Below are 115343 nucleotides of genomic sequence, written 5' to 3' on the forward strand. Positions count from 1 at the left end.
GCCAGTTGCCACCGGCATCTGAATAGATCTGCAGCGAAAATTATCGAACTGGGAACTCGGCTGCAGCAAGCGCCTGCTTGACCTCGTCGATGCGCATCTGCCCGAAGTGGAAGACACTTGCGGCCAGCACTGCGTCTGCGCCAGCGACCACGGCCGGCACAAAGTCGTCAAGTTTGCCTGCACCGCCGCTTGCGATGATCGGCACGGAGACTTCGCGGCGCACCATCTCGATCAGTGCGATGTCGTAGCCCTGCTTGGTGCCATCGGCGTCCATGGAGTTCAGCAGCAACTCGCCGGCCCCCCGACGGGTTCCTTCAATGCACCAGGCCACGGCATCAAGTCCGGTGCTGCGACGCCCGCCATGCGTGGTGACCTCAAAACCGCTGTCGGTGCTGATGCCTTCAGGGCAACGTCGGGCATCGATGCTGAGCACTACGCACTGCGCACCGAAACGCTCAGCAGCATCACTGAGCAGATCGGGGTCAGAGATGGCAGAGGTGTTCAGGCTCACCTTGTCGGCGCCAGCGCGCAGCAGGCGATCGAAGTCCTCAACGGCCCGCACTCCCCCGCCCACGGTCAAGGGGATGAATACGGATTCGGCAGTCCTTCGCACCACGTCATACATCGTCGAGCGATCTGAACTTGACGCGGTGATGTCCAGGAACACCAGTTCATCAGCGCCCTCCGCGTTGTATCGGGCGGCCAGTTCAACGGGATCACCGGCATCGCGTAGATCCAGGAAGTTGACTCCCTTGACCACCCTTCCCGCGTCCACGTCCAAGCAGGGGATGACTCGAATGGAAAGGCTCACGGCTGCGCAGGACCCCATTGGTACGGGTCGTACCGAGCCTGTGATGCAGCCAGCGCCTCGGGGAGAGTGAAGGCCTGGTCATAGAGCGCGCGACCGATGATGGCGCCTTCGATTCCGTGCGGCACCATCTCGGCCAGTTTGTGAAGATCCTCAAGGCGATGGATTCCGCCCGAGGCAATGATCGGACGACTGGTCGCGTCAGACACCTCTTTGAGCAACTGGAAGTTCGGGCCGTGCATCATGCCGTCCTTGGCAACATCAGTCACGACATATCGGTGACAGCCGGCAGCATCCAGGCGCTCGAGGGTCTCCCAGAGATCGCCACCTTCTTGAGTCCAACCTCGGGCGGCCAGGGTGTACCCACGCACATCCAGCCCGACGGCGATCTGCTCGCCGTGCTCACGAATGACCTTCTCGGTCCACTCCGGATCCTCCAGCGCGGCAGTGCCCAGGTTCACGCGGGTGCAGCCGGTAGCAAGAGCCGACTTCAGCGATGCATCATCACGGATACCACCGGACAGCTCGACCTTCACCTGATGCCGTACGTCGTGCACGACGTGGGCTATCAGGGCTGCGTTGGAGCCTCGCCCAAACGCCGCATCAAGGTCAACGAGGTGAATCCACTCGGCTCCCTGGTTGACCCAAGCACGTGCGGCATCGATCGGAGAGCCGTACTCCTTTTCGGTGCCCGCCTTGCCTTGGGTCAGGCGCACGGCTTTGCCATCGGCAACATCGACGGCGGGCAGCAGGATCAGGGGAGATTGGGCGGACACGGACGCAACCTTATTCGACAGTGTGAAATGCGTGAGATGCGGCTATTTGAGCGTGCGGACCCAATTGCTGAGCAAGTGCAGACCAGCGTCGCCTGACTTTTCCGGGTGGAACTGTGTCGCGCACAGGGGTCCGTTTTCGACAGCCGCTACGAAATCCTCACCATGGTGGCTCCATGTCACCTTGGGGGCAGCCTGCCGCTGGTTTTGGACCACCAGATCCCAGGTCCGCACTGCATAGGAGTGCACAAAATAGAAGCGCTCCCCAGCAACTCCCTCAAAGAGCGTGGAGTCCGGCGCGATCTGCACGGTGTTCCATCCCATGTGTGGCAGCACAGGTGCTTTCAGGCCCTCAACAACACCAGGCCACTCGCCCAGGCCTTGTGTCTGAATGCCGTGCTCGACTCCGCGGTCAAAGAGCACCTGCATCCCCACGCAGATGCCCAGCACTGGGCGACCTCCAGCCAGGCGCCGACCCACAAGCACGTCGCCTCGAGCTTTGCGAATGCCATCCATGCAGGCCGCGTACGCGCCAACTCCCGGCACGACCAGGCCATCAGCTGCCATTGCCGCATCGAAGTCGGCGCTGACGGTGACATCGGCCCCTACCTTCTCCAGTGCGCGATGCGCAGAACGAAGGTTTCCGGAGCCGTAATCAAGAATGTGAACAGAAGGCGAAGTCACGATGCGGTGAGCGTCCCCTTCGTGGAAGGCACACCGACCACTCGCGGATCAGCGGTGACAGCATCACGCAAGGCGCGTGCAACTGCCTTGAACTGCGCTTCGACAATGTGGTGCGCATTGCGACCCGAGAGCACCCGCACGTGCAGGGTGATCTGCGCGGTGGCCACAAGTGACTCCCAGATATGACGAGTCAGGGACGTGTCATAACTGCCGATCAACTCAACAATCTCCGGCTCTTCGTGCACGAGATAGGGACGACCTGAAAGGTCAACGACCGCCTGCACAAGGCACTCGTCAAGTGGCACCGCGGCGTCACCGAAGCGGCGCAGTCCGGCGCGATCCCCGAGCGCCTCATTAATGGCCTGGCCCAGGGCAAGCGCAGTGTCTTCGACAGTGTGGTGCGCATCGATGTGCAGATCGCCTTTGGTGTGAACTGTGAGATCCAGCAGCCCGTGCTTGGCGAGCTGCGCAAGCATGTGGTCATAGAACGGAACTCCGGTGTCAATGGAGTGCACGCCAGTGCCATCAAGGTTGAGTTCCACAAGGACAGAACTCTCCTTGGTCTTGCGCTCCACACGTGCGGTCCTGCTCATCGGGCCGCCTCCTGTTCAGTTCCGGGTGCCTGCTCTAGCGCCTGCCTGAACCTATCGTTCTCCTGCGCAGTGCCAATACTCACGCGCAGCCATCCAGCGGGTCCGGTCTGCCGGATCAGGACTCCTTGGTCGAGCAGTGACTGCCACACGCGGTCGCGATCCTTGAATACTCCGAACAGAATGAAGTTCGCATCGCTCTTGGCCACGAGATAGCCCTGTGCATCAAGCCATTGCGCCAGCGCATCGCGTTCATCGCGAAGTGTGACGACCTGAGCTTGCAAAGTAGCAGCATGCTGAAGCGCAGTGATGGCAACAATCTGCGTGACTGCCGACAAGTGATACGGAAGTCGCACAATGCGCAGCGCATCGACAATGGCCTGGCTGGCGGCTGCGTATCCGAGCCGTGCTCCGGCAAGTCCGAAGGCCTTGCTCATCGTTCTGCTGACAACCAGATTTGGATAGTCAGCCAAGAGTTCAAGTGCACTTGGTGTGCCCACGGTACGGAACTCTGCGTAGGCCTCGTCGACGATCACGATCGAACCGAGCGCCAATCCGGCATCAAGCAGCTGCACCAGATCGGCAGTGGGCAGCATCGTTCCCGTGGGATTGTTCGGCGAAGTCAACAGGACAAGCGACGGGCGAAGATCCTTCAGTTGTCGAATCGCCGCCGGGATATTGATTGAGAAGTCCGACGCACGCGCAAAGGTGACGTATCGCGTGAAGGTGTCACGTGCGTACTCCGGGTACATCGAATAGGTCGGATCAAAACTGACCGCAGTGCGACCTGGACCGCCGAAGGCCAGGAACAGTTGGTGCATGACCTCATTTGATCCATTGGCCGCCCACACCTGCTCAGGTGCCAAGCCAACACCGGATTCATCTTTCAAATAGTCAGCGAGGTGACGGCGAAGATCGAAGGCTTCGCGATCTGGGTAGCGGTGCAGATCAGGCGCGATCGCCGTTACAGCGCGACCCATTGCTTCAGCAATTTCAGCGGGCAGCGGGAAGGGGTTCTCATTGACGTTCAGCCGCACTGGAACATCAAGTTGCGGCGCACCATAGGGAACCGAGCCCACGAGATCCTCGCGAACCGGTATCTGGAATTCGCTCACGAGGACTCGAGATCAGCAAAACGTGCATGAATGGCAGCGCCATGACTTGGCAGGTCTTCAGCATCAGCCAGTGCCACCACGTGCGGAGCAACTTCGCGTAGCGCGGCCTCGTCGTACTCAATCACGTGGATGCCTCGCAGGAATGACTGCACTGAGAGCCCAGACGAGTGACGAGCCGCACCGGCCGTGGGCAGCACGTGATTGGAGCCGGCGGCGTAGTCACCCAGAGTGACCGGCGCCCAAGGGCCGACAAAGATCGCACCCGCGTTGGTCACCCGCATCGCCCATTCACGCGCATCGACGGTTTGAATCTCAAGGTGCTCTGCGGCGTATTCGTTTACCAGCGCCAGTCCGGCCTCAAGGTCATCGACCAGCACGATGGCGCTCTGCGGTCCGGCCAGAGCTTCGGCGATGCGCTCCTGGTGCTTGGCCAGTGGCACTTGTCGCGTCACTTCGCCCTGCACGGCCTCAGCAAGCGCCGAGGAAGGGGTGACGAGCACTGCAGCCGCCAGCACATCGTGCTCGGCCTGACTGATCAGATCGGCCGCGAGGTGCACGGGGTCAGCAGAGTCATCGGCCAGGATCGCGACCTCGGTGGGCCCGGCTTCACTGTCGATGCCGATGACTCCCTGCAGCGCCCTCTTGGCAGCGGTCACGTAGATGTTGCCTGGGCCGGTGACCAAATCGACGGGCGCGCAGCGCTGACCGTCGGGCAGATCCACGCCATACGCGAGCATGGCCACTGCTTGAGCGCCACCGACTGCGTAGACCTCTTCAATGCCCAGTAGCGAGCACGCCGCCAGGACGGTGGGGTGCGGCCATCCCCCGTGGTCAAGCTGCGGTGGTGAAACCACTGCCAGTGATCGCACTCCAGCAACCTGAGCAGGCACAACATTCATGACAACGCTGCTCGGGTAGACCGCTCGACCGCCAGGCACGTACAGCCCCACACGCGCCACCGGAAGCCAGCGTTCGGTAACGGTGCCACCAGGAGTGACGACAGTGCTGATGTCGGTTCGGCGTTGATCGTTGTGCACGATGCGCGCGCGCCGGATTGCCTCCAGCAGTGCCGCGCGCACCGCAGGCTCAAGCTCGGCCTCGGCTTGTCCCAGTTTCTCCATTGGCACGCGAAGACTTGGCGGGTTGATGCCATCGAGCTTCAGCGTCCACGCGGCGATGCCGGCAGCCCCCTGCTCGCGCACGTCGTTCAGGATTGGACGGATGCGTTCCGTTGCATCAGCGACGTCCATTGCGGCTCTTGGCAGTGTCGTACGAGGATCAACAGTCTTGCCTCGAAGATCAATGCGCCGGATCACGGTGGGAGTTTACGGCAAAAGGGCTATCTGCTCCTGAGGCCACTCAGCCAGTCGCCGAAGGCCAGCACTGTGACGATGCCGGCGGCCGCTATTGGCCACATCAGCGCAACAGCGGGCATGTGCAGCACGAGTGGGCCGTCAATCACCTGATCCTGGGTGCCGGCCAGTCCTTCGATCTGCACTCCACCAAGGCTGTGGCCCACCCACCACATGGCCAGCGATCCCACGATTGCACTTGCCAGCGCAGCCACCAGCACAGAGGCCAAATGCTCGCGACGCATGGTGGCCAGTCCGATCGTGACCAGCACGCCGGCGACCAGCGCCAGGAAGGCAAAGGTGACGTCGGAAGCCAGGAAACCGGTGGGCTGGAACTCCACGAATTGGCCGGACTCGACCACCACCTGCACACGAGGTGCCAGCCGCCACCAGATGACGCCCATGGCCATACCCACAACCACGCCGAAGATGAGTCCAGCCACGAGCACCGCCGAGGCCTTGCGCGTCTTGGACATCAGCTCAGGCAGTTCGGGCCGAGCAAGGCCTTCAAGTCGCCGTACAGGGCAGGGCTCGGCGTCACGCGCAATTTGTCATCAAGTCGCAGCACCGTTGTGCGCGCCCCGCCGGTGAGATGCAAATGAACCTCGGTGGTCCCCGGATGCACAGCGAGAATCTCTTTGAGCCGATCAACGAGCGGAGGAATGCAGCGATTGGCCTGCATGGTCAGGCGCACTGGTCCGGCATCTGCTTCGCTGAAGTCCGGAGCGGTGATCTCCATCGCAACAACACGCACGCCATCGTCGTCACTGCGGTCCACCCGCGCACGGACGATGATCACGGCATCCTCAATCAACAAGGTGCTGACCTGGTTGTAGGACTGCGGGAACACCATGACTTCAACTGAGCCTTCAAGATCTTCAAGGCTGACGATTGCCCAGGGGGAACCCTGTTTCGTGGTCTTGCGCTGCACAGTGGTGACAAGCCCTCCGAGAGTCACCGTGATGCCATCGGCACGCTCATCAAGCAGTAGAGAGGCGATCGAACGATCGGTCAGTTGCGCAAGCAGGCGTTCGGCTCCATGCAGGGGGTGATCGCTGACATAGAGGCCGAGCATGTCGCGCTCATGGGCAAGCAGCACGCGCTTGTCCCACTCCCCGATTGAAATATCTGGTGGCGTGACCAGTGAGTTGTCGTGGTTGGCATCGAGGCCTCCGAAGAGATCGAACTGCCCGACAGCTTCAGCCCGCTTGATGTCGACTGCTGAATCCACGACGAGTTCGTGCACAGAGATCAAGCCCTTGCGGGTGTGACCAAGGGAGTCAAAGGCCCCTGCCTTGATGAGTGATTCGACGACGCGCTTATTGCAGACGGCCGCTTCGACCTGTGCGATGAAATCGTGGAAATCGGCGAACCGGCCGACCTTGCGGCGCGTTGCGATGATCGAGTCGACGACATTTGCGCCGACATTGCGAATGGCCGAGAGCCCGAAGCGAATATCGGTTCCGCGTGGCGTGAAATCGAAGTCAGAGTCATTGACATCAGGTGGCAGGACCTTGATGCCCATCCGGCGACATTCATTCAGGTAGATCGCCGAGCGGTCCTTGTCGTCCTTCACGCTGGTGAGCAATGCAGCCATGTACTCAGATGGATAGTTCGCCTTGAGATAGGCCGTCCAGAAGGAGACCACTCCGTACGCAGCGGAGTGCGCCTTGTTGAAGGCGTAGTCCGAGAACGGCACGAGGATGTCCCAAAGAGTCGAGATCGCCTTGTCGCCGTATCCATTTGCGCGCATGCCATCGCGGAAGGGTTCGAACTCCTTGTCGAGGATCTCCTTCTTCTTCTTGCCCATCGCTCGTCGAAGCAGATCGGCCTTGCCAAGGGAGTAGCCGGCGAGCTTCTGGGCGATCGCCATCACCTGCTCCTGATAGACGATCAGCCCGTAGGTGTCACCGAGAATCTCGGACAGGGGTTCTTCAAGCTCAGGGTGAATGGGGACTACGGGCTTTCGACCGTTCTTTCGATCGGCGTAGTCGTTGTGCGCATTGGCGCCCATGGGACCTGGGCGATAGAGCGCACCCACGGCTGAGATGTCCTCGAAGCTGTCTGGCTGCATCGACCGCAGCAGCGCTCGCATCGGTCCACCGTCGAACTGGAACACCCCGAGGGTGTCGCCACGCCCGAGCAGTTCATAGGTGGTCTTGTCGTCAAGGGTCAGGTCTTCGAGCACCACGACCTCACCGCGGTTGCTCAGGATGTTCGCCAAACAGTCGTCCAGGACAGTGAGATTGCGAAGGCCCAGGAAGTCCATCTTCAGCAAGCCCAGGGTTTCGCAGGCACCCATATCGAACTGAGTGATGACCGAGCCATCCTGTTCGCGCCGCCAGATAGGCAGGACATCAAGGAGCGGCTCACGGCACAAGATGACGCCGGCCGCGTGCACACCCGGTTGGCGCTTGAGACCCTCAAGCCCGCGAGCAGTCTCGACAACGCGCGCTGCGTCAGCGTCTGCTTCGACCAGTGCGCGAAATTCAGCCGCCTCGGAGTAGCGATCGTTCTTGGAGTCGAACATTCCGGCGATAGAGAGGTCCTTGCCCATCACTGCTGCTGGCATCGCCTTGGTGATGCGATCGCCCAGCGCGTACGGGAAGCCGAGCACGCGAGCGCTGTCCTTGATCGCTGCCTTGGCCTTGATCGAGCCGTAGGTGATGATCTGCGCGACATGCTCCTCGCCGTAACGATTGGTGGCGTAGCGGATCATGTCCGAGCGGCGGCGATCATCGAAGTCGATATCGATGTCGGGCATGCTGATGCGCTCGGGGTTCAAGAAGCGTTCAAACAGCAGTCCGTGCCTGATCGGATCAAGATCAGTGATGCCAAGTGCGTAGGAGATCATCGAACCGGCCGCTGAACCGCGGCCCGGGCCAACGCGAATGCCATTGTCCTTCGCGTACTGCACAAGGTCAGCCACCACAAGGAAGTAGCCAGGGAAGCCCATCTGCATGATGACGCCGACTTCGTACTCAGCTTGGCTTCGGACGTTGTCGGGAACGCCCTCGGCGTAGCGTTTGTGAAGTCCGCGCTCAACTTCCTTCACAAGCCAGGACTCTTCGGATTCGCCAGCGGGCACTGGGAACTGCGGCATGAGGTTGGCACCCTCAGTGAAGGTCACATCGCAGCGCTCGGCGATGAGCAGTGTGTTCTCAAGTGCCTCAGGAAGCTCGCTCCAAACCGAGCGCATTTCGGCAGCTGACTTCAGGTAGAAGTCGCGGGCATCAAAGCGGAAGCGCTTTGGGTCATCCATCGTGGTGCGAGTGCCGATGCACAGCAGGACATCATGGGTATCAGCATCACTTGCGCGGACGTAATGCAGGTCATTGGTGGCAACGAGGGGCAGATCCAAGGACCGAGCGATGCGCATCAGATCCGTGCGGAATTTGGTCTCGATCTGCAGGCCGTGATCCATCACCTCGCAGAAGTAGTTCCCCGCACCCAGGATGTCGCGGTAGTCAGCTGCAGCGGCAAGGGCCTTGTCGTACTGGCCTGCCTGCAACCAGCGATTGACCTCACCGCTGGGACATCCGGTGGTACCGATCAGGCCCTTGCCATAGCGCTGCAACAGGTCCCGATCAAAGCGAGGCTTGTGGTAGTAGCCCTCAAGGCTTGCCAAAGAGGACAGGCGAAACAGATTGTGCATGCCCGCTGTGGTCTCTGACCACAGCGTCATATGGGTGTAGCTCTGCTTGCCTCGACCAGCTGTGGGATCTTCAGGAGTGCCTTCGTCAAAGCCGCCGCCGAAATCGAACTGGCGGCGTTCGAAGCGCCCCTGAGGGGCGTAGTAGCCCTCAAGCCCGATGATCGCCTTGATGCCGTGCTGTTTGGCCTTGGCATAGAACTCATAGGCGCCATAGAGGTTGCCGTGATCAGTCATGGCAATGGCGGGCATGCCGAGTTTGACCGCTTCACCAAGCAGATCATCCAGCCGGGCAGCGCCATCGAGCATGGAATATTCGGTGTGGACGTGGAGGTGAACGAACTGATCCTCCGAAGTCATTGACCCACTCTAACTTCGACTCAAGCGCTGTCTCGGAGCCGCGCCAAGGCGGTGGCCAGATCGCCCGGATACTCGCTGGTGACCACTATCCGCTCACCCGAAGAGGGGTGTTCGAAGCCCAAGGAGACGGCGTGCAGCCACTGCCGCTCCAGGCCCAATCGCTTTGCCAAGGTGGGATCTGCGCCGTACGTGAGGTCGCCCACGCACGGGTGGCGCATGGCCGCCATATGGACGCGGATCTGGTGAGTACGACCCGTTTCCAGATGCACCTCCACCAAGGAGGCGTGTGCGAATGCTTCAAGGGTTTGGTAATGCGTGATGCTCGCCTTGCCCCCCGCCACGACCGCAAATCTGTAGTCGTGATGCGGATGGCGATCGATGGGAGCATCAATGGTGCCGCGAAATGGGTCCAGCTGGCCTTGCACAACGGCGTGATAGATCTTGTCGACAGTGCGCTCTTTGAACTGCCGCTTCAGACTCGTGTACGCGCGCTCGCTCTTGGCCACCGCCATCACGCCAGAGGTGCCAACGTCGAGCCGGTGCACGATCCCGGTGCGCTCGGCAGCCCCTGACGTCGAGATTCGATAGCCGGCTGCAGCGAGTCCGCCCACCACCGTGGGACCTGTCCAACCTGGACTTGGATGCGCAGCAACTCCCACTGGCTTGTCGACCACAACGACGTCGTCATCGTCGTAGAGCACGCGCATCCCAGGCACGAGAGCAGGCGGTTGGTCCACGGTCGACTTCGGCTCCAAGGCATCGGGGTCCACTTGCAGCATCGAACCCACCAGAAGACGATCGCTCTTGGTCAGTGGCCTGCCGTCCTGCAGCACCAGCCCGGCATCAATTAGCGCCGCCGCCTTGGTTCGCGACAGGCCGAGCATGCGAGTCAGGGCAACGTCGACTCGCTCGCCTTCAAGTCCGTCGGGAATGGGAAGCATCCGCTGACTCATGGGCTCCCCGCTGCGGCACCGCGATAGTCGACGCCCTTCAATGCCAGCACCACCATCAGCACTGCCGAAAGGGTCAGGCTCATGTCAGCAACATTGAAGACAGGGAAATTCGGCAGTTGAATGAAATCCACGACATAGCCCTGCCCGAAACCCGGCTCGCGAGTCAGGCGGTCGATCAGGTTCCCCAGCGCTCCGCCCAGCAGTCCGCCAAGGGCGATTGCCCACAGGACACTGCCGAGTTCACGCGCGGATCGGATGATCACAATCACCACGACAAGTGCCACGATGGAGAAGACCCAGGTGAAGCCATTGCCCATGCTGAACGCGGCACCAGTGTTCTCGGTGTACGTCAGTCTCAGCAGTGAGCCGATGATCTCGATCGGGCCCTCTCCGCCCGGGAACAGTCGCGGACGCAGTTGCGCAACAGCCCAGGCCTTGGTGAGCTGATCGAGAACGACCACGCCAAGAGCAACACAGATGAGCGTGATGATTGGCCGAGTATTGCGCCGTGTGCTCACTTGAGCACTCTAGTGACTAGAGCGAAAGCCTCTCGTCCGCCTGCTTGCACACCAAGCACAGTGTTGCGCGCGGGAATGCCTGCAGTCGGTACTTGCCAATCGGCTTGCCGCACGCCTCACAGGCGCCGTAGGTGCCGGTGTCCAGACGGGCGATCGCATGCGTCACCTGGGTGAGCATGTCGCGAGCATTGTTGGCCAGGGACATTTCGTGTTCGCGCTCGAAGGTCTTGCTGCCGGCATCGGCCTGATCATCACCGGCGCCCTCACCTGAGTCGCGGATGAGGTCTGCCAGACCGGCTTCGGCGTTGTCGAGTTCGTCTTCAAGGCGCTTGACGTCAAGGATCAAAGCGGCGCGTACCTGCTTCAACTCGGCCGCGGTCCACGGGGACTCATCCTCACGGACCATTGGCTTACCGGACGGGGCCAGTTGCCGCTTGGCGGCCTTCTTGGCCGCAACCACCTTCTTCACCGGTGCCGGGACTGCGGCAACGACAGGCGCTGGTGCAGCAGCCTTCTTGGCGGGCACTGCCTTCTTGGCCACCGGCTTGGCCACCGGCTTGCTTGCTGGCTTGCTCGCTGGCTTCTTGGCGGGCACCGCCTTCTTGGCCACGGCCGCCTTCTTCACCGGCGCTGCTGCCTTGGGGGCCGGAGCAGCCTTCTTGGCAGGCGTGGCTTTCTTTGCCACGGCGGCCTTCTTCACTGGAGCAGCCTTCTTGGCAGGCGTGGCCTTCTTGGCGGGGGTGGCTTTCTTGGCCACGGCCGCCTTCTTCGCCGGCGGCTTCACCGGTGATTTCTTCGCAACCATGGCGCTCCCTATTTTGGTGATTTCGGCGGAGCCTAGAACATGCGCCTAACCGCTCCCATCTGCCGCGCCGGACGACGGGTATCCTGCCCTCTGCCTTCCATCGCTAGGAGCTCCATGTACCGCGCTGTGCCCGCGCAGATCGACTTGCCCGCGATGGAACACGAAATCCTCGATCTATGGCAGACCCAATCGACCTTCGAGCGGTCCCTTGAACAAAGCCGAGGGCGTCCGAGCTGGGTTTTCTATGAGGGACCTCCCACCGCCAATGGCACCCCGGGCACTCACCATGTTGAAGCTCGAGCCTTCAAGGACATATTCCCGCGCTACCGGACGATGAAGGGCTACCACGTCCCTCGTCAGGCGGGCTGGGACTGTCATGGGCTTCCCGTTGAGCTGGCAGTTGAGAAGGAACTCGGCTTCACTGGCAAGCAGGACATCGAGGCCTTTGGCGTTGCTGAGTTTAACGATCGCTGTCGCGAGTCAGTGCTGCGACATGTGGGTGAGTTCACCGACATGACTCGACGCATGGGCTATTGGGTGGACATGGAAAGCGCCTATTGGACGATGGACTCGTCGTATGTCCAGAGTGTCTGGTGGTCCTTGAAGCAGATCTTCGACAAGGGCCTGCTTGTGCAAGATCACCGAGTGGCTCCCTACTGCCCACGTTGCGGCACGGGCCTTTCTGACCACGAACTAGCACAGGGCTACGAAACCGTTGTCGATCCCTCGGTCTTTGTGCGCTTCCCCGTGACAGATCAGAAATTTCTCGCGAAGTATCCGCATGCCGCTCTCCTGGTATGGACGACCACGCCATGGACCCTGGTGTCCAACACCGCGGTGGCCGTAAAGCCCAGTGCGAACTATGTGGTTGCGCAGCTTGCTGACGGCGAAGTACTCGTGGTCGCCGAAGAACTCGCTGCATCGCTGTTTGGCGAGGACTTTGTCGTGCTTGAACAGATGCCTGGCACTGATCTGGAGCACATCCGCTACGAGCGACCCTTTGATCTGATCGACATCCCTGACGCGCACTACGTCATCCTCGCCGACTACGTCACTACCGACGATGGCACCGGACTCGTGCATCAGGCGCCAGCCTTTGGTGCGGACGACCTCGCCAGCTGTCGTGCATATGGCTTGCCCGTGGTGAACCCTGTAGCCGCAGATGGCCATTTCAATCTCGATGTCCCAGTTGTCGGCGGTGTGTTCTTCAAGAAGGCTGATGAAGAGCTGGTGGAGATGCTGCAGAAGAGCGGCAAGCTGTTCAAACACGTGCAGTACGAGCACCCCTATCCCCATTGCTGGAGATGCCACACCCCACTGATCTATTACGCGCAGCCGTCCTGGTACATCCGCACTACCGCAATCAAGGACGCCTTGATCGCACAGAACGAATCGACCAACTGGTTTCCCAACACCATCAAGCATGGCCGTTTCGGGGACTGGCTTGAGAACAACGTCGACTGGGCACTGTCACGCAATCGCTATTGGGGCACTCCCCTGCCGATCTGGCGTTGCCAGAACGATCACCTGCTCGCCGTGGGCTCGCTCGCCGAGCTCAGCGAGCTGGCTGGTCGCGATGTCTCTGCGACTGATCCGCACCGACCCTTCGTCGATGACATCACCCTGCCGTGTCCCACATGCTCCGCCACCGCAACGCGAGTGCCTGAGGTCATTGACTGCTGGTATGACTCCGGTGCGATGCCATTCGCTGCCGTCGGTTATCCGCAAAGTGACTTGGACTTCCAGGCCCAGTACCCCGCCGATTTCATCTGCGAGGCCATTGATCAGACGCGAGGTTGGTTCTACACGTTGATGGCAATCGGCACTCTCGTGTTCGAGGAGTCCTCATACAAGAACGTTGTCTGCTTGGGACACATCCTTGATGAGGATGGCCGAAAGATGAGCAAGCACCTTGGCAATGTCCTGGAGCCAATTGGGTTGATGAACGATCACGGCGCTGATGCAGTGCGTTGGTTCATGCTGGCCAGCGGATCTCCCTGGCAGGCACGTCGGGTTGGCCATGCGGCCATCGGCGATGTTGTGCGCAAGACGCTGCTCACCTACTGGAACACCGTTGCCTTCCAATCTCTGTACGGACGATTGGCGCAATGGGATCCCTCCACGCCAGCGCCGGCGCCCGCTGATCGCCCAGTTATCGACCGATGGCTCCTGTCGGAAGCCAATCGGCTGGCCATCGAAGTCGATGCGGCACTTGACCAGTTCGACACTCAGCGTGCCGGGCGACTGCTTGCCTCATTCGTTGACGATCTGTCGAACTGGTACGTGCGTCGATCACGCCGGCGCTTCTGGGACGGCGACCCCGCGGCCCTTGCGACCCTGCATGAAGCCCTGCGCATCACCACGTTGTGCATGGCGCCCTTCACCCCATTCATCACCGAGCGGGTATGGCAGGACCTCATGTCCAATGGCGAGGCCGGAGATTCAGTGCACCTGCAGGCCTGGCCGACACCTGATTCAACCCTCGTGGACGACGGGCTCACCAAAGACATGACCCTGGTTCGACGAATCGTCGAACTAGGACGCGCTGCTCGGGCATCAAGTGGTGTGCGCACCCGTCAGCCCCTGCGTCGTGCGCTGGTGTCGGCAGCTGGTTGGTCAGAGCTCTCAACTGAGATGATCGAACAGGTCTGCGAAGAGCTGAATATCGGCAGTACCGATGCCCTGGACTCTGACGAGGCTGGCTTCGTTGACATCTCGATGAAAGCCAACTTCCGCGCCCTTGGCCAGCGTTTCGGCAAGCAGACACCACTGGTTGCAAATGCGATCGCTGCTGCAGATGCCGCCGCAATCCAGGCCTCCCTTCGGGCTACTGGCACTGCCAATGTCGATGCCAGTGAACTTGGCTCAGTTGAGATCACCGCTGATGAAGTCATCGTCACGGAAACTCCGCGTGAAGGCTGGGCCGTGGCAAGCGAAGCAGGCGAGAGCATCGCTTTGGACTTGGTGATCACAGATGAGCTACGTCGCGCTGGATTCGCACGTGAAGTAGTGCGCGCAATTCAGGAAGCCCGCAAGAACGCAGGATTCGAGATCTCTGATCGCATCAGCATCTGGTGGACCAGTGCCGATCCCGAGGCACAGCTCATGTGGGCAGCACATGCCGAAGAAATAGCCGCCGAGGTCTTGGCCACTGCAGTGCTGCAGTCAACTGGTGGCGAGTTCGCGGTGCTGGTGCCAGAGCTTGAACTGCAACTGGCAATCACGCGCAACTAGCGCGAGAGCAGACTGATCAGCACCTGCAGCACGATCAGCAGCAGTAGGAACGAGAAATCAAGAGCCACGCCGCCAAGCCGCAAGGGTGGGATGAACCTGCGCAGCAGTCGCAATGGCGGATCCGTCAGTGAGTAGACGCCCTCGGCGATGACGAGGATCGGGCCGCGGGGCTTCCAGGAGCGCGCAAAGATCTGGAGCAGATCAAGGATGATGCGCGCAAACAAGACAAGTTGGTAAAGAAACAAAATGGTGGCAAGGATCTGCCCGACTTCACCCATCAGCTCTGGTTGAAGAAGCCGTCTTGTGCGATCTGCGCACGAGCGGCATCACCGACATCGACGTTCGCCGGAGAAAGCAAGAAGACCTTGTTGGTGATGCGCTCAATGGTGCCATGCATGCCAAAGACCAGACCAGCAGCAAAGTCGATGATCCGCTTGGCGTCAGCGTCATCAAGCTGAGTGAGATTCATGATGACCGGCACGCCCGAGCGGTAGTCCTCGCCGATGCGACGCGCATCGTTGTAGCTCTGCGGGTGCACGGTCTCGATCCGGCTGAACTCAAGCGGCGCGATCGGACGTCGATCGGCTAAGGGCGCCATGGTGGGTCGACGATCTGGGGTTGCATCGCTGCGGAAGGTGCGCACTGCACGCGTATCGGGAAGTGGCTTGACACTGCGGCTCTGGTAGCGATCGTCTTCATGCTCGTCGTAGGCCGGGCGGCGATCGCGGGTGCGCACATCGCGTCGGGCATCCTCGTACTCGTCTTCGAACCGATCATCATGATCGTCGTCCTCGACGAGGCCGAGATACACGGCCATCTTGCGCATTGCGCCAGCCATGAGCCAGGGACCTCCTAGATCGCCAAATAGTTCATTCGTCTTGCGTGAACCATCAGGCTACTTCAGAGCCGGACGGTTCCCCAGTAGCGCGCCCCCTATGCGCACCTGTGTCGCGCCCCCGGAGATTGCTGCCTCAAGATCCCCGCTCATGCCCGCTGAGACCACTTTCGCCTCAGGAGCCACGCGCAACAGTTGTTCTTGAGCACTCGCAAGCGCACCGAATGCCACGAAAGGATCAGCACCCAATGGCGCAACGGCCATGAGTCCTGCAAGCCTGAGCGAGCTCAGGCCTTGGATATGGCTGGCCAAGGGGAGCAATGCTGTGGGGTCGACTCCCCCGCGGCCGGCCGCCTCCTGAGGATCCAGCGACAGTTGGATCAAGACATCAATCGAGCGACCGGCAGCTGCAGCGGCGGCCGAAAGGGCATCAGCAAGTTCGACTCGATCAACAGACTCCACAACATCTGCCCATTGGACTATTTGCCTGACCTTCTTACGTTGGACCTGGCCGATCATGTGCCAACGCAGGGGTGACGCGCACAGCGCACGCTTCTCTCGCGCTTCCTGATCGCGACTCTCCCCCACGTCTGTGCAGCCGAGTTCTGCAAGCAATGTCAAATCCGTTGCCGGGAAGGTCTTGGTCACTGGAAGCAGGGTGACGCTCTCAGTCGGACGGCCCGCCTGTGCGCATGCATCGGCAATGCGCTGATGCACTGCAGCGAGGTTGCGTTGCAACTGTGCGCTCCGGCTGGTCATAGCGTCACGATCATGCCTTGCCTGCCTGTGGCTCCATCGGCCCTATGCGAAAAGAGCTGCGGATCGGTTGCCGTGCATCGGTCGATGGCACTTGTGGAAACGCCGTGCCTTCGCAGCTGCGCATGCACGCCCGCTCGCACATCAATGTGCCACTGACCTGATCGATCGAAGGCGCAGGCCGCAAAGAGCTCACTGCTGAGTTGAGCTTTGAGTTCACTGACGCAGTCGATCCCAACCGGGTAACAGTCCACGCAGATCGACGGACCTGTGACCGCACTGATCCGAGTAGCCCCATGTTTGCGCATAACGTCAATTGCTGCCGTCACCACTCCAAGCCCAAGACCGCGCCATCCGCAGTGCACTGCGGCCACGACTGGTGCCGATGGATCTGCCAGCACGATTGGCACGCAATCGGCAGCCAAGGCCAGCAGCCCAAGGCCAGCAACATTGGTCACCACAGCATCCGCGCCTTCGGCGATGCCGCCGTGCACTGCAAAGGCCACCCGCGCATCGTGTTGAGCGTCCAGCACACAGACGTCGGCCACTCCCAGCATTTGTCCTGCGAGCTCGCGGTTCTGCAGAACGGCGCTCACGGTGTCACCGACGGTGAGTGAGAGGTTGAGCTGGGCGAAATTGCCCGTGCTGACTCCCCCCAAACGACCAGTGGCCGCCCAGTTGACTGGACGGCCACCAGGTGTCGCCGGGCGAAAACGCCCGACGGCAACGGGATTCATAGTGATTTGGGGAAGTTTCCTACTTGAGGAAGTCGGGGATATCGAGATCATCGTCGGCATCGTCGAACACGATGGTGCGCGCCGGCTGCACTGGGCGGGCCGCTGGCGACGTCACGATTGGCACTTCACCCGTGGTTGTGGGCGCAGTCTCCGTTGATCGACGTGAAGTTGCCGAGCGGGCTGGTGGCTCGCCACCGTCGAAGCCTGCCGCGATCACGGTGACGCGAACCTCGTCACCGAGGGTGTCATCAATGACAGCACCGAAGATGATGTTGGCATCGGGGTGCGCAGCGTCGGCGACCAGACGAGCAGCCTCATTGATTTCAAACAGACCAAGATCACTGCCGCCCGAAATTGAGAGCAGCACGCCATGGGCACCATCAATACCGGCCTCAAGCAGCGGACTTGAGATGGCCTTCTCGGCTGCTTCAACAGCGCGATCCTCGCCACGTGCTGAACCAATACCCATGAGTGCTGAGCCAGCGGAGTGCATGACGCTCTTGACGTCTGCGAAGTCCAGGTTGATCAGACCAGGGGTGGTGATGAGGTCTGTGATGCCCGAGACACCTTGCAGCAGAACGTGATCGGCCTGACGGAAGGCATCGATGACGCTGATGTTGCGATCCGAGAGCGATAGCAGTCGATCATTTGGAATGACGATGAGCGTGTCGACCTCTGCACGCAGATTGTCGATGCCGACATCAGCCTGTGATTGACGACGACGACCTTCGAAACCGAAGGGACGCGTCACCACACCAATGGTGAGTGCGCCGAGTGAACGTGCGATGCCAGCCACGACAGGTGCGCCACCGGTTCCGGTTCCGCCACCTTCACCTGCAGTGACAAAGACCATGTCTGCGCCCTTGAGCACTTCTTCGATCTCTTCCTTGTGGTCTTCAGCTGCCTTCTTGCCGACATCTGGGTTGGCGCCAGCGCCGAGCCCACGAGTCAGCTCACGACCAATGTCGAGCTTGACGTCTGCGTCGCTCATCAGGAGGGCCTGCGCGTCGGTGTTGATGGCGATGAACTCCACGCCCTTGAGTCCGACCTCAATCATTCGATTGACCGCATTGACACCGCCGCCGCCAATTCCGACAACCTTGATCACCGCGAGATAGTTCTGTGGAGCCGCCACTGCGCTTCCCTTCATTCGTTGGCGGACCGACCTGTCCAGCCGACCCATGCCCGCCACCAACTCTCAACCTCAAGTTGAGGATCAACCCTGAGGTTGGCGTCGAGCGGCGGGAAGGTAGTCGCTGTTACCCCTGTTGCGCAAGTGAGGTTCCCGAATTCGATGAATTACCGGCGCAGCTTCTCCTTGAACGTGGTGGGCAACTCCGGGGCCGAGACGTCATAGATCGTGGCTTTGCGTTTGAGGAGCGCCCGAGTGACCTGAGCCTTGAGCTCGGCCTGTTCGATGCTTCCCCAGCGCACGATCGCCGAGGATTTCAAGGTCAGCGCGACATCGTCGCGCGTGGTCGCCTTCAGTGAGACAACCTTCTGTCGAATGTCATCGGGAAGGCTGGTGAGCACTCCCATCGCTGCGACCAGGCCGAGGTCCTCCGCATGCACGATAGGAAGTCCCGACGGAACCACTGCGACTGGAGTGAAGGCGACTCCTGCTGCGTCCACAACAGTGCCGTCGCTGCGCGTGGCAATTGCAGTGCGAGGGGTCACAGCAATGACGACCTCATGCGGCCAGCCACGTCGAACATCGATGTGATCGATCCAGCCGATAGTTGACAGGTGTTGGGCAATCGCATCAGTGTCCAGCTGCGCCAGCGGAACCCCGAGCGGCACGCTTGCGGTGTTGTGCACTTCGCGGGCGGCTGCTCCGTCAACGCCCACGACCGTTACTGAGTCGGCAGTCAGCAACGACGAGAACCAGATCATCCAAGCCAGAGCGAGCAATGCCAGCGCCACGAAGATGCCAATGATGACGCGCAGACGTCGACGCGGACCGCGCGCCCGGTGGCGATCAAGCTCGACAACGGGCGGCGTCATGCGCGTTCCGCCAGCAATTCAAGGACTTCTGCGCCGAGCAAGCCGATATCCCCGGCCCCCAAGGTCATGATCAAATCGCCCGAGCGCGAGCGCGACGCAAGTTCGCCAGCCACGGCAGACCAGGACGGTTCGAAATGCACTTGACCTGCTGGCAAGGGCACCTTGGAGGCCATCGTCTGGCCGCTTGCTCCAGGGATTGGCGTCTCCCCCGGTGCATAGACCTCAAGGACAACGACCTCATCGGCCAAGCCCAGAGCCGCACCGAATTCAGTCATGAAGTGGGCGGTCCGGTAGTAGTGGTGCGCCTGGAAAGCGACGATCAGTCGGCCTTCACCGACGACATCGCGAGCCGCGCGCAGCGTTGCGTCGATCTCAGTCGGGTGGTGGGCGTAGTCGTCAAAGACTCGCACGCCGTCGGCCTCGCCCTTGAAATCAAATCGGCGACGGGTTCCACTGAACTCCGCCAACCCAAGGATCAGTTGCTGGGTGTCAAAGCCCAGCCCAATGCCAGTGACCAACGCGGCCAGGGAATTCAGGGCGTTGTGCATGCCCGGGACCTGCAAGCTCACAGTCCCGATGCGCGTGCCTTCGTCATCCACGGAGTACTCCCAACCGCGGCCCACAAGTCGCGGCTCGACAAGTTGATAACGAGAGTCAGGGCTGGTGCCGTACGTGCGCACATCCACCCCCAGCGCGGCAGCGCTGCTGGCCAGGCGCCGACCTCCCTCGTCATCAATGCAGATGGTGACGAATCCTTGATTGGCATGCACATTGCAGGCGAAGTCCAAGAAGCCCTGCTCGATAGCAGCCAGATTTCCCCAATGGTTCAAATGGTCGGCCTCGACATTGGTCACGATTGCAGCCACGGCCGCCAACTGAAGGAAAGCACCATCACTTTCATCTGCTTCCACGACGAATATCTCGCCACTGCCCAGATGCGCATTGGCGCCGGTCTCATTGAGCTCGCTGCCAATGGCGAAGGATGGATCGGCGCCGCAATGCTGCAGCGCGACAGTCAGCATGGAAGTCGTCGTGGTCTTTCCGTGCGTGCCGGACACCGCCACTCCTCGACTGCCGGTCATCACTGCGACCAAAGCGTCAGCACGCGTGAGTTCAGGAATGCCACGCTCCTGAGCCGCACGCCTCTCAGCATTGCTTTCCGGAATCGCTGTGGAGAACACCAAGGTGTCGACCCCATCGAGCCAATCACCTGAGTGCCCAATGTGCACGTGAACGCCAATCGCGCGAAGCGAATCGATGCGTCGAGAATCCTTGGCGTCGCTGCCAGAGACACTCGCGCCCTGCGCAATCAGGATGCGAGCGATACCCGACATTCCGGCCCCGCCGATACCGACGATGAAGACATGTCCCAACTCGCTCACAGGGCATCTTCTCCCGTGCGGGCTCGGCGTTGATGAGCCACCCTGAGTACGGCGACGGCGAGGCGCTGTGCTGCATCGCGGACACCAACGCTTTGCGCTGCCGTGCCCATCCGCAGCAACTGATCGGGGCTGTGAATAAGCGATGTCACGGATTCCAGCAAGCGATCTGGCGTCAACTCCTCGTTGTCGATCAACAGGCCACCGCCAACCTGCACCACGGTGAGGGCGTTGACTCGCTGCTCACCATTGCCGATGGGAAGCGGGACGAAGATCGTTGGAAGGCCAATGGCCGCGACTTCCGCAACAGTCATCGCGCCTGCGCGGGTGATCGCCAGATCAGCTGCTGCATAGGCCTGATCCATGCGGTCGATATACGGCAGTGGCACGTACCCGGCTTGGGCGTCTGGAGCCTGGTTCTTCGGACCATAGCCATGCAGGACCTGCACACCCGATGCAAGCAGCCGTGGCAGCGCTTGCGCCAGGGACTCGTTGATGTGCTGAGCGCCTTGCGAACCGCCAAAGACAAGCAGCACGGGTCCGGTGGGTGACAGTCCAAATCCCGCGCGAGCAGCTTGGTCAGAATCCGCACGATCAAGGTGCACGATCGATTGACGCAACGGCAGGCTCATCGGCACACCCGGAAGGCTGCCCGGCACCGTCACATAGACCTCAGTCGCATAACGAGCCCCGACGCGATTGGCCAGGCCAGCTTTGGCGTTGGCCTCGTGGATGATCAGGTCGTATCCAAGTTTCTTGGCAGCACGATAGGTCGGCAGCGCCGCGTAGCCCCCAAACCCCACGATCACATCCGGCGTGATCTCCTGCAGATGCGCAACTGCCTGCTTGGTGGCAGCAGACACTTTGGGCACCAGCTTCAGCAGATCTGTGGAGATCCGGCGGGGCATCACTACTGCCGGCACGGTCTTCAATGCGTAACCCCTGGATGGAACAAGCGAGGTCTCCAAGCCGTGATCACCGCCGATGATCGTCACGACAACTTCCGGATCTTCGCCTACCAATGCGTCGGCCAGATTCAGGGCCGGCTCTATATGGCCGGCCGTTCCCCCCGCTGCGAGCACAACATGAATCGCCCGGCTCATCGCCTGGCCAGCGAGCGAGCGGTTGCTCGGCGTCGCAGGGTTTGTCTGGCGCCAGGCTCATTGCGGGCAAAGGCAAGCAGCATGCCGATAGCCGCGAGGGTAGGAATGAGGGAGGAGCCGCCGTACGAAACAAACGGCAAAGGCACTCCGGTGATCGGAAGCAAGCCGAGCACTGCGCCGATATTGACGATGGCCTGCACCACAATCCAGGAGCCCACGCCTGCTGAAGCCAGGCGGACGAAAGGATCCGAAGTCGTACGGGTCAGCCGGAACACAGCGAAGGCAAGCACAGCAAACAGGATCAACACGCTGAGAGTGCCGATCAGGCCCAGCTCTTCACCGATGACAGAAAAGATGAAGTCGGTATGCGCTTCAGGAAGTGCGCCCCACTTCTCTCGACTTGCGCCGAGCCCGACGCCAAGCACACCGCCGGTCCCCAGTGCGTAGTGGCCTTGAGTCAGTTGCCAGCCCACGCCAAGTGGATCGCTGCCCGGGTTCAACCACGAGGTGAACCGTTCCATTCGATATGGGGCTGCCAGAGTCAGCACCCACACGCCGAGAATGCCTGCTCCTGCGAAACTGGCGAAGAACTTCCAGTGCGCTCCAGCAGCAAACAGCATTCCGCAGGTGATCGCAGCAAGCATCAAAGTGTTGCCGAAGTCACCTTCAAGCAAGACCAGCACCATGAAGAGTCCAGCAACTGGCAAGAGCGGTATGAGCAACTGCTTGAGGTTCGCGTGGTAGTGCTCCTTGCGCGCCAATTGGTCAGCACCCCAGACAACCAAGGCGAACTTGGCGAACTCTGAAGGTTGAACGCGGAATGGCCCAAAGAGCTCAATCCAATTGCGCTGGCCAGCGACCGAAACACCGACGATGAGCACTGCTATCAGGAGCACGATGGCCACTAGGAAGATCCACCGCGCTGTCCCGCGCCAGAATTGCACTGACACTCGAGCGGTGAAGTACAAGCCGATCAAGCCGATCACACCGAACAGGGCCTGCCGTTGAGCAAGGGTGTATGAACTTCCGAAGATCCGATAGCTCTCAATGCTCGAAGCCGAGAGCACCATGACCAAGCCCAGCAGCAATAGCAGGACCGAGGATCCGCCGATCAAGTAATAGGTGCTGAGCGGATGGCCCAGCAGGTACTTCACCCGACTTTGCCTGGCTGGTCGCCTCGTGGTGGTGTCACTCATGACTGGGCCCCGCTGATTGCCAGCACAGCGTCAGCGAACAGGTCACCGCGCTGTGCATAGTCACGGAACATGTCCCAGGAGGCGCATCCGGGAGCCAGCAGGACGGTGTCGCCCTCGTGCGCAAACGAGCGCGCGGCAGCGACAGCTTCAACCATGGCATCAGTCTCTGTGCGATCGAGGATTTTCACGGGTACCTGCGGCGCGTGTCGCTTCAATGCTTCAGCAATGAGTTCGCGATCGACCCCCAGCAGCACGACTCCGCGCAATCGCGATGCAGACTCGATCACCAGTTCATCGAAATCCTGACCCTTTGCCATTCCGCCCGCGATCCACACGATTGAGCGATAGGCGTGTAGAGACGTGCTCGCAGCATGGGTATTGGTTGCCTTGGAGTCATCGATGTACGTCACACCATCAACGGTCGCCACCGTTGCAATCCGATGTCCCGCAGGAGTGAAGTACTGCAATCCTGCCCGCACTGCCACCGCTGGGACACCGAATGCGCGAGCAAGGGCTGCGGCTGCCAATGCGTTTGCGATGTTGTGCGGAGCGTTGGGCTGCACATCCGAAGTGACCGCAAGTTCTTGAGCAGCCTCACGCCGATTGTCAACGAATGCGCGATCGACCATGAGATCCTCGACAACCCCGAGCATGGATACATCGGGAATGCCAAGGGTGAAGCCAATGGCACGACAGCCCTCTATTACTTCTGCTTCCTGGACCATGCGCAGAGTCACTGCGTCATCAGCATTGAATACCGCAGCAATCTGTGTGCGCTCATAGATGCGGGCCTTCGCTGAGATATACGCCTCCAGACTGCCGAAGTGATCAATGTGATCGTCAGCAACATTCAGACACACAGCTGCGAAGGGACTGATGGAGTTGATGAATGGCAGCTGCGGGGCACCGACTTCCACCGCAATGACATCAAGTTCCTCATGCATCACCACATCGATCAGCGAGTGGCCGATATTCCCAGCGGAGGCTGTTCGCAGACCGGCTGCGGAAAGCATCGACTCCAGCATCAAAGTAGTGGTGGTCTTGCCGTTGGTGCCTGTCACGACGAGCCAAGGAGCAGCGCCTTCGGCTGCACGCAAACGCCAAGCGAGCTCAAGCTCTCCCCACACCGGCACTTCCTGCGCGAGTGCCGCTTGAATCAACGGCGCGCTCGGGCGCATTCCGGGAGACACGACCAGCAGGTCACTTGGCGGCAATTGGCCGTCGTGCCCCAGTAGCACTGTTACCCCGATGACATCCAGGACATCCGCACGCTCACGTTGCGGTTGGCCGTCTGCAGAGTCGACCAGAGTCACGCGCGCGCCAATTTGGGCAAGTGCATCGGCTGCTGCAAAGCCCGCAATCCCAATGCCAGCAACCGTTACGCGTACATCGGACCAGTCCGAGTCTCGTGTGAGCGCGTCAATCACGAACGAACCCACTCGGCATAGAAAAGGCCAATGCCTGCGCCGATACACAGCCCATGGATCACCCAGAAGCGCACGACAATTTGAATCTCGGGCCAGCCAAGCATTTCGAAGTGGTGATGCAAGGGAGCCATGCGCAGCACTCGACGCCCGGTCAATTTGAACGATCCGACCTGGGCGATCACCGATAGCGTGGTGATCAGGAACAGTCCAGCAAGCAAGGGCAGCAGGAGCTCGGTGCGGCTCAGGATCGCAAGGGCCGCGATCGCTCCACCAAGGGCGAGCGATCCGGTGTCGCCCATGAAGATGCGCGCGGGTGAGGTGTTCCACCAAAGGAATCCAAAGCTTGCACCGGCCAAGGCGGCCGCGATCACTGCAAGATCCAGGGGGCTCACCGTTGAATAGCAGGTGGCGGCTACTGAATCACTGAATGCGCAGTTCTGCCCGTATTGCCAGACGGTGATGATCACATAGGCGATGAAGGTCATGATCGATGCGCCGATTGCCAGCCCATCCAGACCGTCGGTCAGGTTGACGCCATTGGTCGTTGCGGTGACCAGAAACCAGACCCACAGCAGAAACAGGCCAAGGGGAAGGACGATCGCCGTATCGCGAACGAAGGAAATGGCCATTGACGCTGGCGATTCGCCGTCCTGAGTGAACTGAAGCGAGAGCCAGGCAAAGCTCACAGCAACAACAGCCTGACCGATCAGCTTGGTGCGAGCACGCAAACCCGTGCTGCGCTGCTTGAAGATCTTCAAGTAATCATCAGCCACACCGACAAGACCCAAGCCGACCATGAGGTACATGACGAGCATCGCTGACGGCGTGATGGGGCGCCAGGTAAGCAAGTGAGTCAGGAAATATCCGGCGACAACGCCGAAGATGATCGCCACGCCGCCCATGGAGGGGGTGCCGCGCTTGCTCTCGTGATCGGGGTAGAGCTCACCCTCAGCTGAGACACGGATGGCCTGCGAATACCCGTGCTTGGCAAGGATGCGGATGAGCAGGGGGGTTCCGATGAGCGTGACCATCGTGGCGATGGTCATGGAAATCACGACCAGTCTCATTGGGAATCCCGCTCTCCGAGTGCAGTTGCAAGCCGCTCGAGTCCAATTCCGCGCGAAGCTTTGATCAGCACGATATCGGTGGGTCGGACTTCTGCCGAAAGCAGCGCAATCGCGGCCGGCACATCGGGGACCCAATCGGCCTGGCCAAGCCAGTTGACTTCTGCCTTGGCCTCATCGAGCGTCACTTTCGTGGCAGGCCCAATACAGAGCAGACGTGAGACTTGGGCCGCAGCTGCAAGCTTGCCCACCAGCGCGTGCTCGGCGTGAGATCGATCGCCTAGTTCGAGCATCTCCCCCAAGACAGCCCATCGGCGACGATCGGTTCCCATGGCGGACAAGGTTCTCAGGGCAGCAGCCATGGACTCGGGATTGGCGTTGTATGCGTCATTGACAATCGTCACATCCTCGGTCGTGACGGTTACTTCCATTCTCCAGCGGCTGCTGATCACAGCCGCGGACAGTCGCTCGGCGATCTGCTCGATTGGCATGCCCAGCCCATAGGCGACAGCTGCGACGGCAAGAGCATTGTCGACGAAATGCTCACCCAGGATCTTCAGCGAGACTTCGACTCGGTGATCGTCCATCAGCAAAGCGAAGGAGGCGCGCGCCTGATCATCGAGCTGCACCGCTTGCGCCCGCACATCACATGCATCTGAGCGGCCGAAGTACACCACTCGAGCGGCTGTGCGAGAAGACTGCTCGCGCACGAGCGCGTCATCGCCATTGACGATGGCAACTCCGGTGGCAGGGAGTGAGGCGATGAGCTCGCCCTTGGCTCGTGCGACTTCACTTCGGCTGCCAAGCAGCCCCAGATGGGCAGAGCCGACATTGAGCAGCACGCCGATCTGCGGAGTCGCGATCTGACAGAGCAGTTCGATGTGACCCAGCCCGCGCATGCCCATCTCCAGGATGAGGAAGCGCGTGGACTCATCAGCGCGGAATATCGTCAGCGGTACGCCGACTTCAGTGTTGAGCGAGCCTTGTGGCGCAACGGTGGTGCCAAGACTCTGGAGCACTGAGGCCAGGAGATCCTTTGTTGAGGTCTTCCCACTGGAAGCAGTGATGGCGATGACCACACAATTGGTGAGTTGCTGGCGAACATGCTGAGCGAGCATCCCCATGGCAACAACGCTGTTCTCGACCACGATGCAAGGAACGCTGAGCACTCGTTCGCTGAGCACCACGGCGGCGCCTGCCGCGATCGCTGACTCAGCGAAGTCGTGACCATCAACGCGTTCGCCTGGAATCGCGACATACATTGCCCCGGCGCTGACTTCCCGCGAATCGACTACGACATTGAGAACTGCGTCTTGGGCGTGTGTGCCGTGTACTTCACCTGCGACGATCGCGGCTATCTCGCCCACGTTCAGCTTGATCATGAGCGTGCACCTTCACGAGCAGAGAGCGCTTGTGCAAGTTCAACTCGATCATCGAAGGGCAGGACGGTGCCTGCGATCTCCTGACCTTGTTCGTGACCCTTGCCGAGCACGAGTACCACGTCGCCAGGCGTCGCCAACTGCACCGCGCGCTGGATTGCCTCCTTGCGAGGCCCGACTTCAAGCACCACCGCCCCATTGACAGCAGACAAGGCGCGAGCGCCTTCAAGCACTGAAGCGCGAATCGCAGCGGGATCCTCTGATCTTGGATTGTCATCGGTGACGATCACCAGATCTGCCAGGCGCGCAGCCATGGCTCCCATCAAGGGTCTCTTCACAACGTCACGATCTCCACCCGCGCCCACGACGACGATGATGTGCCCCTCGGTGAGTTCTCGCACCGCTGTGACCACTCGCCCGATGGCGTCCGGCGTATGCGCGTAGTCAACGAAACTGGAGATATCCGTTGATCCGGCGTCACCTGCGACCGCCTGCAGCCGCCCTGGTACCTGCACCCGGCTCAAAGCATCTGCCGCCACGGCAGCCGAGATGCCGATGCGATCCAGCAGTGCAATTGCAAGCGCTGCGTTGGCGCGATTGAAGGCACCTGGCAGTGCGAGCGCCAAAGGAGTTCGCTCCCCGCTCGGTGACTGCACGAGCCATCCGCCTTCACCATTGGCCACAACAGTCCAGTCGGCGTGCTTGCCACTAATAGATACCGTTGCCATAGGAATTGTCACGAGCTTCGCAAGCCGCTCACCCCACGCGTCATCGATGCAGACAACTGCGAAGTCCGCGTGCTCTGAGGTGAAGAGCAGGCGCTTGGCGTCAAAGTAGGCATCCATCGTTCCGTGGTAGTCCAGATGGTCTTGAGTCAGATTCGCGAATCCAACTGCTGCGAAGCGCAGACCTGCGACACGGTGTTCAACCATCGCATGGCTGGACACTTCCATCGCAGCACCGGCAACGCCTCGCTCTCGCATAGATGCGAGCAGTGCATGAATTGTGCTGGACTCAGGCGTTGTGCGCAGCGACGCGATCTCTTCGGTGCCGATGCGAACGCCGGTCGTGCCGATGAATCCCGTCGACATTCCTGATGCGCGCATTCCAGCTTCAACCATGCTCGCAACCGTTGTCTTGCCGTTGGTCCCCGTGACGCCGACCAACTGCACTTGCTCGGCATTGCCTGAATAGATGGCGCGGGCGATGAATCCCAGCCACGACCGAGCCTGATCAAGCACCAGCACCGGCACTTCAGCGAAAGACTCTCCAGATGACTGCCAACTTGCCCAGCCCTCGTCGTCGGTGAGCAGGGCCACCGCACCATTGCGCAGTGCTTCTGTCGCATGCACGATGCCGTGTTCACGGTGGCCGGCCAATGCCGCAAAGAGATCACCCGAGCGAATCAATCGAGAGTCCAATTCGACTCCCCCAACGAGGACAGCGGCTGATCCGTGCAGAACAACTGCCGAGGGGACTACCTGCTGGAGAGCCCCAAGCACAACGGGTGCCGAATGGGGTCGAGGGCCTTGTTCCACGTGCTCATCCTGCAGTCAGCAGTAGTCGGGGTGCAGTCTCGCCGGTGGGCGGGATGTGGCGAACCTGAAGGGCGTAGGTCATTACCCGGCGGAACACTGGAGCAGCAAGCTGTCCGCCATATCGGCCAATCCGAGGGTTCTCCAGACTGACAGAAACAACAAGCTGTGGATTTTCAGCGGGGGCCATGCCGATGAACGATGCAACAACCTCGCCGTTGTAGCAGCCACACCGGGAGTCCACGACCTGCGCCGTACCTGTCTTCCCCCCAACGCGATATCCCGGAATCGCAGCAAGCGGCGCTGTGCCGCCCTTGCCGACCACACCCTCGAGCATCGCTCGGATCTGCTTTGCCGTGGCTGCCTTGACGACCTGGGTGGTCTTTGGTGCCGCCGCCGGCGTGACCGTGCCGTCCGGTGCAACAACTGACTGCACCAATTGCGGGGCAACACGAAGACCGTCGTTGGCGATCGTGGCAAAGACACTTGCCGCCTGCACTGAGTTCACACTCAAACCCTGCCCGAAGGCGATTGTCGGGAATGACGTAGGGGACCAATCGCGATACGCCGGCACACTTCCATCGCTCTCGCCAGGAAAGTTGATGCCCGTTGGTTCACCAATGCCGAAAGCCTTGATGTACTGGTAGAGTTTTCGACCACCGATGCGCTCGGCCGCCAAAATCGTGCCGATATTGCTCGACTTGGCAAGTATTCCAGCAAGTGTCAGGCGCCAGGTTCCGTGCGGAACGATGTCGTGGAAGAGCTTGTCTCCCCGCATCAGCTGACCTGGGATCGTGAAGGCCGAACCGGCGTTGGCCGCACCTTGGTCAACAATCGCAGCCATGGTCATGACCTTGCTCGTCGAACCGGGTTCGTAGACATCTGACAGGGCCCGATTGCCTCTCAGGGCGTCCGGAGCCGCCGCCGCAGAGTTGGCATTGAATGTCGGTGCTGTTGCCATCGCGAGAATGTGTCCGCTACGCGGATCCATCACGACCACAGTGCCACTGTCGGCTCGCGAAGCCTTGACCTGCTTGACGATCTGGTTCTGAGCTATGAGCTGAATGTCACGATCGATGGTGAGTTGCACATCAGAGCCCTGCGTCGCGGCGTTGCCCGAGACATCACTGGTGGTGATGACGCGTCCGCCGGCTCCTCGTTCATAGGTCATCGTGCCAGCCTTGCCAGCCAGCAGATCCTGCATGCCGAACTCAAGCCCACCCAGGCCCTTGCCGTCAGCCCCGACAAAGCCCACAACATTTGCGGCAAGACTGTCGCCGGGATAGATGCGACGAGAAGTCTGCTCACTGAAGATTCCTGGCAGACGCAGGGCCTCGATCTGCTTCCAGATCTTCGGCGAGAGATCCTTGGCGATGAACATGTAGCGCTTGGTGCCAGTCAGCCGATTGGCTAGCACGCTTGGCTCTACACCAAGGATGGGTCCAAGCGCAGCCCCCACCGCAACCGGATCAGTCACCAGGGTTTGATCAGCGGTTACATTGCGAGCTTCAACAGTCACAGCCAGGGGCGCGCCCTTGGTATCAAGGATGCTGCCGCGAGTGGCCGGAAGCGAAATGGTGCGCAGTCGCTGATTCAATGCATCAGAGGCCAGCTCTGGACCTTTGATCACCTGAATATCGATCAAGCGCACGGCGAATACTGAGAACGCAATGCTGGTGATAATCAGCAATGCCATACCCCGCTTGCCTGGGTGGTGCCTACCGGTGCGAGGTCCATCTGCACGAGGTCCATTTGGTGGCGTAGAAGCGCGCGAGGGACGCGGTGGCGCCAGTTGTGTCATCTGGCTTACCGCACCGGAACTGCCGAGAGATCCGAATCGCTGGACCCAACGCTGCCAACCTGCACCGGCACTTCGCGCCAAAGGGAGTCTTCACCAGCCTTCACGCCATTGGCCTTTGCAGCCGCCGCTGCATCCGCTGATGCTGGGTCGTAGTTCGGTCCAGGCACGGGGGGCTCACCGAGATCTGCGCTGGTGATCGCGTCATCGGCACCCGTGTTCGCAATCGAACTGACCGGAGTACCGGGAGCAGGCTGCGGCTTACCGAGCACCTTTCCGTCAGGCACGCTCAAGAACGCAGGGGTCCGACTTGCCACCATGCCGAGCTCACGGGCCTTGCTGGCCAATGCCTCCGGCGCGGCCATCGCTGATACTTCCTCATTCAGCACGGCTTCTTGCTCTGTCAGTGTGCTCAACTCCTGCTTCAAGGAGCTCACAGCAAAGGACCCTTGCGCGAGTTGGGTGTTGATCATGAGCATTACACCCAGGCCACCAATAAGCAGTGCGCCGATGATGAGCGCGAAGGTGCCACGACTTGCCTTGACCGGACGCAGCGGCGACACAAGTTTGAGATTGGGACGTTGTTCGCTCTCGCTACGGGCATGCGCCCCACGCGTGGCGTATTCCGTTGCTTCGGCAGCAAGCGCAGTTGCGCCCGCGACGGCTCCATGAATCATCTTTCCCGCAACTTCACGAGGCGAGCGCGCACTCATGCCGCCACCCGCTCTGCTGCGCGAACTCGAACCGAGGCTGAACGCGGATTGTCTTCCAGTTCTTCAGCCGTCGGGGTTTCCGCTCCCCGGGTGAGCAGCCGCAACTTGGGCTGGTACTCCTTTGGCACCACGGGCAAGCCATGGGGAACTTTGAGCTCGGTCTGATCGACCAATACCTGCTTGACGAATCGGTCCTCAAGGGACTGGTAGGACATCACCACAATGCGTCCGCCGACTGCAAGGGCTTCAATAGCGGCCGGAATGGCGGTGCGCAGAGCATCAAGTTCTCCGTTGACCTCAATGCGCAGGGCTTGAAAGGTCCGCTTTGCAGGGTTGCCGCCAGTGCGACGCGTGGCTGCTGGAATCGCTTCGCGTACGAGATCAGCAAGGCGCGCGGAGTTGTCGAAGGGCTCATTGGTGCGCGCAGCAACAATGCGATCAGCAATGCGCTTGGCGAATCGCTCCTCGCCGTACTGGCTGATAATGCGTGAGAGCTCGCTCGAGGAATAGGTGTTGACGACGTCGGCCGCAGTCAGACCTTGCGACTGATCCATGCGCATGTCCAAGGGCGCATCCTGTGAATAGGAGAAGCCACGATCACGTTCATCCAGCTGCATTGACGAAACGCCCAGATCAAAGAGCACACCTTGGATCTTGGACAAGCCGGACTCGGCAAGCACTGCAGGAAGCTGGTCGTACACTGCATGGACAAAGCGCACACGGTCACCGAAGTGAGCAAGACGTCGGCGTGAGTGATCCAGAGCCTGAAGATCTCTGTCCAGGCCGATGACGTGCAGTTCGGGGAACTTGGTCAGCGCAAACTCCGCGTGGCCGCCAAGCCCGAGGGTGGCATCCACCAAGATTGCGCCCGGCTCAAGAATTGCCGGGGCAAGCAAGGCCAGTACGCGCTCGCGCATCACCGGGACATGGACGCTCATGCACTGAACTCCGACACGATCGCCGCGATCGCCGTCAAGGTCGCTGCCGTCAAACCGCCAGCCACAATCAACAAGCCAAGAGCGCGCGCACCATGACGAACGGCTTGGTCGTGGACCAGGTCGTTGATGGCGTTCGTTGGCGTAGTCATGGCTTCCTTTCTCAGCAGGGCTGAGTTCGCGGGTGAAGGAGTGGTCACGAGATCAGGTCCCCGCCCGCCTCTGGCCTTGCCTGGTACCGGGGAAGTGCGCCAGGAAGAAGCCGAGCAGCGGGAGGAGGCCTCACCGCGTGAATTAGAGAATTCCCGGCACAACCTCCTCGCTGATATCGGAGTAGGCGTCCTCTTGGCTGTTGAGGTAGTTCTCCCAGGCCTGTGCGTCCCAGATTTCAACTGTGGTCCCGTTGCCTACGACCACGACTTCACGATCCAGACCTGCGTACTCCCGAAGGGCGGCAGGCACTGTGACTCGACCCTGCTTGTCTGGCACATCGTCAAAGGCACCTGAGAACAGCACGCGCAGGTAGGCGCGCACCTTGGCATCTGATCGCGAGGCTTCATTGAGGCGCTCAGCGTGGGCGGCAAACTCCGCCGCCGGCCAGACCACAATCGAGCGATCCTGGCCTTTGGCCATCACCAGTCCCCCGGCAAATCCCTCACGAAATTTGGCCGGGAGCACCAGTCGGGCTTTGTCGTCCAGGCGGGGCGCGTGGGTACCAAGAAACATTCCCCACCTCCCCTCATCTCATGAGTCACACCAGCCCCATAAGTCCCACTGGACTACCCAGCACCTCCAAGTGGCGCCACTGTACTCCACTTTCCTCCACCGTCAACCATTTGAGGCTGGCGTTTCGGGCATATCCCCCACCGCGATGCATGACCAGAACATCCGGCCCTGGGCTCCCGTACAGTGCCGACCTGCGAGGTGGGGATTTGATGAAACGCGTGCTGTTGATTCTTGGAGCAATCGGCCTGATTGCGGCCATGCTCGGCGTTGCCTTTGTCGGCTCACAGTGGCGTGCAACTCAGGAGCGGCAAGACTGGCTCGCACCCTTCTACCAACCGCCGACATTGATCCCGGCAGTTCCCGGCACCCTTATTCGCAGTGAGCCACTGGGGGTGTCAGTGCCAGGGGCAGCGAGTTACCGCGTGTTGTACTCAACTCAGCGACCAGATGGCTCACCAGCGGTGTCCAGCGGAATGGTGTTCGTCCCCACTTCCCCCGCTCCTTCCCAAGGCCGGCCAATCGTGGCTTGGGCTCACGGAACTCTTGGGCAGGGAGCACAATGCGCCCCTTCGCGATCCATGACACCGCTCGGTGACACGACGAACTGGCTGAATCAGATGATGAAACTCGGCTGGATCGTGACGGCCACGGATTACGCCGGACTTGGCACGCCTGGCCCCAATCTGTATCTCGTTGCTGAAGCGGAGGTCCGCGATGTCGTCAATTCTGTTCGTGCCGCACGCAATCTGGTCGACGCACAAGCGGGCAACCGCTACGTCGTTTGGGGGCACTCGCAAGGCGGCCATAGCGCGTTGTGGTCTGGCCATCTCGCCCCAGAGCTAGCACCGGAACTTCAACTGCTGGGTGTCGCAGCGGCCGCGCCAGCTGCGGAACTCAACCAGATCATGGGTGCCCCATGGCATACCGCCGTCGGCTGGGGCATCGGTCCGGAGGTCGTGCAGTCGTGGCCAGTGGTCAATGCCTCCCTGCCGTTGGAAGGTGTCGTCTCACAACAAGGCATTGACAACGCAGCTGAGCTTGCCCAGGAATGCGTAGCGAGCAAGACGCTCATGGTTCAACTGCTCGCCAGACTGGCGTTGGGGCAGACCTTCTTCGTTGAAGATCCAAGCCTGAATTCGAGTTGGAAGGCCATGGGTCTGGCGCAGACACCTGCTCCATTGCCAGCGTCCATGCCCGTATTTGTGGGCCAGAGCACAGCCGATCAAGTGGTGCTCGCCTGGCCTAATGCGCTCCTGCAGGAACGGTGGTGCACGGCCGGATCCAGCATCAGCACCCTGTGGATCGGTGAAGTCTCACATCAACTCACCGCCGAAACCATCGGCCCAGAGGTTGTGCGTTGGATTGCGGATCGATTTGTCAACCGAACAGCAGTGCGCACTTGTCAGATGGCACCGCCGATAAGCGCAGACCCAAACAAGCAGTGAACTACTCGTCGCCCTGACGCTTGCGCCAGCGACCCTCAACCCGGTCCATGAAGGAGGTCTTGGAGGAAGGAGCCTTGGGGGCCCCTTGAGCTGCCTCTGCAGTCTCGGCGCTCACGCGGGGGCTCTGAAATGCGGTGTACACGAGCACAGCGCCTACCAGCATCACAGCAAAACCAATGATGCCAAGCGGAGTTGCCTGCAGGGCCATGCTGGTCACAAGCAAAGCGATTCCAGCGAAAACAACCAGTACGCCAAAGGCTGCACGGCCTCGTGAGGCACGAGCCATCGAGCTTGAACGCAGGCTGGTAGCGAATTTGGGGTCGTCTTCGTAGAGCGCTCGCTCCATCTGCTCGAGTAGTCGCTGCTCATGCTCTGATAGCGGCATTGCAGGACCCCCTTCCTTCGCTTGTGACCTAAGAATAGGCGTTCCACCCAGAATTCGAAACCCAGACCAGTCCAAGAGTTGCGAGACTGTCCTGGCCCGATTTCTGGGCAAGTCCTTACGAGCCTAAGCGCGACGGTCGATTCAGGAGACCACGGCCCCAAAATCAGTCACTCAGTTGGGGCCGTGGGAGGAGCGGCGACTGGGTCGGACGCCTCCAATGCCCACTCCCGATGCTCTCGAATGGCCCAGGTCAGGGGCACCGAGCCGGTGCGCATGCCGAGCCGGGCAGTTGTGTCGTTGAATGCCATGTAGATGTGCCCCATCACCACAACGAACACTGCCAAAGCGAGCCAGTCGTGCACGAAGGTGGCACCTGTGCGAAACAGGTCGCTGAAGTGACTGCTGAAGAACATCATGAAACCTGTCGCGAACATCACGATGATCCAGCCAAGGGTGAATGCCGCATTGAGTTTCTGGCCGGCATTGAATTTGCCTACCGGGATGGCACCAAGCCTTCGCGATCTACTGCGCAGCCATTGCCAATCGGACGGCTTGAAACGGTTCAAGCGCGAGGTGTCATCGCGAAAGGCGCGCGAGAAGATTGCCAGGAGAATTGGAATCGGCAAGGCGAATCCAGCAACCTCGTGAATCACGCGCACGATCTGGCGGTTGCCGACAAGGCTCGCGAAATCTGGGATGTATAGCAGTGCGGCCGTGATCAGCAAGGGGATCGTGAGAATGGCGATCGAGCGATGCGCCCAACGCTCAGCTGAGCTGAAGCGACTGATCGTCACTTCGCCTTCGGCTCGCCTGGCATTAAACATTGGGATCCTCATCGCCACCATTGGAAGCGCCGATATATGCATCAATGTCATAACCGCGGCGTTCCCAGTAGCCAGGCTCAACTTTGTCCGTCACCACGATGGCATCCAGCCATTTGATCGATTTGTATCCGTACATCGGCACGACGTACAGCCGCACCGGAGCGCCATGCTGAGTTTCAAGAGGCGTGCCATACATCGATGTGGCGACGAGCACCTGATCCTTCATGGCTTGTTCAAGAGTGAGTGACTCGGTGTAGACGCCATCAAAGGAAGCGAAACTGATGGCAGTGGCATCGCTTTTGACTCCAGCAGCATCGAGCACATCACGAAGGAGTACGCCAGACCATGGCACGCTCTCCACTCGCCAACCGGTGACGCATTGGAAGTCCTTGGTTAATCCCGTCTGCTTCATGGCTGCCAGATCCTTCAGGCTCAGACTCAAAGGCCGCTCGACCAACCCAGTGACAGCAAGGCGATACTTCGCTCCGTCATAGCTGGGATATCCGTCGGTGACGGTGTAGATGCGAAAGCCACCAGCTGCTGGGATAACCGAGGCCAGACCGGGAACTGTTGCACTGACGACATCGCTGATGCCAGCTGAAATCCATTTGCCCGCAGCGATGCCAACTGCGCCCAGACCAACCATGCCAAGAACAATCCGCCGGCCAATCGGTGTGCCGCGCTCAGCTTTGGACGCATCAGCCATGGTCCATGGGAACACATTGTGTGCATATTCGCCACTGACGCGCTTTGCTCAGCAACGACTCAGCGACTACTCCGAGGCAGGATCAATCAGACGACCGGGGCGAACAGCCCCCGGACCAAATCGCGCGCGCAATTGATCAACGGCAACTTCAGCATCGCGGCGCCCGCGTTCAGGTTCGCCGAGCATCAACTGCTGCGCAGCGCCTTCCGATTCACTGAGCCCGTCAACGCGCACTCCCACGAGGCGTACTCGCGAATGACCTGCCCCAAGTGCAGCGAACAACTGACGGACGACTTCGTAGATTTCATGAGTGATATCAGTGGATTCGCGCAGAGTCTTGGATCGAGTGATGGTGTTGAAATCCGAGAACCGCACCTTCAGGTGCACTGAACGTGCAACACGACCTGACCTGCGCAAGCGACTGCCGACTTGATCGCTCAGCCCAAGGAGGTGGGCATTGATTGCGGATGCATCATCGAGATCTTCAACAAAGGTCTCTTCAGCACCAATACTTCGATCAGGAACATGTGCAGTGACGGATCGTGGATCACGACCCCAGGACAGTTCATGCAGATGCGAGCCGCTGGCATTGCCAAGCGCGCGCTGCAGGGTGGCCATTGGAGTATGGGCAATATCGCCGACAGTGCGCAGGCCAAGTCGAGTGAGCTGCTCTTCAGTGCGCTCCCCCACTCCCCACAGAGCGTTTACGGGCAATGGATGCAGGAACGCCAGCACCTCATCGGCCGGCACGATCATCAGACCGTCAGGTTTCGCTCGGGTCGATGCGAGTTTGGCAACAAATTTGGTGGAGGCGATACCAACCGAACAGGTGATGCCCTGTTCATCGTTGACTCGAGCCCGAATTGATTCAGCAATCTGACGCGGGCTGCCCATGCTTCGCACGCTGCCACTGATGTCCAGGAATGCCTCATCAAGACTCAAGGGCTCCACGATTGGTGTGACCGAAGCGAACAGGGCCATGATCGATGCACTCACCTCGGAGTAGTGCGAATGATGCGGGGGCAAAATCACGGCTGTTGGTGCAAGTCGACGGGCACGGCTCATCGGCATTGCTGAGTGCACCCCCATAGCGCGAGCTTCATAGGTTGCCGACAGCACAACGCCGCGATTGCCACCACCGCCAACGATCACTGGCTTGCCACGCAGGTCAGGTCGAGAGCGCAACTCCACCAGCGCGAAGAAGGCATCCATATCGACGTGCAGGATCGTGCATCCGGAGTCGTCCTGCCCGACTCCGGAGACTCCGGTTGATCGTCGGACTTGATTGCGGCTCACACGGACCATTGTGGCTGCATTGTCGAGTGGGGTTGGCCAGGCAAGGTGGCCTTCTTGCAGACAATCATTGGGCTCCTGATGCGTTGAAACTCGGACGTACGAGCACTGACTGTCGGGATCAGTCAGTCGAAAGTTCCGCTGCGTCAGTAGCGACGCGAAAGCCAGTAGGCAGGGTGGGTTGGTGCGCAACCCCAAGACAGGAGACCACTCGCTCAACAAAGCTCTCCGCCTCGCGCACCAGGTCATCGGCTTCCCGGGCGGTGACACAGGGAACTCCTGCTTCAGCCAGAGCACGCTTACGGGCACCGGCGGCGAAGAAGCCTGCCCACTCGGACAGTTCAACTGCGACCTCCGGCAGGACAAGCCAGACACTGCGCACTCGACTTCGGGCTCTACGTCGGCCGCGAGCCGCCAGCACCGCAGCCGCAGCTCGCAGGGCGGCAAGGTGGGCTGCCGCGTACCGATCAGCGGCTGTGCCAGCAACCATGGCCTCAGTCAGGCTGCGGCGGGAGGCCGAGATCAGTTCATATGTGGCGGCAGGCAAAGCAATCGCATGGGTGGAATCAACCAGTGCAGTCATCGCTATCTCCTTGATCGGGGCTGGTACCGGACCCTCGACCCGGGGCAAAGCCCCTGACTCCTCGCATCGCCGAGCCCGGGGTCGAAGCGAACCCGGCGATGCGAGTAAGTCCCCTCGGAGGCCAAGCCGCGAATCCTGAACTCCCAGAGTGTTCGAACATGTGTTCGAACAAGAGTAAGGTTAGCTCGAGGCCCTGACAGTCGTCAATCCCACCCGGAATTCGGCAATTACGGGGTTATGCCTGAGGCCAGGAGTGCCGATGCAAGCGCCGCGTCCCCTTCGATCTGGATCCCCTGCAGGTCTCGGCGGCCCCAGAGGGCAAGCAGGAGATCGTGCGCAGACCCGCGAAGAGTCACGTGCGGCGCGTCGGCCAGCTCACGATGGGAAGCCTTGAGCTGGACAGCACAATCGGCAACATCAGTGGGAATGAAGGTGAGTGCCGGCGCCCAGTCCGGCAGGCTTGCGTGCCGAAGCTTCATGTAGAGAAACACCGTGCACACCTCATCGATGCCGTCAGCTGCCAACTTGGGTTCGATCTCAAATGGCCGACCTTGAGCATTCATCGCATCCCACAGATGCACGGCTGCCTCGTGGGCCTGACGACGCGACCAGAAGGATGCCACCCTCGGCTCAGGTCCGAAGTTCCAAGTCGGCTGTTGCGGGTCAATCTCGCGCAATGTTTGGACCAGTCCACGCGCTCCGTCACTGAACCACAGTTCAAGACCTGCTCGATCCAATGGACCGACCGGAAGCTCGGCACGAGTGCCGGTGCGCACAATCTCAGTCGACCAGCGCTGCGTTCCCGAAAGGTGCTGCGTGAGATCCGCCATCGTCCAGCCCGGACAAGAAGGCACTGGCGAATTCAGGTCTGACGATTGAACGACCTCCAGGAATTGTCCGGAGTACTGCTCAATCGCCGATTGATATTGCGACATCGTCAACATGCCAGCAGCCTGTCACGTTCGTTGCCCAGGAATCGGCAAACGCAGAACTACTCGGTCGGTACCCCCAACTCGGCCAGGTCAGCGAAGCCGCCCGGTGTCAGCACGATCAACTGCGGAAATCCGGCAATCTGCATCTGCTCTGCGGCGACAGTTGCGCGCACACCAGCGCGGCAGTAGATCGCGTACGGAACTGAAGGATCCAAGCTCGCGATGTTCATGCCGAAATCGGGCTGCTGCACATCAATCAACTGAGCACCTGCCACATGTCCGGCCGCGTATTCATCAGGCGTGCGCACATCGAGCAATACAGCACCCGTGTGGATCACGCGTTGCATGAAGTCGCGCGCGGACAGCATCTCGATACCACCATCAGTCTGCTTTGCCACCTGCTCGCGCACTTGATCCATGTCCAGTGCCCGCACCGACGCAATCAGTTCCTCGAACTGCGGGGCCGGAAGCGCACCCGCTTCGCGATAGATCAGGATGCCATCGCGAAACACCATCAGCGTGGGAATGCTGCTGATCTGTGCACTGGACGAGAGTTCACGCTCTGCCTCGGTATCAACCTTGCCGAAGGTGATGTCGGCATGCAGATTGGAAGCAGCCTCAAAGACCGGCGCGAAATTGCGACAGGGGCCGCACCACTCGGCCCAGAAATCTACGATGGTGATGCCCGCGCCAATTGCCTTCTGTTCGAAGTTGTCTGCGGTCAATGCGATGGTTGGCATGGCGGACTCCACGGTCGGTATGGTCCGATCAATCTACCTAAGGACACAGCATGAGCAAGGTTTGGTTCATCACGGGCGTATCTCGAGGCTTCGGTCGCTCATGGGCCATAGCCGCCCTAGAGCGCGGCGATCGCGTTGCTGGCACAGTCCGCGACTTGACTAGTGTCGCCGACATCGCAACCAAGTACCGCGATGCGTTCCTGCCACTGCAACTTGATGTCACCGAACGCGAGCTTGATTTCGCCGCTGTCCGTCAGGCACACGAGTACTTCGAGCGACTGGATGTCGTGGTCAACAACGCCGGATTTGGACACTTCGGCTACGTCGAGGAGATCACGGAAGACGACGTTCGTTCACAGATGGAGACCAACTTCTTCGGCGCGCTGTGGATCACCCAAGCTGCCATTCCCATCATGCGCGAGCAGGGATCCGGGCACATCGTGCAAATATCCAGTGTTGGCGGCGTCGCGGCCTTTCCCGGCATCGGCATGTACAACGCATCCAAGTGGGCTTTGGAGGCTATGAGTGAAGCCCTTTCGCAGGAGGTCGCCGGCTTTGGCATCAAGGTCACCATCATTGAACCGGCCGGCTTCGACACTGACTGGAGCGGCGATTCAGCAGCACACTCCGGAGAGCTGCCGCACTATGAGTCCTTCCGTGCGGCTCGCGTTGCTGCCCGACGACAAACCCCGCCGGCCGAGGCCACTAATGCGGCGCTCTTCGCTGTAGTTGACGCCGAGCAGCCGCCGTTGCGTCTCCTGCTCTCAAGTTTCGCACTCACCATGGCGGTGAGCGCCTACGAGAAGCGTCTGGCCGAATGGCAGGCATGGGCGGACACCACACGCAGCGCTGATGGGATTTAGTCCAAGTCCTGCCCTCACGGTCTCGCCCTAGACTTCGCGACATGAGCGTGCGCATCTACACCGGACGCCACGCTGATCGCGGTGGGAGTCTTCCGCCTTGGGCTCCTTATGTTCCGTGGGCTCTTCTTGCGCTGGGCATCACCGCGCAGATCCTCTGGGTGCTGACCAGTGACGGCCTGCGCACAGCCTTGACTATCGTGTCGGTGCTGTCCTTCTTTGGGGCAAGTACCAGCCATGCACTGCAATCGCGCCGCCTGATGTGGACTGTGCAATTTCTGGGTATCTCATTGGGCCTGAGCTATCTCGTTGAGCTGCTTGGCGTGACCACTCAGTTCCCTTTTGGCTCGTATACCTATAGCGGCGCACTAGGCCCTGCACTCTTTGGAGTGCCCTTGCTCATTCCATTGGCGTGGGCGGGTATGGCCTACCCCTGCCTGCTCGCCGCCCAGCGACTCGCAGCAGATCCGCTGACCACCACCTTGATCGGCGGAGTGCTTTTTGCCGCTTGGGATCTGTTCTTGGATCCGCAGATGGTCAGCGAGGGCTACTGGACCTGGTCCAACATCGGCTGGTACTTGCCTGGCATCGAAGGCATTCCGCTGCAGAACTTCTTAGGCTGGCTCCTGACCGCCTTCCTGCTGATCTGGCTGCTTGATCGGCTGCCGCGTCGGGTATCCAAGGACGGCGCACCGGCGGCGATGCTCAGCTGGATCTACCTCTCCAATGTGCTCGCAGCGTTGGTGTTCTTCGATCGAGTTGGCGTGGCCCTGTGGGGTGGCATCATCATGGGCGCCATCATCATTCCGTGGTGGTGGCGCAGTTGGAGCCAGCCACAGTGGTGATGAAACGGATCACGACTGTTGGCACAGTGATAGCGATCGGCATAGCCGCCCACACGGTTCTCAATCTGCAAAGACTCCGCAAGCCGAACGCGCAAGTTCCGCCGGTGGACGAACTCGTAAGCGTGCTGATTCCGGCACGCGATGAAGAACGAGTCATCGCTGCGGCCCTTGCAAGCGTGCTGTCGCAAGCAGGCATTCCCAAACTGGAAGTCATCGTGCTCGACGACAATTCCACTGACGAGACCTCAGCAGTGGTCAATTCAATTGCTGACGGGCGCGTTCAACTCATGTCGAACACTGAAGACCCACCCGGCAACTGGCTTGGCAAGTCCTGGGCCTGCTCATTGCTTGCCGACAAGGCCAGCGGCTCGGTGTTGGTGTTCATGGACTCCGATGTTGAGCTCTCGCCCGATGCGATTCGAGCCAGCGTGCGAGCCTTGCGCGCGAATGACTTCGCATTGATTTCCCCATACCCTCGGCAATTGGCCGCTCACTGGCTGGGCCGATTGACTCAGCCACTTGTCACGTGGTCGTGGTGCGCGCTCTTGCCTCTGCAATGGGCAGAGCGATCCACCCGTCCCTCTCTGGCTGCCGCCAATGGTCAGTTCCTGGTGATGGATGCCCACGCCTATCGAGCAGTTGGCGGACACGCGTCAGTTGCCACGGCAGTGCTCGAGGATGTGGCCTTGATGCGCGCATTCAAGAATGCGGGCTTGCGCACCTGCACCATGGACGGCTCCGACCTTGCATCATGCGAGATGTATGAAAGCGCTGACCAAACGGTCGACGGATATGCGAAGTCACTGTGGGCCGCTTTCGGAACACCCATCGGCTCGATCGGGGTCAATGCCTTGCTGTTCGTGGCCTTCATTGCTCCTCCGCTGGCCGCAATCACCACACGGTCTGCGACCGTACGGGCAGTCGGCGCCTTGGGCTATGCGGCAGGCACGTTCAGCAGAACAGTCGTCGCGCGACGCATGGGAACGCGCGTGTGGCCAGACAGCGCACTCCACCCTGCGTCTGTCTCCGCATTCATCGCCATCAATGCCATCTCATGGCGTCGCCATCTGCAGGGATCCAACACCTGGAAGGGTCGCGCCGTCTGATGAGTCGCATCATCGTGATCGGCGCAGGGGTCGGTGGGCTTGCGGTGGCTGCCCGCCTGGCGGTCAAAGGCCACGATGTGATGATCGTCGAGCAGGGGTCTCGCATCGGCGGCAAGCTGCACACCCTTCGTCACGAGGGCTTCTCCTTCGACACTGGTCCCTCGCTGTTCACACTCCCAGCGGTGTATCGCGATCTGTTCCTGAAGACTGGTGCGGCACTCGAGGACTCCGTGGATCTTCAGGAGGTGGAGCCGGGATTCTTCTATCGCTTCGCCGACGGAAGTGAGCTGGTCCTGCCAGGGGTGGGCGTTGGCAAAGCAGCAAGCGCCATCGGTGAAGCATTTGGCGTAAGCGCAGGTGCCGAATGGCTTGCAGTGATGCAAAGGGCCAGTCAGATGTGGCAGCTCACTCGCGCCCCGCTGTTGCAATCCCCATTGGACGGCTGGCGCAGCGCCGCCCGCCTGACGCGCAAAGTCAAGGACGTACGCACAATCGGGCCCTTCACTTCATTGCAAAAGCTTGGTCGCAGCAGCTTCACTGACCCTCGCCTGGTCACCTTGCTCGATCGCTATGCCACGTACACGGGCAGCGACCCTAGAAGAGCACCGGCGGCACTTGCCACCATCCCATTCATCGAGCAGACCTTCGGCATCTGGCATATCGGTGGTGGAGTCGGCACCTTGGCCACTGTCATGGGAGAGCGGGCACATGAGCGCGGTGTTCAGATTCGCACCAATGCTCGCGTTGCTTCCATCGCCCTGCATAAGGAGGCAGTGGCCAGCGTCTCTCTGGCTGATGGCGAAGAACTGCCAGCGGACATCGTTGTTTCTGACGCAGATGCCTTGCATCTGTACTCCTCACTGCTGCCAAAGAGCTCGCTGACGTCTGGCATCACCCGCAGACTTGGCCGGCAGGACCCTTCCTTTGCCGGTTTCGTCATGTTGCTTGCCGTTCGAGGTCGCACATCTGGATTGGCTCATCACAATGTGTGGTTCGGCCCCGATCCGAATGCCGAATTTGATCAACTCTTCGCGTCGCACCCGATTCTCAACAACAGTCCGACGATCTATGCATGCGTACCTGATGACCCGCTCATGCGTCCAGATGATCATCACGAATCATGGTTCCTGCTGGTCAATGCGCCACGACACAGCACGACCGGCGAGGTCGGCACAGTCAATTGGCGGGCGCCAGGGCTCGCTGAGAAATACGGCAACCAGGTGCTGGCCGAACTCGCAGGACGTGGGACAGATCTGCGAGATCGCATTCTCTGGCAGCAGATTCAAACGCCTGCCGATCTCGAGGACGAGGTCGCGGCACCCGCCGGTGCCATCTATGGCATGGCCAGCAGCGGATCAATGTCGACGTTCAGGCGGCCAGCAAACGCCTCCCCCGTGCCCGGACTGTTTCTGGTGGGCGGCTCAGCGCACCCAGGAGGCGGTCTCCCGCTCGTGGGCATGGGCGCCGAACTCGTTGCTGAATCTATTGGTCGCGCGAAACGCTAGCTTCGATCTTCTTGATCAGGAGCCGCGGCCATGACTGCTTGACCGGGTGCGCCCGCACTTCAATCGGATCGCGCACCCAAGTGGCCAAGCGGCCATCCTTGGACAGGATGCGCAAGCGTTCTTCCGTAGTAATACGCGCAGATCCCGGGCAGACCACCAAGATGCGATCGTGCGAGCGCAGTCGCGAATGGGCATCGATCGGGATCGGCTCGCCGTCACGCACGACGAGGGAGACAACGGCGCCATGCGGCAGGCCGAGTTCACTCACGAAGATGCCTACCAAGCCGGACTCACTTTGAATGTCCATTGCCAGCACCACGGCATTCATGGCGTCAAGGGGGGCATTCTCGACTTCGAGTTCGGCGGCTTCATCGGGCAGGCTCAGTCCGAGTCTGCGAGCGATCAGCGGCAGGAACGGCGTCTGCAGAACCAAGAGTGCGAGCACCACGAGGAGGGTTTCATCGAATACTTCCTCTGAACCGCTTACGGAAAGTCCGAGCGGAATCGCTGCGAAGACGATGGGCACTGCGCCGCGCAGGCCAGCGGCGCCGACAAATATTCGCTCGTTCAATCCCCAGCCAAATGGAGTCAGCGAGATGAATGCCGCAAGTGGTCGAGCCAGCAATACCGACAAGAGTCCCGCGACAACTGCTACGCCCAGAGCTTCCGGCAGGCGATGCACATCGGCCAGTAGTCCCAGCATGACGAAAAGCCCGATCTCGGCAATCCAACCGAGCCCATCGGCAAAGCCGATGATTGAGCGGCGGTGCGGCAGCCTGGATGCTGAGCCGATGAGCACCGCAGCGACATAGACCGCCATGAAGCCCGAGGTGTGCAACTGCGCAGCAGCGCCATACGTGGCGACCAGCAATGCCATGGCGGCAATCGGGTACAAGCCCACAGACGGCAATGCCAAACGAGGCAGCAGCCAGCGCGAGGCAAGGCCACCAAGAATGCCAATGGCAGCACCGCCGATGAGCTCAACGAGGATCAACAAGGCAATGGACCACCACGGATCACTTCCAAATGCGCCACTGGCGATGACGCTCACCAGGACGACTACTGGTGCGTCATTGAATCCTGCCTCGCCTTCCAACAAGGCACGAAGGCGCGGAGACAGTCTCAGTTTTCGCAGCACGGAGAACACAGCTGCGGCATCGGTGGCAGCCAGCACGGTGGCCAACAGCAAGGCATGCTGCGTTTCCATCTTCAGCAGGAAGATCAATGGCAGCGCAACGACAGCAATACTGACGAGAACTCCGACGGAAGCCAGCGCCAGCGCCGGCCACAACACCGGTCGCAGTTCACTCATGCGAGTCGTCAATCCGCCTTGAGCCAGAATCAAGATCAAGGCGACATAGCCCAGAATCACTCCGAGCTCAGCGTCGTTGAAACTCAAGTCCGGAAAGACAGTGCCCAGGACAAGGCCCAGTCCCAAATAGAGGAGCAGACCAGGCACACCCAGGCGCCCGGCAAAGCGCACGCCAAGAATCGATACGAGAACGATTGAAGCCCCGACGAGTAACGCTGGGGCGAGAGTCTCCAGCGTCATCAGCGACTACCGAGAACCCAAGCCCAGTGACTCGTACACCCGAGCCGTAGAGGTAGACCTGTTGAGCGTGTAGAAGTGCAGACCTGGAGCACCGTGACTCAGGAGCTCAGCTGAGAGCGCTGTGGCGATCTCCACACCAAGTTCACGCACTGCGTGGTCATCGTCCTTGACCACTTCGAAGCGACCCAGCAATTCAGTTGGAAAGGCCGCGCCCGACAACTCAGCGAACCGCGAGATCTGCGCGACATTGGTGACCGGCATCAGACCTGGGATGATTGGCATAGTGCAGCCATGGGCACGCGCCCGCTCAACCAGATCAAAGTAGTCACGCGCGCGGAAAAAGAACTGTGTGATGGCAAACTCGGCGCCGGCGTCCTGCTTGGCCGCAAGCACGCGCGCATCGGCCTCGTGGTCGATCGAGGCGGGATGCCCATCGGGGAAAGCCGCCACTCCCACGGTGAAATCGCCAAGGCCCTTGATCAAGGCGACCAATTCGTCGGCATGCTCCACCCCGCCGGGGTGAGGCACCCAAGGGGCCATTGGTCCGCCAGGCGGATCTCCCCGCAGGGCCAGAATCGTGCGCACACCTGCAGCTGCGTATTCGGCAATCACATCGCGGATCTCGTCCCGCGTGGATGCAACGCAGGTGAGATGACCCACCGGCATCAAGGTGGTCTGCTCAGCAATCTCCTCAGTGATCCGGACGGTGCGATCGCGAGTTGTTCCGCCCGCGCCGTAGGTGACCGAGACGAAAGTCGGGCTCAGCCGCTCCAACTCGCGAACCGTCTGCCACAGCGCTCGCTCACCATCGTCGGTCTTGGGAGGAAAGAGCTCGAAAGAGAAGGACTGCCCACCAGTCCGGAGGATGTCAGCCAAATTGGCGCTCTTGGCTGCGTGGGTCATGGCGCTAAGCCTAAGGGGCGGCCAAGAGACAAACCTTTAGGCTCAGTCATCATGCAACCGATTCAGGATCAATATCTGGACCCTTCGCAATTTCGCGATGGCGTTCAATCGATCGTTGATGCAGTACTGACTCACGAACAATCCACTCTCATGGAGATCAGTCCTGACCTCGATTCGCTGATGATCGCGTTGACAGGGCTGATGCGGGGCGGCAAGCGATTTCGCCCGGCCTTTTGCTACTGGGGATGGCGTGCAGCTGCGCAAGAGCAGGATATTGCGGCCCTTGACGCCCAGATGCTGCGCGCTGCTACCTCACTTGAATTCCTTCAGGCCTGCGCTCTGATCCATGACGATGTGATGGATGGATCAGACACCCGTCGAGGACTTCCTGCGGCCCACCGCCGCTTCCAGGCTGAACATGAGCGCGAGCATCGAAGCGGAAGTTCGACCATGTTTGGCATCGGTGCAGCGATCCTGCTCGGCGATCTCTGTCTGGCGTGGGCAGACCAACTGCTATTCGAGTCGGGCCTGCCGGCTGAGTCGATTCTGCGATCCAAGCCGATCTTTGACGTCATGCGCACCGAACTGATGGCCGGGCAGTATCTGGATCTGCTCGAGCAGGCTCGCGCAGAGTCCTCCCTGCAACGTGCGCGAACGGTGGTGCGATTCAAATCGGCGAAGTACACCATTGAGCGACCCTTGCATCTGGGTGCCGCATTGGCAGATGCCAGTCCAGCGATCTTCAGGTCCTACACCGATTTCGGCCTTGCGCTGGGCGAGGCCTTCCAATTGCGCGACGACGTGCTGGGGGTGTTCGGCGACCCTGCAGAGACCGGCAAGCCCGCAGGGGACGATCTCCGCGAAGGTAAGCGCACCGTGATGATTGCCCTGGCATTTGAACGAGCCTCGGCACAGCAAGCCGGAGTCCTGCAAAAGCACCTAGGCAATGCTGAACTGGGCGCCGAAGAGATCGACCAGCTTCGCCAAATCCTGGTCAACACTGGTGCTCTGGATGCCACCGAGGCCCTGATCGCCGCGGGAACAAACGCAGCACTCGAATCGATTGCTCACGCAGCCATCAGTGCAGAAGGCCGAAGCGCATTCCTGGCATTGGCTGATGCAGCGACTCGACGGGACAAATAAGTTGAAGATCAATCCACTCGCGCCCATGAGAATGGTCAAGGGGGCCACGGACGAGATCGTCATCGTTGGTGCTGGCCTTGGCGGACTCAGCGCGGCTATGCATCTGGCTGGCAGTGGCCGATCCGTGACAGTGCTGGAACGCGCATTGATCCCCGGGGGGCGCGCTGGGCGGATCAGCACACCCACCGCTGATGGGAGCTACGAATTCGATACCGGACCAACGGTATTGACCATGCCTGGGTTGATTGCTGACTGCTTCAACGCTCTCGGGGAGGACATGGACACTTGGCTGACTCTGGAGCCGCTGGACACTCTCTACCGGGCCTTCTACCCAGATGGATCGGTGATGGACGTCTACTCAGACACCGATCGCATGGCACAGGAGATCACTTCCGTCATCGGTCCAGCAGAAGCAGCCGGCTACCGCAAGTACGTGGAGTTCGTCTCTGCGCTCTATCGATACGAAATGTCGGACTTCATCGATCGCAATATTGACTCCCCAGTCGATCTGCTTACCGGCAATCTGGCTCGGCTGGTCTCGATTGGCGCATTTCGTCGACTGGCGCCCAAGGTCGAGCAGTATCTCAGAGATCCACGAACGCAGCGGGTGTTCTCCTTCCAGTCCATGTACGCAGGCCTTTCGCCCTACGACGCGCTCGCTATCTATGCAGTCATCGCCTATATGGATTCTGTTGCTGGAGTGTTCGTGCCAAAGGGCGGCATGAATGCCGTGCCCCAGGCGATGGCCGCCGCTGCGGCCGCACACGGAGTCAAGTTTCGATATGGCGTTGAAGTCGCACATGTGGAGCGAGCTGGAGACCGCGCCACAGCTGTGATCACGACCGAGGGCGAGCGCATCCGGGCGGACGCCGTCGTACTCAACCCAGATGTGCCTGTTGCCTTTCGCGATTTGCTCGGTATTCAGCCATGGTCAATTCGCCGACTGAAGTACTCGCCGTCTTGCTTTCTCATGTTGGCCGGGTCATCTGCCCACTACGAATCAATCGCGCACCACAACATCCACTTTGGCCGGGCCTGGCGCGGTGTCTTTGACGACATCATCAAGGACAAGCGGCTGATGAGCGACCCGAGTCTGCTCGTGACCAATCCCACGTATTCGGATCCAACGCTTGCTCCTCCCGGCAAGGAGATCTACTACATCCTCCTTCCCACGCCGAACCTGGATGCAGACATCGACTGGAAGAGCACCGCGCCCCGGTACCGCGATGAGGTGTGCCGGATCCTGGAAGCCCGTGGATATCGAGATTTCACTGCACATATCGAGGTGGAAGACATCACAACTCCATTGGACTGGCAGCATCGAGGGATGGAACGCGGCGCTCCCTTCGCCTCGTCGCACACTTTCTTGCAGACCGGCCCTTTTCGGCCGAGCAACCTGTGGGGCCAGAACATCGTCTTCACAGGCTCTGGAACCCGGCCTGGCGTGGGTGTGCCGATGGTGCTGATCTCTGGGAAACTTGCTGCCGAGCGCATCATGGGTACCGGGATCCGAAGTCGTGACTGAGGCAGCAGCCCCGCCGTCACTTCCGACGTCGCATCTGCTGTTGCGTCATGGGCTTCCAGGTCTTCTGGGTACCACCTGCATTGCCATTGGAGCGCTCGGCGTGGGCTGGCTGCCCGGCACGACTGAGCTGCTCACTGCACCAATTGTCGATTCCATGCGTGGCTCAACGACGGGGTCGATGATCGCGCGCAGTCTGGTGCTTCTTGGACTCGCAGTCCTGCTGCAAGCCTGGCTCCTGATTGGTGCAGATCTCCTGCATGTCGGCGCCTGGCCAATCCGCCAACTGCAATGGGTGCTGGCGATGTGGGCGGCACCCCTGGTGCTTGCTCCCCCGTTGTTCAGCCGAGACGTGTACTCCTACTACGCGCAAGGGCGGCTGTTTCAAGCAGGTGCGGACCCGACAACCGTGGGCGTGGGAAGCCTGCCGGGTTGGTTCGACATTGGTGCTGATCCAATGTGGACCGAATCCCCAACGCCATACGGTCCAGCTTTTCTCTTCATCGAGCGCGCTGTCGCGAGCATCGCGCACCCCAATGCCTACCTTGCAGGCATCCTGCTGCGCTTCACAAGTCTGATCGGCCTGGCACTTCTCGCGGTGTTCTTGCCAAAACTTGCCAAGGCATACGGAGTTGATGGCGCGATGGCGCTATGGGTTGGCGTGTTGAACCCCCTGGTCATCATGCATTTCGTCTCCGGCGCACACAACGACGCCCTGATGGTCGGCTTGATCGTTTTCGCACTGTGGTTGGGCACCCGCAACCACTGCCTTGTGGCAGCTGGCCTTGTCGGCCTGGCGGTCACGGTCAAGCCCATCGGTTTGATCGCATTGCCGTTCATCGGACTGCAGTACGCAGGGCTTGGCGCAAGTTGGGCTCGCAAATTCAAATCCCTGTTCCTCACAGGATTGGCAGCAGCAGCGACGATCATCGTGATGTTTCTGGTGGTTGGCGCCGGCTATGGAGTGCTGTCGGCTGCCTTTGGAACACCCGGTGGAGTGCTCACCTGGCTGTCGCCCACAACAGCGTTGGGTCAAGCGATCGGCGCAGTCACCACAGTGCTTGGCATCACTGATGACGCCTATGGAGTAATCGGCATCGTTCGAGCAGCGGGGACAGTCCTGTCACTCGCCGTGATCGTCTGGTTGCTGGTGACGTCTGACCGCCGCACACCGTTGCGAGGCTTGGCCTTGGCATTCGGCGTCGTCGTGCTCCTCGGCGCTGTCGTGCACCCCTGGTACGTCCTGTGGGCGCTGCCCCTGTTCGCAGCATCCGGACTTAATCTGCGTGAGCGACGCATCATGATCATCGTGACGATCGTGCTGATCATTCACGGCATGATTGAAAGCAGCACCGCCGCAGACAATGTCTGGGATGTCACTGACGTCATCACCTTCGTGCTCGCCCTGGCAACCGCGGCCATCATCAGTCTTGCCAGTCCCCGCGAGCGGGCACTGGTGCTCGGAGTCAAGACACCGGCTCCATTATGAGCGGCCGCGAACTCGACGCAGCGGGCATCGTTGACCCGATGCTGCGCGCGTCTTACGAGCAATGTCGAGCGCTGAACGCCAAATACGGCAAGACGTACTACCTCGCAACCTTGTTGCTGCCCCCAGCGAAACGACCCTTTGTCCACGCGCTCTACGGCTTGGCCCGTTACGCAGACGAGATCGTTGACGACATGAGCAGCCCGCTAAGCGATGCCCAGCGACAAGCACGACTTGAGCAGTGGGCTGCTCGATTCTTTGCCGACCTGGACAAGCGCTCCTCCACAGAGCCCATCATCAGTGCCGTCATCGACACAGCAGCGCGCTGGCAGATCCCGCGCGCGCACTTCGAGGCCTTCTTCAAGTCAATGACGATGGACCTGACCATTACTGAGTACGCGACGTATGAGGACCTGCACACCTACGTCTACGGATCCGCCGCAGTAATCGGCCTGCAGGTCGTGCCGATCCTGGAACCAAGTCACGAAGCTGCCTATGAGTATGCAATCGATCTTGGCATCGCCTTTCAGCTGGCCAACTTCATTCGCGATGTCAACGAGGACCTCGATCGCGGGCGGGTGTACCTGCCTTTGAATGAGCTCGCCCAGTTCGGTGTGACGCGAGCCGATCTCGAGCAGCGCAAAGCCACACCTGAGATCAAGCAAGCCCTGGCATTTCAGATCGCTCGAGTTCGCCAGCTTGAAGAACGATCAAGAATTGGCATTGCCATGCTGCATCCTGCGGCCCGGCCATGTATTGATGCCGCCCGCGAGCTCTACTGCGGCATCGTCGATGAGATCGAGCGAATCGACTACGAGGTATTCGAAACGCGCGCTCGCGTATCCATGGCTCGTCGGCTCAAGGTGGCCGCCCCAGCATGGATGGCCGCCAGGCGCGCCCGACGCAAATTCGGCTCCGGTGCCACTGCCGTGCTCTAGTCCTTCTTGCGCCACATAGGTGGACCGGCAAGGGGAAGTCGCTGAACACCCTTGCGCCCCAACCAGATCCACATCGACAGCGTCAGCAGCACCAACGCAAAGCCGAACATCAGATCCTCAACTGGCGCGAAGAACACGCGCCCGTCGCCCAGAAATGGTGGGGCTTGGTCTTCCGGAGTGGTCGACCCGATGATCACTTCCCCTGAGTACCGCACGATGCGAAATCCGGTGAGCGCCCCGTTGGTCAGCAGCTGAAACACCACGATGATCGAGTACGAGACCCAGAACACTTTTCGCGTAACGAGTCGAGTACGCAGAATCAGCAGATCGATGATCAGCGTTGAAGCGATGGCCAGGAGACCAAGCTGGGTGTAGGTCATTGTTGTTCGTCACCTGCCGACCAACCACGCGCCGCACGCACTGCTTCGAGAGTCAGGATTGCGGCCAGCGGCACGATGATGAAGAACAACACCTCATCGATAGGAACTCCGGCGATCACCCGCCAGCCGATCACCCGATCCAGATCAAAATCCCAGTGCCCTTGCGCAATTGCGTAGGCATCCCACGCGACAAACACCACCAGTGTGGGCAGCAAGGCCAGCAGCAGGCGCAGCCCTCGACGCAGAACATGCGTCCTCAGGACGATCTCCAGCCAGGCACTGCCAAGAAGAATGCAGGCGAGCACACCTACGTAGCCCAGACGTGACATGCGCATTACTCTCGCACAGTGCCAGGTCAGCTTCGTGTCGCCTGCATTGGCGGCGAATCCACGGGAAAGACCACCTTGGCAGTAGCGCTGGCTGAAGGCGCCAAGGGCGCTTTGGTGTCAGAAGTGCTTCGCGCATTTGTCATCGAGCACGGTCGCCCTCCGATGGGACACGAACAGCAGGGACTGCTCGATGAGCAACGCTTCCAAGAGCAGCAATGCGCCGAGAGCAATCCCGAAGCTGTCATCGTCTGCGATCCCGCAACTTTGATGATCGCCATCTACTCAGAGCTCTACTTCGATGACCGGTCCCTATATGCCATCGCCTTGGAGTACGCGCGCGACTACGACGCCTTGCTGTGGTGTCGCCCAGACATCCCATGGGTTCCTGAGCCTGGCCAGCACGATGGACCGCAGTTTCGAGCGCGCGCGGATGAGCTGCTGCAGCGCTGGGTCAGCGCGCACGGAGCAGAGATTCCTGTTATCGAAATCACCGGAACCCTGGGTCGGATTGAGTGCGCTCAAACACAGTTGAAGGCTCGCCTTGGCAGCGTGTGGCAGTCCAGCGCCATCGCACCACCGACTTAGACTGGCACAAATGGATCTGCAACCCGATGCCCTCGTCGGCCAAATGGTCGATGGGCGCTACTTGGTGCAGGCCAGACTTGCCCGCGGTGGCATGGCCACGGTCTACCAAGCCCTCGATGTGCGCCTTGATCGGGTAGTCGCGCTGAAGGTGATGCATCGCCATCTCGCCGAGGATCCTGACTTTGTGGCCCGCTTTCAGCGTGAAGCCAGAGCTGCGGCCCGACTGGCTCACCCGCACGTCGTGGGCGTATTCGACCAAGGCGCAGCAGACGGGCTCGTCTATCTGGCCATGGAGTACGTGCCGGGGCGGACCCTTCGCGACATCCTTCGCGAATTCGGCCCGCTGACGCCCGAGCAGGCACTGGTCCTGCTTGACCCGATTCTTGAAGGACTCGCAGCGGCGCATGCCGCGGGCTTCGTCCATCGCGACATCAAGCCCGAAAATGTCCTTGTCTCCGATGACGGGCGTGTCAAAGTCGCAGACTTCGGTCTGGCACGAGCCGTCGCCACCTCCAATACCAGCGCCACCCAAGGGGTGCTCATTGGCACCGTCGCCTACTTGTCGCCGGAGCAGGTCGAAAGCGGCGAGGCAGATGAACGCTCTGATATCTACGCCGCCGGCATCCTGTTGTTCGAAATGGTCACCGGGCAGGTGCCACATGCGGGCGCCAGCCCATTGTCAGTGGCCTACCAGCACGTCAATCAGGATGTGCAAAGTCCTTCGGCTCTTCGATCGGACATCCCGGCCGACGTTGACGCACTTGTCATCACGGCAACCAGGCGGATGCCATCGCAGCGCTACCAGAACACTCAGGATTTCCTCGCCGACGTGCGTCGAGTGCGCGCGGTGCTGCCAAGCCCACGCCCGTTCACGGACATCCGCACCACCTTGGTCGTCGATGCCAGTACCAATGCACGCTTGAATGCCGGTGCAAAGCCACCGCAGCAGCCTGCGCCTGCCCCTGCCAGCATTGCCGTTGCAGGCACTCAAGCACCCCGACGCCGCCTGGGCCGACGCAGCTGGGCGCTCATCGGCCTGGCCATCGCCACCGCGCTTGCAGTGCTCGGTGGAGTCCTGCTCAGTTCAGCACTCGGACACAAGATCCCCACGCCCAGCATCGTTGGCCAAAGCGTCGATCAGGCCCGTGTACTTCTGGCCAAGAGCGGGCTCAGCCTTGAGGTGTCCGGCGAGGTCTTCAGCGAGAGCATTCCGGCAAGCATCGTCATCTCCAGTGATCCTGAGGCCGGCGCAGACATCAAAGAGCAGAGCGCCGTCGCGGTCACGGTGTCCAAGGGTCCCGAGCGCTACACGATTCCGGCTACCCAAGGCCAAAGTGTTGAGGCCGCAACGGCCGCACTCAGTGCTCTTCCTGTCGAAGTCGGCACTCAAGTACCTGTCTTTGACAACACTGCGCCCGCTGGCACGATCGCCGGAACCCGTCCCGCTGCAGGCAGTGAAGTCAAACGCGGTAGCTCCGTTGACCTGCTGGTGTCCAAGGGTCCGGAGCCTGTGCAGATTCCCGAGCTGATCGGAAAGAAGCAGCAGGGTGCGACGGCAGCCCTGAAATCCCTGGGCTTGGATGCCGACATCACCCGCACCTACTCAGAGTCGGTAGCCAAGGGCCGAGTGATGTCAGCCACGCCAGGCGCGGGAACGACCGTGAACTCTGGCACCAGTGTTGAACTGATCGTGTCCGACGGACCTCCACCTGTGGTGGTGCCCAAACTCATCGACATGCGTCGCCGAGACGCCATCGCCGCACTGACCCGACTCGGCCTCAAGGCCAAAGTCATCTCAGGTCAGGCGACACCCTTGAACCGCGTGTACTCGCAGAACCCAGCGGCTGGCACTGAGATACCCAAGGGCAGCACCGTGACCATCAGCGTCATCTAGCTGACACAACCTGGCTCAACGCTGCAGCAGCATGTCTGCGACGAGGAAGGCAAGCTCAAGGCTCTGAGCACGATTGAGTCGTGGATCGCAGGCAGTCTCGTAACGATCACCAAGATCGGTCTCCAGGACTCCGCCTGTGCCGCCGACGCACTCCGTCACGTCATCGCCGGTGAGCTCAATGTGAATGCCGCCAGGGTGCGAACCGAGTGCTCGGTGCACCTCGAAGAAGCCCTTGACCTCGTCGATGATGTCGTTGAAGGAACGGGTCTTGTGCCCCGAAGCCGCCTCCCGAGTATTGCCGTGCATCGGATCGCAGATCCAGACCACAGGGATGCCGGAATCCTCAACAGCCTTCACAATTGGCGCAAGAGCCTGGCGAACATTGCCTGCGCCCATGCGGGTGATCAGCGTCAATCGACCGGGCTGGCGATCGGGGTTGAGTCTTTGCACAATCGCCAAGACCTCTTCGGGCGTGGCTTTTGGCCCCACCTTGACGCCGATGGGATTGCGAATGCTCTCGGCGAACTGCACGTGGGCTCCGTCGAGTTGACGAGTGCGCTCACCGATCCACAAGAAGTGGCCGGAAACGTCGTATGGCAGGCCAGTACGCGAATCAATACGAGTCAGGGCACGTTCATAATCGATCGACAGGGCTTCGTGGGCTGCATAGAACTCCACCCGTTGGAACTCATCGGGGTTGGCTCCGCAAGCTTTCATGAAAGCCAAGGCGCGATCAATGCCAGCGGCCATGTCCTCGTAGCGCTCACCAGCTTGCGAATCCCGGACGAAGTCCTGATTCCATGAGTGCACCTGACGCAGGTCTGCATAGCCGCCTTGAGTGAAGGCGCGCACGAGATTCAATGCTGAACTGGAGGCGTTGTAGGCGCGCACAAGCCGATGCGGATCCGGACGTCGGTGAGCCGCGTCGAATTCGATGGAATTCACGGCATCGCCGAAGTAGGAGGTCAGTTCGACACCCTCTCGGATCTCAGTCGGATTGCTGCGCGGCTTGAAGTACTGCCCAGCCAGACGACCCATCTTGACCACCGGCATCGAAGCTGCGTAGGTGAGCACGACAGCCATCTGCAGAACGGTCTGAAGTCGCGCGCGAATGGAGTCTGCGGTGTTGGCCTCAAAGGTCTCAGCACAGTCCCCGCCCATGAGGACGAAGGCATTGCCCTGTGCGGCTGCTGCCAGCCGGTTCAGCAGCTGATCGCACTCACCAGCGAATACCAGAGGCGGCAGGAGGCGAAGCTCATTGACCGCGGCCTCAAGTTCAGCCGGATCAGGCCATGGCGGCTGTTGATATGCGGGCAGATCCGGCCACGGGAATACCGGCGGATGAGCGCGTTGAAGTGAAGCCGTCATGCGTGCAAGGGTATGGCAGCAGTGCAAACTGACCACTCGGGGTTCGGGGTTACACCTTTAGCCGAAGAACGCTGACGCCTCTTCATAGCGTTCAATCGGAACAGTCTTCAGCACTCCCGTGGCTTCCTGCAAAGGAATTCGCACGATGTCGGTGCCGCGCAGGGCCACCATAGTTCCCCAAGCCTGATCCTTCACCGCAGCGATGGCATTGAGGCCGAAACGGGTTGCCAGGACGCGATCGAAGGCGGTCGGCGAGCCACCGCGCTGAATGTGACCCAGCACGGTGGTGCGTGCCTCGTGCCCGGTGCGCTCCTCAATTTGCGAGGCCAGCCACTCGCCAATACCGGACAGCTTCACATGTCCGAAGGCGTCCTTGGTGGTGTCCTTGGTGACGAGATCTCCACCTACGGGCAGCGCTCCTTCGGAAACACACAGGATCGGTGCATAACTCGCGCGGAATCGCGATTCGACCCAGCCGACGACCTGATCCAGTTCGAAGGGCACTTCTGGAATCAGGATGCCGTTGGCGCCACCGCCCATACCTGAGTGCAGCGCGATCCAACCTGCATGGCGACCCATGACTTCACAGATCAGGATTCGGTGATGTGACTCAGCGGTGGTGTGCAGGCGATCAATGGCCTCGGTCGCGATCATGACGGCGGTATCGAATCCGAAGGTGAAGTCAGTGCCACTGAGATCGTTGTCGATGGTCTTGGGCACGCCCACGACATGAAAGCCATGCTCAGTCAGCACTGTTGCCACACCGAGGGTGTCTTCGCCGCCGATTGCAATCAGCGCATCAATGCCCAGCTCCTGAAGATTACGCTCAATGCGCTCGATGCCACCCTCGACCTTTATCGGGTTGGTTCGCGAGGAGCCAAGAATCGTGCCGCCGCGCGGCAAGATGCCGCGAACAGCCGGGATGTCCAAGGGCATCGTCACGTTCTCAAGTGGCCCTCGCCAACCATCGCGAAAGCCGACGAATTCATAGCCATAGTCAGCAACGCCGCGACGAACAATCCCCCGGATCACTGCGTTCAGTCCTGGGCAATCTCCGCCACCTGTGAGCACCCCTACGCGCATTGCTCAACCTTTCACCAGTCTGCCGTGCAGCGGTGAAGCGTGTAACCGCTGTCATGCAGAAAGGTACACGATGCTTCAGTCGAACGACGAGCCGTCAGTCCTCGCCCGCTGTGTCACTGGCATCCACCGGCAGTCCACGTGCAATCAGTTCCTTGGCCTTGGTGGCGTAGATGTCGACGTACTCCTGACGCGACAGGCTCATCAGTTCATGCATGATCTCGTCGGTCACCGATCGAAGAATGAAGCGGTCCTCCTCCTGCCCGTCGTACTGCGAGAAGTCCATCGGAGCGCCAATGCGCACGCCCACGCGACTGAGCCTTGGCCAGATGGTGCCTGGAGGCTGAATCTCGAAGGTATTGATCATCGCGACCGGAATGACCGGCACATTTGACTCCAAGGCCATCCGAGCCACGCCTGTGCGACCACGGAACAAGGTGCCATCAGGTGAACGAGTGCCCTCTGGGTAGATGCCAAGTAGATCGCCCTGCGTGAGAACGCGGGCACCGGTCAGCAGCGCGGCTTGGCTCGCTCGACCTCCTGAACGATCGATTGGGACCTGGCCAATGCCGTGGAAGAACCTCTTGGTGAACCAGCCCTTGATCCCGCGCCCAGTGAAGTAGTCGCTCTTGGCAAGAAAGGTGATGTGCCGAGATGTCACCAAGATGATGAACACCGAGTCCGAAAAAGACAGGTGATTGCTTGCCAGGATGGCTGGACTGTCCTTGGGGATGTTGTTCAAGCCCTCCACCCAAGGCCGAAAGAGCACACGAAGCCATGGTCCGATGACCACGTACTTCAGCACCCAGTACAACAAGGCAATGTCTCCTTACCAGCCGACGCTGATGCGCGCCGGTGGCACACTACCTGCATGCTTCCAGGAAGTAGCGTGCGACGGTGAGCACCAATTCCGGTGCTCCTCACGAGGACGCCGTCTGGAATGCGATCGTCGCCGACCTCTCCGCTGACCCCAATCTGTCGCGTCATATCTATCCCGCACCTGCAATACCCGAGCCTGCCGCCGTGGAGCCGGAGTCTGCTGACCAGGACTCTGATCAAGTCAATCTCGAGGACTCTCCTGATGATTTTGTGCCACCAGACCCGGGACCCATTCACCTGGCAAGCGATGCCTTCGCGCGCTTCGCCTGGGCGGGCGCGCTCGGCGGTCCGGCCTTCTTGATGCTGGCAAATATCTTCAACTGGGGCAGCTTCTTGTCTGGTATTGGCGTGCTCGCGGGCGTCGGCGGATTTGTTGCGCTCATCGCTCGCCACCGAGACGATCGGGATGACGATTTCACCGATGGCGCCGTCGTCTAGTTTCGCAGTGCCGCGCGCGCATCCGTCAGTCGCGAGGCTGGTCCAATTGGATCCACATGAAGTCCTCGTCCTCGGTGACCACTTCGGTTGCTGTCGCGGGGTGCAGTAGTTGCACAGCACGACACATGAAGCAGTTCGGATAGTCCGCTGGATTGACGTGGCTTTGATGGGTCGTGATCAAGGATTCACGGGCCCACTCCAGCACCTGTTGCGCTCCTGAGGCGATGCCTCCCAGATCAAAGCCCTTACTCTCGGACTCGCCTTCAGAGAACCACCACGGCGTCTTCGCGCTCATGATTGCTCCCGCCATACGCGCGGGTTTGGCACAAACCCCAAGATCAAGTCCCCGGCCCGCATGCCGCCACCTTCAAGCAAGCAGCGCTTGAGTACCGGGGGAAGCTCGAAATGTCGAGCAAATCCATCGCAGACAAGAAGCAGAGAATCCCCGCGTCGTCCAACCTGCACCTCTGCTCCCGCTCGCAAGGGCAAAGTGAGCCGATATCCGTTGGCCCGCTTGGTGATCGTCCAAGCCGGAGTGCTGATCGGCGGTAGTTGATCCAGCAGCCGCACAAGCTCGATCAACCGCGACGCAGCCCATGCAGACTTAGGACTGCCCTTCTCGCGCTCAACAAGCGTCGTCATCAGGAGCCCGTCAAAAGCTTCGCCATGAGTTGTCGTCCTCGATTTCTTTCCCCTGGGTGCGCGGTTCAGCACTACGGCAGCCGGACTCGAGCCAAACAATCGCAGCACTCCAAGACCGGCAAGCAAGGCATCGGCATCGGCGCTTCTTCCGACCAGGACGGATCGCGATCGACTGATGACTTCGCGAGCTGTCGCCAGGTGGGTCACGAGGCGATACCAGGCCGACACGGAAGCGGCCGGATCTGGAGCCGACAGCTGGTCGGCGACCGAACCGGTGAGCAGGCGATCCAGCAGCATCGGTACCGAGTCCAGCACCTGCAGGGTGCGCCCTGCTTCGCGAATCGTGCCCATGTCCCAGATCACGGCATCAACACTTGGATCGGCAAGTGCCGCTGCGACCATTGCCCCAGTGACCAGTTCATTCAGGCCCGGCAAGCCGTTGACCTCTTCAGGTGCCAGTCCTGCGGTGCCAAGGGTCTTCAGCCAGATCCCAAAGGTGGCCGTCGCATCTGCCCACACTGACGATGCACCCAAAGGAGCAGGCGAGGCTGAGGTGAACTCCGCAGTGGTGAAGCCCTGCTGCCGCAGGCCAAGTGCAATGCCAGCCGCCACAGTTGAGACCCCCGCGCCCCCGACACCGCTAACGAGTATGAGATCCATTGGTCTCCACTCGTGTCTTCAAGCCCTTGAGCGCGGTGTCGACAATGACTTGCTCGGCCTTGCGCTTCAGCATTCCCAACATCGGAATCCGAAGATCCACGGTCAACTGGTAACTGACATGCGTGGATCCGTCTGGCGCAGTTGTCAACTCGTATTCCCCATCCATGACACTCAGCACTTCAGCCTCAACAAGGGTCCACGTAACCGAATCAAGGCCATTCCACGTATATGCCAATTCGTACTTGTCCTTGATGAATCCCGCATCAAGCTCGAAGCGCGCGCGAACAGGTCGTCCGTCCAAGGACTCAAGCACCTCAACGGTCTTGATGCCCTGACTCCATTGTGGGTACGCGGGCAGGTCAGCGATGACATCCAAGATGGCGGCAGGCTCCGCGACAATGCGGATGCTGGACTCAGTGCGCTCAGCCACGATGGTCCTCCACGTCGACCTTGAGCACAAAAGGCTTCTTGCGCGCGTTGAAGTGTCCGACATTCATGCACTCGGTCTTGCCGATTCGGGCTCGCGCATGCAAGGGCTGATGCACATGACCAAAGAGGTGGTACTTGGGTTGCACGCGTTCAATGTATTGATTGATCGCCGAACTTCCGGTCTCGAATCTTCGGGCAACCACGTCGTAGTTCAACTCCGGCATCTTCGGCGGGATGTGCGTGAACAGGATGTCAACTGGTCCAAGCTTGTCCAGAGTCGCTGCGTAGACCTCCGGGTCAAGTTCGTAGGGCGTGCGCATCGGGCTGAACAAGCCGCCGCCAACAAATCCAAGGCGTAGCCCAGCCCATTCCACACTCTCCCCGTCAACGACCTGATGTCCTGGCTTCATGAAGTCCGGCCACATCATCGGAAGGTCAACATTGCCGTATGTCAACAGGGCAGGTTCGGGCATCGCAGCAAACATCTGGCTGTACTGGCGACGGATGTGCGTCTCCATCGCGGCTCGTCGATCCCTCGGATCAACAATTCCCAGCCCAGCCCATGCGGTCGCGCTGAGCTCCCGGGCCTCTTCAAAGCGTCCTGCGGTTCGCGCCTGGATGTACTCGCGCGAGTGCTGTTCGCCAAAGAGCTCGGCGTAGATCCCCTGCGAAGGATCCTCGTAGTCCAGATAAAGGATCAGGTCACCCAGGCAGACGAAAAGATCGGCACCAACACCTGCGCCCACGAGCGCAGCGGCCTGGCCATGAACGTCGGATACGACGTGGATCTGCACCACAGGAGCAGGATGCCACGCGATCAACCACCGCGCGCCGCCCCTATCGCGTACCGTGATGACCAAGGATCACGCATTGGGCGTGCATGACGACTTCAAGGAGAGCGCGTGCTTCACGAATTCACCTCTCCCGCACCGGCCGGATCACCGAGCGCCCCGAATCTGAGCACCCACGTCATTGAGAACGCACGGACCCACCCTGACCGAGTGGTGTTCCACGTGCGACGAAATGAACGCACGGTGGAGATCACTGCTGCACAGTTTCATGAAGAGGTCCGTGAGGTTGCCAAGGGATTGATCGCCCAAGGAATCCAAGCCGGTGAGCGCATCGGACTCATGTCGCGCACTCGATATGAGTGGACTCTGTTCGACTACGCCATTGGCTACGCCGGTGCGGTGAGTGTCCCGATCTACGAAACCTCTTCGGCAGAGCAGGTGCAGTGGATCCTTGAAGACTCACAGGCGGTCGCTGTCATCTTGGAATCCGACAAGAACAAGCGGCTGTATGCCTCGATCTCAGCGAACCTGCAGACCGTCACTCGCACCTGGGTGATTGACGATGACTGTGTGGCGCTGCTGGCAGCGTCAGCGGATTCGATCTCCGACACCCAAGTCGATGCCCGGCAGTCTGCGGTGGGGCTGGATGACCCAGCGACCATCCTCTACACCTCCGGCACCACCGGACGTCCCAAGGGGTGCGTGATCACCCAGGGCAACTTTGTCCGCGAGGTGGACGGAGCAATCGAGGTCTTCGGCACGATCCTGACCGATCCTGATGCTTCAACCCTGCTCTTCTTGCCGCTGGCTCATGTGTTCGGGCGAATCATCGAACTTGCTGTTGTGCGGGCTCGCACGCTCATGGCCTACTGCGCTGACGTCAGCGTGCTCGTACCAGAATTGCAATCCTTTCGACCCACCTTCATCCTCGCGGTGCCTCGCGTGTTCGAGAAGGTCTACAACAGTTCACAGCAGACAGCCGTCGCAGATGGCAAGGGGCGAATCTTCGATGTGGCAGTGGCCACGGCTATCAGCTACAGCCAGGCTCGCGAGCATGGTTCACCCAATCCCTACCTGCGCCTGAAGCACGCGATCTTCGACGCACTGCTCTACAAGAAGATCCGAACCGCTATGGGTGGACGGGTGCAGTACGCCATCTCGGGTGGGGCACCACTGGGGGCGCGCCTTGGCCACTTCTTTCGTGGCATAGGCATCGAGGTGTTCGAGGGCTACGGCCTCACCGAGACCACCTCAGCGTTGACGGCAACCCATCCAGGGGCCGTGCGCATTGGCACAGTGGGCCAACCCATGCCAGGAACCACGATTCTCATTGACGACGACGGTGAGATCCTGGCCAAGGGAGTTCAGGTCTTCACCCAGTACTTGGGCAATCCGGAGGCAACTCAGGACAGCTTCACTGCTGACGGCTGGTTTCGCACCGGCGACATCGGCGAGCTCGATGATGACGGCTACTTGAAGATCACCGGACGCAAGAAGGAAATCATCGTCACCGCTGGCGGCAAGAACGTTGCGCCGGCCGTGTTGGAGGACCGCATCCGGGCCAATTGGCTTGTCTCCAACTGTCTTGTCGTTGGCGAGGGCCAACCCTTCATCGCCGCACTGGTCACCATTGATGCCGACGCCTTCCCAGCCTGGCTGAGTCAGATGAAGAAGCCGGCCGGGGGCACCGTGGCTGAGTATGTGAACGATCCTGACCTGATTGCTTCAGTGCAGAAGGCCGTTGACGACGGCAACGCCGCTGTCTCGGCTGCTGAGTCGATCAGGAAGTTCACGATCCTTGGCCATGATTGGACTGAGAATGACGGTCACCTCACGCCATCCTTGAAACTCAAGCGTTCAGTCGTGATGCGCTACTGCGCCGCTGACATCGACGCCCTCTTTGCGAGTTAGAGAACTCGGCCAACGCCCGTGAAGTAGTTGCGGTACCAAGGTCCAAGTACTGCACTGATCTCCACACCATCACCTGGGTTGGCAGCGTGCACCATCTTGCCGCCGCCGATGTACATGCCAACGTGGTGAACGCTGCCGCCGAAGTAGAAGACGAGATCACCGGGCTTGGCCTGACTCAAGGAGATCTTGCGGACCTTGCTGTACTGCGAGTAGCTGTAATGCGGCAATGAGACTCCGGCCTGGCGCCAGGCCGTCATCGTCAGGCCAGAACAGTCGAAAGTGCTGGGACCCGCTGTGGCTGCCACATAGCGATTTCCGACCTTGGACAAGGCATAGCGCACAGCCTTGGCCGCCCGAGGATTGACGCCGGGCAGTGGTCGATTGGAGATCTGCTTCTGGGCCTTCTGCGCTTGGGCCTGCGAGGCCTTTCGCTCCTTGGCCTCGAGTGCAGCAAGACGTTTGCGCTCCTGGGACTGCAGCCCCGCCAGCACATTGGAGGCCGCAGCCAACTGCTTGTCTGCCTCAGTCTTGGCGCTGCGCATCTCATTGCGCACCCCTTGGGCGATCTTTTCCTTGGCTGCCACTTCGGCTTCGGTCTGGGCCAGCCGCAGGCGGGCCGTCTGGGTGCGACGGATCGACGCCGACTGGGCCTGCGCCACCTGTTCAACTGCCGCGGCCTGAGAAAGGAACTGACTGGGGTCGTTGGCCAGCAGCACCTGAAGCGAGGAATCCATCCCGCCGCTCATGTAGGTGGCTCGGGCCAGACTGTCTACTGAGCCCATGACCGCGTTGAGCTCGCGCTTCTGACGGCCGGCCTTGGTCTTCAGCACAGCCAGAGTCGACTCGGTTTCGGTCAGCTTTCCCTGCGCCTGGTTGTAGCGCTCGGTTGCCGTTTCGGCCTTGGCCTGAAGGTCCATGACCTGGTTGCGCACTGCAGCAATCCGGTTGGGGTCTGCCTGAGCGGCAGGGGCGGACACCGTGGCAAGGCTGGTCAAGATGATCGCGGCACCTAGGGCCGCGGTGAGACCGCGGCGTCGATGTCGAGCCAAGACGTTTCCTTCCCGTCAGCGTGCATGGGTCGAAGTGCGGACGCTTGCGCTTAGGACGCGCGCCTCATGCAGATCGTTCCATCGGCATCCCCACCCACAGGTTTCCCCACGAATAAGAAGACAAGACGGTAACACGCAGGGCTATCCAGCCCGCCTCTTGGAAGCCTTGGAAGGCCCTCCTGTGGCCGGTTTCACTAGACGAAGAGGGGGAATCAGGCCCGAATCGGCCAAGGCCGAGACGGCCGCCAAGTGCTCATCAGCGATGAGCGGGACCGCGTGATCAGCTAGCCCGGGCATGCCCAGCAGGACAGAAACCACGCAGTCGCCACAGGCCACCGGAGCTGCCGTGCACTGCTCGCAATCAATGATCATGCCCCGACGCTAAATCGGGGGTCTGACAGCGGTCAGACCCCGCCGTCTCCTGGCCCCTCGCTGGCCGGACCGCCGAACTCAGGTCGGGCCACGATTTCCACCCGATCAGTGGCTGAGCACCAACGGCAGGCAACCTGCTCAACCTCTTCGCTCAGGACCACGCGCTCCTCAATCACCGGAACCCCGGCCATATCCAGATGCCAGAACTCCTCCACCCGGGAGGTTCGCACCACGGTGAAGCGGGTGAGGTTGCCGCAATGGGCGCAACGGAAACGAGACTTGTCATCAGGGAGGGTCATTGCCACGGCGGCAACTGTAACGGTGCTGCAGTTCCGCCACTCGCGCCTGCGCAGCTGTGTCACAGTCCGGACATAGCCTCACAGCCATGCACGTGCAACTGGCCACCGACGACCTGGGCATCCCCCTTGCAGAGGTGACATTCGTCGTCCTGGATCTGGAAACCACAGGTGGCAGTCCAAAGCAGGCTGGCATCACTGAAATTGGCGCCGTCAAGGTCCGAGGCGGCGAAGTGCTCGGCGAGTTCGGGACCCTCGTCAACCCCGAGGTCAGCATTCCGCCATTCATTGCTGCACTGACAGGCATCACTGACGCCCTGGTAGCCAGCGCGCCCACCTTGAACGGCGTGCTCCCCAGCCTGCTGGAATTCATCGGCGACGCGGTCGTGGTGGCCCACAACGCCCCCTTCGATATCGGCTTTCTCATGGCTGCCTGTCAAAGCCAAGGACTTTCCTGGCCCAAGCCCAAGGTGGTGGACACCGTGCGCCTTGCCCGGGTGGCTCTGCATCGCGATGAAGTGCCCAACTGCAAGCTGGGCACTCTGGCCGCCTTCATGCATTCGCCGGTCACACCAAACCACCGAGCCCTTGATGACGCTCGCGCAACAGTGGTCGTCCTGCACGGGCTGCTCGAGCGGGTAGCCAATCTGGGGGTCGTCACCTTCGAGGATCTTGGTGCCTTCACTTCGCGCGTCACCCCAGAACAGCGGGCAAAGCGGCACCTGGCGCAGGGGCTGCCCACAGGTCCAGGCGTGTATATCTTTCGCGACGCCCAGGGGTCAGCCTTGTATGTCGGCACCTCCAAGAACATCCAGTCAAGGGTGCGGACCTATTTCACCGCATCTGAGACTCGACGTCGGATGAGCGAGATGGTCGCGATTGCCACACGCGTCGATGCGATCGCCTGTGCCAGCGTGCTGGAAGCACGCATTCGCGAGCTTCGCTTGATTGCAAGTGAGCAGCCTCGCTACAACGTACGGTCCAAAAGACCCGCTTCGCAGACCTGGATCACCCTCACCAAGGAGAAGGCGCCACGCTTGTCCGTCGTCCGGCAGGCAAAGACAGGTGAGCATGTCAGCTTCGGCCCCTTCAGCGGACGTCAGGCCGCACAAGAAGCGGCCGACACCTTGGCCTGGGTCTACAACCTGCGTACCTGTTCGGCTCGCATCACGTCCAAGGCTGGCGCCAAGACGTCAACAGCGTGTGCACGACTTGATCTCGGCCGCTGCCCTGGCCCTTGCCGCGGTGAGTTCCAGACCTATCAATCCGTTGTCGATCAAGCCACCGCTGCGATGCTCGGTGATCTGCGACCGATCGTGTCCACCATCACCGCTCATCTCGTCCAGCTCAGTTCACAGGATCGCTATGAAGAGGCGGCCCTGTGGCGCGACCGACTCGCGCAACTGATTTCGGCCAGCGTGCGCTCCCACCGCCTCAACTCTGTTCGGGCGATCACCGAACTGGTGGCTGGGATCCCCACCGAAGCCGGCGGATGGGAGATTCATGTCATTCGCAATGGACGTCTCGCGGCGGCCACCCACGCTCCAGCCGGGGTTGATCCCATTCCTGTTGTCCAGGCGGCCATCGCCATGGCCGAGGGTGCTCCGAACGACGAGGTCCTCTCTGAAGAAACTGCAGCCCTTGCTGACTGGCTCGATCAGCCCGGGGTGCGCCTGGTGCACGCAAGTGCGCCGTTGGCAATGCCCCTCAACTGCGGCGGCCATCTGATAGCGCAATTGAACTCTGCGCGTAAAGCCGCACACGCGGCCGTTCTGCAGGTTGACGCCAGTGGTCCAGCGCTTCGACCTCATGGCCCCTCGCACGCGATGGTCACCCGCATTCGCACTGGCTAAGGGATTCGCAAATAGCGACGATTCACCATGCCGCTTGGAAACTGCTGATGAGCTAAGCGAATTCCACACCAGTGCGCGGCTCTGGCGGATGACTGGCGAACACATGCACTGGTTGATCTTCACACGGCAGTGGAGTCACGTGCCCCCCTAGTTCTGGTTCTCTCCAAGGCCTTGGGTGAAGGCGACCCAATGACTCAGCACCTGACCGGCAGCGCCCGAGTCAAGGGCCAACCGCGCTCGTGCCAACTGCGCAGTGATGCGCTCCGGCAGTGGCGCTGTCGACACTCCATCTGAAAGTGCGTCATAGGCAACCAGCGCAGCGGCAGCATTCAGTGCCACGACATCGCCAATTGCGGCGATGCGCATGGCATCTGTTGCGTCAACAGATGTGAGCCCGAGGACTTGGCGCAGCAATGCTGCGTTGCGCACTGGATCGCCACCGACCAGGAGCGCAGGTTCGACAGGCACCAGACCCACCGATCGCGGATCGAATGACACCTGCTCAACTGAATCGCCGGTGGCATCCCAGATGGTGGAGCTTGTCGTCGTGGAGATCTCGTCCAAGCCATCGTCGCCGCGGACCACCAAAGCGCGGACTCCCCGCGATTTCAGGACTTCGGCAATGACCGGCGCGCGCTGCGCATCAGCAACGCCGACGAGCATCGCGGCTGCACCGGCCGGGTTGGACAGCGGCCCCAGGATGTTGAAGACCGTTGGAACGCCGAGCTCGCGGCGCACTGCTCCAACGTGGCGCATCGCCGGGTGGTGGCGCGGAGCAAAGGCAAAGCCAATCCCGACTTCATCAACGCATTGACGTACCAGTTCTGGAGACAGCTCAATGACGACACCGAGTTCTTCCAAGACATCAGCAGTGCCGGTCTGTGAGGATGCGGCCCGATTGCCGTGCTTGGCCACCGGATTCCCACAGGCGGCAACCACCAATGCGGTCATGGTTGAGATGTTCACTGTGTTGGCTTGATCCCCACCCGTGCCCACAATGTCAATGGCTGGGCGTGCTGTGGTGAAGGTGTTGGCATGCAGCGCCATCGTTGCAACGAGTGCTTGGACCTCTGCTGCTGTTTCGCCCTTGGCGCGCAGGGCAACGACAAAGGCAGCAATCTGAGCGTCAGTCGCCTCGCCGGCGAGCATCTGCTGCATGGCCCATGAACTCTGCTCATTGGAGAGCTCGGAGCGAGAAATCAGGGTGCGCAGCACCTGGGGCCAGGTGTTCTCCGCCATGGTTCAGCTTGCTCGGGCAGCAACCCGGCGCTGCAGCAGCGAACCAACCCGAATTGCCAGATCAATGGCATTGATGGGGTGCGCAGCAACCGCGTCAGCGCGAGACCAGGTGGCCAACCAGGCATCCTGCTGCCGGGCGATCAGCACCAGGATCGGTGGGCACTGGTAGATCTCGTCCTTCAATTGGCGAGCCATTCCCATGCCACCGGCTGGCACAGCCTCACCATCAAGGATGAACAGATCAATGCCACCGGCATCTGCTGCCGCGACCAGGGCGGGCTCAGTTGCCACTTCAAGATAGGTCACTTCGGGCAATCCGGGCACTGGTCGCTTGCCAAGGGCGAGCAGCACATCGCTTCGCACAGTGCGGTCATCGCTATACACGAGCACCCGAAGCGGGGCTGCAGATGAGGCTGAAGTCACACGCGCACTGTAGTCCGAACCTCAACTGGGAACACCTCAGGGCCGCCGAGAAAAATGTGACGAATCCCTAAGGGGGGTCAGGGCACAGAACGGCCGCGCATCTGCCAGACTCCCTCCCGTGGCAACCACGACTTCTGTCCCCTCTGCGTACGCTCACGCCCCGGCGGCTCGCCCCAACATGGTCGCCATCGGCACCATTGTGTGGCTGTCCAGCGAGCTCATGTTCTTCGCTGCATTGTTCGCCATGTACTTCACCTTGCGGGCGGTGAATCCTGAGCTTTGGGCCAATGAGACTGCACTGCTCAACATTCCCTTTGCCAGTGTGAACACCACGGTGCTGGTGCTTTCCTCGGTGACCTGCCAGTTGGGCGTCTTCGCAGCAGAGCGTGGAGATGTCAAGGGCCTGCGCCGCTGGTTCATCATCACCTTCCTGATGGGCGCCTTCTTCGTCGCCGGTCAGATCACTGAATACACCGAGCTGGTTCGCGAAGGACTCACCCTGTCCTCCAACGCATATGGCAGCGCCTTCTACTTGACCACCGGCTTCCACGGTCTGCACGTACTTGGCGGCCTGGTCGCCTTCCTGTTTGTCTTGGCAACGACCTACATCGCCAAGCGCTTTACTCACGATCAGGCCACGCGCGCAGTCGTTGTCTCCTATTACTGGCACTTCGTCGATGTCGTCTGGATAGCCCTGTTCTTCATGATCTACATCCTCAAGTAATTCCGCATTCAGTCCACGAACAAGGAAGGTCCGAACGAGTGAAGTTCCTGGCCGCACGGCGGCGCAACCCACTTGTTGCAATTGGCCTGTTGCTCTTCGCGCTGATCGCGGTGGGTGGCGGCTACGCAGCAATTGCCAATGTGCAGCCAGCTCAAGCAACAGTCGGCTCGCAGACACAGGTCGAAGAGGGCAAGCGCCTCTACCTCGCTGGCTGCTCTTCTTGCCATGGCATGGAAGCGCAGGGCACTGAGAATGGGCCGACGCTCATCGGCGTCGGTGCTGCAGCAGCGAACTTCCAGGTCAGCACTGGTCGCATGCCTATGGCAGCACCGGGTGCGCAGGCAGTTCCCAAGGACCCGATCTACACCGAAGATCAGATCGCTGCGCTCGCGGCCTATGTCGCCTCGCTGGCCCCTGGCCCAGCGATTCCCACGGCCGAGGACCTCGACTTCTCCAACGCTGATGTTGCCCAAGGCGGCGTGCTCTTTCGCACCAACTGTGCCCAGTGCCATCAAGCAGCAGGCCAAGGCGGCGCGCTCACTCAAGGAAAGTACGCCCCCAATCTGATGGGTGCCACTCCACAGCAGATGTGGGAGGCAATGGCCACCGGCCCGCAGAGCATGCCGATATTCAGCACCGCAACTCTGCCGGCCAAGGACAAGCAGGCGATCATGGCCTACGTCGCCAATCTTCAGACTGCTTCAAGCCCAGGAGGCCTTGATCTTGGCCGCCTTGGTCCAGTGACTGAAGGACTGTTCTTGTGGACAGCAGTGTTCGCTGCGCTCATCGGTGCAGCCGTATGGATCGGAATTAAGGCGCGATGACTGATCTCACCCCACACAGTGGACATGGATCTGAGCCCACCAAGCTCGGACATTCGCCAGTTGCCGATGTCCCGCACGTACTGCGGGTGGCCGATACCGACCCCAAGGCCGCCAAGCGTGTCGAGCGACAGATCAGCTTCATGTTCCTGCTTTCGATCCTTCTGGTCGTTGCGTTCGTGGTGGCCTTCATCGGCATCGACAAATCGACCAACATCTACATCCCGGTCTTCGGCGAGGTGGGCGCAAGCACCTTCGTTCTGGGTCTGACCTTCGGCCTTTCGGTCTTGTTGATTGGCGCCGGAGCCATCCAGTGGGCCAAGAAACTGATGCCCGATGTTGAAGTCGTGCAGATGCGCCATGAGATGGTCTCTCCCGCAAGTGATACTGCCGAGGCAGCTGCGAACTACGAGCGTGGCAAGGAAGAGTCCGGCTTTGCTCGCTACAAGATGATTCGGCGCACGATGATCGGTGCGATGGCACTGTTCCCAATTCCGCTGGTGATCATGCTGCGCGATCTGTGGTCATCTCCGGAGAGCGGGACCATGAGTCCAGCCGAGATCCTTTCCACCACCATCTGGAAGAAGGGTGAGCGCATCGTCACCGATGCCACGTACCTTCCAGTTCGCCCTGAGGATCTGCCGGTCGGTGGACTTGTCAGCGCGGTTCCAGCAAGCCTGGAGGAAGTGCAGCACCTAGAGGGAAACCTCAATGCACGCGGCAAGGCGGCCATCATTTTGGTTCGCATGGAACCCGATGAGATCGTCAGCCAGCAAGGTGACGGGTGGGACTACCAGGGCATTTTGGCCTACTCCAAGATCTGCACCCATGTGGGCTGCCCGATCGCGCTGTATGAGCAACGGACACATCACCTGCTGTGCCCATGCCATCAGTCCACCTTCGACCTTGCCAACTCCGGCAGAGTCGTCTTCGGGCCAGCCGCTCGCGACATGCCGCAGCTGCCAATCGGAGTTGACAGCGAGGGCTACCTGATTGCCCTGGACGACTTCTCTCAGCCCGTCGGACCAAGCTTCTGGGAGCGCTCATCATGACCACCATCAGTCCAGTGGAAAAGGCCGGGGCGGGCACTGCCACCTATGTCGATCAGCGTCTGGGCAGCAACAAGTTCCTGTCACGCAACCTCGGCAAGGTCTTTCCCGACCACTGGTCGTTCATGCTCGGTGAGATCGCCCTGTACTCCTTCATCGTCGTCTTGCTGACTGGCGTCTACCTGACACTGTTCTTCAAGCCATCCATGATTGAGGTCGTCTACAACGGCTCATACGTCCCACTCAAGGGTGTCCAGATGTCCGAGGCTTATGCCTCAACACTGGATATCTCATTCGACGTGCGCGGCGGCCTGCTGATCCGCCAGATGCACCACTGGGCCGCCCTGATCTTTGTTGCATCCATGACCGTGCATATGTTCCGGGTCTTCTTCACTGGCGCCTTCCGCAAGCCACGTGAATTCAACTGGATCATCGGCGTCGTCCTGGTGACGATGGGCCTGCTTGCCGGATTCTCTGGCTACTCACTGCCAGACGATCTCCTCTCAGGCACTGGCCTGCAGATCGCCCGCGGCATCGTGCAGGCAATTCCTGTCATCGGTACCTGGGCAGCATTCCTGCTCTTTGGCGGTGAGTTTCCGGGCACTGACTTCATATCAAGGCTGTATGCCATACACATCCTGCTGATACCCGGGCTGATCCTTGCCCTGGTGACCCTGCACTTGATCATGGTGTTCACCCAGAAGCACACCCAGTTCCCCGGACCGGGCCGCACCAACGACAACGTCGTCGGCTACCCGTTGATGCCGGTCTACATGGCCAAGGCTGGCGGCTTCTTCTTCATTGTCTTCGGCATCATCACCCTGATCGGTGGTCTGATCAGCATCAACCCGATCTGGATATTTGGTCCCTATACCCCTGATCAAGTCAGTGCCGGATCCCAGCCAGACTGGTATATCGGCTTCCTTGACGGCGCTTTGCGTCTGATGCCCAACTGGGAGACAACCCTCGCTGGGTTCACTCTGTCGTGGAACATCCTGATACCAGCGTTGATCCTGCCCGGAATCCTTTTCACTGTCCTTGGCGCCTACCCCTTCATCGAGGCCTGGCTCACGGGAGACAAGAGCGAACATCACCTGCTGGAGCGTCCGCGCAATGCCCCGACGCGTACTGCGCTCGGTGCGATGTCAATCGCCTTCTACCTGCTGCTGTTCGTTGGTGGCGGCAACGACATCATCGCCTCAGCCTTCGGCGTCTCGATCAACGCGATCATCTGGTTCCTGCGCATCACGCTGTTCTTGATTCCACCACTGGTCTTCGTCATCACTCGTCGTATCTGTCTGGGCCTGCAACGCCGCGACCGCGACAAGCTGCTGCACGGATACGAGACTGGTCGAGTGCTGCGTCTGCCACACGGTGAGTTCATCGAGGCGCACGAGCCACTGTCCATCAAGGACATGGCCGTCATCACCAGCAAGATCGATATCGCTCCCCAGCACGTGCCGCCCAAGGCCGATATCGATGGCGTCAAGAACAAGCAGTTCCGCAAGCAGAACCTGCGCTCAAAGCTCAGCCACTTCTTCTACGGCGAGAACATCCCACTTCCCAGCCCAGCAGAAATCGAAGCTGGTCAAGCGCATGTTGCTCACGATGCTGCGCTTGAGGCGCCACTCGCGAGTTACGAAGACGCTGACGAGATCCGTCAGTTCCACGGTGGCGTGCTCCATCACCCAGGAATGCCCGAGAGCAACGCGGAGCAGTTGGCCGAGCGCAAGGAATAGCCAAGGCTGTCCTACCAGATCCAGGACGAGGTCCCCTGCTCGCGCAGGGGACCTCGTCTTTTCTCACGTGAAAACCATGCAACTTGCTGGCAGGATGCAGCCATGTCCGCGATCCGGGTTGAGAGTTTGAGCAAGGCCTTTGGCTCGGTGCAAGCAGTCAATGGAATCAGCTTTGACGTGGCCCAAGGCGAATGCCTGGCAATGCTCGGGCCAAATGGGGCAGGCAAGACCACGACCACGGAGATCCTTGAGGGCTACTTTCCTGCGGACTCGGGCAGTGTCGAAGTGCTGGGACAAGATCCCAACAAGGCGTCATCGCAGTGGAAGTCGCGTATTGGCATTGTCTTGCAGAGCGTTCGGGATCTAGGCGACCTCACCGTTATCGAGGCGGTTGAGCACTTTTCGCACTACTACCCCAATCCCAGGAGTCCAGTCGACGTCATCGAATCAGTGGGGCTCACGGAGAAGTCCAAGTCGCGCAACGACAAGCTCTCTGGTGGTCAACGCAGAAGACTCGACGTCGCTCTGGGCATCATCGGAAATCCGGAACTGCTTTTCCTTGATGAGCCAACAACTGGATTTGATCCTGAGGCTCGACGAGAATTCTGGGACCTCATCGACGGTCTCAAAGCCGATGGCACCACCATCTTGCTCACGACCCACTACCTCGATGAGGCCGAACGCCTGGCCGATCGAGTCGCAGTCATCGCTCGCGGTCGGATCATTGCCTGCGATACCCCCGCCAGTCTGCGCAATCGCAGTACCGGCGAGGCGATTGTGAGTTGGATCCAAGATGGCCAGAGGCACACACACGTGACAGCGGAGCCAACGAGTTGGGTGCGCGAACTCGGTGAGAGTTTCGGTGGTGAAGTACCAGATCTAGCGATTCGACGACCTTCGTTGGAGGACACCTATCTGGAACTCATCGACGGCGATCTGGCCAATGGAGATACGCGGTGAGCAATCAGGCGAACCTCACGCTGACTATCGGCCGTAAGCGTGCAACGGTAGAGCTCAAGCAGTTCTTTCGTGATCGTGAATCCGCGGTGTTCAACTTCGCATTGCCTGTGCTGTTGCTGGTCATCTTCGGCTCAGTTTTCGGCGGACAGTTCATCGAGGGCACGAGCATCACGTTCGCGCAGTACTTCGTCGCGGGCATGATCGCCTCGGGCATCCTGTACACGTCATTTCAAAACCTGGCGATCTCCATTCCGCTTGAGCGTGAGGACGGCACGCTCAAGCGCCTGCAAGGCACGCCGATGCCCAAGAGCTCCTATTTCATCGGCAAGATCGGCATGGTCTTCGTTGCCTACGTCGCCCAAGTCACCATCCTTATTGCCGTAGGCGTGCTGTTCTTTGACATCGAGATTCCCAACACTTCGAGCAAGTGGTTCGTGTTTGTCTGGGTGAGCATTTTGGGGCTCATCTCGTGCACACTGCTAGGCATTGCGTACTCGGTGATTCCCAAGCACGGCCGCGGGGCTTCCGCAGTGGTGACACCAGTCGTGCTGATTCTGCAGTTCACCTCTGGGGTGTTCTTCGCCTTCAACCAACTGCCTACCTGGATGCAGAATTTCGCATCAATATTTCCGCTGAAATGGCTGACTCAGGCCATGCGATATGTCTTCCTGCCGGACAGTGCGAAATTCGCCGAGGTGGCTGGAGATTGGGAACTTGGGAAATGCGCGTTGGTACTGGCGATCTGGGTAGTGCTCGGCGCGATCCTGGCCTTGGTGTTCTTCAAGTGGACTCCGCGCGGTTCACGCTGAACGCCGAAGCTTCACTCCGCTCGATCTAGTTGAGGTCGACCATTTCTGCAAGGTAGTTCTCGATGCCCACGTTGGCGATGGCCTGCAACTGCGCTTCAAACCAATCGGCATGAGTCTCTTCGTCGCGTGCCATCTCAACAAAGATCGAGGCGGTTGCATGGTCTCCGAGATCGCGGCATTCCTGCGCTGCGTCATTGAACTGCGTGACAGCCAATATCTCAGAGGCCAGTCCGAGGTCAAGAATCTCCATTGCAGATTCCCCAACGCGAATCGGCAGCAGCTTTTGAAGATTGGGATGGCCTTCAAACAACAGGATGCGCTGAATCAGAGCATCCGCATCCTTCATCTCATCGATTGAGCGCTTGTAGAACGTCTGCCCCAATCGCGGTAGTCCCCAGGCATCGAGCATGCGCCCGTGCAGGAAGTAGGTGTTGGTGATGCTCAACTCGTACGTGAGTGCCTCGTTCAGCAGTTCAACTATGCGTGGGCTGCGCGGTTGCATTGTTGGGCACTCCTTCCTGTTGGGCTTGTGCGGCAACACTACTCAAGGTCTTCTCAAGCATCTCTTTGATGGTTGGCACACATGTTCCGCAGTCATTGCCTGCCCCTGACTCTCGGCACACTTGCGCCAGCGTGGTGCATCCGTGATCGATTGCTTTATGCAGACGTCGGCCACTGACCCCACGGCAATGGCACACGATCACGGCTGCCCCCTTCACAGTCTTTGCGCCGCCTTGACGAAGTGCTCGGCACTGCGGCTTCGCCCACTCCGTCAAACTTAGGCTAGCCTAAACTAATGGGCTAGGGAAGCACGTGTACTTATGGCGACAACCGCCGCTTCTGTGGGTAGATCGTCTCGCCGCGAGCAAGCATGGCCACGAATTGCTCGATTCTGCGCGCGCGGGTGTCCGCACGCTTGGCTGAATCAATGCCAAACATGATCGCGTATCGATTCTGCTTGGTCAGGATTTCAAACATCGCACTTGCCTGAGCATCCACGCTCAAGGCCGCCTCGAGATCAGCAGGGACCTGCATGGTGGCCTGCCCGCCGTAGGCCTGCTCCCAGCGGCCATCGGCCTTGGCTTGCTCCATCTTCGCCAGACCTTGAGCGGTCATGCGCCCCTCCTCGATGAGTCTGCCGACAATCGCCACATTGCGCGCCGACCAAGGACTCTTCGGACGCCGAGGGGTGAATCGCTGCTTGAACGTGTGCTCGTCTCGCGATGCCTTCTGACCGTCAATCCAGCCATAGCAGAGGGCCTCTTCAAGAGCCTGGTCGTAGGTGAGCTCAGTCGGGTCTGTGACACCCTTCTTGGCCAGCACCAGCCAGACGGCGTCCTGCCTGGTGCCATACCTCTTCAGCCAGCTGCGCCAGCTACGCGCGTTGGCGACGATGAGCTCGTCCTGGGACACCGGGCTATCCCATCACAAGCGCTGAGCTGATCTGAAGAAACAAGAGCGGTGATCCCAAATGATCACCGCTCAATGTTCGAAGTGCTGTTCCTAGTGCGCGAAGTCGCGGCGGTAGTACTCAAAGAGCCAGCCAATAAGAGCGATCACCAGAAGAAAGGCACCAAATGCGATCAGCCAGACAGCAAACACCAAGCCCAAGACTGTGCAGAAGGCTGCGAATCCCACGACAAGAGGCCACCAGGAGTTGGGGCTGAAGAAGCCGTACTCGGGGTCAGCTTCGTCAATGTTGGCATCACCACGATCCTCAGGGCGCGGGTACACGCGCTTTGCCGTGTACAGCAAATAGAAGCCCACAAGGAAGGCGAGCCCGCCGCACAGCACAAGCGCTGTGGTGCCGATCGGGTCGTTCGAGACAAACCAATAGATAGCTGCGATCAGCAGAAAGAAAACGCAGCCAACAGCAAAGAGGAGTCCTTCGATCTTCACTAGTGAGCGCTCCCCACGGCTGGCGCGGACATCGAAGTCGGCGTCTCGGATAACTCGGGGTAGTGCAAATCAAATGCCGGTCGCTCGGAGCGGATCGGGGGGAGCGCCAAGAAGTTGTGCCGAGGTGGTGGGCACGACGTGGCCCACTCCAGTGAACTTCCCCAGCCCCAAGGATCATCACTGGTCACCTTTGGAGCAGAGCGAGTGGTGGAGATGACATTCCAGATGAAGAAGATCGATGAGAGACCAAGGACTGCTGCACCCAGGCTCGAGATGAGGTTCAGGGTCCCGAAGTCGTCTGCAGGCAGATAGTCACCGTACCGCCGCGGCATGCCCTGCACGCCAAGCCAGTGCTGCACCAAGAAGGTGGCCTGGAATCCAATGAACAGCAGCCAGAAGTGGATCTTGCCCAGAGTCTCGTTGAGCATCTTCCCGGTCATCTTGGGCCACCAGTAGTACAGCCCTGCGAAGAACATGAACACAACCGTGCCGAACACGGTGTAGTGGAAGTGCGCGACGATGAAGTAGCTGTCCGAGACGTGGAAGTCCAGCGGCGGTGCCGAGAGGATGATGCCGGTCAGGCCCCCGAAGAGGAAGGTCACCAAGAAGCCCATGGTCCACAGCATCGGTGTGTCGAACTGCACCGAGCCCTTCCACATGGTGCCAATCCAGTTGAAGAACTTCACGCCGGTGGGCACAGCGATGAGCATGGTCATGATGGCAAAGAACGGTAGATATACCGAGCCAGTGACGTACAGGTGGTGGGCCCAGACGGCCATCGAGAGGGCAGCGATGGCAAGGGTCGCGAAGACCAGACCCTTGTAGCCGAAGATCGGCTTGCGTGAGAAGACCGGGATGATCTCGCTGGCGATGCCGAAGAAGGGCAAGGCAAGGATGTACACCTCGGGATGCCCAAAGAACCAGAACAGATGCTGCCAGAGCATGGCTCCGCCGTTCTCCGCAGCAAATACCTCGGAACCGTACTGACGGTCGATGAACGCCATGGCCAAGGCGGCGGCAAGCACCGGGAAGCACAGCAGTACCAGCACGCTGGTGGCCAGCACTGTCCAGGTGAAGATCGGCATACGGAACATGGTCATGCCAGGTGCCCGCATGCAGTAGATGGTGGTGATGAAGTTGACCGCGCCCAAGATGGTGCCCAGGCCACCCATTGCCAGTCCCAGCAGCCACATGCTGCCGCCAATCTCTGGTGAGTACACGGCATTGCTGAGTGGCGCGTAGGCGAACCAGCCGAATGCAGCAGCACCACCAGGAGTCAGGAAGCCTCCAGCGGCAATCAAGCCGCCGAACAGGAACAGCCAGAAGCCGAGCATGTTCAAGCGCGGGAAGGCAACGTCGGGGGCACCGATCTGCAGCGGCATGATGATGTTGCCGTAGGCGATGAAGAGCGGGGTCGCAAACAGGAACAGCATGACGGTGCCGTGCATCGTGAAGAGCTGGTTGTACTGCTCCAGAGAAACGACCTGCAGGCCCGGGGCTGCGAGTTCGGCGCGCATCACCAGCGCCATCGCGCCGGCTGCGAAGAACCAGAAGGTCGACAGGATCAGATACATGTAGCCGATGACCTTGTGGTCTGTTGAGGTGATCCAGGAGACCACGACTGAGCCGAAGGCCTTCTTGGGCTTGACCGACTCCAGGGCCTCTGCATCGACGGGCCGCTCACTCAGAATCGTCATACCGTCTTCTCCCCTGGCATCTGGCCTTGGTTGCTGAATGGTTCGGTGTTGAACGTCCCGGTCTGACCCTTGGCCCTCAATTCGGCCATGTGCGCGTCAAAGGTCGCCTTGTCGACCACCTTCACGGAGAAGAGCATGCGCGAGTGATCCACTCCGCACAGCTCCGCGCACTTGCCATCGAAAGTGCCCAGCCGGTTCGGAGTCAGTTCAAAGGCATTGGTCTTGCCAGGGATGACGTCCATCTTGAACAGGAAGTTCGGGACCCAGAAGGAATGGATGACGTCAGGTGAGTTGAGATTGAAGCGGACCTTCTCGTTGATCGGCAGCCAGAGAGTGGGCGGAGCCGCTGTGGTGCCCTCGCCCTGGGGCATACCGGTCTCCCAGACGTCTTGATCCAGGTAGTTGAAGCCCCAGCTCCAGCGGTAGGCAACCACGCCGACTGTCTGCTCCTGATCGTTCTTCAGGGTGAGAAGTTCGCTTTGATCCTTGGCGGTGAACCAGAACAGCCCAAGAATCATGACCAACGGCACGACGGTGTAGAGGATCTCGATCGGCATGTTGTATTTGGTCTGCGCCGGAGCGCCGGCGCGCTTCTTGCGGCGATAGGCAACTGCCGCGAAGATCATGAGTCCCCACGTGAACAAACCGACCAACCAGGCGGCAATCCATGAGCCCTGCCATAGGTTCTGGATTATCGGCGCTTCCTTGGTTGCCGGTTCTGGCATGTCAAAGAAGAACGCCTCGTTGGCGGTGCAGCCGGACAGGACTGCCGCAATCGCAATCGTCCCCAAGCCAAGGGCAATTCGCCTCGTACGGCGAAGACTTCTTGGCTGGCGCGTATTCGAACCCACAGGTTCCCTTTCGGTCCACACATCGGGCAAGCTGAAACGTTGTGAGACTAGCGCACAGCCCATTGCCAGTTCTCGTCGGATGGGTGTGATGCGGCGCTCAATTTCTACAGATTCTGCCAGGCCAAGTAGCGTGCTGACCATGTCCAGTCTGCCCTTGGCTCCGACCGGGTTCCTGGATGCCGTGGGCGGCCTGCCCATGGCTGCTGCTGTGGCCCAGGCCTACGCACGAGCCAGCGAGTTGGCGTGGGCTGATCCGCTGCGCCTGCACCACCTAGGTCGCCAGTCGGCCTTGTTTCTGAGCACGGCCAGAGCCAGCATCGCCACCGCAGTTGCCGATGCCACCGGCGCCACGATCAGCGCTGAGCAGATCTTCTTTGCCCCGAATATGCGCATGGCCTCGCATTGGGCGGCGGCGGGATGTATGGGCACGCAGAGATGTGCTGCGACAGCCATCGAAAACCTCGCATTGGTCGATGGACTCACCGACCACGATCCAGACCTGGCAATCCTTCCTGTCGACAGGCATGGATTTCTTGTCCAAGCCGGTCTCGCCGATCTTGGCCCCGCCCCATCGGTGCTCGTCGCGGTTCAGGCCGCCAATGGTGAGATCGGCACCCGGCAGGATCTCAGTCGCGCGGCAGCTCATGGCTACCGCTTGATCGTGGATGCCAGCCACAGCCTTGGCCGGATAGATCTTGGCCGTGACTGGTCAATTCTCCTGCTCTCGGTTACGGACTTGGGTGGCCCAGCGGGTCTGGTGATCATGGCGGTGCAGCCGCAAGCGCGGTGGACATCTCCTTTGCCCAGCAGCGGCGGCTGGATCGGGGGCCGAGCCGACGTGCCGGCCGTCGTTGCTGCCGCAACCGCCCTTGAGCTGACACTGCCAGTGGCAAAGGCTCAGGCAGCGAGTCAATTCGCACTCATCGAGCGCCTGCGGACGTCCATTGAGCGCGCCATCTCAGACGTGACCTTCGCCGGCGACCAGGTCCAGCGACTCCCGCATATCTTGAATTGCTCGATCCTGTACCTCAGTGGCGAGGCTCTGGTCCTGGAACTTGATCGCCGAGGCTTTGCCGTGGCCAGCGGCTCGGCTTGCGTTGCCGACAGCGACCGCGCCAGTCATGTGCTCGCGGCGATCGGCGGATTCACCGGCGGAAATCTGCGCATCTCCCTGCCCTTTGACTGCAGTGCGGAAACGGTCGACTCCTTTGTCGATGCCCTTGCAGAGGTCGTTGCGGAGCTACGTCAGGGGGCTGGGCTGTGAAGGTGAGCCTGTGGATCGATGAGCGCGGGCGGCGCTGCCCAATCCCGGTGATCTCTCTTGCTCGCGCCCAGACAATGTGGTTGCAGGACGGATTCAGTGAACAGGAAGTCGTCGGGGTTCTTGCAGACGATCCGGCCGCCCAATACGACATCCCGGCGTGGTGTCGGCTCAAGGGCGCCGAGTACCAAGGCACCGTCCCTCCCCCAGACGGTGGAGCGGGCACCGGCTACATCGTTCAATTCAGCACTTCCAGGCAAGAGGACTGACGCCCAGCCGCACGCAGCCGAGTCAAGTACTCCTCGCGACTGATCTCCGTCACACCCATACTGGCCAGATGATCTGTGCGCCACTGCACGTCGAGCAATCGATCGCCTCCACTCATCTGCAGCCGCCTGACAAGTGCAACCATCGCAACCTTGGACGCGTCGCGTTGCCGATGAAACATCGATTCTCCAGCGAACAAGCCACCTACTTCGATTCCATACAGACCACCTACCAGCGAGCCTTCTCGCCAGACTTCAACTGAGTGGGCCCACCCCATCGAGTGCAGTTGGGTATAGGCGTGAATGAAGTCCTCCGTGATCCAGGAGTCCTCGCGATCCTCATCACACGCTCGCATCACATCCTCGAAGGCCGTATCAAAGGTCACGTCGAAATGCGCCATGGATTTTCGCAATGATCGACTGACCCGCAGATTTTCAAAGGCCAGGATCCCGCGCGGATTCGGTGACCACCAGGCAAGTTCACCGCTGGCAAGGTGCATCGGAAAGACTCCTCGACGATATGCGGCCAGCAAAGTTGCTGGTTGCAGATCGGCGCCGATCGCGATGACTTCCTGATCGGCTTGGGCCAACACTGGATCAGGAAATCGCCATGCGGATGGCCCCGGATCGATCGGCACAGTTAGGGCTGAGGACAGACCACATGCGGGGCGATGTCGGCGGCGGCCTCGTCACCGAAATTTCGAGCCAGGCGGTTCAGGAACGCTGCCCGGGAGAGCACGTATTCCTGGGTGCCGACGGACTCGATGACGTAGGCCGCAAGCAATGAACCAATCTGGGCGGCGCGCTCGTCAGTGAGTCCCCACGCCATACCGGTCAGGAAGCCAGAGCGGAAGGCATCGCCAACACCCGTCGGATCGGTGCGGCTGTCCTCTTGGGCGATGTCAACGAGCACTGGCTCCTGGCCCCGTCGCTCAATGCGCGAGCCGTTCTTGCCAAGAGTGGTGATGCGGGTCTCCACCATCGAAGCGATGTCCCGTGAAGTCCAGCCGGTCTTCTGCTCGATCAGCGAGCCTTCGTACTCGTTGGTGAACAAATACTTGGCGCCCTCGATCAGCGGCTTGATCGCTGGGCCATCCATCCGGGCAAGTTGCTGACTGGGATCCGCCGCGAATGGATAACCGCGCTGACGACATTCCTGAGTGTGACGCAGCATCGCTTCGGGGTCGTTCGCGCTGACCATCACAACATCTGGCTCTCCGGCCGTGTCCACAACTGGCTTGAGCTCGATGTTGCGGGCTTCGGACATTGCCCCGGCGTAGAAGGAAGCGATCTGATTCTGTTCTTCATCAGTAGTACAGATGAATCGCGCGGTGTGACGAGTCTCGGAGATGTGCACGCCGACGGTATCGACTCCGTGACGCTGCAACCACGACTCATAGTCGGCGAAATCGGCGCCGGCCGCACCCACGAGCACAGGCTTCAAACCCAGACAACCCATGCCGAACGCAATGTTCGGTGCAACGCCGCCCCGACGGATCTCCAGATCATCGACAAGGAAGGACAGGGACACATTGTGCAGATTCTCAGCGACCAGAGAGTCCGTGAACTTTCCGGGAAAGGTCATCAGATGGTCGGTCGCGATGGATCCGGTTACAAAGATTGGCACGGGACGTGACCTTACTGGGGCGCCCATTTGGAACTGAGGGTCATGGACAACTGTTGAAGATCGTTCTTCTGCGCAGCAGTGACGCGGGCACGACCATCGACGTAGACCTCGGTTTGTATAACGGCGTCACCAGCCTGCGAGTAGACCGTGAAGGTCACAGTCTTGCCGGCGAGCAGCGGATCTCTGCTGGTGAAGGTGGTGCTGTCTTGAACCCAGAAGTTCTGATACTGCCCGCCGGGGCTGCTGCCATTGGCGTAGGTGTCCACAACTGATGGGTCTTCATCTGCCGGGCCTGCCACAGTGCCTGCGCATTTGGTGACCTCTTGTGCGAGTTGCGCGTACGCCGCAGTCGCTTCTTGGGCACTTGGATACACGTAGACCCGCTCGAAGACAGTGGTGAATACGTTCTTCTGCTTGGGCTTCATCTGGCTCTGCGCGAAGTACTGCGGAGTGGAGGCCGCGATGGAGGCCAGCGGATCGCCCTTGCTGTCGGTGCACAAGGTGATCGTCTTGGTGAAATCCTTCGGCTTCTTGCTGAACTCAAAGCCCTGCGCCTGGCCGAAGGAGGCAGGTATGTCTGCAGTGGCAAGCACACGTGCCTTCGGCGGAACTGCATTGGCGGGCAGGGCGAACATGACAGATGCGGCCAAGATCATCGAAGTGCACCCGAGGGTGGCAGCTCGTGCTCGTGGCCGCATCTGCGAAAACTAGTCGATTGCGCCGAGGAGATTTAGTTGAACGAGTCTCCACACGCGCAGGAACCCGAAGCATTGGGGTTGTCGATCGTGAAGCCCTGCTTCTCGATGGTGTCAACGAAGTCGATCGTCGCGCCATTGAGGTAGGGAGCGCTCATGCGATCAGTCACCACGCCAACTCCAGCGAAGTCCTTGGTCACGTCGCCGTCGAGATTGCGATCATCGAAGAACAGCTGGTAACGAAGTCCTGAGCAGCCACCGGGCTGGACCGCGACGCGCAGGGCAAGATCATCGCGACCTTCTGCTTCAAGAAGGGCCTTGACCTTGGAGGCTGCAGTGCTGGTGAGCACAATGCCGTCAATCGTGGGCACCGTCTCAATTGTGACGTCAGCTGACATTGCGGTCCTTCCGTAGGTGGTTGCCTGAAGAGTCTACGACAGTCTTAACGCCAATTCTTCACGTCCCATTCCCGAATTGACGGATGAATGTGGACAATAGACAGATGACTGACCTGGCGCTTGAGCCCAAGCCCACTCCTTTAGCCCTGCTCTTGCTTGGCCGCAATGCCGATCCGGATAGTGAAAAGGGAGTCGAATGCCCTGGTTCGCTGCCTCCTGCTTCAGATCCAGATCTGGTCGCTCGAGCTGCCGCCGCCAAGGCGCGCTTGGGCGATCGCGTGTTCATCCTTGGGCATCACTACCAGCGCAATGAGGTCATCGAGTTTGCCGATGTCACGGGCGACTCATTCAAACTGGCACAACAGGCCGCCGCGCACCCGGAGGCCGAGTACATCGTGTTCTGTGGCGTGCACTTCATGGCTGAAAGCGCCGATATCCTGACTTCGGACAGCCAACAGGTGGTGCTGCCCGACATGGCTGCTGGGTGCTCGATGGCCGATATGGCCGAGATCTCACAGGTTGAAGAGTGCTGGCGCGCTTTGCAGGAGGCCGGGGTCGCCGATGTCACCGTCCCCATCACCTACATGAACTCCACTGCGGCAATCAAGGCCTTCACTGGCCGCCATGGCGGTTCGGTCTGCACCTCCAGCAATGCCAAGGCCAGTCTGGAGTGGGCATTCGGGCAAGGGGAGAAAGTGCTCTTCCTCCCCGATCAGCATCTCGGAAGAAATACCGCAGTGCTCGATCTCGGATTCAGCCTTGACGATTGTGTCATCTACAACCCGCGACTGCCCAGTGGCGGACTCACTGTCGAACAACTTCGCGACGCCAAGATGATCCTGTGGCGTGGACACTGCTCCGTGCACGCGCGATTCACCGTGAAGTCCATTCAGGAAGTACGCGATCAAGTGCCCGGCGTTCAAGTCATCGTGCACCCTGAATGCACGCATGAAGTTGTGGCGGCGGCCGATGCAGTCGGTTCAACCGAGGTCATCATCTCGACCATCGCCAATGCAGAACCTGGCACGGCGTGGGCAATTGGTACCGAGCTCAACCTTGTCAAGAGGCTTGCGCAGGATCATCCGGACAAGCAGATCGTCTTCCTTGATCAGGCCGTGTGCTTCTGCGCCACGATGAATCGCATCGATCTGCCCCATCTGGTGTGGGCTCTTGAGTCACTGGCCGACGGCAATCTGGTGAACCAGATCACTGTTGACCCGGACACCGCTCACTGGGCCCGAGTTGCGCTGGACCGGATGCTCGCCCTGCCCGGGCCAACACGTCGAGCTGACTGAGCGGCTACGCTGAAGCATCATGTTTGGAAGGCCATCAAAGTCGAGCGAGCCCTCGACACCAGTCGTTGATCAATCCGCCACCGCCACCGGCAAGGGCAAGGCCACGCCGAGCCGACGTGAAGCCGAGGCCGCACGCAAGCAACGCGCGAAAATCCCGGCCAAGGCCAACGCCAAAGAAGGCAGGAAAGCTGCCAAAGAGCGAGCTCGAGCTGAACGAGAGCGCTCACGCCGCGGCATGATGGCCGGCGAAGAGCGCTTCATGCCCGCACGTGATCAGGGTCCAGCACGCGCCTTTGCACGCGACTTTGTTGATTCGCGTTTCACAATGGCCGAGTACTTCATCGTGATCGCCGTTGGTGTCCTGGTACTCGGATTCATTCCGATTCAGCCGCTGCAATTCTGGGTCACAGTGGTCTTCTTCGCATTTGCCGCGCTGCTCGTGATCGACACGATCATCATGGTCTTCATGCTGAATCGGCTTGCACAGGAGAAGTTCCCGCAAGCCAAGGATCGCAAGGGTCTATCGCTCTACGCGATTCTGCGAGTCATGCAGTTGCGTCGCCTGCGCCTTCCCCCACCGCGCGTCAAGCGCGGCGGAATGCCTCGCTAGCGCCTAGTCCCCAGCCGGGAGCAGGCTCATCGGCCCGTAGATGACACTTGCTCCGTTGATCAGGCTCACAGCTTCTACCCCCTCGTCAACGAGGTCGTGCCAGTTCTCCCCGATCCAGCTTTCAGCATCGCCCTGTGTGGGAAATGCGGCGTCGTTGGCGAGCACTGACTCCACTGCCGAGCCGTCTGCAGCCAGTGTCTGCCAAGTCCAGTCCATGTCGATTCCTTCTCTTTCTACGGCCGCGTGCTGGGCGAAACCGTGAGCGCTGGGTCAGTGCTGACGAGATCACCGAGCACTGCATCAATAGCGGTGAGCACCTCGGCAGTGAGAATAACTTCGGATGCCTTGGCATTCTCCACAACCTGCTCCGGCCGCGAAGCGCCCACGATGGCGGAAGAGATATTCGGTTGGGCCAGCACCCAGGCAACGGCAAGTTGGGCGGGAGTGATGGACAGATCCCGAGCAATGGGAATGAGCCCTTGCACAGCAGTGAGCACGTCTTCCCGCATCCAGCGCGAGATCATGTTCGAACCGCCGCTTTCATCTGTGGCCCGCGACTGCGCCGGCGGCGGTTGGCCCGGCAGGTACTTTCCGCTCAGCACGCCTTGCGCAATTGGCGAGAACACAATCTGCCCGAGGCCAAGCTCCTGACTCGTGGGAACAACCTCTGCCTCGATAACCCGCCAGAGCATGTTGTACTGCGGCTGGTTGGAGATCAGACGATCAAAACCCATGTCGTCGGCTATCTGCACGGCCGCGCGAATCTCATCGGCGGACCATTCAGAAACTCCGACGTACAGCACCTTTCCCTGACGAACAAGATCGTCGAATGCGCGCAAGGTCTCTTCCAGCGGCGTCTCGTTGTCAAAGCGATGCGCCTGGTAGAGATCGACGTACTCCATGTTCAAGCGACGCAGGGACCCGTTGATCGCTTCGGTGATGTGCTTGCGACTCAATCCCCGATCATTTGGCCCGCGCCCTGTTGGCCAGAACACCTTGGTGAAGACTTCAAGCCGCTCGCGCCGCTGTCCCTTCAAGGCCTCACCCAGCACGGTCTCTGCGCGCGTGCCTGCATACACGTCAGCCGTATCGAAAGATGAAATGCCAACGTCCAAGGCAGCGTGCACAGTGGAGTGGGCCGTGCTGTCATCTACCTGGGAGCCATGGGTAATCCAATTGCCAAGCGTGATTTCGCTGATCTTCAAGCCACTTCGACCGAGGTAACGATGCTTCATCCCAACACCCTAGGATGCGCAGCACAACTTCATCCACGTACCTGAAATTCAGGGGAAGACCGGTGAGAGTCCGGCGCTGTCCCGCAACCGTGTGCCTCCTAGAGGCGAGTCGGAGCACCTGACAAGTACGAGCGGCTCCATCCGTCGAGGTAACGGAACAGAGCTCCAAGTCGATGGATGCCATCGGTATTGCGGGCCCCTGTTTACGACCCGCTCACCGAAAGAGAACACATGTCACGTCTTGGGCGCTCCATCATCGGCATCACTGGAATCAGTCTGGCCGCGGCCAGCTTGATCGGCCCAGCGATAGCCGCCACGCCAAACGCAGGTCTGTTCGGTGCAGCAGACCCCACGTATGACGGCGTGTACCGGCAGTCACTGTCGATCATCGCCCTGCAGCCCTTGAAGAAGGTTCCTGCAGCGGCCACCGCATGGCTGAAGTCTCAGCAGTGTGCCGACGGCTCGTTCATGTCCTACCGCTCATCGCTCACCACGCCTTGCCCGGCCGCGGATCCGTCCAAGTTCAGCGGCCCTGACTCCAACTCGACCGCGCTGGCTGCGACTGCGCTTCGCGCAGTTCAGGACAACGCATCTGCCGACAAGGCGATCAACGCACTTGTCGCCAAGCAGAATGCTGATGGTGGATGGGGCTACACCCTGGGTGGAACGTCAGATGTGAACTCCACTGGCCTGGTTCTCACCGCTCTGCACGGCGCAGCAACACTTCCAGTGAATGCTGCGTCGATGAACAAGGCTCAGGCCTATCTGAAGAAGGCTCAGGTGCCATGCACCGGGACGGGAACCTTCGGATTGCCGTACCAGCCTGGCGGCAAGGCCGATTACCTCGCCTCTGCTCAAGGCCTGATCGGCATCGTCGGCAGTTTGCCAGTGGCCAAGCCTGCCAAGTACGCGCCAGTCAAGGGCACCAACTGCAACTCGGATTCAGCCGCTCGAGTCTCTGCATTCCTGGCGAACTCCTTGGTCAGCACCAAGGGCGCCTTGCCTTCAACCATGGATCCGACTCAGCCTGACTACAACACAAGTGCCACTGCAGTTGTTGCTCTTGCCTCATCGGCCAAGGGCCAGGCCGGTGTTCTTGCCGGCCTTGCCGAACTGCAGCAGCACGTCACGGCATTCACTTTGTTCGGGCCGAAGTTCAAGGTAGCTGCAGCGGCCGCTTTGATTCAGGTTGCTGAAGCCACCGGCACCAACCCACGATCCTTCGGAAGTGAGAAGACCAATCTGGTCGCCAACCTTCTGAACTCCATCACCAAGTAATCCCGATCCATATGACGCACACCCGCCTACGAGCCGGAGCGGCACTGGCCTCTGTGCTCGTCGGCGTGTTGCTTTCGACCGCGTTGGCAAGCAGTGCCCAGGCCGCGGCCTATCGGTACTGGACCTACTGGCATGTCACCGACGGCGTCTGGCAGTTTGCTCAGGCAGGTCCAGCCGGCACTGCACCTGCCGACGGCTCGGTGGAGGGTTGGCGCTTCGCGGTGTCGACCACCAGTGGTGACCAGACCAACGCCCCCAACATTGATTCCGCAGGCGCTTTTGAAGAGATCTGCGCCACCACTGCTCCACGTGATGACAAGAAGCGCGTGGCGCTGGTCATTGATGCCGGGCTTGCCCAACATGCACCCTCGGGAAACTCCCCTGGACCGCTGCGGACCTACTGCACGGTCATGCCACCAGAGGCCAATGGCTACGACGTCCTGCGCAGCGTGGGTCTGGTTCGCGTTGAAGGCGGATTGATCTGCGCAATCGACAGATATCCGACCACTGGCTGCGCAGATGTGGTGGACGAGACTCGCGTCACGGCAGCGCCGAGCGCCGATGCGATGAGCCCCGGTCCTGCGGCTCCAGCGGACTCTCCTGAGCAATCAAATGCCTTGCCCGTCATCATTGGCATAGGTGCACTCGCATTCTTGGGAGCCCTGGCCTGGCGGCTGAGGAGACGTAGATGAAGGCAGCCCTGCAACTTGGCGCGCGCGGATCAGCACGCTGGTTGCATCCGGGCGCCTGGTGGGTCTGGGCGCTGGGGCTCGCCACTGCTGCCAGCCGAACACTCAACCCACTGCTTCTCGTGCTGATCATCGCTGTCGCAGGAACTGTCGTCAGCGCTCGAAAGCCGGACGCGCCGTGGGCGCGGTCCTTCATGTTCTTCGCAAAACTCGGCATTGCCATCATCGTCGTGCGGCTGATCGTGCAACTGGTCTTCGGAGCTGCCATTGGCACGACCACGCTGTTCGAGCTCCCTGGCATTGATCTGCCCGATTGGATGGCCGGGGTACGGCTCGGCGGCCCGGTCACTTTGGAAAGCATGTTGCTGGCGTTCTACGACGGCTTGCGACTGGCCACGATCATCATGTGTGTCGGTGCAGCAAACTCTCTGGCTTCTCCAAGTCGTCTGCTGAAGTCAGTCCCGTCAGCCCTGTACGAAGTCGGCGTGAGCGTGGTTGTTGCGCTGACATTCACTCCGCAACTGATTGCCGATGTCACACGCGTGCAATCTGCTCGGCATCTTCGCGGTCGCGCAACGCGCGGACCCAAGGCCATTGCCGGCGCCGCAATGCCAGTGCTTGAAGGTGCGCTCGAACGATCAGTCACCCTCGCCGCCGCAATGGATTCGCGCGGCTATGGGCGCCGTAGCGACATGAGCCCGCATCAGAGGCGAGTGAACGCGAGTCTGCTGACCTTCGGGCTCGTCGCAGCCTGCATCGGCACCTACGGTCTGGTCTCGGCCGGCACGCCGTGGTTCCTCAGCGCGCCGATGCTCCTTGCAGGGCTTGGATCCAGCCTGTTGGCGATCAGCTGGTCAGCGCGCAATGCCGTGCGTTCGCGCTATCGACCCGATCCTTGGTGGGCCCCCGAATGGGCTGTGGCGGGCGCAGGAATCGCAGTTGCCGCCTGCTTCATCAGTTCCGCGTGGTGGTTCCCGGCCGGCTTCGTCACCGAAGTCGATCCACCCAGCTGGCCTGCGCTGCCACTAGCAGCGATCGTCGGATTGCTGATCGCCCTCACTCCCGCGATCACCGCACCAGAAATTCCGCAGCTTTATGCCGGCCGCGCGCATCACCAGGAGCTTGTCGAGGCCGCCGCATGATCCATTTCGATCACGTCACCATCACCTACCCCGGAGCATCCCGACCGGTGTTGGAAGACGTCAACCTGGAACTGCTTGAAGGTGAGCTCGTGCTGGTAGTGGGTCGAACCGGCAGTGGCAAGAGCACTTTGCTGCAAGCCATCAATGGCCTCGTCCCCCACTTCACAGGTGGCACATTGACGGGCGAGGTGCGCATCGACGGACGAAGCACCAGCACGCACCCACCTCGTGAACTCGCCGACCTCGTGGGGGTGGTGCCTCAGGATCCCGCCAGTGGTTTCGTGGCTGACACCGTCGAGGAGGAACTTGCCTTCGGTATGGAATGCCTTGGGCTGCGCGCAGACATCATGAGACGTCGCGTTGAAGAAACCCTTGACCTGCTTGGACTTGCAGAACTGCGCAATCGACCATTGCTCACCTTGTCCGCCGGACAGCAACAACGGGTGGCCATCGGCGCAGTGCTTGCAGCCCACCCCAAGGTGCTGGTGCTCGATGAACCCACTTCAGCACTTGATCCTGGAGCGGCGGAAGAGATTCTCGCGGCACTCCAGAGACTTGTGCATGACCTGGGCATGACCGTGGTGATGGCCGAGCACCGACTCGAGCGAGTTGTGCAATACGCCGATCGCATCATCGTTGTGCCAGGCGATGCTCAGGCGATAGTGATCGGGACACCACAGGAGGTCATGCGGGAGGCACCTATCGCCCCGCCAGTAGTCGAACTTGGCAGGATCGCCGGCTGGATGCCTCTTCCGCTGTCGGTGCGCGATGCACGTCGAGCTGCTGGTCCACTGCGAGCGCTGCTCGTTGGTCAGGTCCCGCCGCTGAGAGCCGTTGCGAGCCACAACGTCGATGACACGCTCGTTGAGGCCAAGGACCTCACCGTTCGCTACGGCAGCCATACAGCTCTTCGCAATCTTTCGCTCTCCGTACACCGTGGCGAGGTCGTTGCATTGATGGGCAGAAATGGTGCCGGCAAGTCGACATTGCTCAATGCCATGGTCGGACTGCGCACAGGCACTTCTGGAAGCATCACCACCAACGGCAAGAACGCCAGCACGCTCAAGGGATCTGAACTGCTGAAATCCGTCGGGCTCGTGCCCCAGGTTCCCGGTGATCTGCTTGAAGCCACCACCGTTGCCGATGAATGCAAGGCGGCAGATCGCGACGCACAAGTTGACCCGGGCACAGCACGAGCATTGCTCGCGCTACTTGCTCCCGAGATTCTTGACAGCACGCATCCGCGTGATCTGTCTGAAGGTCAACGACTGCTGTTGGCTCTTGCCGTGGTGCTTGCCGCACGTCCGCCCCTCTTGCTGCTCGATGAGCCAACACGCGGACTGGACTACCCAACCAAGATCCGGCTGGCCACCGTCCTTCGCGATCTGGCCGGTGCCGGCCACGCGATCATGCTCGCCACTCACGATGTTGAGCTGGCTGCCGAAGTCGCTACTCGCGTGGTGGTCATCGCCGATGGCGAGATCGTTGCCGATGGCACGACATCGGACGTTGTTGTGTCATCGCCCATGTTTGCGCCACAAGTAGCCAAGGTTCTCGCACCGCACCCGTGGCTCACTGTCTCTGACGTCGTCGCGACTATTGGCCCGTTGATCCTGCGCACCCACGCACCCATCAGCGGTGGAGCGGTCGGATGACACCGGCAGTACGCATCGGCAAACGATCGCTGCTGGCAATCCTTGCCACCTCGATGGTCGGCATCATCGCCTTCACCTGGCCGCTCTTCGCGGCTCAGGATTCACAGGCTGTGGCGCACGCTAATGACGCGCCTTGGCTATTCGCGCTCGTCGTCCCATTGCTGCTGGCAGTCGTACTCGCACAGTTCACCGATGGCGGAATGGATGCCAAGGCCGTGGCATTGCTCGGAGTCCTCGCGGCGGTGGTGGCGGCCATGCGCCCCCTTGGAGGTGGTACTGCGGGCTTGGAGCCGATCTGGGTCATCCTCGTCTTGGGCGGTCGGGCCTTGGGCCCAGGATTTGGTTTCAGTCTGGGCGCCGTCTCATTGTTTGCATCGGCCTTGATGACTGGCGGAGTCGGCCCGTGGCTGCCGTTCCAGATGCTTGCAGCCGCCTGGGTCGGCCTGGGCGCCGGACTGCTGCCGCGCGCCAGCGGCAAGAGGGAGCTGGTGATGCTGGCGGGCTATGGAGCTGTCGCGTCATTCGCCTACGGGCTGTTGCTCAACCTGTGGTTCTGGCCGTTCACAGCCGGTTTGCCGGCCGCTATCGCATTTGAGGCAGGTGCGCCGTTGAGTCAGAACCTGGCAGCCTGGATCCACTTCACCATCGTCACCAGCCTTGGCTATGACATTCCGCGCGCAGTTCTCACCGTTGTCCTCATCATGCTGGCCGGCACCACGATCTTGACGGCTCTTCGACGAGCGGCGCGCAGGGCGAACTTCGGCGCAGTGCCGACATTCGAAACGGCATCCACGTGAGAGTGCAACTGCTCGGCACCGGATCAGCTGACGGGTGGCCGAATCCATTCTGCGATTGCGATTCATGCGCGAGTCAGCGCGCCACAGGCAAGGCGCGTGCTGCGAGCTGCGCACTCATTGATGATGAACTTCTGATCGACTGGGGTCCCACCTTGGCCAATTCCGCCAGCCGCTTGGGACTGTCCCTCAACAAGGTCCACCACATTCTTTTCACCCATGGCCATCCCGATCATCTGGCGCCAGAGTTCCTGTTGTGGCGTTCCTGGATCAAGGATCTGAAGACTCTGCATATCTACGGGCCGCCACATGCCATCTCGCGTTTCGAGCACTGGATGGATCCGCAGGCTCCCGTTGTCTTCCATGTAGTGGAAGCAGACGACGAGTTCACCGCTCGAACCGCCAGCGGCACAGTCATTGTGCGCGTGCTCGCTGCATCGCATGGTCATGGCAGCGGAGATGTGTTCGCCGACGAAGCCGTGCTGTATGACCTCACGGCCGCAGATGGCGACCGACTGCTCTATGCCACCGACACAGGACCGTTGAGCCAGCGCACGGTAGCGGCTGTCCGTGACCGTGATTTCAATCTCGTGCTCATAGAGGAAACCTTTGGTCGACACAGCACCCATGGCACCGGACACCTTGATCTGTCGACACTTCCGCGCACCCTTGATGATCTACGCACAGCCGGCGCCATTACCGACAACACAGATGTCATCGCCTTCCACCTGAGTCATCACAACCCACCCCTTGCTGAACTCACGCAAGAACTCGCCGCCTTTGGCGCGCGAGCAGTCGACGACGGATCGATCATCAACACTCGGCGAGTCAACCGGAACTGCATACTCGTCATCGGCGGTGCACGCTCAGGCAAATCAACATTTGCAGAGTCGCTTGCAATGACGCGGGATGCGGTTACCTACCTCGCAACAGGCGGCAGCCGACCCGAGGACGCTGAATGGGCGGAACGCGTGGCTGCCCATCAAGCTCGACGTCCAGCCTCGTGGAAGACCGTGGAATCCGCTGACGTCACAGGTGCTATCCGAGCGCACGATCACGGAACCTTGCTCATCGACTGCATCAGCCTGTGGCTCACCCACGTACTCGATGCCGCAGGTGCTTGGGACAGTGATCCGGCGGACAATCAGCAATTGCTGGCTGGAGTGCACGACACCATCGAGGAGTTGGTCGAGGCCGTGCGCAACTGCGCTCACGATTTGATCATCGTCAGCAACGAAGTCGGGCAGGGAGTGGTGCCGCCGACGTACGCCGGACGCTTGTTTCGCGACCTCATGGGCATCACCAATGCCAAGCTTGCTGAGGTGAGCTCGCAGGTGCAGTTCCTGGTCGCCGGAAGATCGCTGCCACTTGCATCCATTGCCTCACTGCTGACAAAGGACAGTCATGAATGATTTGCCTGGAGTCTCCTTGCCCGATGAGCAGATGCGCACGGCAGCGATGGCTCGCCAACTTCGACTCACCAAGCCAGCTGGAGCCCTTGGACGATTGGAAGAGCTGAGCGGGTGGGCCAGTGCCGTGCAGGGGAAGTGCCCGCCGAGCAGATTCCAGCAGGCCACCGTCGTGATCTTCGCCGGTGATCACGGAATCGCCACCACCGCGCGCACTTCGGCATATCCCTCAGAAGTAACTGCTCAGATGGTGCGCAACTTCGTCGCGGGCGGCGCAGCAGTCAACGTCCTGGCTCGCCAGGCAGATGCCCGCGTCCGCGTTGTTGACGTGAGCGTCGATGCCGAGCCTGGCTATCTCGAGGCGATCGCGCCTGAGGTCGCCAGCAATCGCATCCGTCGCAGTAGCGGATCCATCGATCGTGAGGATGCGCTCACTCTCGTCGAGGCACAGGCTGCCTTCGATCTGGGTCGACGTATTGCTGATGAGGAAATTGACAGCGGCGCAGACCTGCTGATCCCTGGTGACATGGGAATCGGCAACACCACTCCCGCGTCCACTCTGACTGGCCTGTTGGCCAATCTCGATGCCTCCAAAGTCACGGGCGTGGGCACTGGCATTGACGATCAGACCTGGATGCGCAAGTGCGCGGCCGTGCGGGATGCCATGCATCGCGGTCGACCGGAGCTCGGCAATCCCATTGCACTGCTGGCCGCAGTGGGCGGGGCCGATTTCGCGGCGATGACAGGATTCCTCGTGCAGGCGGCGATTCGCAAAACCCCCGTCATCCTTGACGGCACGATCTCGGGTGCATGCGCGCTCGTCGCTGATCGAATCGACTTTCGAGCAAAACACTGGTGGTTAGCCGGACATCGCTCCTCTGAGCCAGCGCATACCGCAGCCCTGGATCATCTGGGCCTTGAACCGGTGATCGACTACGCATTGCGTCTCGGTGAAGGCACCGGCGCTTTGCTGGCCTTGCCAGTCGTGCAAGCCGCGATTTGCTTGCTTGCCGAGATGGCGACCTTCGATGAGGCCGGGGTCAGCGAGCAGGATGCCTGACGCGCTTCGATTGGCCATCGGCACGCTGACTCGACTGCCCGTGCCTGCACCAAGGACCCTGACACGCAGCACCACAACCTGGGCGATGAGCCTTGCGCCCCTGATTGGCGCAGCACTGGCACTTGTCTGCGGACTGCCCTTGCTCATCGAGGCGCGGCAATTCACCACACTTGTTCTTGCCGCCATTTCGATCGCGCTGCTCGCCTTCGCAACGCGGGCGCTGCACCTCGACGGGCTTGCCGACACTGCCGATGCGCTCGGCAGTGCCAAGCCAGCACAGCAGGCTCTTGAGATCGCGCGCAAGTCCGACATCGGACCATTCGGCGTCATCGCCCTGGTGCTGAATCTGCTGCTGCAGACCTTCGCACTGGCGGCGTGCCTCTATGCGGGTGATGGCCTACCGGCCCTGGTGCTCGCGGCGGTGCTTGGGCGCATCGCGCTGACGTGGGCGTGCACTCAGCTATGGCCGGCGGCACGAGCTGATGGCCTTGGGGCCAGCGTCGCTGGCAGCGTTCCGCTGGCTGTGCCCATCCTTTGGGCAGTCGTGATAGCTATTGGCGGATACGTACTGCTCGGAGCAGCTGGAGTATTGGCAACTCTGCTTGCACTGCTCGCAGGCCAACTCGTGCTCATGATCACCAAGAGACGACTTGGCGGAGTCACGGGTGATGTCCTTGGTGCAGTCATCGAGTGCGCAACGAGCACGGCACTGATCACTTTGGCGCTACTGCTGCAGTACTCGAGTTTCTAGAACTGGCCTCATCTATCGCGTTGACGGCTCAACAAACGGAGGCTTGGTGACGTGGAATCGAATCGGCTTTCCACGCACATTGACCAGCACGTCGTACCCAGGCTCGACATCGGCATCAAGCAGCGCCAGCGCAATGCCACATTTCAAACTCGGCGAATAGGTTCCGCTGGTGATGTCACCGATCACCGGTGCGGTCAGTTCAACATCGGCCAGCCCGTGCACGTGCATATGAGCGCGCGGGATTCCCCGTTCGACTGACTTCAGCCCACGCAATTTGCGGCGGGGCCCTTCTGCTCGTTGTTTGACGAGCGCATCGCGGCCGGCGAACTCGGGCTTGTCCCAGCCCACTGCCCACGCGAGACCTGCTTCAACTGGCGAGATGTCCTGGGCGATGTCCTGTCCGTGCAGTGGATAGCCCATCTCCAAACGCAAGGTATCGCGCGCACCTAGGCCGGCAGGAACCGCGCCGAGCGCCTGCCCCCGTTCAAGCAGCACATCCCAAACCGATCCCAGAATGATGTTGGGCACGACAAGCTCAAATCCGAGTTCACCGGTGTATCCACTGCGGCAGACGATGACCGGTTCACCGCGATGGCTCGCATTGATCATTGCCATGTAGTCCAACTCAGCCGGCAGCCCGATCGCTTCAATCAGCGCGCGGCTGTTGGGGCCTTGAACGGCGATGATGCCGTGAGTGTCGTGATGATTCTCAATCGTGACGCCTGCTGGTGCGCTCTCCACTAGCAATTGGACGATCACACTCGCATTGGACGCATTGGGAACCATGAAGATCTCGTTATCTGCCCAGCGATACACGATGAGGTCATCGACCACGCCGCCATATTCATTGCACAGCATCGTGTACTGGGCGCTGCCATCGCCGATGCGATCCAAGTCATTGGTCAGAATTGAATTGAGAAAGGCCAATGCGCCTTCGCCATGGATGCGGACTTTGCCCATGTGCGACACATCGAAGATGCCGACTGCTGAGCGCACAGCATCATGCTCAACCAGCACTCCGGCGTATTCGATAGGCATATCCCAGCCGCCGAAGTCGGCGGTCTTGGCGCCCAACTGCAGGTGTCGACTATGGAGCGGAGTCTCGCGCAATCCTGAGTTCACGGCACGAAGGTACCTGTTCGGCGAACTTCAGAACGCACTGCTTGACATCGCGTGATCGGGCTAGGGTTCCGTCATGACTTTGACTCTTGCCGCCACCGCCCCGAGTTCAACTGCCTGCGATGCCCTGGTCATTGCGATTGTGCCCGCCAAAGGCAAGGCGATCGCGCTGGCAGCTCACGGCTTGACCGCTGCTCAAGCCAATCGCATCATGGAATCCGCGAATGCTGTCGGCGCCTCAAGCAAATCGGGAGAACTGACCGTTCTCCCAGCGCCATCTGGATTTGCGGCGAAGAAGATCGCGGTGCTTGGGCTGGGCGACTTTGCCAAGACCGGCGATCTGGAAACCCTGCGCACTGCAGTCGGTGCCGCAGTGCGGTCACTTTCAGGCAGCAAGAAGATCGCCATCGTTGCTTCGCCCGACGCGGAACATGTGCTGGCAACTGCGCTGGCCGCGCAACTGGGCAGTTACTCCTTCACCGACTTCAAGGGCAAGGCCAAGCCAAGAACCTCAGCATCGAACATCGTCCTGCTGGTCCCAAAGGAAGCGATCAGCGAGGGTAGAGCAGCGCTCGCCGATGCCGCTGTTCTTGCCACCTCGGTCAACTTGAGCCGTGATCTGGTCAACACTCCCCCCAATGCGCTGACACCCGTTGACTTGGCGGCTGCAGCGAAGAACGCAGTTGCCGGCCTACCAGTCAAGGTCACCATCTGGGACGAGAAGGCGCTCAAGCGCGATGGTTGCGGCGGTATTTTGGCCGTCGGCCAGGGTTCAGTGAATCCACCCCGTCTGGTGAAGATGGTGTACGCCCCTGCCGGGGCCAAGGCCAGCTTGGCCATCGTTGGCAAGGGCATCACCTTCGACACCGGCGGCATCTCCATCAAGCCGGCGGCGGGCATGGATGAGATGAAAGGCGACATGGGCGGGGCGGCCGCCGTTATTGGCGCAATGCAGGCCATCGCCAAGCTCGGGATCATTATCAATGTCACCGGCTGGGTGCCAACTGCTGAGAACATGCCCGGTGGCAATGCGCAGCGTCCTGGCGATGTGATCACCATGTTCGATGGCACGACAGTAGAAGTACTGAACACCGACGCTGAGGGTCGACTGGTGCTGGCTGATGCGCTGGGCATGGCCGTGCTGGAAAAGCCGGATCTCATCATCGACGTCGCCACCTTGACCGGCGCCCAGCGCATTGCACTGGGATCTCGCACGGCAGGAGTGATGGCCAATGACGATGACTCGCGGACCTTGGTGTGCACCGCGGCCGGCGAAGCAGGCGAAGCTGCCTGGCCGATGCCCTTGCCGGAGTACCTGCGCGCCTCAATCGACTCCCCCACAGCCGATATTGCCAATATCGGCGACCGGCTCGGAGGCATGCTCTCAGCTGGCATCTTCCTCAAGGAATTCATCCCAGCCGAGCAGCTCTGGGTGCATATCGACATCGCCGGGCCCTCATTCAACGACAAGGGCCCCTATGGCTACACGCCCAAGGGCGGCACGGGCTCTACGGTGCGCACCTTCGTTCAGGTGGCCAAGACGCTTGCGGCAGGATAGGCAGTAGAAGACATCGGCCGGGCACACGCTCGGCTCAAAGTTCGCTGGCGGGAGTTTTGGTGGCAGACGCTGACCTGGTCATCCTCGGTGGAGGCAGTGGTGGCTATGCCGCGGCCCTTCGTGCATCCGAACTGGGCAAGAGCGTCATCCTGATAGATCAGGACAAGCTCGGCGGCACCTGTTTGCATCGGGGTTGCATCCCAACCAAGGCACTGCTGCATGCGGCGGAGGTCGCTGATTCAGCACGCGAGAGCGAGCAGTTCGGCGTCAACGCAACCCTTCATGGCATCGACATGAAGAAGGTCAATGACTATCGCGACGGCGTCGTTGCGCGTCTGTACAAGGGCCTGCAGGGCCTTGTGAAGAGCCGCAATGTCACCTTCGTCGAAGGCACCGGCCGCCTCGTGGGTCCCAAGACTGTTGAGGTCAATGGACAGCAGTACACCGGCGAACACCTCATTCTTGCCACTGGCTCCTATGCCCGTTCCCTTCCTGGTCTGGACATCGGTGGCCGAATCCTGACTTCAGACCAAGCGCTCGCTTTGGACTACATCCCTGAGCGCGTCATCGTGCTCGGCGGCGGTGTCATTGGCGTGGAGTTCGCAAGTGTCTGGAAGTCCTTCGGTGCTGAAGTGACCATCATTGAAGGCCTGCCTCACCTGGTCCCCAATGAAGACGAAGCAGTGTCCAAGCAACTCGAGCGGGCCTTCCGCAAGCGCGGTATCAATTTCTCCTTGGGCGTGCGCTTCGCCTCAGCAACCCAAGACGATTCAGGCGTGCACGTGGCTCTTGAAGATGGCAAGACCTTCGACGCTGACCTGTTGCTGGTCGCCGTGGGTCGGGGGCCAAACGCCTCGGGTATGGGCTTTGAGGAGCAGGGCGTGGCTATGGAGCGCGGTTGGGTCCTGGTCGATGAGCGCCTGCATACCAATCTGCCTGGAGTGTTCGCCGTTGGCGACATCACACCTGGTCTGCAACTTGCTCACCGCGGTTTCCAGCACGGCATCTTCGTTGCCGAGGAAATCGCGGGACTGCATCCGATGGTGATCGCTGACGTCAACATCCCCAAGGTCACCTACTGCGAGCCCGAAGTGGCCAGCGTCGGCATGACTGAGGCCCAAGCACGTGCAGAGCACGGCGACAACATCGCGACCTACGAATACAACCTCGGCGGCAATGGCAAGAGCCAGATCCTTGGCACTGCCGGGTTCATCAAGTTGGTACAGGTCAAAGAAGGTCCTGTCGTGGGTATTCACATGGTCGGCTCGCGCATGGGAGAGCAGATCGGTGAAGCACAGTTGATCGTGAACTGGGAAGCGCATCCAGAAGATGTTGCTGTGCTGATTCACGCGCACCCCACGCAGAACGAGGCTATGGGCGAGGCACACCTTGCGCTGGCTGGAAAACCGCTCCACGCACACGCCTGACACACAACCAGATCCGCGATCCGGATCTTCGAAGGGGAGTCGAGTTCACATGTCGGTCTCAGTCACGATGCCACAGCTCGGAGAGAGCGTCACCGAAGGAACCGTCACTCGATGGTTGAAGCAGGTCGGTGACACCATCACTGCTGACGAGCCCCTGCTCGAGATCTCCACGGACAAGGTCGATACCGAGATTCCGGCACCCGCCTCTGGCGTGCTGCTGGCGATCAGCGCCGCCGAGGACGAGACCGTGCTGGTTGGTGCCGAGCTTGGTGTCATCGGAGCAGCCGACGAAGCCGGCGCTAGCGCCCCTGCTCCAGTAGCAGCGGCCCCTCTCGCTGCGTCCGAGCCCACACCCGCACCCGTTGAGCCAGTTGTCGCCGCACCGGCGCCGGTGGCGCCTGCCGCCGCCGCGCCGCCAGCGCCAGCTGCAGGCGGGGCCATTGTTGACGTACTGCTCCCCCTGCTTGGCGAGAGTGTCACCGAAGGAACCGTCACCCGTTGGCTGAAGCAGGTCGGCGACACAGTCGCCGCTGACGAGCCCCTCGTGGAGATCTCGACCGACAAGGTGGACACCGAACTGCCGTCGCCAGCCGCTGGCGTCCTGGTCGCCATCCTGGTTCTCGAAGACGCCACGGCCGATGTGGGCGCTGTGCTTGGCCAGATCGGCGCTGCCGGCGCTGTTCCCGCGCCAGCAGTTGCACCCGCTCCTGCCGCACCTGCTCCTACTGCCCCCGTGATCACTGCAGCCCCAGTTGTGGCCGCACCACCTGCACCACCTGCAGCCCCGCCAGTTGTCCCCGCTGCTCCTGTGGCAGCGCCAGTGCCGGCTCCCGCCGCAGTTCCAGCCGCCGCAGTTTCCGATAGTGAGTCGTACGTGACCCCATTGGTGCGCCGACTTGCAACGCAAAATGGCGTCGATCTTTCCGCAGTTGTCGGAACAGGTATTGGCGGGCGCATCCGTAAGCAGGATGTGCTTGCAGCAGCCGAAACCAAGCAAGCTCGCGCCACGACTGCGGCTGCTGCAGCCCCGGTGGCTGTAGCTAGTTCCACCTCAGCTGCAAGCCCATCGCCATTGCGTGGACAGACCGTGAAGATCTCTCGCCTGCGCCGCGTCATCGCCGAGCGCATGGTGGAGTCATTGCAAGTTTCCGCTCAACTCACCACAGTCCTGGAAGTTGATGTCACGGCCATCGCAAAGCTGCGTGGCCGCATCAAGGACGAGTTCGAAGGCCGCGAAGGCGTCAAACTCACCTACCTGCCGTTCATCGCCAAGGCGTCTGTTGAGGCTCTCAAGCAGTTCCCGATGGTCAATGCCTCCATCGACATGAATGAGGGCACGATCACCTACCACGATTCAGAGAACCTCGGCATTGCCGTTGACACTGATCGCGGCCTGCTCGTCCCGGTTATCCGCAATGCCGGGGACCTCAACATCGCCGGGCTTTCGCGCAGCATTGCCGACCTTGCCGATCGCACCCGCCAGAGCAAGGTTGCACCCGACGAGCTCAGCGGTGGCACGTTCACGATCACCAATACCGGCAGTCGCGGGGCCTTGTTCGACACCCCGATCATCAATCAGCCGCAGGTTGCCATCTTGGGCACCGGAGCGATCATCAAGCGCCCGGTCGTTGTGCCCGACACCACTGGGCAGGAAGTCATTGCGATCCGCTCGATGATGTATCTGTCTTTGTCCTACGACCATCGACTGGTCGATGGAGCTGACGCCGCTCGATTCCTCGTGGCAGTGAAGGCCCGTCTGGAAGAAGCCTCGTTTGAGGCTGAACTCGGACTCTGACGCGATGAGGGTCGCGGTCACAGGCTCAACAGGGCTCATCGGTACTGCACTTGTTGCTCAACTGCGCCTGGATGGCCATACGGTCAGCCGCTTGGTCCGCCGCAGCGCAGCTTCGGCTGACGAGATCTCTTGGGATCCCGTGGCTGGCACTGTTGATCTTGCAGCACTTGAAGGCACTGAAGCGGTATTCCATCTCGCTGGAGCCGGCGTCGGCGATCATCGGTGGACTGATGCCTACAAGGCTGAGATTCTCAACAGTCGGGTCCTGGGGACCCAGACCATCGCTCGGGCCCTTGCTGCACTGGCCTCACCGCCCGCAGTTCTGGTCTCAGGGTCCGCGATCGGCTGGTACGGCGACACAGGTGACCAGATTGTCGACGAGCAGGCTCCTGCCGGCCAAGGATTTCTCGCTGAGGTGGTGCAGGCCTGGGAGGCAGCAACTGCGACCGCAAGTGAGGCAGGCATTCGTGTCGTGCACGCGCGCACCGGACTCGTGGTTGCCCGCGACGGCGGCGCTTGGGCTCGCATGTTCCCGCTCTTTCGCCTCGGGGTCGGCGGAAAGTTGGGCCCGGGCAATCAGTACTGGTCGTGGATCTCACTGCGAGATGAAATCTCGGCACTGCTCTACTGCATGACCAACTCAGCAATCTCAGGTCCGGTGAATCTGACCGGGCCAAGTGCTGTGACCAACAGCGAGGTCACCTCTGCCATGGGACGTGTCATGGGCCGTCCCACACTTCTGCCTGTCCCCGCTGCCGCCCTGAAGATCGTGCTGGGTGAATTCTCAAGTGAGGTGCTGGGCAGCATCAGGGTCACTCCCGCTGTACTTCAAGCCGCCCAGTTCGCCTGGGCCGACACCACGATTGAATCCGCGATCAGCACTGCGTGGCGCAGCCCTTGAGCGTTGACGTCATCATCGTTGGAGCCGGACTCGCGGGTCTGGCCGCAGCGCGTGAACTGAGTCTTGCTGGAATCGAAGTCGCCGTGCTTGAAGCAAGTGACCAGGTTGGCGGTCGAGTTCGCACTGATTACGTCGACGGACTGCAACTGGATTGGGGTTTTCAGGTCTATAATCCGGCCTATCCCGAAGCCGCCCGAATTCTTGATCACCCAGCTCTCGCGCTTCGCCCACTGGCGCCAGGCCTTGGTATCCGCCTCGGCAACGGCCGCCTGATGCGTCTGGGTGATCCACGCAAGCACTTGACCTGGGGACTGCGTGGCCTTGGTCCGGGTTCTGGCTCGCCGGTGGCCAAGATGCGTCTTGCTCGCTACCTCTTGCATCTTGCTCGCCAGTCACCTGGGCTGCTGCAAGAAGAGGCAGACATCACTGCTCGGGACGCGCTCGTGCAAGCCGGGATAGGCGAAACTCTCATCGATCAAATCCTGGCTCCATTTCTCGCGGGCGTGTTTCTTGAGCCCGACCTTGTGACTTCGCGCAGATTCATGGACCTGGTTCTGCGCTCCTTTGCGAACGGTCGACCGTCGCTGCCAGCCAAGGGCATGCAGGCAATACCCGAGCAGATCCATGCAGCGCTGCCTCCCGGCACTGTGCAGCTCAACTCTGCTGTGGTGAAGATCAACAACAAGTCGGTCAACACCGCTGACAATGGAAGCGTGCGAGCCAAACTGGTGATTATGGCAACACAGGCACCTGCCGCCGAAAAGCTCGCGCCCGGACTTCGTCTCCCAACTGGCCGCGCGGTGACGACTTGGTACCACCTCGCCGATGCGCCCGCAGAGCAACTCACCAACGGCCAATCACTACTGCTCGTCGACAGCCAACGCAGCGGCGCAGTGATCAACACCGTGGTCGTCAGCCACGCAGCCCCGTCCTACGCCTCGCAGCAGCGCGTTCTGGTCTCCTCGTCCTGCCTTGGGCTGGACACAAGTCAGGACGCTGAACAGTCCGTGCGGATACACCTGTCCAAGTTGTATGCGGCGCCGACTTCAGGCTGGCAATTGGTGGAGCGCTACTCGATTCCCTATGCCCTGCCAGCAATGGAACCTCCGTTCATGGTGCGCAAGCCAATCGAGCACGGATCCTTGCTGCTCGCCGGAGATCACCGTGAAACTGGTTCGATTCAGGGAGCCCTGGTCAGCGGGCGTCGGGCCGCACATCGAGCCCTTGAACTGCTGGACTTACGATGACCACTGTGCAGACCGCGACGCAATTGCAGGTCACGCATGTTGGATTCGGCTCCGCTGCCGTTGAATACTCCGCCACCTGGGACCTCCAGCGCACGATTCATGCACAGGTCGTCAGCGGCGAATCTCCAGACACCCTGCTGCTGCTCGAACACCAATCGGTCTACACCGCGGGTCGCCGTACCGAAGACTTCGAACGCCCAGTTGACTCAACTCCAGTCGTCGATGTCGACCGCGGAGGCAAGATCACCTGGCATGGTCCTGGGCAACTCGTCGGCTACCCCATCATTCGTCTTGGCAGCCCGGTCGATGTCATTGCTCACGTGCGTCGCATAGAGCGAATGCTCGCTGACGTCTGCCGCGAGTTCAGCCTGGATGCACAGCAGGTGAAGGGCCGAAGCGGGGTGTGGATCACTCCCCCGCAAGGCGGCCCAGATCGCAAGGTTGCTGCCATCGGCATCAGAGTGGCAGAAGGCGTCACCATGCATGGCTTTGCTCTGAACTGCGATTGCGACCTCGATGCCTTCAATCGAATCGTGCCGTGCGGCATCAGCGACGCAGAGGTCACTTCACTCAGCCACGAACTTGGTCGCAACGTCACTGTTGAAGAGCTCGTCCCCTTGGTCGAAGCGCGCGCACACATGATGCTTCCGGGGTACTCCGCATGACCGCCGATCCAGTGTTTGTCGGTACCTCAAACGAGGGCCGCAAACTCCTGCGGATTGAAGCGCGAAACGCCGAGACGCCTATTGAGCGCAAGCCCAGTTGGATCCGCACCAAACTTCGCACAGGTCCGGAGTACACGCAGATACGTGAATTAGTGAAGCGCGAAGGCCTGCACACCGTCTGTCAGGAAGCGGGCTGCCCCAATATCTACGAGTGCTGGGAAGACCGAGAGGCCACCTTCCTCATCGGCGGCGAGCAGTGCACACGACGTTGCGATTTCTGCCAGATTCATACCGGCAAGCCACTGCCCCTTGATCGCGATGAGCCGCGTCGAGTGGCCGAGTCGGTCCAGTCGATGCAATTGCGCTACGCCACGGTCACTGGCGTGACGCGAGATGATCTGGACGATGAAGGAGCTTGGCTGTGGGCCGAGACCATTCGACAGATTCGGTCCTTGAACCCCACTACCGGCATTGAAGTGCTGATTCCGGACTTCTCCGGCAAACCAGCACTCCTTGCCGAGGTATTTGCCGAGCGTCCCGAAGTGCTCGCCCATAATCTTGAGACCGTTCCAAGGATCTTCAAGTCAATCCGTCCAGCGTTCAATTACGACCGCAGCCTGGATGTGATTTCGCAAGCTCGAGCAGCAGGTCTGGTCACCAAGAGCAACCTCATCTTGGGTCTAGGCGAGGAGATCTCCGAGGTCGAGCAGGCTCTGCGCGACCTGCACGCAGCGGGTTGCGAACTGGTGACCATCACCCAGTACTTGCGACCATCCAGCGTCCACCACCCAGTGGAGCGCTGGGTGCGTCCTGAGGAATTCGTCGGGCTTGAGGCCACCGCCACCGCAATCGGATTCGCCGGAGTGCTCAGTGGTCCCCTAGTGCGATCCAGCTACCGCGCGGGACGCCTCTACGAGCAGGCAATGGCTGCCCGCTAAATTCATTCCCCACTCCACGACCAATACGATCGGGCCTCATGTTCAAGAGAATTCGCCAGACCTTTACCACCATTGGCCAGAACTGGTCGATGGCACAGAAGGTCCATCGCCTGCTGGCCCTGGAGATCCTCGGATTCTTCATCGCCGGTTTTGTGGTCATCGCCCTGCCCGTTGCGTACTTCCTGAACTGGCCAACCGCGATCCTGCTCGGCATCCCTGCAGGTTCGGCTGCCGCAGTGTTCTGGTTCAGCCGCCGTGCGATGTCAGCCGCATACACCTCCATCGAAGGTCAGCCGGGAGCTGCTGCTGCCGTCGTGCAGAACCTTCGTGGTGGCTGGCAGGTCACCCCTGGCGTCGCGGTGAACAAGAATCAAGACCTCATCAGCCGAGTTGTCGGCAAGCCTGGCGTCATTCTGATTTCTGAGGGTCCAAGCAGCCGAGTTGTGCCGATGCTGGCTGCTGAGCGACGCAAGACCGCACGTTGGGTTCCCGACGTGCCGATCTATGAGCTTCAGATCGGCAACGAGGACGGGCAGATCAAGCTTTCCAAGCTTCAACGCTCTCTCACCAAACTCCCGCGCAACCTGCGAGGAGGCGAGATCACTGAGATGCGTCGCCGTCTTGACGCGGTGAGTTCAGTCGGTGGCAGCCTGCCCGTGCCCAAGGGCCCGATGCCCACGAGCGCACGCCAGGTTCGTCGTCGTCGCGGGATGTAGCTCACGCCGCTAGACCGCCTGGCTCAACTGGCGCGTGAGCGCAGAGCGACACTGCCGACCGCGCGATCGTGCAGGCCTCTGCCCTGCGAGTCGAAGATCACCGCGGGGATGACCAGACAGATCAGCAGCGTGCGCAAGGCGATGCGCCACAGTGAAAGTCGCCGGCCAGCCAGATCCACCACTTCAACGCGCAAGAAGCGTTGCCCGAAACTGCTGGCAAAGAACCAGGTGAACAAGCTGACCTCGGCGAAGAAGACCGCGAGGATCGGCAAGGCTGCATTGTCACTCCACGGGCGAAGGCCAGGGAAGATGACCGAGGCCACCAGCACGCTGGCCACCCAATCGATGGTGATGGCAGCTAGGCGGCGGCCAAGTCCGGCCACCTTGCCGGGCAACTGGAGAGGGGCAGGCGAGGTCACCAAGAAACCGTAGTGGGCAAGCACCTCCGCATGCCGATCGGCATGTGGGTGCTTGAGCCACCACTACTAGAGTGCAGATCGTTCCAGCGGCTTGGCCCACTGAGAGTCCCTTGGGCCACGATAAGCACCATCAGGTGCAGGAGGTGTCATGTTCAGCAATGCCGAGGAAGTACTGAAGTACGTCAAGGCCGAGGGCGTCGAGTTCATCGATGTTCGCTTCATCGATCTGCCTGGCGTCATGCAGCACTTCAACATGCCAGCGGTGTCCTTCGACGAGGCGGTCTTCGAAGACGGGCTCATGTTCGACGGATCCTCAATCCGCGGCTTCCAAGCCATCCACGAATCAGACATGAAACTGATCCCTGATCCGGCAACTGCCTACCTCGATCCATTCCGCAAGGCCAAGACGCTGGTCATGAACTTCTCGATCCGCGACCCCTTCACTAACGAGCCCTACGGACGCGATCCCCGCAGCGTCGCTGCCAACGCCGAGGCATACCTGGCATCAACCGGTATTGCTGACACCGTGTACTTCGGTCCGGAAGCTGAGTTCTATGTCTTTGATGATGTGCGGTACGACTCCAATCAGCATGAGTCCTACTACCACATTGATTCCATTGAAGCGGCGTGGAATACCGGGCGGGTAGAAGAAGGTGGCAACCTCGGCTACAAGACTCCGTACAAGGGTGGCTACTTCCCAGTGCCACCCGTTGATCACTACGCGGATCTGCGCGATGACATGGTGTCCAAGTTGCTCGGGGTCGGCTTGACCGTCGAGCGCGCGCACCACGAGGTCGGCACTGCAGGACAAGCCGAGATCAACTACAAGTTCAACACTCTTCAGCACGCAGCCGATGAGGTGATGCTGTTCAAGTACATCGTCAAGAACGTGGCCTGGGAGCATGGCAAGAGCGCAACATTCATGCCCAAGCCACTCTTCGGCGACAACGGCTCAGGCATGCACTGCCACCAGTCTTTGTGGAAGGACGGCGAGCCGCTGTTCTATGACGAGCGCGGCTACGGCGGCCTTTCGGACATGGCTCGCTGGTACATCGGTGGCCTTCTGCACCACGCCCCATCCTTGTTGGCGTTCACGAACCCGACGGTGAACAGCTACCACCGACTTGTGCCGGGCTACGAGGCACCAGTGAACTTGGTGTACTCCGCGCGCAACCGCTCGGCATGTATCCGTATTCCTGTGACGGGAAACTCGCCTAAGGCCAAGCGCATCGAGTTCCGGGTGCCTGATCCATCAGCGAATCCCTACCTGGCCTTTGCAGCCATGCTCATGGCTGGCATCGACGGCATCAAGAACAAGATCGAGCCGCTGGCTCCCGTCGACAAGGATCTCTACGAGTTGCCACCAGACGAGCACGCTGCGATCCCGCAGGTGCCGGCTTCGCTCGGCGAGGCACTCAATGCCCTCGAAGCAGACAATGAGTACTTGCAGGCCGGTGGAGTCTTCCCTGCCGACCTGATCGAGACCTGGATCGACTACAAGCGCACCAAGGAGATCGAGCCCATTCAGCTGCGTCCGCACCCCTACGAGTTCAACCTCTATTACGACATCTAGACAGGCGCCGCGCACGGCGAACGAAATGAATTGGAGTGGGCCCTGGGTCCACTCCAATTCATTTTGCGATGTCACTTGTCAAGCATCACCAGAGTCGTAGAACACCCGCTCCATCACGTTGCGCGCGCGTCGGGTGATGCGCTGATAGTCCTCCAACACTCGACCCGCATCCTCGGGTGCGTAGCCGAGTACATAGGCGATTCCGTGAAGTTCGCGAATGTCCGTGGGAACCAGATCTGACGCATGTGCGCGCACCAACATGACCGCATCGCGAATCCGCGCCGCGAACTGCCAAGCCGTGCGCAAGGCATCGACATCAGCACGCGCGATGAGTCCGGCTTGGCAGGCTGCTTCCAGCGCCTGAAGAGTGCGGGTCGTGCGAAGCCCGGGAACCTCATGCGCGTGCTGCAACTGGATCAACTGGGCAACCCATTCGACATCGCTCAGTCCACCGCGTCCCAGCTTGGTGTGAAGATGGGGATCGGCGCCTCGCGGAAGGCGCTCAGCTTCCATCCGCGCCTTCAATCGGCGAATCTCGCGTACCTGTTCGATTTCCAAACCGCCTTGAGGAAACCTCAGGGGAGCGATCAGCGTTTCAAACCGTGCTCCAAGATCGGGATCACCGGCGACAAACTCAGCACGCAGCAGGGCTTGCGACTCCCAGCCAGCAGACCAGCGCGCATAGTAGGCCGCGTAGGAATCCAAGGTCCGAACCAAGGGACCCTGACGACCCTCTGGGCGCAAATCGGCATCGATCACCAACTGGGGATCATTGCTCTGAGCCATCAGCCTCATGCGCAGATCGTTGGCGACCTGGAAGGCCAAACGGCCAGCAGTCTCACCATCGACACCGTCATGGGGGTCATAGACGAACATGACATCTACATCGCTGCCAAGGCCCAGTTCGTGGCCGCCAAATCGACCCATGGCGATCACAGCGAAGGTAAATGGCAGTGGACCTTGAAATTCAGCCGCAACCACATTCAGCGACACATTGAGCGCACCGACCAGGGTCGCCGCCGAGACGTCGGTCAGTGCCCGTTCTACTGCATCGACATCACTGAGGTGCAGCAACTGCGCTGCTGAGATTCGAAAGAGCTCACGGCGACGCAAGGCACGCACTGCAGAGACAGCGCTGTCCGGATCTTCATATCGACCGACAGCCGACTGCGCTTCGGCGATCAGGTTTGCGCGCGAGCGCGGCTGGAGCTCATGATCATCGACCAGCATGGCCACGCTGTCTGGAGCACGCAGCAGCAACTCAGTGGCGTAGCGACTACTGGCCAGCAGTTGCGCCATCCGCTCTGCTGCCACGGATTCATCGCGCAGGAGCCCCAGATACCAATGCGTTGAGCCCAGAGCCTCGCTCACTCGTCGGAAGCCAAGCAATCCGCCGTCCGGTTCCGGCGCATTTGCAAACCATCCAAGCAGCACTGGCAGCAGCGTGCGTTGGATCGCCGCGCGCCTGCTCACTCCGACCGTGAGTGCCTCAATGTGTCGCAGTGCTCCTGGCGGATCCTGATAGCCAAGCACGCGCAACCGTTCTTCAGCTGCCTGCGGCGTCAGGCGAGCTGAACCCGCGTCGAGTCTTGCCACTGCCTGCAACAGCGGCCGATAGAACAACTTCTCGTGCAGCCTGCGCACTTCGCGGGCATGACGTTTCCAGACCGTGATGAGCTCAGTGACGGGGTCGCTGCGGAAGCCCATGGATCGGCCAAGTCGCCGCAATTCGACATCGTCCTCTGGCATCGTGTGCGTGCGTCGCAATCGGAAGAGCTGAATGCGATGCTCAAGGGCACGCAGAAATGAGTAGGCCTCCCCCAGAGTTGAGGCATCGGCGCGACCGACGTAGCCCCATGTTGCGAGCGCTTCGAGCGCGACCAAGGTTGTGCGATTGCGAATGAGCACATCGCTTCTGCCATGCACGAGTTGGAGCAACTGCACAGCAAACTCCACATCGCGAAGACCGCCGGGAGCCAGCTTTAGCTCACGTGCACCAATGCGGCTGGGAATGTTCGCCTCCACTCGGCGACGCATGGCCTGCGCATCCTCAACGAAGCCCTCTCGTTCAACGGCACTCCAGATGAAAGGGGCAACGGCCTGGACGTAACTCTCGCCCAAGGCCAGGTCGCCCGCCGCAGGCCTGGCCTTCAGAAGTGCCTGAAACTCCCAGGTCTTGGCCCAGCGCTTGTAGTAGTCCAGGTGCGAGTTGATCGTGCGCACCAAGGCGCCTTGTCTTCCCTCGGGTCGCAGATTGGCATCGACTTCCCAGATGCGGCCCTCCTTGGTGCTCTCATTGCAGGCGCGCATCATTCCGGTGGCAAGGAGCGTGGCTGAGCGCAGCGCCGAATCCTCGTCGCTGTCAATGGGCTCTGCAACGAAGATGACATCGACATCACTCACATAGTTGAGTTCACGGCCGCCACATTTGCCCATGCCAATGACGGCGAATCGGCAGTCCGCCGCATCCGCAGGCAGGCCCGCACGCGCAATGGCGACAGCTGATTCCAGCACTGCATCGGCCAGATCAGACAGCCATGTCGCCACCAATTTCATGGGCGCCAATTGCGAGAGGTCGCGACTGGCGATACCGAGGAGCTCGCGTCGATAGGCGATGCGCAGCGCATCAAGGGTGCGCGTTGAGTCATCGCGAGCTACTGCGAGTTCGGTGTGGACTTCAGCGCCAACGGCCGCCAGCAGATGCGCGCGAACCTCGATAGCCATGGGAGCCCGGCTCAGCGCCTCACCGTCGGCAAGCACGTCAACCTGCTCGGGATGCCGCACGAGAAAATCACCCAGCGCTTCAGACATCCCAAGCACATCCAGCAGGCGACCGCGAAAGTCCTCATCAGTCCGGAACAGAGTCTTGGCGCTTGCATCACAGCGTTCAAAGAAGCGCTCGAGCATGACGAGCGCGAGATCGGGATCAGCGACGCCGCTGAGGCTGGCCAGCAAGTCAGTCGCAGACTCTGAATCGTCGAGCACGAGGGCAACGGCAGGTCGGTGCAGGATCTGCTCGGCCCGCTCCACGTTGACCACACCAAGGCGAACCAAGCGACTGGCAGGCGAGGCGCTGCGACCTCGACCCACACCTTCACTCATGGCATCCATTAAACCCAGAATCACTGCGCCCTGGGCACTGTGGGCTTCGCCAGTCTTACAAACGTGGCAAGTACTGATCTAGCTCCCACTGGCTGACCTGCCCACGGTAGTTGTCCCACTCGGCCTTCTTGTTGCGAAGGAAGAAGTCAAAGACATGCTCACCCAGAGTCTCGGCAACCAGTTCAGATCGCTCCATCACCTCAAGGGCCTGTCCCAAACTAGCCGGGAGCGCCTTCATGCCCAAGGCGCGGCGCTCAGCCTCGGTCAATGCCCAGACATCCTCCTCGGCACCGGCCGGCAGCTCATAGCCCTCTTCGATTCCCTTGAGACCGGCAGCCAGGATCACGGCGTAGGCAAGGTACGGATTCGCCGCACTGTCCAGAGCTCGGTATTCAATGCGAGTGCTGTTTCCCTTTGATGGCTTGTACATCGGAACGCGAATCAATGCTGAGCTGTTGTTGTGCCCCCAGCAGGCCCACGCGGGGGCTTCGGCCCCACCGAGCAGACGCTTGTATGAGTTCACCCACTGATTGGTGACCGCCGTGATCTCCGGCGCATGCTGAAGAAGACCAGCGATGAAGGCGCGGCCGATCTTTGAAAGTTGCAGCGGGGCACCAGCTTCGTAGAAGACGTTGCGATCGCCCTCGAACAGCGACAAGTGCGTGTGCATACCTGAACCCGGATGCTGGGTGAATGGCTTGGGCATGAAGGTCGCGTACATCCCCTGCTCCAATGCCACCTCCTGCATCACCAGACGGAAGGTCATCAGGTTGTCCGAAGTGGTCAGCGCATCTGCATAGCGAAGATCAATCTCCTGCTGGCCCGGTCCGCCTTCGTGATGGGAGAACTCAACAGAGATGCCCATCTGTTCAAGCATCATGATTGCCTGGCGCCGGAAGTCCGCAGACTGCCCGTGAGGAGTGTTGTCGAAGTATCCGTAGGAATCGGCCGGTTCCGGCGACTCACCAAGCTTGTGCCGACCTTGGAGCAGATAGAACTCGACTTCAGGATGCACATAGAAGGTAAAACCAAGATCAGCAGCCCGCATCAGCGTTCGCTTCAGCACGAATCGTGGATCGGCATAGGAGGCACTGCCATCGGGCATCTGGATATCGCAGAACAATCGCGCGGCGCCGGGACCCTCACTGCGCCAGGGCAGCAGCGAGAAGGTTCCGGGATCCGGCTTGGCGATCATGTCGGATTCATAGACGCGGGTGAAGCCCTCAATGGCCGAGCCATCAAAGCCAATGCCTTCAGCGAAGGCGCCTTCCAGTTCAGCAGGGGCAATGGCAACGGACTTCAGCGTGCCCAGAACATCGGTGAACCAAAGACGAACGAATCGAATATCGCGCTCTTCGATCGTGCGCAGCACGAACTCGGCCTGCTTATCCATATGGTCTTGACCTCCAGGTAACGCACATCCGCGCATCGGCTGAGTTCATTCGATTCGGACAGACTGTACGTGGTCCTATCCTGCCCGCTGCTGTGTTACAGGCGTATGACGTCAGGGACGGCCTGCAGGTGGATACTCTCAGTCAATGCCCACCCTGCGCCTGGCCCTTGCTCAGGCAAACGCCACCGTCGGCGACCTTGAGGCAAATGCCCAGAAAATCCTAAGCATGGCCACTGAAGCAGGTGCCGCTGGCGCCCACCTGATTGCCTTTCCCGAAATGATGCTGACGGGCTACCCCGTGGAGGATCTGGCGCTGCGCCCCTCCTACCAACATGCCTCAATCGCGGCACTGGACCGGCTCTCGGGCGATCTGCTCGCGGCCGGTTTGGGAGATCTCGTCACCGTTGTGGGGTATCTGGACTGCGTTGACACCGGCCCCACGCATGCGCAGGTCTCATCACCAGTCAATGCTGCGGCAGTAATTCATCAGGGGCGCATCGTGGCCCGTTACATCAAGCATCACCTGCCCAATTACGGCGTCTTCGACGAAGCGCGTTACTTCCTGCCTGGCACAGTGCCAACCCATCTGCGCATTGGTGGCACAACCATCACTTTGGCTATCTGTGAGGACCTGTGGCAGACCGGCGGTCCAGTTGAATGGGCCCGAGAAGTGTCATCCTCACTGCTCCTGGTACTCAATGCCTCGCCTTATGAACGCAACAAGACCGATGTTCGACGCACGTTGTGCAGCGAGCGCGCAATCGAGGCGGGATGCGCAGTCGCCTACGTGAATCTCATCGGTGGTCAGGACGAGCTCGTCTTCGACGGGGACTCCATGGTGGTGGATGCCAAGGGCAAGGTAGTTGCACGCGGGGGTCAGTTCGTCGAGGAACTCGTCATCGTGGACCTGCCCATGCCCGAATCGCAGATCCACGACGATGTCACGCAACTCGCCGGACAGCTCAGCAGCAACGAACCCGAGCCTTCAGACAGCACCTTTGAGCGGCTGCCTGAATTCGAGGAGATCTATTCCGCCTTGGTCTGCGGACTTGCCGACTATGTCAACAAGAATCACTTCACCAGTGTGATCCTGGGCCTCAGCGGCGGCATCGATTCCGCGTTAGTGGCAGCACTGGCAGTTGACGCCCTTGGATCGGACCGGGTCTTTGGTGTTTCGATGCCAAGTGTCTATTCATCTGAGCACTCCAAAGATGACGCCGCCGATCTTGCTGAACGCACTGGCCTGCACCTGCGCACGGTTCCCATTGCTCCGATGGTCAACGCCTTCATGGATTCACTCAGGCTGAGCGGCTTGGCCGAGGAGAACCTGCAAGCCAGAGTCCGCGGGACGACTCTGATGGGCATCTCCAATCAAGAGGGCCATCTGGTGCTCACAACAGGCAATAAGAGCGAACTCTCGGTTGGCTATTCGACTTTGTACGGCGACAGCGTCGGTGGATTTGCCCCAATCAAGGACGTCCCAAAAATGCTGGTCTGGGAACTGTCACGTTGGCGCAACGCCCAGGCTGAAGCACTCGGCAGGACACCGCCGATTCCGCCGAGCAGCATCGAGAAGGCCCCAAGCGCTGAACTGCGTCCAGACCAGAAGGATTCAGACTCCCTTCCCGACTATCCCGTGCTGGATGCGCTGCTTGAGGGGTATGTCGCGTCTGATCACGGCTCCGCCCAGCTCATCGATGCTGGCTTTGATCCGGTGATGGTAGATCGGATCATTCAGTTGACCGACGGCGCCGAGTACAAGCGTCGCCAGTACCCCCCCGGCACCAAGATCTCGCTGCGCGCCTTCGGTCGTGATCGACGCCTGCCGATCACCAATGCCTGGCGCGAACATCGAGGCTGATCAGTCGGACTTCTCCACTGAGAAGTACTCCTGCAGTGCTTCTGCCGCATAGGCAGCACCTTCAGTCTTCACAAGTGCATTCATCGGGACCTGGGCGGTGCCGGTAGGCGCATGACCCTGCGTAGGTAGCCCTTACCGGATGTCATCCAAGAGTCCATCGCGAACCTCAATTCTTCACCGGAGAAACCCGGCACTAAGGGATGGTCCAATCGATCTGTCTGTGTCATCATTTACGTGTCCGGGGACTGCGCCCGCAGCCTCGAGATAGGAGCCCCTCGATGGACGTCTCGTCCTCAACGCTGTACGGCTGTGTCAGTAATCGACGATTCACGATGCGTGACCTGCAGGCTGCCACCAATCGCGGCGAACGCTGGGCAATGATCACTGCCTACGACGCACTCACAGCCGGCATCTTTGAGAACGCCGGCATTCCAGCCATTCTCGTTGGCGATTCAGCTGCCTCAGTCGTCTACGGCCACACCACCACTCTTCCCGTCACCGTTGACGATCTCCTGCCATTGGTGCAGGCCGTGGTGCGCGGAACTAGCCAGGCATTGGTCATCGCTGACTTGCCATTTGGCTCCTACCAAGCCTCACCTGCACAGGCGCTCGAGACAGCAGCCCGATTCATGAAAGAAGGTGGCGCGCACGCAGTGAAGCTCGAGGGCGGTGCCGCAGTGTTGCCACAGGTTGAACTGCTCGCCAATGCCGGCATCCCTGTCATCGGACATCTTGGCCTGACGCCGCAGTCGGTCAACTTGTTCGGTGGTTACCGAGTGCAAGGTCGCGGAGAGCAGGGCGAACTGCTGATGCAGGACGCCAAGGCAATGGAATCAGCCGGTGCTGCAGGTCTGGTGCTTGAAGTGGTGCCCAGCGCCCTTGCGACGAAGGTGAGCGAGATTCTCACCATCCCCACGATCGGCATCGGCGCAGGCGCAAGTACCGACGCGCAGGTCATCGTGTGGCAGGACCTCTTGGGTCTGACACCGGATCCTGCGCCGAAGTTTGTCCGACGCTATGCAGATCTGCGCACGGTGATGTCAGATGCAGTTCGCGCCTGGGCCAACGATGTGTCCACAGGTGCGTACCCAGCCGAGGAGCACACCTACAACTAGTCGAGTCCGACTATTCGACGTCGGTCACTCGTATTCCTGAGTGCGCCTTGTATCGACGGTTGATCGAGATGAGATTCGCAGTGAAGGTCTCGACCTGTCCGCAATTGCGCAGACGACCGGCGTAGACCCCGCGAATACCCGCTATGCGCGCAGCAAGCGCCTGCACGAGGTCAGTTGCTTCACGATCATCGCCGACAACCAGCACATCTGTGTCAATGCTGGCAACATCTGGATCAAGCAGCAGAACAGCGGAAATGTGGTGAAAGGCCCCAACTACCCGGCTCTGCGTCAAGATCGAAGCAGCTTGTTGCGCAGCGGACCCTTCAGGTACCGGCAGTGCAAATGCACCCTGCTTGTCGAAGCCAAGTGGATTCACACAGTCCACAACGATCTTGCCGGCAAGTTGCTCCACCAAGCCCTTGAGCAATTGGGCATGTCCGTCCCATGGCACGGCGACGATGACAACATCTGACTGCAATGCACAGTCTTCATTAGATCGACCGAGAATGCCACTGCCAATTTCGTCAGCAATGCCCTGCGCACGCGATGCATCACGCGAACCGATGATCACTTGCTGTCCAGACAATGCAAGTCTTCGCGCAAGTCCGCGACCTTGTTCGCCAGTACCACCAAGAACACCAACAGTGAGTTGTGAAACATCAAGTTGCTGTTGTTCATCGCTTTGCGTTGCAGTTGAGTCTGTTGTCATAGCGTCGGATCATGCCAGAGATGCAAAATGCGCATCTGAAAAGCGAATAGCGATTCGACACGATTGCAGTTGTGAATGTGTATGTACTAGAGATTTATGCAATGCTCTGTCAGAGTTTTCATTGAAGGACTCTGCTAGGGATGCAGATTCCGACTACACAGGAGGCACAGTGGCAGTCGCAAAGAAGGCAGTGAAGAAGGCTCCGGCCCGCAAGACTGCAGCGAAGAAGGCAGTCAAGAAGGCTCCGGCCCGCAAGACTGCAGTGAAGCGCGTT

Annotated in this window: 114 protein-coding genes, 2 pseudogenes and 1 riboswitch (2 of these 117 cut by a window edge); of the genes and pseudogenes, 46 read left to right on the forward strand and 70 right to left on the reverse strand. The window is 60.5% G+C overall.

What is annotated here, in order from left to right; genetic code table 11:
• Positions 1 to 22: the 3' portion of a sulfurtransferase gene (locus Q8M73_10485; protein ID MDP2288976.1), read on the forward strand. The gene continues 809 nt to the left of window position 1, outside the view; 22 of the gene's 831 nt are visible here — the last part of the coding sequence; its start codon lies off the left edge, out of view; it ends in the stop codon at positions 20 to 22.
• An 18-nt stretch (positions 23 to 40) separates the two neighbouring features.
• Here the strand turns inward: Q8M73_10485 and hisF are convergent, their stop codons facing one another.
• Genes hisF through Q8M73_10540 form a run of 11 tightly spaced genes read right to left on the reverse strand, consistent with a single transcriptional unit; the run spans position 41 to position 11610 of the window.
• Entirely contained in the window at positions 41 to 811 is a 771-nt protein-coding gene (hisF, locus tag Q8M73_10490; protein MDP2288977.1) for an imidazole glycerol phosphate synthase subunit HisF, read from the reverse strand.
• Complete coding sequence (gene priA, locus Q8M73_10495) at positions 808 to 1584, reverse strand: bifunctional 1-(5-phosphoribosyl)-5-((5-phosphoribosylamino)methylideneamino)imidazole-4-carboxamide isomerase/phosphoribosylanthranilate isomerase PriA (protein MDP2288978.1); 777 nt, start codon at positions 1582 to 1584, stop codon at positions 808 to 810. The genes hisF and priA overlap by 4 nt, the downstream gene beginning before the upstream one ends.
• A gap of 42 nt (positions 1585 to 1626) precedes the next feature.
• On the reverse strand, positions 1627 to 2265 hold the full coding sequence (gene hisH / locus Q8M73_10500; protein MDP2288979.1) for an imidazole glycerol phosphate synthase subunit HisH: 639 nt from the start codon (positions 2263 to 2265) through the stop codon (positions 1627 to 1629).
• Positions 2262 to 2858, reverse strand: a complete 597-nt coding sequence (gene hisB, locus Q8M73_10505) for an imidazoleglycerol-phosphate dehydratase HisB (GenBank protein MDP2288980.1) — start codon at positions 2856 to 2858, stop codon at positions 2262 to 2264. Before hisB ends, hisH begins: the two co-directional genes overlap by 4 nt.
• Positions 2855 to 3970, reverse strand: a complete 1116-nt coding sequence (locus Q8M73_10510) for a histidinol-phosphate transaminase (GenBank protein ID MDP2288981.1) — start codon at positions 3968 to 3970, stop codon at positions 2855 to 2857. The genes hisB and Q8M73_10510 overlap by 4 nt, the downstream gene beginning before the upstream one ends.
• The gene (gene hisD / locus Q8M73_10515; GenBank protein ID MDP2288982.1) at positions 3967 to 5286 is read right to left on the reverse strand and encodes a histidinol dehydrogenase; all 1320 of its coding nucleotides are present in this window, start codon (positions 5284 to 5286) and stop codon (positions 3967 to 3969) included. The genes Q8M73_10510 and hisD overlap by 4 nt, the downstream gene beginning before the upstream one ends.
• 23 nt (positions 5287 to 5309) lie before the next feature.
• Positions 5310 to 5798, reverse strand: a complete 489-nt coding sequence (locus Q8M73_10520) for a hypothetical protein (GenBank protein ID MDP2288983.1) — start codon at positions 5796 to 5798, stop codon at positions 5310 to 5312.
• Positions 5798 to 9334 carry a DNA polymerase III subunit alpha gene (gene dnaE, locus Q8M73_10525; GenBank protein ID MDP2288984.1) on the reverse strand — a complete coding sequence of 1179 codons (3537 nt, stop codon included), beginning with the start codon at positions 9332 to 9334 and terminating at the stop codon, positions 5798 to 5800. Before dnaE ends, Q8M73_10520 begins: the two co-directional genes overlap by 1 nt.
• Before the next feature lie 20 nt (positions 9335 to 9354).
• Positions 9355 to 10287, reverse strand: a complete 933-nt coding sequence (locus Q8M73_10530; protein MDP2288985.1) for an RluA family pseudouridine synthase — start codon at positions 10285 to 10287, stop codon at positions 9355 to 9357.
• Positions 10284 to 10805: a signal peptidase II gene (gene lspA, locus Q8M73_10535; protein MDP2288986.1), complete on the reverse strand. Its 522-nt coding sequence runs from the start codon at positions 10803 to 10805 to the stop codon at positions 10284 to 10286. Before lspA ends, Q8M73_10530 begins: the two co-directional genes overlap by 4 nt.
• Positions 10806 to 10821: 16 nt before the next feature.
• Positions 10822 to 11610 (reverse strand): TraR/DksA C4-type zinc finger protein, encoded by a 789-nt coding sequence (locus Q8M73_10540; GenBank protein ID MDP2288987.1) that lies wholly within the window; start codon positions 11608 to 11610, stop codon positions 10822 to 10824.
• A gap of 114 nt (positions 11611 to 11724) precedes the next feature.
• On the opposite strand from Q8M73_10540, the gene ileS reads away from it, so the two are divergent.
• Positions 11725 to 14844 (forward strand): isoleucine--tRNA ligase, encoded by a 3120-nt coding sequence (gene ileS / locus Q8M73_10545; GenBank protein ID MDP2288988.1) that lies wholly within the window; start codon positions 11725 to 11727, stop codon positions 14842 to 14844.
• On the opposite strand, the gene Q8M73_10550 is transcribed toward ileS, so the two are convergent.
• The 18 genes from Q8M73_10550 to mraZ all read right to left on the reverse strand — a co-directional run bounded on the left by Q8M73_10550 (position 14841) and on the right by mraZ (position 32431).
• A complete protein-coding gene (locus tag Q8M73_10550) occupies positions 14841 to 15122 on the reverse strand; it encodes a YggT family protein (protein ID MDP2288989.1) in 282 nt (93 codons plus the stop codon). The two genes, ileS and Q8M73_10550, sit on opposite strands and share 4 nt — an antisense overlap.
• Positions 15122 to 15682, reverse strand: coding sequence for a cell division protein SepF (gene sepF / locus Q8M73_10555; protein MDP2288990.1), 561 nt, complete (start codon positions 15680 to 15682; stop codon positions 15122 to 15124). Before sepF ends, Q8M73_10550 begins: the two co-directional genes overlap by 1 nt.
• A 57-nt stretch (positions 15683 to 15739) precedes the next feature.
• Entirely contained in the window at positions 15740 to 16438 is a 699-nt protein-coding gene (locus Q8M73_10560; GenBank protein ID MDP2288991.1) for a YggS family pyridoxal phosphate-dependent enzyme, read from the reverse strand.
• Entirely contained in the window at positions 16435 to 17172 is a 738-nt protein-coding gene (locus Q8M73_10565) for a polyphenol oxidase family protein (protein ID MDP2288992.1), read from the reverse strand. Before Q8M73_10565 ends, Q8M73_10560 begins: the two co-directional genes overlap by 4 nt.
• A 19-nt stretch (positions 17173 to 17191) precedes the next feature.
• A complete protein-coding gene (ftsZ, locus tag Q8M73_10570) occupies positions 17192 to 18307 on the reverse strand; it encodes a cell division protein FtsZ (GenBank protein MDP2288993.1) in 1116 nt (371 codons plus the stop codon).
• Positions 18308 to 18471: 164 nt separating this feature from the next.
• A complete protein-coding gene (locus tag Q8M73_10575) occupies positions 18472 to 19176 on the reverse strand; it encodes an FtsQ-type POTRA domain-containing protein (protein ID MDP2288994.1) in 705 nt (234 codons plus the stop codon).
• Positions 19173 to 20558, reverse strand: coding sequence for a UDP-N-acetylmuramate--L-alanine ligase (gene murC / locus Q8M73_10580; protein MDP2288995.1), 1386 nt, complete (start codon positions 20556 to 20558; stop codon positions 19173 to 19175). Before murC ends, Q8M73_10575 begins: the two co-directional genes overlap by 4 nt.
• A complete protein-coding gene (gene murG / locus Q8M73_10585; protein ID MDP2288996.1) occupies positions 20555 to 21658 on the reverse strand; it encodes an undecaprenyldiphospho-muramoylpentapeptide beta-N-acetylglucosaminyltransferase in 1104 nt (367 codons plus the stop codon). Before murG ends, murC begins: the two co-directional genes overlap by 4 nt.
• Positions 21655 to 22854 (reverse strand): putative lipid II flippase FtsW, encoded by a 1200-nt coding sequence (ftsW, locus tag Q8M73_10590; protein ID MDP2288997.1) that lies wholly within the window; start codon positions 22852 to 22854, stop codon positions 21655 to 21657. The genes murG and ftsW overlap by 4 nt, the downstream gene beginning before the upstream one ends.
• Positions 22851 to 24281 carry a UDP-N-acetylmuramoyl-L-alanine--D-glutamate ligase gene (gene murD, locus Q8M73_10595; GenBank protein ID MDP2288998.1) on the reverse strand — a complete coding sequence of 477 codons (1431 nt, stop codon included), beginning with the start codon at positions 24279 to 24281 and terminating at the stop codon, positions 22851 to 22853. Before murD ends, ftsW begins: the two co-directional genes overlap by 4 nt.
• Positions 24278 to 25348 carry a phospho-N-acetylmuramoyl-pentapeptide-transferase gene (mraY, locus tag Q8M73_10600; protein ID MDP2288999.1) on the reverse strand — a complete coding sequence of 357 codons (1071 nt, stop codon included), beginning with the start codon at positions 25346 to 25348 and terminating at the stop codon, positions 24278 to 24280. Before mraY ends, murD begins: the two co-directional genes overlap by 4 nt.
• Complete coding sequence (gene murF, locus Q8M73_10605; GenBank protein MDP2289000.1) at positions 25345 to 26727, reverse strand: UDP-N-acetylmuramoyl-tripeptide--D-alanyl-D-alanine ligase; 1383 nt, start codon at positions 26725 to 26727, stop codon at positions 25345 to 25347. Before murF ends, mraY begins: the two co-directional genes overlap by 4 nt.
• A complete protein-coding gene (locus Q8M73_10610) occupies positions 26724 to 28262 on the reverse strand; it encodes a UDP-N-acetylmuramoyl-L-alanyl-D-glutamate--2,6-diaminopimelate ligase (GenBank protein MDP2289001.1) in 1539 nt (512 codons plus the stop codon). The genes murF and Q8M73_10610 overlap by 4 nt, the downstream gene beginning before the upstream one ends.
• 4 nt (positions 28263 to 28266) lie before the next feature.
• Positions 28267 to 29955, reverse strand: a complete 1689-nt coding sequence (locus Q8M73_10615; protein MDP2289002.1) for a penicillin-binding protein 2 — start codon at positions 29953 to 29955, stop codon at positions 28267 to 28269.
• Positions 29956 to 30065: 110 nt separating this feature from the next.
• The gene (locus Q8M73_10620) at positions 30066 to 30770 is read right to left on the reverse strand and encodes a hypothetical protein (GenBank protein ID MDP2289003.1); all 705 of its coding nucleotides are present in this window, start codon (positions 30768 to 30770) and stop codon (positions 30066 to 30068) included.
• Positions 30767 to 31708 carry a 16S rRNA (cytosine(1402)-N(4))-methyltransferase RsmH gene (gene rsmH / locus Q8M73_10625; protein ID MDP2289004.1) on the reverse strand — a complete coding sequence of 314 codons (942 nt, stop codon included), beginning with the start codon at positions 31706 to 31708 and terminating at the stop codon, positions 30767 to 30769. Before rsmH ends, Q8M73_10620 begins: the two co-directional genes overlap by 4 nt.
• Positions 31705 to 31857, reverse strand: a complete 153-nt coding sequence (locus tag Q8M73_10630) for a hypothetical protein (protein MDP2289005.1) — start codon at positions 31855 to 31857, stop codon at positions 31705 to 31707. Before Q8M73_10630 ends, rsmH begins: the two co-directional genes overlap by 4 nt.
• A gap of 142 nt (positions 31858 to 31999) precedes the next feature.
• On the reverse strand, positions 32000 to 32431 hold the full coding sequence (mraZ, locus tag Q8M73_10635; protein MDP2289006.1) for a division/cell wall cluster transcriptional repressor MraZ: 432 nt from the start codon (positions 32429 to 32431) through the stop codon (positions 32000 to 32002).
• A gap of 209 nt (positions 32432 to 32640) precedes the next feature.
• Between mraZ and Q8M73_10640 the strand changes: the two genes are divergently transcribed.
• Entirely contained in the window at positions 32641 to 33876 is a 1236-nt protein-coding gene (locus Q8M73_10640) for a lipase family protein (protein ID MDP2289007.1), read from the forward strand.
• A gap of 1 nt (position 33877) precedes the next feature.
• On the opposite strand, the gene Q8M73_10645 is transcribed toward Q8M73_10640, so the two are convergent.
• The 8 genes and pseudogenes from Q8M73_10645 to Q8M73_10680 all read right to left on the reverse strand — a co-directional run bounded on the left by Q8M73_10645 (position 33878) and on the right by Q8M73_10680 (position 39339).
• Positions 33878 to 34261, reverse strand: coding sequence for a DUF3040 domain-containing protein (locus Q8M73_10645; GenBank protein ID MDP2289008.1), 384 nt, complete (start codon positions 34259 to 34261; stop codon positions 33878 to 33880).
• A gap of 167 nt (positions 34262 to 34428) precedes the next feature.
• Entirely contained in the window at positions 34429 to 35085 is a 657-nt protein-coding gene (locus Q8M73_10650; GenBank protein MDP2289009.1) for a cytochrome b/b6 domain-containing protein, read from the reverse strand.
• Entirely contained in the window at positions 35078 to 35806 is a 729-nt protein-coding gene (locus tag Q8M73_10655) for a molybdopterin-dependent oxidoreductase (GenBank protein MDP2289010.1), read from the reverse strand. The genes Q8M73_10650 and Q8M73_10655 overlap by 8 nt, the downstream gene beginning before the upstream one ends.
• Positions 35807 to 35857: 51 nt before the next feature.
• Positions 35858 to 37087 (reverse strand): DNA polymerase IV, encoded by a 1230-nt coding sequence (locus Q8M73_10660; protein ID MDP2289011.1) that lies wholly within the window; start codon positions 37085 to 37087, stop codon positions 35858 to 35860.
• A gap of 118 nt (positions 37088 to 37205) precedes the next feature.
• Positions 37206 to 37667 (reverse strand): SAV_6107 family HEPN domain-containing protein, encoded by a 462-nt coding sequence (locus Q8M73_10665; GenBank protein MDP2289012.1) that lies wholly within the window; start codon positions 37665 to 37667, stop codon positions 37206 to 37208.
• Positions 37668 to 37894: 227 nt separating this feature from the next.
• Positions 37895 to 38611 carry a maleylpyruvate isomerase family mycothiol-dependent enzyme gene (locus Q8M73_10670; protein ID MDP2289013.1) on the reverse strand — a complete coding sequence of 239 codons (717 nt, stop codon included), beginning with the start codon at positions 38609 to 38611 and terminating at the stop codon, positions 37895 to 37897.
• Between the two features lie 47 nt (positions 38612 to 38658).
• Complete coding sequence (locus Q8M73_10675) at positions 38659 to 38946, reverse strand: rhodanese-like domain-containing protein (GenBank protein MDP2289014.1); 288 nt, start codon at positions 38944 to 38946, stop codon at positions 38659 to 38661.
• Positions 38947 to 38985: 39 nt separating this feature from the next.
• Positions 38986 to 39339: pseudogene (locus Q8M73_10680) on the reverse strand (thioredoxin family protein).
• Positions 39340 to 39389: 50 nt separating this feature from the next.
• Here Q8M73_10680 and Q8M73_10685 point away from each other — a divergent pair.
• From Q8M73_10685 to crtI (Q8M73_10700), 4 genes are read left to right on the forward strand one after another with little or no spacing between them, the layout of a single operon-like run.
• A complete protein-coding gene (locus tag Q8M73_10685) occupies positions 39390 to 40202 on the forward strand; it encodes an SDR family NAD(P)-dependent oxidoreductase (protein ID MDP2289015.1) in 813 nt (270 codons plus the stop codon).
• Between the two features lie 41 nt (positions 40203 to 40243).
• Positions 40244 to 41044: a carotenoid biosynthesis protein gene (locus Q8M73_10690; protein MDP2289016.1), complete on the forward strand. Its 801-nt coding sequence runs from the start codon at positions 40244 to 40246 to the stop codon at positions 41042 to 41044.
• Positions 41008 to 42150, forward strand: a complete 1143-nt coding sequence (locus tag Q8M73_10695; GenBank protein ID MDP2289017.1) for a glycosyltransferase family 2 protein — start codon at positions 41008 to 41010, stop codon at positions 42148 to 42150. The genes Q8M73_10690 and Q8M73_10695 overlap by 37 nt, the downstream gene beginning before the upstream one ends.
• Positions 42150 to 43655: a phytoene desaturase family protein gene (gene crtI / locus Q8M73_10700; protein MDP2289018.1), complete on the forward strand. Its 1506-nt coding sequence runs from the start codon at positions 42150 to 42152 to the stop codon at positions 43653 to 43655. The genes Q8M73_10695 and crtI (Q8M73_10700) overlap by 1 nt, the downstream gene beginning before the upstream one ends.
• Here crtI (Q8M73_10700) and Q8M73_10705 read toward each other — a convergent pair.
• Together Q8M73_10705 and metF are read right to left on the reverse strand one after the other, a co-directional pair.
• The gene (locus Q8M73_10705) at positions 43633 to 45207 is read right to left on the reverse strand and encodes a potassium/proton antiporter (GenBank protein MDP2289019.1); all 1575 of its coding nucleotides are present in this window, start codon (positions 45205 to 45207) and stop codon (positions 43633 to 43635) included. The genes crtI (Q8M73_10700) and Q8M73_10705 overlap by 23 nt on opposite strands.
• A gap of 6 nt (positions 45208 to 45213) precedes the next feature.
• Positions 45214 to 46110 carry a methylenetetrahydrofolate reductase [NAD(P)H] gene (gene metF / locus Q8M73_10710; GenBank protein ID MDP2289020.1) on the reverse strand — a complete coding sequence of 299 codons (897 nt, stop codon included), beginning with the start codon at positions 46108 to 46110 and terminating at the stop codon, positions 45214 to 45216.
• A gap of 51 nt (positions 46111 to 46161) precedes the next feature.
• Between metF and Q8M73_10715 the strand changes: the two genes are divergently transcribed.
• The 4 genes from Q8M73_10715 to Q8M73_10730 are packed head-to-tail and all read left to right on the forward strand — an operon-like array spanning position 46162 to position 51199.
• On the forward strand, positions 46162 to 47253 hold the full coding sequence (locus Q8M73_10715; protein ID MDP2289021.1) for a polyprenyl synthetase family protein: 1092 nt from the start codon (positions 46162 to 46164) through the stop codon (positions 47251 to 47253).
• A gap of 25 nt (positions 47254 to 47278) precedes the next feature.
• Positions 47279 to 48778 carry a phytoene desaturase family protein gene (crtI, locus tag Q8M73_10720; protein ID MDP2289022.1) on the forward strand — a complete coding sequence of 500 codons (1500 nt, stop codon included), beginning with the start codon at positions 47279 to 47281 and terminating at the stop codon, positions 48776 to 48778.
• Positions 48771 to 50264, forward strand: a complete 1494-nt coding sequence (mptB, locus tag Q8M73_10725) for a polyprenol phosphomannose-dependent alpha 1,6 mannosyltransferase MptB (GenBank protein ID MDP2289023.1) — start codon at positions 48771 to 48773, stop codon at positions 50262 to 50264. Before crtI (Q8M73_10720) ends, mptB begins: the two co-directional genes overlap by 8 nt.
• A complete protein-coding gene (locus Q8M73_10730) occupies positions 50261 to 51199 on the forward strand; it encodes a phytoene/squalene synthase family protein (protein ID MDP2289024.1) in 939 nt (312 codons plus the stop codon). Before mptB ends, Q8M73_10730 begins: the two co-directional genes overlap by 4 nt.
• Here the strand turns inward: Q8M73_10730 and Q8M73_10735 are convergent.
• Together Q8M73_10735 and Q8M73_10740 are read right to left on the reverse strand one after the other, a co-directional pair.
• Complete coding sequence (locus Q8M73_10735) at positions 51196 to 51579, reverse strand: lycopene cyclase domain-containing protein (protein MDP2289025.1); 384 nt, start codon at positions 51577 to 51579, stop codon at positions 51196 to 51198. The two genes, Q8M73_10730 and Q8M73_10735, sit on opposite strands and share 4 nt — an antisense overlap.
• On the reverse strand, positions 51576 to 51908 hold the full coding sequence (locus tag Q8M73_10740; protein ID MDP2289026.1) for a lycopene cyclase domain-containing protein: 333 nt from the start codon (positions 51906 to 51908) through the stop codon (positions 51576 to 51578). Before Q8M73_10740 ends, Q8M73_10735 begins: the two co-directional genes overlap by 4 nt.
• A gap of 18 nt (positions 51909 to 51926) precedes the next feature.
• Between Q8M73_10740 and Q8M73_10745 the strand changes: the two genes are divergently transcribed.
• Both Q8M73_10745 and pknB read left to right on the forward strand, forming a co-directional pair.
• Complete coding sequence (locus tag Q8M73_10745) at positions 51927 to 52493, forward strand: ATP-binding protein (GenBank protein ID MDP2289027.1); 567 nt, start codon at positions 51927 to 51929, stop codon at positions 52491 to 52493.
• A 10-nt stretch (positions 52494 to 52503) separates the two neighbouring features.
• The gene (gene pknB, locus Q8M73_10750) at positions 52504 to 54387 is read left to right on the forward strand and encodes a Stk1 family PASTA domain-containing Ser/Thr kinase (GenBank protein ID MDP2289028.1); all 1884 of its coding nucleotides are present in this window, start codon (positions 52504 to 52506) and stop codon (positions 54385 to 54387) included.
• Positions 54388 to 54402: 15 nt separating this feature from the next.
• Here pknB and Q8M73_10755 read toward each other — a convergent pair whose 3' ends face one another.
• From Q8M73_10755 to Q8M73_10765, 3 genes and pseudogenes are all read right to left on the reverse strand, one after another.
• Positions 54403 to 55755, reverse strand: coding sequence for a 3-deoxy-7-phosphoheptulonate synthase class II (locus Q8M73_10755; GenBank protein MDP2289029.1), 1353 nt, complete (start codon positions 55753 to 55755; stop codon positions 54403 to 54405).
• A gap of 57 nt (positions 55756 to 55812) precedes the next feature.
• A complete protein-coding gene (locus tag Q8M73_10760; protein ID MDP2289030.1) occupies positions 55813 to 56838 on the reverse strand; it encodes a 6-phosphofructokinase in 1026 nt (341 codons plus the stop codon).
• 139 nt (positions 56839 to 56977) lie between these two features.
• Positions 56978 to 57652 (reverse strand): annotated as a pseudogene (locus Q8M73_10765) (lysophospholipid acyltransferase family protein).
• Between the two features lie 80 nt (positions 57653 to 57732).
• Between Q8M73_10765 and Q8M73_10770 the strand changes: the two are divergent.
• On the forward strand, positions 57733 to 58152 hold the full coding sequence (locus tag Q8M73_10770; GenBank protein ID MDP2289031.1) for a hypothetical protein: 420 nt from the start codon (positions 57733 to 57735) through the stop codon (positions 58150 to 58152).
• Positions 58153 to 58177: 25 nt separating this feature from the next.
• Here Q8M73_10770 and Q8M73_10775 read toward each other — a convergent pair whose 3' ends face one another.
• The 4 genes from Q8M73_10775 to Q8M73_10790 are packed head-to-tail and all read right to left on the reverse strand — an operon-like array spanning position 58178 to position 60677.
• Positions 58178 to 58447: a hypothetical protein gene (locus tag Q8M73_10775; protein MDP2289032.1), complete on the reverse strand. Its 270-nt coding sequence runs from the start codon at positions 58445 to 58447 to the stop codon at positions 58178 to 58180.
• Positions 58444 to 59454 (reverse strand): hypothetical protein, encoded by a 1011-nt coding sequence (locus Q8M73_10780; protein MDP2289033.1) that lies wholly within the window; start codon positions 59452 to 59454, stop codon positions 58444 to 58446. The genes Q8M73_10775 and Q8M73_10780 overlap by 4 nt, the downstream gene beginning before the upstream one ends.
• Positions 59435 to 59884, reverse strand: a complete 450-nt coding sequence (locus Q8M73_10785; protein MDP2289034.1) for an SRPBCC family protein — start codon at positions 59882 to 59884, stop codon at positions 59435 to 59437. Before Q8M73_10785 ends, Q8M73_10780 begins: the two co-directional genes overlap by 20 nt.
• Complete coding sequence (locus Q8M73_10790) at positions 59877 to 60677, reverse strand: metallophosphoesterase (protein MDP2289035.1); 801 nt, start codon at positions 60675 to 60677, stop codon at positions 59877 to 59879. Before Q8M73_10790 ends, Q8M73_10785 begins: the two co-directional genes overlap by 8 nt.
• A 108-nt stretch (positions 60678 to 60785) precedes the next feature.
• Here Q8M73_10790 and Q8M73_10795 point away from each other — a divergent pair, with 108 nt between their 5' ends.
• Positions 60786 to 62585, forward strand: a complete 1800-nt coding sequence (locus Q8M73_10795) for an AMP-dependent synthetase/ligase (GenBank protein ID MDP2289036.1) — start codon at positions 60786 to 60788, stop codon at positions 62583 to 62585.
• On the opposite strand, the gene Q8M73_10800 is transcribed toward Q8M73_10795, so the two are convergent.
• The 3 genes from Q8M73_10800 to Q8M73_10810 all read right to left on the reverse strand — a co-directional run bounded on the left by Q8M73_10800 (position 62582) and on the right by Q8M73_10810 (position 64311).
• Positions 62582 to 63634 carry an NlpC/P60 family protein gene (locus Q8M73_10800; protein MDP2289037.1) on the reverse strand — a complete coding sequence of 351 codons (1053 nt, stop codon included), beginning with the start codon at positions 63632 to 63634 and terminating at the stop codon, positions 62582 to 62584. The genes Q8M73_10795 and Q8M73_10800 overlap by 4 nt on opposite strands.
• 141 nt (positions 63635 to 63775) lie before the next feature.
• Entirely contained in the window at positions 63776 to 64006 is a 231-nt protein-coding gene (locus Q8M73_10805; GenBank protein ID MDP2289038.1) for a hypothetical protein, read from the reverse strand.
• 32 nt (positions 64007 to 64038) lie between these two features.
• Positions 64039 to 64311: a hypothetical protein gene (locus tag Q8M73_10810; protein MDP2289039.1), complete on the reverse strand. Its 273-nt coding sequence runs from the start codon at positions 64309 to 64311 to the stop codon at positions 64039 to 64041.
• Between the two features lie 80 nt (positions 64312 to 64391).
• Between Q8M73_10810 and Q8M73_10815 the strand changes: the two genes are divergently transcribed.
• Entirely contained in the window at positions 64392 to 66155 is a 1764-nt protein-coding gene (locus Q8M73_10815; GenBank protein MDP2289040.1) for a DEDD exonuclease domain-containing protein, read from the forward strand.
• A gap of 147 nt (positions 66156 to 66302) precedes the next feature.
• Here Q8M73_10815 and trpD read toward each other — a convergent pair whose 3' ends face one another.
• Together trpD and Q8M73_10825 are read right to left on the reverse strand one after the other, a co-directional pair.
• Positions 66303 to 67394, reverse strand: a complete 1092-nt coding sequence (gene trpD, locus Q8M73_10820) for an anthranilate phosphoribosyltransferase (GenBank protein MDP2289041.1) — start codon at positions 67392 to 67394, stop codon at positions 66303 to 66305.
• A 3-nt stretch (positions 67395 to 67397) separates the two neighbouring features.
• Entirely contained in the window at positions 67398 to 67817 is a 420-nt protein-coding gene (locus Q8M73_10825) for a hypothetical protein (protein ID MDP2289042.1), read from the reverse strand.
• 118 nt (positions 67818 to 67935) lie between these two features.
• On the opposite strand from Q8M73_10825, the gene Q8M73_10830 reads away from it, so the two are divergent.
• From Q8M73_10830 to Q8M73_10855, 6 genes are all read left to right on the forward strand, one after another.
• Complete coding sequence (locus Q8M73_10830; GenBank protein ID MDP2289043.1) at positions 67936 to 68541, forward strand: heme-copper oxidase subunit III; 606 nt, start codon at positions 67936 to 67938, stop codon at positions 68539 to 68541.
• A 38-nt stretch (positions 68542 to 68579) separates the two neighbouring features.
• Complete coding sequence (locus tag Q8M73_10835; GenBank protein MDP2289044.1) at positions 68580 to 69365, forward strand: c-type cytochrome; 786 nt, start codon at positions 68580 to 68582, stop codon at positions 69363 to 69365.
• Positions 69362 to 70414, forward strand: coding sequence for a Rieske 2Fe-2S domain-containing protein (locus Q8M73_10840; protein ID MDP2289045.1), 1053 nt, complete (start codon positions 69362 to 69364; stop codon positions 70412 to 70414). The genes Q8M73_10835 and Q8M73_10840 overlap by 4 nt, the downstream gene beginning before the upstream one ends.
• Entirely contained in the window at positions 70411 to 72150 is a 1740-nt protein-coding gene (locus Q8M73_10845; protein MDP2289046.1) for a ubiquinol-cytochrome c reductase cytochrome b subunit, read from the forward strand. The genes Q8M73_10840 and Q8M73_10845 overlap by 4 nt, the downstream gene beginning before the upstream one ends.
• A gap of 102 nt (positions 72151 to 72252) precedes the next feature.
• Complete coding sequence (locus tag Q8M73_10850; GenBank protein MDP2289047.1) at positions 72253 to 73110, forward strand: ABC transporter ATP-binding protein; 858 nt, start codon at positions 72253 to 72255, stop codon at positions 73108 to 73110.
• The gene (locus tag Q8M73_10855) at positions 73107 to 73919 is read left to right on the forward strand and encodes an ABC transporter permease (protein MDP2289048.1); all 813 of its coding nucleotides are present in this window, start codon (positions 73107 to 73109) and stop codon (positions 73917 to 73919) included. The genes Q8M73_10850 and Q8M73_10855 overlap by 4 nt, the downstream gene beginning before the upstream one ends.
• Before the next feature lie 25 nt (positions 73920 to 73944).
• Here the strand turns inward: Q8M73_10855 and bfr are convergent, their stop codons facing one another.
• From bfr to coxB, 6 genes are all read right to left on the reverse strand, one after another.
• Positions 73945 to 74421 (reverse strand): bacterioferritin, encoded by a 477-nt coding sequence (gene bfr, locus Q8M73_10860; protein ID MDP2289049.1) that lies wholly within the window; start codon positions 74419 to 74421, stop codon positions 73945 to 73947.
• On the reverse strand, positions 74393 to 74617 hold the full coding sequence (locus Q8M73_10865; protein MDP2289050.1) for a (2Fe-2S)-binding protein: 225 nt from the start codon (positions 74615 to 74617) through the stop codon (positions 74393 to 74395). The genes bfr and Q8M73_10865 overlap by 29 nt, the downstream gene beginning before the upstream one ends.
• 121 nt (positions 74618 to 74738) lie before the next feature.
• On the reverse strand, positions 74739 to 75332 hold the full coding sequence (locus tag Q8M73_10870) for a YdeI/OmpD-associated family protein (GenBank protein ID MDP2289051.1): 594 nt from the start codon (positions 75330 to 75332) through the stop codon (positions 74739 to 74741).
• A gap of 90 nt (positions 75333 to 75422) precedes the next feature.
• Positions 75423 to 75818 carry a cytochrome c oxidase subunit 4 gene (locus tag Q8M73_10875; protein MDP2289052.1) on the reverse strand — a complete coding sequence of 132 codons (396 nt, stop codon included), beginning with the start codon at positions 75816 to 75818 and terminating at the stop codon, positions 75423 to 75425.
• Positions 75818 to 77515: a cytochrome c oxidase subunit I gene (gene ctaD, locus Q8M73_10880; protein MDP2289053.1), complete on the reverse strand. Its 1698-nt coding sequence runs from the start codon at positions 77513 to 77515 to the stop codon at positions 75818 to 75820. The genes Q8M73_10875 and ctaD overlap by 1 nt, the downstream gene beginning before the upstream one ends.
• Positions 77512 to 78366, reverse strand: a complete 855-nt coding sequence (gene coxB / locus Q8M73_10885; GenBank protein ID MDP2289054.1) for a cytochrome c oxidase subunit II — start codon at positions 78364 to 78366, stop codon at positions 77512 to 77514. The genes ctaD and coxB overlap by 4 nt, the downstream gene beginning before the upstream one ends.
• Before the next feature lie 139 nt (positions 78367 to 78505).
• On the opposite strand from coxB, the gene Q8M73_10890 reads away from it, so the two are divergent.
• On the forward strand, positions 78506 to 79630 hold the full coding sequence (locus tag Q8M73_10890) for an aminotransferase class V-fold PLP-dependent enzyme (GenBank protein ID MDP2289055.1): 1125 nt from the start codon (positions 78506 to 78508) through the stop codon (positions 79628 to 79630).
• 2 nt (positions 79631 to 79632) lie between these two features.
• On the forward strand, positions 79633 to 79896 hold the full coding sequence (locus Q8M73_10895) for a sulfurtransferase TusA family protein (protein MDP2289056.1): 264 nt from the start codon (positions 79633 to 79635) through the stop codon (positions 79894 to 79896).
• Here the strand turns inward: Q8M73_10895 and aat are convergent.
• The 4 genes from aat to Q8M73_10915 are packed head-to-tail and all read right to left on the reverse strand — an operon-like array spanning position 79866 to position 82613.
• Positions 79866 to 80486 (reverse strand): leucyl/phenylalanyl-tRNA--protein transferase, encoded by a 621-nt coding sequence (gene aat / locus Q8M73_10900; GenBank protein MDP2289057.1) that lies wholly within the window; start codon positions 80484 to 80486, stop codon positions 79866 to 79868. The genes Q8M73_10895 and aat overlap by 31 nt on opposite strands.
• Before the next feature lie 47 nt (positions 80487 to 80533).
• Positions 80534 to 81520, reverse strand: coding sequence for a carbohydrate kinase family protein (locus Q8M73_10905; protein ID MDP2289058.1), 987 nt, complete (start codon positions 81518 to 81520; stop codon positions 80534 to 80536).
• A gap of 11 nt (positions 81521 to 81531) precedes the next feature.
• A complete protein-coding gene (locus tag Q8M73_10910) occupies positions 81532 to 82218 on the reverse strand; it encodes a hypothetical protein (protein MDP2289059.1) in 687 nt (228 codons plus the stop codon).
• A 32-nt stretch (positions 82219 to 82250) separates the two neighbouring features.
• Complete coding sequence (locus tag Q8M73_10915) at positions 82251 to 82613, reverse strand: iron-sulfur cluster assembly accessory protein (protein MDP2289060.1); 363 nt, start codon at positions 82611 to 82613, stop codon at positions 82251 to 82253.
• Between the two features lie 104 nt (positions 82614 to 82717).
• Between Q8M73_10915 and nadA the strand changes: the two genes are divergently transcribed.
• On the forward strand, positions 82718 to 83908 hold the full coding sequence (nadA, locus tag Q8M73_10920; protein ID MDP2289061.1) for a quinolinate synthase NadA: 1191 nt from the start codon (positions 82718 to 82720) through the stop codon (positions 83906 to 83908).
• Between the two features lie 19 nt (positions 83909 to 83927).
• On the forward strand, positions 83928 to 84518 hold the full coding sequence (locus Q8M73_10925) for a DUF3043 domain-containing protein (GenBank protein MDP2289062.1): 591 nt from the start codon (positions 83928 to 83930) through the stop codon (positions 84516 to 84518).
• A gap of 3 nt (positions 84519 to 84521) precedes the next feature.
• Here the strand turns inward: Q8M73_10925 and Q8M73_10930 are convergent, their stop codons facing one another.
• Both Q8M73_10930 and Q8M73_10935 read right to left on the reverse strand, forming a co-directional pair.
• Positions 84522 to 84734 (reverse strand): hypothetical protein, encoded by a 213-nt coding sequence (locus tag Q8M73_10930; protein MDP2289063.1) that lies wholly within the window; start codon positions 84732 to 84734, stop codon positions 84522 to 84524.
• Positions 84735 to 84751: 17 nt separating this feature from the next.
• Positions 84752 to 85753 (reverse strand): aldo/keto reductase family protein, encoded by a 1002-nt coding sequence (locus tag Q8M73_10935; GenBank protein MDP2289064.1) that lies wholly within the window; start codon positions 85751 to 85753, stop codon positions 84752 to 84754.
• 26 nt (positions 85754 to 85779) lie between these two features.
• A riboswitch (adenosylcobalamin (AdoCbl) riboswitch) is annotated at positions 85780 to 85921 on the forward strand.
• Between the two features lie 63 nt (positions 85922 to 85984).
• Between Q8M73_10935 and Q8M73_10940 the strand changes: the two genes are divergently transcribed.
• The 8 genes from Q8M73_10940 to Q8M73_10975 are packed head-to-tail and all read left to right on the forward strand — an operon-like array spanning position 85985 to position 94531.
• A complete protein-coding gene (locus Q8M73_10940) occupies positions 85985 to 87031 on the forward strand; it encodes a prenyltransferase/squalene oxidase repeat-containing protein (GenBank protein ID MDP2289065.1) in 1047 nt (348 codons plus the stop codon).
• A gap of 11 nt (positions 87032 to 87042) precedes the next feature.
• A complete protein-coding gene (locus Q8M73_10945) occupies positions 87043 to 87723 on the forward strand; it encodes an SCO2322 family protein (protein MDP2289066.1) in 681 nt (226 codons plus the stop codon).
• Complete coding sequence (locus Q8M73_10950) at positions 87720 to 88862, forward strand: energy-coupling factor transporter transmembrane component T (GenBank protein MDP2289067.1); 1143 nt, start codon at positions 87720 to 87722, stop codon at positions 88860 to 88862. The genes Q8M73_10945 and Q8M73_10950 overlap by 4 nt, the downstream gene beginning before the upstream one ends.
• On the forward strand, positions 88859 to 90517 hold the full coding sequence (locus tag Q8M73_10955; protein ID MDP2289068.1) for an ATP-binding cassette domain-containing protein: 1659 nt from the start codon (positions 88859 to 88861) through the stop codon (positions 90515 to 90517). The genes Q8M73_10950 and Q8M73_10955 overlap by 4 nt, the downstream gene beginning before the upstream one ends.
• On the forward strand, positions 90514 to 91314 hold the full coding sequence (locus Q8M73_10960; GenBank protein ID MDP2289069.1) for an ECF transporter S component: 801 nt from the start codon (positions 90514 to 90516) through the stop codon (positions 91312 to 91314). Before Q8M73_10955 ends, Q8M73_10960 begins: the two co-directional genes overlap by 4 nt.
• On the forward strand, positions 91311 to 92723 hold the full coding sequence (locus Q8M73_10965; protein MDP2289070.1) for a bifunctional adenosylcobinamide kinase/adenosylcobinamide-phosphate guanylyltransferase: 1413 nt from the start codon (positions 91311 to 91313) through the stop codon (positions 92721 to 92723). The genes Q8M73_10960 and Q8M73_10965 overlap by 4 nt, the downstream gene beginning before the upstream one ends.
• Positions 92716 to 93780, forward strand: a complete 1065-nt coding sequence (cobT, locus tag Q8M73_10970) for a nicotinate-nucleotide--dimethylbenzimidazole phosphoribosyltransferase (protein ID MDP2289071.1) — start codon at positions 92716 to 92718, stop codon at positions 93778 to 93780. Before Q8M73_10965 ends, cobT begins: the two co-directional genes overlap by 8 nt.
• Complete coding sequence (locus tag Q8M73_10975; protein ID MDP2289072.1) at positions 93773 to 94531, forward strand: adenosylcobinamide-GDP ribazoletransferase; 759 nt, start codon at positions 93773 to 93775, stop codon at positions 94529 to 94531. The genes cobT and Q8M73_10975 overlap by 8 nt, the downstream gene beginning before the upstream one ends.
• 12 nt (positions 94532 to 94543) lie before the next feature.
• Here Q8M73_10975 and gcvT read toward each other — a convergent pair whose 3' ends face one another.
• Positions 94544 to 95653 (reverse strand): glycine cleavage system aminomethyltransferase GcvT, encoded by a 1110-nt coding sequence (gene gcvT / locus Q8M73_10980; GenBank protein MDP2289073.1) that lies wholly within the window; start codon positions 95651 to 95653, stop codon positions 94544 to 94546.
• Positions 95654 to 95726: 73 nt separating this feature from the next.
• On the opposite strand from gcvT, the gene Q8M73_10985 reads away from it, so the two are divergent.
• Genes Q8M73_10985 through Q8M73_11020 form a run of 8 tightly spaced genes read left to right on the forward strand, consistent with a single transcriptional unit; the run spans position 95727 to position 104897 of the window.
• Positions 95727 to 97208, forward strand: coding sequence for a leucyl aminopeptidase (locus Q8M73_10985; protein MDP2289074.1), 1482 nt, complete (start codon positions 95727 to 95729; stop codon positions 97206 to 97208).
• Between the two features lie 59 nt (positions 97209 to 97267).
• On the forward strand, positions 97268 to 98635 hold the full coding sequence (gene lpdA / locus Q8M73_10990; protein MDP2289075.1) for a dihydrolipoyl dehydrogenase: 1368 nt from the start codon (positions 97268 to 97270) through the stop codon (positions 98633 to 98635).
• A 49-nt stretch (positions 98636 to 98684) separates the two neighbouring features.
• Complete coding sequence (gene sucB / locus Q8M73_10995) at positions 98685 to 100430, forward strand: 2-oxoglutarate dehydrogenase, E2 component, dihydrolipoamide succinyltransferase (protein MDP2289076.1); 1746 nt, start codon at positions 98685 to 98687, stop codon at positions 100428 to 100430.
• A 4-nt stretch (positions 100431 to 100434) separates the two neighbouring features.
• On the forward strand, positions 100435 to 101331 hold the full coding sequence (locus Q8M73_11000; protein ID MDP2289077.1) for a TIGR01777 family oxidoreductase: 897 nt from the start codon (positions 100435 to 100437) through the stop codon (positions 101329 to 101331).
• Entirely contained in the window at positions 101328 to 102578 is a 1251-nt protein-coding gene (locus Q8M73_11005) for an FAD-dependent oxidoreductase (GenBank protein ID MDP2289078.1), read from the forward strand. The genes Q8M73_11000 and Q8M73_11005 overlap by 4 nt, the downstream gene beginning before the upstream one ends.
• Positions 102575 to 103243, forward strand: coding sequence for a lipoyl(octanoyl) transferase LipB (lipB, locus tag Q8M73_11010; protein ID MDP2289079.1), 669 nt, complete (start codon positions 102575 to 102577; stop codon positions 103241 to 103243). Before Q8M73_11005 ends, lipB begins: the two co-directional genes overlap by 4 nt.
• Positions 103240 to 104181, forward strand: a complete 942-nt coding sequence (gene lipA / locus Q8M73_11015) for a lipoyl synthase (protein MDP2289080.1) — start codon at positions 103240 to 103242, stop codon at positions 104179 to 104181. The genes lipB and lipA overlap by 4 nt, the downstream gene beginning before the upstream one ends.
• A 38-nt stretch (positions 104182 to 104219) precedes the next feature.
• Positions 104220 to 104897 (forward strand): DUF4191 domain-containing protein, encoded by a 678-nt coding sequence (locus tag Q8M73_11020; protein MDP2289081.1) that lies wholly within the window; start codon positions 104220 to 104222, stop codon positions 104895 to 104897.
• A 23-nt stretch (positions 104898 to 104920) separates the two neighbouring features.
• Here the strand turns inward: Q8M73_11020 and Q8M73_11025 are convergent, their stop codons facing one another.
• On the reverse strand, positions 104921 to 105316 hold the full coding sequence (locus Q8M73_11025; GenBank protein MDP2289082.1) for an RDD family protein: 396 nt from the start codon (positions 105314 to 105316) through the stop codon (positions 104921 to 104923).
• A 148-nt stretch (positions 105317 to 105464) separates the two neighbouring features.
• On the opposite strand from Q8M73_11025, the gene glnA reads away from it, so the two are divergent.
• Positions 105465 to 106889, forward strand: coding sequence for a type I glutamate--ammonia ligase (gene glnA / locus Q8M73_11030; protein ID MDP2289083.1), 1425 nt, complete (start codon positions 105465 to 105467; stop codon positions 106887 to 106889).
• 78 nt (positions 106890 to 106967) lie between these two features.
• Here the strand turns inward: glnA and Q8M73_11035 are convergent, their stop codons facing one another.
• Together Q8M73_11035 and Q8M73_11040 are read right to left on the reverse strand one after the other, a co-directional pair.
• Positions 106968 to 109991, reverse strand: a complete 3024-nt coding sequence (locus tag Q8M73_11035; protein ID MDP2289084.1) for a bifunctional [glutamine synthetase] adenylyltransferase/[glutamine synthetase]-adenylyl-L-tyrosine phosphorylase — start codon at positions 109989 to 109991, stop codon at positions 106968 to 106970.
• Between the two features lie 55 nt (positions 109992 to 110046).
• Positions 110047 to 111384 (reverse strand): glutamine synthetase family protein, encoded by a 1338-nt coding sequence (locus Q8M73_11040; GenBank protein ID MDP2289085.1) that lies wholly within the window; start codon positions 111382 to 111384, stop codon positions 110047 to 110049.
• 145 nt (positions 111385 to 111529) lie between these two features.
• On the opposite strand from Q8M73_11040, the gene Q8M73_11045 reads away from it, so the two are divergent.
• Positions 111530 to 113245, forward strand: a complete 1716-nt coding sequence (locus Q8M73_11045; GenBank protein ID MDP2289086.1) for an NAD+ synthase — start codon at positions 111530 to 111532, stop codon at positions 113243 to 113245.
• 278 nt (positions 113246 to 113523) lie between these two features.
• Complete coding sequence (panB, locus tag Q8M73_11050) at positions 113524 to 114360, forward strand: 3-methyl-2-oxobutanoate hydroxymethyltransferase (protein MDP2289087.1); 837 nt, start codon at positions 113524 to 113526, stop codon at positions 114358 to 114360.
• 10 nt (positions 114361 to 114370) lie between these two features.
• Here panB and npdG read toward each other — a convergent pair whose 3' ends face one another.
• On the reverse strand, positions 114371 to 115069 hold the full coding sequence (gene npdG / locus Q8M73_11055) for an NADPH-dependent F420 reductase (GenBank protein ID MDP2289088.1): 699 nt from the start codon (positions 115067 to 115069) through the stop codon (positions 114371 to 114373).
• Between the two features lie 169 nt (positions 115070 to 115238).
• Here npdG and Q8M73_11060 point away from each other — a divergent pair, with 169 nt between their 5' ends.
• Positions 115239 to 115343, forward strand: partial view of a hypothetical protein gene (locus Q8M73_11060; GenBank protein MDP2289089.1) — the beginning only. 336 nt of this gene lie beyond the right edge of the window; the window shows 105 of its 441 coding nt (coding positions 1-105); its start codon is at positions 115239 to 115241; its stop codon lies beyond the right edge, outside the window.

Source organism: Actinomycetota bacterium (assembly GCA_030684515.1).
GTDB lineage: Bacteria > Actinomycetota > Actinomycetes > S36-B12 > S36-B12 > UBA11398.

Bases quoted from the DNA above. Each gene is read 5' to 3' on its own strand.
- Q8M73_10615 (MDP2289002.1), bottom strand. From the start codon at position 29,955: ATGGCATTGCTGATTATCACCAGCATTGCGTTCTCAGTATTCGCCGTG.
- Q8M73_10640 (MDP2289007.1), top strand. From the start codon at position 32,641: ATGAAACGCGTGCTGTTGATTCTTGGAGCAATCGGCCTGATTGCGGCC.
- Q8M73_10930 (MDP2289063.1), bottom strand. From the start codon at position 84,734: ATGGACTGGACTTGGCAGACACTGGCTGCAGACGGCTCGGCAGTGGAG.
- Q8M73_10780 (MDP2289033.1), bottom strand. From the start codon at position 59,454: ATGGATCTCATACTCGTTAGCGGTGTCGGGGGCGCGGGGGTCTCAACT.
- bfr (MDP2289049.1), bottom strand. From the start codon at position 74,421: ATGCAACCGCGCAGCCCACGCATAGTTGAACTGCTGAACGAGGCACTC.
- Q8M73_10690 (MDP2289016.1), top strand. From the start codon at position 40,244: ATGAGCGTGCGCATCTACACCGGACGCCACGCTGATCGCGGTGGGAGT.
- Q8M73_10670 (MDP2289013.1), bottom strand. From the start codon at position 38,611: ATGTTGACGATGTCGCAATATCAATCGGCGATTGAGCAGTACTCCGGA.
- Q8M73_10560 (MDP2288991.1), bottom strand. From the start codon at position 16,438: ATGACCAGCCGGAGCGCACAGTTGCAACGCAACCTCGCTGCAGTGCAT.
- murG (MDP2288996.1), bottom strand. From the start codon at position 21,658: ATGAGCCGGGCGATTCATGTTGTGCTCGCAGCGGGGGGAACGGCCGGC.
- Q8M73_11045 (MDP2289086.1), top strand. From the start codon at position 111,530: ATGCCCACCCTGCGCCTGGCCCTTGCTCAGGCAAACGCCACCGTCGGC.
- Q8M73_10645 (MDP2289008.1), bottom strand. From the start codon at position 34,261: ATGCCGCTATCAGAGCATGAGCAGCGACTACTCGAGCAGATGGAGCGA.
- mraZ (MDP2289006.1), bottom strand. From the start codon at position 32,431: ATGTTTCTTGGTACCCACGCGCCCCGCCTGGACGACAAAGCCCGACTG.
- Q8M73_10960 (MDP2289069.1), top strand. From the start codon at position 90,514: ATGACACCGGCAGTACGCATCGGCAAACGATCGCTGCTGGCAATCCTT.
- Q8M73_10845 (MDP2289046.1), top strand. From the start codon at position 70,411: ATGACCACCATCAGTCCAGTGGAAAAGGCCGGGGCGGGCACTGCCACC.
- nadA (MDP2289061.1), top strand. From the start codon at position 82,718: ATGACTGACCTGGCGCTTGAGCCCAAGCCCACTCCTTTAGCCCTGCTC.
- Q8M73_10950 (MDP2289067.1), top strand. From the start codon at position 87,720: ATGAAGGCAGCCCTGCAACTTGGCGCGCGCGGATCAGCACGCTGGTTG.
- metF (MDP2289020.1), bottom strand. From the start codon at position 46,110: ATGACCCACGCAGCCAAGAGCGCCAATTTGGCTGACATCCTCCGGACT.
- Q8M73_10775 (MDP2289032.1), bottom strand. From the start codon at position 58,447: ATGAGCGCGAAGACGCCGTGGTGGTTCTCTGAAGGCGAGTCCGAGAGT.
- Q8M73_10890 (MDP2289055.1), top strand. From the start codon at position 78,506: ATGTCCAGTCTGCCCTTGGCTCCGACCGGGTTCCTGGATGCCGTGGGC.
- Q8M73_10760 (MDP2289030.1), bottom strand. From the start codon at position 56,838: ATGCGCGTAGGGGTGCTCACAGGTGGCGGAGATTGCCCAGGACTGAAC.
- Q8M73_10935 (MDP2289064.1), bottom strand. From the start codon at position 85,753: ATGAAGCATCGTTACCTCGGTCGAAGTGGCTTGAAGATCAGCGAAATC.
- Q8M73_10925 (MDP2289062.1), top strand. From the start codon at position 83,928: ATGTTTGGAAGGCCATCAAAGTCGAGCGAGCCCTCGACACCAGTCGTT.
- Q8M73_10975 (MDP2289072.1), top strand. From the start codon at position 93,773: ATGCCTGACGCGCTTCGATTGGCCATCGGCACGCTGACTCGACTGCCC.
- trpD (MDP2289041.1), bottom strand. From the start codon at position 67,394: ATGGCGGAGAACACCTGGCCCCAGGTGCTGCGCACCCTGATTTCTCGC.
- crtI (MDP2289018.1), top strand. From the start codon at position 42,150: ATGAGTCGCATCATCGTGATCGGCGCAGGGGTCGGTGGGCTTGCGGTG.
- Q8M73_10675 (MDP2289014.1), bottom strand. From the start codon at position 38,946: ATGCAACGCGTGATCCACACGGGTGCTGTATTGCTCGATGTGCGCACG.
- npdG (MDP2289088.1), bottom strand. From the start codon at position 115,069: ATGACAACAGACTCAACTGCAACGCAAAGCGATGAACAACAGCAACTT.
- lipA (MDP2289080.1), top strand. From the start codon at position 103,240: ATGACCGCCGATCCAGTGTTTGTCGGTACCTCAAACGAGGGCCGCAAA.
- crtI (MDP2289022.1), top strand. From the start codon at position 47,279: ATGAGAATGGTCAAGGGGGCCACGGACGAGATCGTCATCGTTGGTGCT.
- Q8M73_10755 (MDP2289029.1), bottom strand. From the start codon at position 55,755: ATGACGGCTTCACTTCAACGCGCTCATCCGCCGGTATTCCCGTGGCCG.
- Q8M73_10685 (MDP2289015.1), top strand. From the start codon at position 39,390: ATGAGCAAGGTTTGGTTCATCACGGGCGTATCTCGAGGCTTCGGTCGC.
- rsmH (MDP2289004.1), bottom strand. From the start codon at position 31,708: ATGAGCGTCCATGTCCCGGTGATGCGCGAGCGCGTACTGGCCTTGCTT.
- dnaE (MDP2288984.1), bottom strand. From the start codon at position 9,334: ATGACTTCGGAGGATCAGTTCGTTCACCTCCACGTCCACACCGAATAT.
- Q8M73_10740 (MDP2289026.1), bottom strand. From the start codon at position 51,908: ATGTCACGTCTGGGCTACGTAGGTGTGCTCGCCTGCATTCTTCTTGGC.
- Q8M73_10985 (MDP2289074.1), top strand. From the start codon at position 95,727: ATGACTTTGACTCTTGCCGCCACCGCCCCGAGTTCAACTGCCTGCGAT.
- Q8M73_10565 (MDP2288992.1), bottom strand. From the start codon at position 17,172: ATGAATCCCGTTGCCGTCGGGCGTTTTCGCCCGGCGACACCTGGTGGC.
- hisB (MDP2288980.1), bottom strand. From the start codon at position 2,858: ATGAGCAGGACCGCACGTGTGGAGCGCAAGACCAAGGAGAGTTCTGTC.
- Q8M73_10945 (MDP2289066.1), top strand. From the start codon at position 87,043: ATGACGCACACCCGCCTACGAGCCGGAGCGGCACTGGCCTCTGTGCTC.
- Q8M73_10550 (MDP2288989.1), bottom strand. From the start codon at position 15,122: ATGGGTGAAGTCGGGCAGATCCTTGCCACCATTTTGTTTCTTTACCAA.
- sucB (MDP2289076.1), top strand. From the start codon at position 98,685: ATGTCGGTCTCAGTCACGATGCCACAGCTCGGAGAGAGCGTCACCGAA.
- ileS (MDP2288988.1), top strand. From the start codon at position 11,725: ATGTACCGCGCTGTGCCCGCGCAGATCGACTTGCCCGCGATGGAACAC.
- Q8M73_10650 (MDP2289009.1), bottom strand. From the start codon at position 35,085: ATGTTTAATGCCAGGCGAGCCGAAGGCGAAGTGACGATCAGTCGCTTC.
- Q8M73_10530 (MDP2288985.1), bottom strand. From the start codon at position 10,287: ATGAGTCAGCGGATGCTTCCCATTCCCGACGGACTTGAAGGCGAGCGA.
- Q8M73_10665 (MDP2289012.1), bottom strand. From the start codon at position 37,667: ATGACTGCACTGGTTGATTCCACCCATGCGATTGCTTTGCCTGCCGCC.
- Q8M73_10730 (MDP2289024.1), top strand. From the start codon at position 50,261: ATGAGCGGCCGCGAACTCGACGCAGCGGGCATCGTTGACCCGATGCTG.
- sepF (MDP2288990.1), bottom strand. From the start codon at position 15,682: ATGGCTGGCGCAATGCGCAAGATGGCCGTGTATCTCGGCCTCGTCGAG.
- ftsW (MDP2288997.1), bottom strand. From the start codon at position 22,854: ATGAGTGACACCACCACGAGGCGACCAGCCAGGCAAAGTCGGGTGAAG.
- glnA (MDP2289083.1), top strand. From the start codon at position 105,465: ATGTTCAGCAATGCCGAGGAAGTACTGAAGTACGTCAAGGCCGAGGGC.
- Q8M73_10540 (MDP2288987.1), bottom strand. From the start codon at position 11,610: ATGGTTGCGAAGAAATCACCGGTGAAGCCGCCGGCGAAGAAGGCGGCC.
- Q8M73_10575 (MDP2288994.1), bottom strand. From the start codon at position 19,176: ATGACGCCGCCCGTTGTCGAGCTTGATCGCCACCGGGCGCGCGGTCCG.
- Q8M73_11020 (MDP2289081.1), top strand. From the start codon at position 104,220: ATGTTCAAGAGAATTCGCCAGACCTTTACCACCATTGGCCAGAACTGG.
- Q8M73_10850 (MDP2289047.1), top strand. From the start codon at position 72,253: ATGTCCGCGATCCGGGTTGAGAGTTTGAGCAAGGCCTTTGGCTCGGTG.
- Q8M73_10915 (MDP2289060.1), bottom strand. From the start codon at position 82,613: ATGTCAGCTGACGTCACAATTGAGACGGTGCCCACGATTGACGGCATT.
- ctaD (MDP2289053.1), bottom strand. From the start codon at position 77,515: ATGACGATTCTGAGTGAGCGGCCCGTCGATGCAGAGGCCCTGGAGTCG.
- Q8M73_10715 (MDP2289021.1), top strand. From the start codon at position 46,162: ATGCAACCGATTCAGGATCAATATCTGGACCCTTCGCAATTTCGCGAT.
- cobT (MDP2289071.1), top strand. From the start codon at position 92,716: ATGAATGATTTGCCTGGAGTCTCCTTGCCCGATGAGCAGATGCGCACG.
- Q8M73_10910 (MDP2289059.1), bottom strand. From the start codon at position 82,218: ATGCGGCCACGAGCACGAGCTGCCACCCTCGGGTGCACTTCGATGATC.
- Q8M73_10815 (MDP2289040.1), top strand. From the start codon at position 64,392: ATGCACGTGCAACTGGCCACCGACGACCTGGGCATCCCCCTTGCAGAG.
- Q8M73_10735 (MDP2289025.1), bottom strand. From the start codon at position 51,579: ATGACCTACACCCAGCTTGGTCTCCTGGCCATCGCTTCAACGCTGATC.
- murF (MDP2289000.1), bottom strand. From the start codon at position 26,727: ATGATCAAGCTGAACGTGGGCGAGATAGCCGCGATCGTCGCAGGTGAA.
- Q8M73_10955 (MDP2289068.1), top strand. From the start codon at position 88,859: ATGATCCATTTCGATCACGTCACCATCACCTACCCCGGAGCATCCCGA.
- Q8M73_11040 (MDP2289085.1), bottom strand. From the start codon at position 111,384: ATGGATAAGCAGGCCGAGTTCGTGCTGCGCACGATCGAAGAGCGCGAT.
- Q8M73_10630 (MDP2289005.1), bottom strand. From the start codon at position 31,857: ATGACTACGCCAACGAACGCCATCAACGACCTGGTCCACGACCAAGCC.
- Q8M73_10620 (MDP2289003.1), bottom strand. From the start codon at position 30,770: ATGAGTGCGCGCTCGCCTCGTGAAGTTGCGGGAAAGATGATTCATGGA.
- pknB (MDP2289028.1), top strand. From the start codon at position 52,504: ATGGATCTGCAACCCGATGCCCTCGTCGGCCAAATGGTCGATGGGCGC.
- Q8M73_10520 (MDP2288983.1), bottom strand. From the start codon at position 5,798: ATGTCCAAGACGCGCAAGGCCTCGGCGGTGCTCGTGGCTGGACTCATC.
- Q8M73_11035 (MDP2289084.1), bottom strand. From the start codon at position 109,991: ATGAGTGAAGGTGTGGGTCGAGGTCGCAGCGCCTCGCCTGCCAGTCGC.
- Q8M73_10805 (MDP2289038.1), bottom strand. From the start codon at position 64,006: ATGATCATTGATTGCGAGCAGTGCACGGCAGCTCCGGTGGCCTGTGGC.
- Q8M73_11000 (MDP2289077.1), top strand. From the start codon at position 100,435: ATGAGGGTCGCGGTCACAGGCTCAACAGGGCTCATCGGTACTGCACTT.
- mraY (MDP2288999.1), bottom strand. From the start codon at position 25,348: ATGAGACTGGTCGTGATTTCCATGACCATCGCCACGATGGTCACGCTC.
- Q8M73_10705 (MDP2289019.1), bottom strand. From the start codon at position 45,207: ATGACGCTGGAGACTCTCGCCCCAGCGTTACTCGTCGGGGCTTCAATC.
- Q8M73_10840 (MDP2289045.1), top strand. From the start codon at position 69,362: ATGACTGATCTCACCCCACACAGTGGACATGGATCTGAGCCCACCAAG.
- panB (MDP2289087.1), top strand. From the start codon at position 113,524: ATGGACGTCTCGTCCTCAACGCTGTACGGCTGTGTCAGTAATCGACGA.
- Q8M73_10940 (MDP2289065.1), top strand. From the start codon at position 85,985: ATGTCACGTCTTGGGCGCTCCATCATCGGCATCACTGGAATCAGTCTG.
- lipB (MDP2289079.1), top strand. From the start codon at position 102,575: ATGACCACTGTGCAGACCGCGACGCAATTGCAGGTCACGCATGTTGGA.